This window comes from Lysinibacillus sp. fkY74-1, assembly GCF_053165895.1.
Genome location: NZ_CP170173.1, coordinates 2,247,156 through 2,362,498, shown reverse-complemented (window position 1 = coordinate 2,362,498; position 115,343 = coordinate 2,247,156). Strand labels below are relative to the sequence as shown.

Below are 115,343 nucleotides of genomic sequence, written 5' to 3'. Positions count from 1 at the left end.
TAAAAGATTTATTGAAGTCTTTCCCGAAAATCAAGTTTATGTGAGCCAGGCTGGGTTTGTGCCCTAAAGATAGCATTTTTAATAATGAATAGAGGTAGTAAGCTACTTGATTCAGCTGTATTAAAAAATGATAGAATAATAATATAGCATATACATGAAATAGATAATAACTTTAGCTAGTTGGAATTAATAACGATTTAAAAAACATATTTAATGTTTTTTCGGGAAGATTACTAAAAAGGAGAAACCATGATACCCAAAATTCTTGTTATAGATGATGATAATGATATTAGAAATTTGATTTCTGTTTACTTAGAAAATGAAGGGATGGAGACCATTAAAGTAGCCGATGCGATAAAAGGGCTAGAATTTTTAAAATCAAATGATGTAGATTTAATAATCCTCGATATTATGATGCCAAAAATGGATGGTATTCAAGCCTGTTTAAAGATACGAGAAGAAAAAAGTATGCCTATAATTATGCTATCAGCAAAGTCAGAAGATATAGATAAGATTCAAGGACTGACTTCTGGAGCTGATGATTATTTATCGAAACCATTTAACCCATTAGAGTTAATTGCAAGGGTTAAATCGCAGCTAAGACGCTCCAGTAAATATAATGTAAACATGAAAAACAATAAGAAAATTATAGAAATAGGAAATTTAGTTATAAATACAGATACTCGACAGGTTATTGTACAAGAAAAAGAAATTAGATTAACACCTAAAGAATTTGATATTTTAGAACTTCTAGCATACAACAAAGGTATTGTACTCAGCATTCAAAAAATATATGAAGCTGTATGGAAAGAAGATTATTTTAAGTCAGACAACACGGTTATGGTTCATATCACTAATATAAGGGAAAAGATAGAACAAGATCCTAAACATCCAATATATATTAAAACCGTTTGGGGTGTGGGATATAAGATATGAAAAACATTAAGCTTAGGAACAAACTTACTGTCAGATTACTAAGTTCATTTGCAATCAGTTTATTCTTTTCATTGTTTATTTCTTTACTTACATCGCAATTATTTTTATACTATATAACTTATAAAAATATAGAAATGAACACTACTAATGCAAGTATTTTTATTACATTCCAATTTCTAGTTATAATTTTTTCGTTTATAGCTTGTTTTTTATTTTTGATAAGAAATAAACTAAAATATTTAAAGCATATTTCTGATAGTGTACAACAAATTGCTAATGGAAACCTAGGGTTTAACATTAATATAATGGGGAAAGATGAGTTAACCTTACTTGCACAAAATATTAATTTTATGTCAAATGAATTAGAAAACCAATTCCAGCATGAAAGAGAAATAGAAAAAGGAAAGAATGAACTCATAACAAATGTCTCTCATGATCTAAGAACACCCTTGACATCATTAATCGGGTATTTAGATTTATTGAAAAAAGGGAACTACAGTGATAGCGAAAAATATAAAGAGTATTTAGAGATAACCTATTTAAAGTCACAGAGACTCAAATTATTAATTGATGAATTGTTTGAATATACTCGTTTATCGAATCCAAATATAAATCTGAATTTATGTGAATTAGACATGAGTGATTTGTTACAACAAATCGTAGGAGAGTATATCCCCATTTTTGAAAAAGAAAAATTAAATGTTATAAAGTCAATTGAAGTGAAAGCTCCTGTACTCATTGATATAGAACAGGTAGTAAGGGTTTATGAAAATCTTTTCACAAATGCAATAAAATTTAGTATGAAGCCCTCAGAATTACAAATATCTCTACAGGCAAAGGGAAATTACGTAATTTTTAAAATTATGAATCAGGTTGAAGAAAAGCCGAGTAAAGATTTAAATAGTTTATTCGAGCGGTTTTATACTGGAGATAAGGCTCGCGTAAGTAATCAAGGGGGAGGTTTAGGACTGGCCATTTCTAAAAGGATTGTGGAATTACACAATGGGAAAATTTATGCAGAATATGATAATGGGTTTTTGAGTATTACTGTCGAATATCCTTTAAAAAAATAAAAGGGTCTTGGAATATATAAATTCCAAGACCCTTTTTCTTAAGAATTCTTAAGGAATTTCATGATAACTACTTAAGGTTTTAAGTTTAGATTTTAAGTAGAAATAACTTTAACGCAATGGAGTGTTATCATGAAAAACCTATCTTTTATTTTTCAATATATGTTTAACCCTAGATCAGTGGGAGCAATTCTTCCAAGTTCCAAGTATCTTAGTAAAAAAATGGTTAAAGAAATCGATTTTGAACAAGCAGAATATATAGTTGAGTTTGGCCCAGGTACCGGAGTATTCACAGAGAATATTCTAAAAAAGAGGAAACAAACAACTAAAGTTGTTTTAGTAGAAAATAATAAAGAATTTTACACATTATTAAAAGCAAGATATATAAAAGAAAAAAACTTTGTAATTATAGATAGTTCTGCTGAGTATATTGAAGATATTTTAATCGAAAACGATATACCTTACGCAGACTATATAATTTCAGGGTTACCATTTGCAAGTTTGCCTAAAAATGTATCAAGTAATATATTACGAAACTCTTTAAAAGTCCTTAAAGAAGATGGGCTCTTTATAACGTTTCAATACACCAAATTTAAATTAACATTTCTAGAAAGCTATTTTTCTAAAATTGATATTAATAGAGAAATTAGAAATTTCCCACCTGCTTATATAATGAGCTGCAAAAAGTGAGAGCGGTTAGTTGTAAAAAAACTCTCTAAATAGCTTTAGTTGGAAATAATACAAAGACAGGTAATTATTTTTAATCTTACAAAAGATACTTATATGGATTTTTTATATGAAAATTATTTTCAAACAAGCTAGGTTTTTAACCCTGCTTGTTTTTTAATACGGATAGTTTGTTCATATTTATTGGTTTTTTTCGCGATATATACACCTATACTGAAACTCTTGATTTAGTAAAGTGGCGACAATTATAAAAAGTTACGATTAATAACCCTGGATATTGGCTCAGTGGGCCACGTCCGAACGATGCCAGGTACGTGCTTTCCTTGTAAGACGCCGTTTACAAATGGCCTTTATTAGCTTCAGGATGAGTTTGGAAGAGTATCTGCAACCTTATTCCAGAAAGTTTCTCATCTTGTTCAAGAGCTGTTATTAGAAGATGAATTGCTTTACAGTGAGAGAACGCTTGAAAAGCGCTTTGGTAGACCTCAAGTGAAAGTACATGCACAAACGACGAAAAGAATATGAAATTGAAGTAATTTTAGAAATTACAAAAATTTTTATACAGTTTCTTCTTTACTTTTAAATAATTATTTTGTAAGATAAAGCCAATTCAAAAGTGGCCAGACCACTTTTGAATTCATTCAGTAAGAGACGCCACCATCTGGAGGTGGTGGATTTTGTTTCTTTATAGTAGGTATCCAAACACCTATTGAATGAAGATAAAGCCTTAGGATGGATTGTTTATCTGCGCGAAAGGAAAGCGACAGCGATAATTATTCCAAGGCGAATAGATTGACCCAGGAGTTGATCGTATGGATAAAAAACGAACAAAAGAAAGTGTTTTTAGATGTCGTCCAACAATTACGACAACTTATTAAAATGAAAAAACACAGGCTGGTGAAAAGGAACCTTTCGAATGAGTCCTTTCAGAACGTCTGGGTGTCGGGCAATCCTCTGTGGGAGAGGCATTGCGAAGTTTAGAGTTGTTAGGTCTTATTGAAACGAGACATGGGGTAGGTACGTTTCTAGCTTCTACACAAAAGCATCCGCTCGTAGAAAAATTGTCGATGTTTATATTAGAAGATGAAAAATCAAAAAAAGGATGTCGAATTAACGCGACAAATTCATGAAATGGAAGCCATTCGCGTTATAAGTTGTACAGTGACTCTGCGAACACTACCTATGTGGGACAGTTTTTTGTAAGCTAGAGATAGAGGTACGATTAATTGTCTGCATGTTTTACGAGAAATAGTCATCACGTCAGAAATCGTTTTTTACTTAAAGTCTGGTTTCAATTAGCAGTTAATGCCGGTGACGTTTAAATCGAAACTCAACAGAAGAAGAGAAATTAATCATTCAAACTATGTTGAAATCGATGCAGCTTGGCTATGAAAAAGAAGCATTACAAGCTTACGAACATAAATGCTGAACAAGGCATTTAGACAAACATAGGAGGAGTAAAACATGGCAATACGTAGCTTATTTAGTAAAAAGAATGAGGACGGACAGGAAAAGGGATTTCCAGAAGGACTTATGACAAAATGTCCAGAATGCCGTCACATTCAGTTAACAAAGGAATTAGAAAAAAATCATAAAGTGTGTACAAAATGCGACCATCATTTCAAAATGACTGCACAGGAGCGCGTAGCATATTTCATAGATGAAGGTTCATTTGTTTCAATGGATGATCATTTACAAACAAGTAATCCACTTAATTTCCCTGATTATGTAGAAAAAATTTCAGTGGCTAAACAACAAACGGGATTAAGCGAAGCTGTACTGACTGGGGTAGGTACTCTTGATGGAGAAGAAATTGTTGTAGCAATTATGGATTCTCATTTCCGTATGGGCTCAATGGGCTCCGTTGTAGGAGAAAAAATCACACGTGCCGTTGAAAAAGCTATTGAATTACGTGTACCTGTTATTATCTTTACTGCTAGTGGTGGAGCGCGCATGCAAGAAGGTATTCTATCATTAATGCAAATGGTAAAAACGAGTGTGGCATTAAAACGTCATAGTGAAGAAGGACTATTATTTATTTCGATCATGACGCACCCTACATACGGTGGCGTTTCAGCAAGCTTTGCTTCTGTTGGAGATATAAATATTGCAGAACCGCAAGCATTAATTGGCTTTGCTGGTCGCCGTGTAATCGAAGAAACATTAAGAGAAAAATTACCAAATGATTTCCAAAAGTCAGAGTTCTTACTAGCGCATGGTCAGCTTGATGCAGTTTTCCATAGGAAGGATTTACGAAACCAAGTAGCAATGCTTGTAAAAATGCATACAAAAGGCGGTGTGCAACATGTCTAAAAATTTTGCTTTTGAAGAACCAGTAGTACAATTACGAGAAAAAATTGATGAATTAAAAACGATTGCTACAGAGGCAAATGTAGACATGACAGGCGAAATCGAAAGGCTTGAAACACGTCTAACACAGCTAGAACAATCTATTTATGCCAATATGAAGCCATGGGATCGTGTACAGGTTGCTAGACATCCAGAACGACCAACAACTTTACAATATATAGAAGCTATGTGTGAAAACTTTATTGAGTTACATGGAGATCGTAAATTTGGTGATGATGCAGCTATTCTTGGAGGAATTGCTCTCTTTGAAGGACAGCCCGTAACAATTGTTGGACATCAGCGCGGAAAATCAACTAAAGAAAATATTCGACGAAATTTTGGTATGCCACACCCTGAAGGATATCGTAAAGCATTACGCTTAATGAAGCAAGCTGAGAAATTTAAGCGCCCAATTATTTGTTTTATTGATACAAAAGGAGCCTATCCGGGTAAGGCAGCCGAGGAACGCGGCCCAAGTGAAGCCATTGCTAGAACTCTCTCAGAAATGGCGATTCTAACAGTACCAGTTATTAGCATTGTTATTGGGGAAGGCGGAAGTGGGGGTGCAATTGCATTAGGGGTAGCTAATCGCGTCTTTATGTTAGAGAACTCAACGTATTCGGTTATCTCGCCTGAAGGGGCTGCATCGATCTTATGGCGAGATGGTAGCCTAGGGAAGCAAGCTGCAGAAGCAATGCGGATAACAGCACCTGACTTAAAAGAGCTTGACGTTATTGATGGAATAATCCCTGAAATAACGGGTGGAGCACACCACAATGTTGTGAAGCAAGCATTTTATATAAAAGAATGTATAAGCGTCACACTAAAAGCATTGAATTCCCTAAATGGCGAACAATTAATTGAAGATCGCTATGAGAAATTCAGAAAGATTGGACAATATACAGAAGCTTAAATTCATTTTTAGGTTTTTGGACATGTGAATTTGTTCGTAAAGAAAGAGAGAAAAATTGTTTCTTAAATAAATTAATATCCCAATGATGGATTTCGCATTTAAATAAAACCCATTCATTTTGATAAAAGTTTGATCAAAATGAATGGGTTTCTTCTATTTTTATAAAATCAACGTTTGCAACAAACTTTTAATCAAACTTTATTCCAATTAGAAAATCGTGAATGAAAGCCTAAAATATACAAAAGTTAATTATAATAATTCGATATTAAAATAATCGTTAAGTTTAGACTTTGATGTCTATGTACAAATTTCATCTCACTATTATTAGTATACTCTTAATTGATACATAACTTCCTATAATTTATATTATGTAAACTAAAATTATTTGGCGTGGAGGAGGGCTTGGATTCGTCAACTACCCATAATATCTGTACTTTTCGACTTGTAATTCTAAAGTTCCTTATAATTTTCATGTGAACGATAACTCTCCTTTTTTACGATAATGGGATGATTTTGTACGGATAATAATTATTGTTTAATACGATATCTGGAGGTTTTATACTTGCAACTACATGCTGCCATTGATGACTTTGTTTTGTATATTGAGATTGAAAAAAATTACTCAGTTAATACGGTTACGAGTTCGCGCCCAATCACGTTTTTCAAAGCATAATGAGCTCATGTTTAAATTATTAGCAACAACAGGTCTAAGACATTCTGAACTTGTTTCATTAACATGGGAACAAGTTGATCTGGTAAATGAAACGATTCGAATTGATGGAAAAGGAAAAAAAGAACGGATATTGCCCCTTCATCCACACTTAATACCGCTTCTGGCATCCTATAAAGCCTCTTTAAGATCCTATCAAATTTATCCATCAGAACCTGTTTTTCTTAATAAAAATCGTAAAGCATTCGATCCGCGGGGTTTACATGTCAACTTTAAAGATGTATTGAAAAAGGCAGGCTTCCCACCTACCGACTTTACACTGCATAACTGATGTTACAACAAAATAAGGAAAACGTGTTAGAGTGCCTTTTAAGCCCAATAGAGATGGGAAGATTAAAAAAACAACATCCTTTCGTATAGTTATACAAAAAGAATAGCGTTTTTTCTTGTTTAGTGGATATATGTTCTTCAGCTGCTGGCTTACGTTAAAATGTGACCGCCTTCTACATGAAGAACGGTTCCAGTCACGAAACTATTTTCTAGCAAGTATAGTACGCTTTGTGCAACATCTTCAGCTCTTCCTATTCGTTTCACAGGGAGTTTGTTTTCAACTGCATTATAGAAGTTATTACGTGCTTCTTCTGCCATTTTGCTACGGGAAGGTGTATCAATTATTCCAGGTGAAACGATGTTTACTCGGATCGGAGCAAGTTCTAAAGCCAAAGTCTGGCCTAGATTCGAAATAGCCGCATTGACTGCACCTAGAATTGCTGAGCCAACCATAGACTTGTAGGCTACAACCCCAGAGAACAAAGTGATTGAACCATTTGGTAAAATTTTGGAAGCACCGTATTTCGCTGCATAATATTGTCCCCAGAATTTGTTTTCAAACAGTTTTCGGGCTAGTGCTGTATCCGTTTGGAGGAATGACCCACCGGATGTTTCTGCAGCGCTTACCACAAGATGATCGAACTGGCCGATCTTTTCAAAGAAAGACTGGACTTGCTGTTCTTGCGTTGTATCTAGAGTATAAGCCGTTGCTCTATCTCCTAGTTGCTCTTTTGCATTCCGTAATTTATCTTCGGAACGGCTGGCAATGATTACTTCTGCACCATGAGCTATTAGCTGTTTAGCTGATTCCAAACCAATCCCAGAGCTTCCACCGATCATTACAACTTTTTTATCTTTTAACATGTTTTTCTCCCCTTATACGTTTACTTAATAGATTAAAAATTCAATACCTCTTGCAGATGTAAATCAAGTTCGGATACAAACTTTTCAACTTTCGGATTTTTGACTACATCATAACAAGAGAAACTCTTTAAAGGTTTCATTCCGAGAAATTTATGTATACGATGTAAATGACTTAATGCATCTTCTAGGTTGCTCCCTTCAAAAAATTGACTTGGATCGTTAAATGCTTTTTCAGGAGCATTCCAGGTAGTCGAAAACATATATTTCTTTTCAGTCATCAACCCGCCTTTTCCATACTGATCAGCACCCCTAAAAAATAAACCATAAGCATATACTTCATCCATATACGACTTCAATAAGCCGGGGACACTGAACCAATAGATAGGTGTTTGGTAAATGACAATATCAGCCCATATAAATTTTTGTTGTTCTTCTTCGATTTTATATCCTTTTTGAATAATTGTTGTTTTTACATTGTTTTTTTCACTTAAAAAACTGACCATTTTGTTCATCAATGTTTGGTTTAAATTACCCTCTGCTGAACTATACTTCTGATGACCGTTAATTATAAGTATATTTTTCATCTTTATCTAGCTCCTTCAATTATATGATTTCTAAAAAAACTGCCTAGCGTGTAGTTGATAACCCTACTGCACTTAGTAAAATTCAAATCGTTTGCTTCATCCGGAAGAATACTCATGATTATGTATCAATAGCAAACCATTGATTTATATAGCAATGAGAGCAAACGGTAGTTTGTTTCGTTGATTTCTTGCAATAATTTTAGTCACCTCCTCAATAAGGGATGAAATTATAAGTACAACGATATTATAAATATAGTAACTTTATTTATGGAAGTAGTGATATTTATTTCATTAAGTTTCTGAAAGTATACTATTGTGAAATGATAAGGTGAATTAAACAAAAAAATTTTCAGGAGGATGTTCCATATGAGTGTTATTGAGCCAGTAATATTAACCAAAGGAGCACCAGATGAGACTTGCCCCATTGCTAAAACGCTCAACGTGATTGGGACTAAATGGACTTTTTTAATTATTCACGATCTGCTTATAGAAGGAACAATGCGATTCAGTGACCTATTGAAATCAATGAATGGAATTAGCCCGAAAACACTTTCACTCCGTCTTAAGACACTAGAAGATCATGGGATATTGAATAAAAAGGTATTCCCGGAGGTTCCCCCTCGTGTGGAATATACGTTAACAGACAAAGGAAAACAATTGGAAGGTATTTTCATTGCATTAAGAGATTTGGATTAAATTTATAAAAAATTAAAATAAGTCATTCTTTAAATTTTGGTAAGTTAATTATGAATCATATCAGAGCATTTTTATTTTTAAATCTATTACTCAGGCTATGAACTATACAAACTACGTCATCACTGCATATTGATAGTAAAGCTATTTTAGCCTTACACCTCCGATTCTTGTTACTTAGGGTCACTCCTATCCCAAGTGACCTTTTTATTTTTTTCTTTAAAGTCTTCATTAACACTTGTTTAAATTTATTTACATGAATCTAGGCTGCTTCGCTTTTGTCTTTTATTAGATTTTGCAAGATCATAATCAACACCTTTTTTAAATACTTTTTAAAAATTCAGAGTATCAAATTTATTACTTGTCGCTACTTTCAATCCTTTAGTAAACTTTTATCAGTCAATTCAACAATATAAAAAAATTATCCATAGGTTCTATATAATGTGTAAAAAGAGTCGAACATACAAATTTGTATGTTCGACTCTTCAAGTATTCCCGCTTTAGAATCTCAATATATATTTTCTTATGAACTTTAATCGTGATTCTGTAACAACAAGCTAAGTTCATCTCTCTTAGAATAATTTTTATGAATATTGGCCAAATCTACATTAAACGATCATTAACATTATTTAAACGAATAATCCCCTTTTGAACGATAAATTATGAGAAGCCTCCGATAATTTTAAAGTTGTGACTCAGGTATTTATATTATGTAAACAATAATTATTTTGAATTAATAAAAATTCGATAAACGTTATTAGGGTTATTTATGTATAAGTTATAAATCCTTGTTTCAATAAAGCCTCCGTTACTTTAAGTACATTGCTTTACAATCTTTAAGGAAGCTTTAGCTTTCTTTGTGTTTCAAAACTACCCATAACGCACCCTGATAGATTAAGAAGTTTTTAGTTTTGTCCCCATTTATTTTCAAAAATAAGATGTTCTAAAGAACGCCTTTTTTCCCAATTAGCTAACTCTAAAATGGGCTTTTCTGGGTAATTTTCAGTATAACCGATTGATATAAGAGCAATGGGATCGATGTGTGGTGGTATTTCTAAAATGTCTCTAATATCATTTTTTTTATAAAAACTTACCCACCCCATTCCAAGTCCTTCAGCACAAGCAGCTAACCACATATTTTGAATAGCACAAGCTGTAGATAATATATCTGTTTCAGGAATTGAATTTCGTCCTAATACATGGGAACCTCCTCTTGTAGGGTCACATGTAACACAAATAGTTATAGGAGCTTCTTTTAAACCCTCAATTTTTAAATCAAGGAATTTCATTTTTTTCTCCCCATCATAATGAACAGCTAATGCTCTGCTTTCTTTTTCTGCTGCCCAGGCCAATTTTTCTTTAATTTCGTCAGTGGAAATCAAAATAAAGTTCCAAGGTTGCATAAATCCTACTGAAGGTGCATGATGAGCTGCATTTAATATTCTATGTATAATGTTTTCAGGGATAGGAGTTGATAAAAAACTTCGAATATCTCTCCTATTATAAATAACTTTATAAATAGACTCTCTTTCTTCATTAGAAAACATAAATTTTTCCCCTTTTCTTTACAAAAATATTTATTTTTAATATTAACTAATTTTTCATTATTCTGCCACGTAAGTGAAGTAAAAATACATCAAAAAGCGTGGTTTGGATATGTTGTCCTTATCGTTGTATCCGCATAAATCTGACTCCACCTCTTCTTACTTCGGATTAACATTCGTCAAATCGATTATATATGGATAATGGCATCATTAATAATAAACCTGTTTAAAGACACCTTATGCAGATTTCACAATTGCCTTTGGCTGATGAATCGATAGTCGTACAAATAGCCAACGAAGCTCTTGCTGTGAGAAAGTTCATACTTCAGCGTTTCTTCTACAACATAAACAAAATGTACCCTATAAGATGACCTCTTTGAAAGTGTCTATCTTATAGAGTACATTTTAAAACGTAAACTTCACGTTTTCTCTAATATTTTTACGCTAACTGCAGCATACGTAATAATTACTTTTTTAATCCTTTTTTCAATGAACCCCCACAATGGATAAGCTACTTCTATTCTTCTTGTAAACTTATTCCTTAGCGTTCAGATTTAGCCTCTCTGAAGATTATCTCAAGGGAAATTATTAGCAGATATACTATTGCGAATTTCACGCTTATTTTTCCGGTGAATAGATAGTATTACTATTTCCATCAATAATTAACACCGATTTTCCTGGTATTGTCTTGCCTTGATAGTTACATTCATCTTCTGAAAAATTTGCGACTACTCTTAATGCTTCACCATATTCCGTCATTTGAACGAGTCTATCATCTGATATAATTTTAAAATCTGTCATTTCTTTCGTTATTGCTTTTTTGCTAAAATTTGACCATACCTTTGAATGCCTTACAATTGTTTCTTTATGTTTTTCCCACTCGTGTTTATCTATATGATATAAAGGAGGAACATTATAAAGTATCTCATACAACATTCTATTTGTTATTTCGTCTTTAAATTTTAAGGTTCCCCATCCCCACCAATGAGTTGTGATCACTGAATCGTTGTAAACCAACTTATACAATGGGATCGTGTAGTTTGAATCCAAAAATAACTTCTTGTACTTATCCTTTAGTGGTATTTGTTTAGAAAACATTTCGGGAACTCCACCATTGCTCGAATAGTATCTCCCTACGTAATACTCACTTTGTTTGTTTTTTGCCATATCCTCGTCCATCCAAGAAAATGATGGCGTTTCTATTCCATGTGCAAAGGCAATCGATTTGCTAGCAAAATCATTTCCGCCCTCAGTTCCTACTACCATATCCCATTCTTTTTGCAGATACTCCATTCTCTTAATCCTAGCCTGGATATCTTCCTTTTCAGTAGTAATATGTTCTGGCGAATAGTCATCGAAGATTTCTCCAGTGCCATCTGTGTCTAAAAACCATGAGTTAAATGCTAAGCCGGTATTTAAAATCGAAGTTACTCTTTCTTTTACACTAGGCATTGCAAGCGTTGGATTCAACTTTCTACCTGCACCTTGGAATCCTTCAATCTTTTCTCCATTTTTATTTGTTACAGTTGCATTCTCGTAAAGTAAAGCATTCTTAAACTTAGCAGTTTCCCACTTCTCTTTACCTGGTTCATGGATTGAATGATATGAATCATAGGTACCAAATAGATAGCCGAATTCTTCTGCATCTTTTACTAACTCAGGTTTAATGAAGCCTTCCTGCCAATCATCCAAGCCGATCCACATATGTTCTAGCCCAGAATCCTTCATGTCCTTTATCACATCTACAGTATTAGCATCTGCCCACTTCTTTATTGGGTCAACTACATCTCCAAGTATGCTTTTTAATAATCTCTTATTTAGGTCAATTAATTCAACGGGATTTAATTTTTCTATTCCTTTGTTTAACAGCCTCTGAGTATCTTTATCTATTTCAGTAAATACTTCCGGATTATAGAATTCATTTAGTTGCATTACTGCACTTAAGGATTTTATTATTCTTTTCTTATTGTATTTATCTACATAATCTAAGCTTTTTAACTCTTCAAAAGCTGATGAAAGCTCTGATCCATCCTCAACATTAGTAGTTAATAGCCTCTGAATCCATAATTTCAGTTTTTCGGGAAAAATGTCTCTCAGCTTTGCCCATTTAATATTTTCTTCTGAAATCACAGTTCTGTCCCAAAAATAAGCATGAGGTGCTCCATAAAGCTTTTCAATATTACTATTTTCTTTAGCCTTATCCGCCAAGCTTTTGAAGTCCCCCTGTTCAATCAAATAATTTTTATAGGTTTTTGCAACATCTACTGGATTTTTTTTCGTTATATATATTCTGAAACCATATTCCTTCTCTTTATTTATAGTTGGAAACTCATGATTAAAAGTAAACTCAATATCGTTTTCTGTATGATAAACAATTTCACTATTATAAGGGTTTTTAATTATATATACTAGTGAATACCCACTTTTATCAACTGCAAAAAATTGCATAGATAAAGCCTCAATTACCTTCATTTTTTCTTCACTTAAGTAATTTTTCCAAATTGAATCATCGCTTGGAATATACTTCCCTTGATTTAATGGGAGCATATATCCGTCACCTTTCACTTTTGGCCATGCAAACATGTTGTCTTCATCCTTGCTGGATTTTATGGTTACATCAACATACTTATCTTTTTTTTCGATATCAACCTTAATTCCCTGTTCTGAATAGGTCCAGCTAATGTTATCTCCACTGTCTTTTAAATTTGACACTTTCATTTTCTCCAATGGTTCAGATAATTTCTCAGTAATTCCATTGGATTCCACCTCAAGCGCAAATGTCTCAGGATTCACACTAAAGTTAAAGTCTAAATTATTTATTTGTGGCTTACTCTCTATACCTGTATTCATTTTTTCTTTCTTGCATCCCGTAAGAACGCTTGTTAATAGTGCAGCAATTAACATGATTGATAGAATTTTTTTCATGTAACACACCTCCATACCTAGTGTAATATCGGTTTGTTACACGAATGTCACAAAAAAAATCTAACTTATTATTTTTTAATTCAAAAAAAGGCAAGACCAAATCCTTAGTAGCAAGCTCCCTATTAGAAATCTCGTCAATCAGATTTTGGTTGACCGTCATATCTTCCCTCATTCAGGGTCAGTTTAACTCAGTGACCCCTTTTATAATTTCTATTCTCAGATAAAGAATAAAGACCCAGTTCCAAAATCCACTTCAATTATTTCCGATATGAAAAAATAGTGATTGCCATTAAATTTAACTTCTGCGTTACAATCCTTGCCCCTTATTACCTTTACACCTAACTCTTCTAGCGCTTCTCTGCTACATCTGTTGGCTTAGATTAAATTATTGTCTGACAATTGGAAGTGCAATTAATTGTGACGATGAATATTTTATTCGTCTTAAGGAGAATCCAGCTTAAACGATAATTAGTATTATTTGAACGAATAATTCCCTTTTGAACGATAAATTATAGGAAGCTTTTAATAATAAGAAAGTAGTGACCAAGGTATTTATACGAGGAGGAGAGCTTGGACGTCACCCTAACAGTCTCAACAGAAATACGATTAATGGTAATAACTCGATCCAGCTAATGGATCGAGTTTTACTTTTTGATTATTGAATAACTTTCTTCTTAAAAATAGACGGTATTACCTCTAACAACCGTTCACGTGTAATGGGATCACAATGATTCCATGTAAAATCTATAAAATGAGTCTTACCAGGGGCTAGCTCGATTAACGTGGCGATTTGTGGACAGTGAGTAATGGTTAGTAAATCTTGGGGGGAAGCCAAGATACAATTACGCTCTCCAGCATAGTGATTTATTTGATGCTGCTGAATTTCTATCCATGCTTGACCTTGCTCGATTAGCTGCATTACCTTGAGAGTAGGACGAAAGCCAAGTGATTCATACAAGCTGGCAGCCAATCCAGTCTGACACATAACATAATATTTAGTTTCTAACTTGAGATAAACAGTAGCCGTCTCCCCAGCAACATAAACATCTGCTAATTGCCTACGTACTAATCTTACTTTGTTCTCATATGTTGTAATCCACTTCTCCGCCGCTTTACACCGTCCAAATAGTTTAGCGATATATCGTAACCGCTCAAATAGACTAAACTTGCTATTCAGTATAATAGTAGGAGCAATCGCATCTAGTTTCTGCAAGTCATGTTCAGGATGAAAATAGCTAAGCAATAATAACTCTGGCTGCAGCTGTGCTATTTTATCCGGATCTACCCAATGCCCGATACTATGAATGTTCCTTAATTGATTGTGATAAACCACGTTATCTTTCATTATTGAGATGGCCGCTCCTATAGGGGGTATACCTAGAACAAGCAATTCCCCAAGTGTAAATTTGCCATCAGTCACAATACGTGTTACATCTTTAGGAACATGAATCTTTCTACCAAACGAATCAATAACTGTTCTTTCTGGAGTATAAAGATGACTGTTTGTATATTCACGTGGGGTGTTTCCAGTTAATTTATGAAAGCATCGACTAAAATAATATTCATCCTTAAACCCAATTTGTCGAGCTATTTTTCTCAATGGCTCTGTGGAATTACTTAGAAGTTTTTTTGCCTGATTTATACGTACCTGAGTCAAATAGTCAGTCGGTTTTTTACCGGTCAATATTTTAAACTTTTGACTATATTGCCATCTTACCATTCCAGCCATGGTAGCTAATTGTTCAACTGTCAAATCCTCATCATAATGCTGTTCTATGTACTGTACAGTTTGTTGAACCAATTGTGTCTTTTCTTCGTTCTGTAGCTGGTTAGCTTGTTCATCTAACTGAACCATCATAGCTAGTAATTGCTGAAGTTTACCTTGCAGCATGGCCATGGAACTAAAATCGATTATTTATCATTGCTTCATTTCCTAATACCTGCTTGACTTGAGAAAATAACAGATGATAGGGATAACCATAAAGCAAGGGTGGATGAGCAATTCGGTTCAAAGTGATTCCTTCTACTTCAAAGGTTTCAAAGGTAAAGCGAGCAAGCTGTGCCTCTTTATTACTTGACTCTACCGTGTAGCTTTGTACAGGTAAAATGAGAGCGCAGCTTCCTTGTCGTAGATCGATTGCCATTTTGTCTACATACAGTCGTATGTCATGACTGAGAGCTATCAATAATGTGCATACATTTGTTTCATAATTATTTATTCCCTCTTTATGGCTATTAGCTGACATGATTCGATCAACTTGAAATCGGTCAAAGTGTTGTAGTCTAATATATAAGGATGCCAGATTCATAAGCAACTCTCCAACTATTGAAAATGATTATCATTATCGTTATTGTAACATAGAATGACCCACTATCAACTATTGTTCGAATATGTGCTATTTAGCATACTAGCCGTTTAAAAATTGATGGGACGGATACAATTTTTACTGTTTGCGTATCCACTCTGGTAGCTTTTGGAATAATTGCTCCAAAGCTAATAAATTATCTGTATTCCATTCATTAGGAACAACATAAACTGTTCCCTTTTTGACCGCAGGCAAAGTTCCCCATATCGGGCTTTGTAGCAGCCGATCAGCTTCTGCTTCACTTTCACTATCCTCTTGTACAATTACAAACAAATGATCACCAGCAAACTCAGGAAGCACCTCTTCGGAAACCTCAAGGAAAGATACCCCTTCTACATCAATAATATTTTTTTGTACTGCTGATGGGACGGCAAAGCCATTTTTTCCATAAATAATAGCACCTAGGCTACGATCCCCCATAACATAAAGCGTCTTACCTAGCTGATAGAAAACTGTTGCGGTCTCTCTTTCTGTTAAATGAAACTTGTCAAACATTTCTTTAGATTTTGTTTCATACGTAGCAAGCAATTGAGCTACTTCTTCCTGCTTACCTAGGATATTCCCCATCTCTTTTACTCGTTCTGTATAAGGAAGAGCAGGGTTAAAAGGAATCGTAGTAGCAATTTTTGACAATTCTTCGTTAAGATTTGGATCCGCCTTGTAATAGCCATTAATAATAAGATCAGGTTTTAAAGTCAGAATCGTCTCTAAGTCAGCAGGGTTTCCAATATCCACGATTCCTTCAAGTTTGCCTTCATAGTAACTTGGAGAATCTTTGGGAAGATTATTACCAACAACCGGAATATCCATCGCCAAGAAATCACCAACTGTCTGACCAATATAAACGACTCGTTTTGGATCTGCAGGTATTTCAATCTGTTCACCTGTAATCGTTGTATATGGAACAGTTGTCTCACTTTTCTCTGTTTGCACATCAGATTGAGCTGTTTTCTCGTTTTCCTTTTCCTGCGCATCAGATGTGTTGCTAATAGAACTACATGCCACCAATACCAATAGCAACAGGAGGAAACTCCCCCATAGCATAATTCGTTTTTCTATATACTGCTTCATATTTGTTACCCCTTTCCGATTTACCCTTAATTGAAAATGATTATCATTTACAGAGTTATTATAGATGTTATGAAAGGGCGAAACAATGAAAAAAACGCAATAATTTATTTGGATAAATGTCAATAATCAGGATTATGAAAGCCATTTGGTTTTTTATCTTCATGTTTAGTGAAGAAGCATAAGGATTATCTCGCTATAGAAAAAAGAAACCATTTTAGTGATTTCTTTTCATATCAACAAGCTGTTGATTAGCTATCTATTTGATTTCTCCAGCAAGCTCCACGAACGTAGCATAATTTATAAGCGTGTAAGTTCTGCGCCCGTCTTTATCGTGACAATATTTGAAAATTTCTTTTTTCAACTCCGTTAAACAATCCATCGGAATTAGGATTTGTTTATCCTTTTATCGATATTACTGTAGTTTTGGAATAAAGATTGATTAAAAATATCCCTCAATCCTTAAAAGTTTGATTATTTTCCAGCTATGTTGTTCAATAATAGCGCCCTTTAACGGAATAAAACATGGGCTTCTATTTGGCTCTACTACTTAGTAGAAGGTGATTGGCAGCCATAAGAGTATGCAAGACATAGAAAACCACACTTTTCTAGGATAGGTCTACTCATTGGACTGGCGTCAACAGTAAGGAAAGGATGCCCATTTTCATAAGCCTTTTTTGCTCGAGTAGCTAAAAGTGCTGTATAATAACCTTTTCCTCGGGACAACGGTAGCGTTGAACCTCCCCATAAGCTAGCAAAGGAGGAGTTTTTCTCTAAGTACATCCAAGCAGCACTTATAAGCAGACCATCTTCATAAATTCCATAAAGGTATAGGGAGTCAGGATTATTCTGTTTATCTCTCCAAAGTCTTTCTCCCAGCTCAGCGTGCGATGCATTCCAGATGGTATCTTCTAGAACAATAATGTCTTGAATACCTTGTTCATCCGTTATTTCCTTAATGTCGATGTGTTGGTCATGAATAAGCAAGGGATGCTGATTATCTAACTTCAGGACCATTAGTGCTTCAGGATCCTCTATTGTGAATCCTTCTTGTTTAAGAATATCTTTTAAACTATCAGGCTTGTCGTAGCTATACACTTTCCACTCAAAATCCTGCTCAAAGTTACTAAAATAGTTTAACTCGTTCTTAATAATTTCTCTTACATTGCCTTCGGTTACATTAGATGAGATAATGAACCCTTTTTCACCAAACTGTGAAATGTGGCGCACGACATGCTCTGTTTCCTCTCTTATGTAACCTTGTACGTGAGCCTCTTGTCGAAGTTCTTTGTGGAATAGTGATATTAATTCATTTTTATCCATGAGCGACCCTCCTATATGTATTAAATTTTTTCTATTGAATATTTTTCCATTAATTAATCTATTGATTAGTACCAATTATCGTAAAAACGCAAGTGTTCGGCATCTTACCCAACCAGTCTTATCATTAACTCATAGTCTCTAATAATCACTAATTTCCCTTCAGTGTTTAAAGATGATTTATACGCTCATCCCTTAAAAAAGATGCACCCCGTTAAATTTGTTCGCGATTTTCATAATATACCGCCTCCTTCTCATGAACATTATTTTATCAGATTTTTCCAAAATATACACTGATAAATGACAGATTTCATACACTATAAAATCCCCCAAAAAGAAAAAGTACAATTCTTCTGCAGAACAATACTAAATAACCAGTCGTCAAATAAATTCCGACAACTGGTTAGGTGTATACTTTTTCGACTGTATTCTATCAGCAATTTTCACTTCTACCTGTAAAGGATACTAAACATTAGTTTTCAACAGGACGACTTTATTTCATTAATCCCACTCGTTCATCTACTAGTATTCCTATTTTATTATCAGATTAGCCGTTTCACTTGGATGGTTAAGAGGAAAATGATGACCATATGGAACAAAATCAATCTTACCAAGATGTGAAGGAGCCGAATAGCCTCTGTCATAATCCCCCCAAATAATGTGAAGATTAACCTTTGTTACTTCATTGAAATCACCTTGAACGTTTTTCAATAGTAAACTATTAAGCTGAACCGTAGTATTTAAAATTCTAGGAGAAGTAAAACTGTTACTTAGTTTCTCAATATAATGTTCAGGGATGCTCTCCGTACTTTCAAATAAACCATTACTTAATAAATAACGCTCTATCAAATTAGTAGTTGCCAATTTCAATGTCCATTTGTTCATAAATTGAGGAACATTTATCGATTTAGCATTTTTTTTAGCAACAGGTGGCTGAAGTAAAGTAATTGTATACTTCTTATCTATGTACTTTTGTTCTAATGCTTTCAGCAGAATATACGCACCAAACGAATGGCCAATTAGATGGGCACCACTAGTAGCTTTCTCCAATAACTTTCTCAATACATTCAAATAGATATTTAAAAGATTTTTCTCTCGTTTAAAAGGAGAACGTCCCAAACCTGGAAGGTCCATAATCCATACAGGTCGACCCGTTTTTTCATGAAGCTCTTTCCCTAAAGGAAATAAATCCTCTCCATCACTTAATAAACCATGTAATAAAATAAATGGTTTACCCTCTCCTTGTAATTGGTAAAGGGTATTGTTGTCACATAATGTTCGCTCAAATAAATGATGATGCTCACCATTTTGATACATCAATCGATAATCCAGATCAGCTACTACGGCTGGGAAAAATTTCATTACATTTGTCTCCTTAAACCAATCTTCTCCCATAATCTTTTTCGCTGAACCATTTGAAAATGTTCGATTTGTAATAAAGTTCAGCCCATCAGCAGGAATTTGGGTTATTTTGCTTACGCCACTATTCATTATTGTTTTCATAAGCGGCATGGGAACAGAGATTTTTGGTGCCCTCATATTCATACTTTCCGACATAACACTTAATAATTCAGCAATGTTCGGATCGTTCTCTTTGTCTTCAACAAGTGTATATGTTTGAATAGCCGGCTGCTCCAATTTGAAAACCTGCACAATAAACTTCGCAAACTCATCGTTTGAAATCAGTGGCAACCTATATCCCTTACCACCAGGAATCACTGGCATGAGCCCTCTTCGCATACTTGTCACAAGCAAACCTAATCCTGCTATCTGCTCTGTACTCCCTGTTTTACTACTACCGACCACAGTTGGCGGATTAATGACAGACAGCGGGTAACCTACTGCTGAGGCCTGCTGACGGATATAAAGATCTGCTAAAAATTTTGTTTTCTCATATGGATTTTTTATTTTTAAATAATTGTTTCCTTCTTTAAACACATCAATTGCAATCTTGCTATTTTTATCATCAAAGGGACTCATATAGCCTACAACATGAATAAATTGCTGCAAGCCCTTCAATTGATGAATACTTTTAGCGAATTCACTAATATGTTTGGCGCCATTTAAAAAGACGGAAGATGCCTCTTTGCTTGTCGATTGAATATCCATGGGGCCTCCTGCGTGAATAATTACATCCGTTTTCAATACCAACTCCTTATCTTCAGCACTTAGACCTAAGTCTATTTTTGTCAAATCACCTTCAATAAAGTGCATAACTGCCTCTTTTAAGATGCCTCTTTCTTGATAAATGCGTGTTGCTTTACTTTTCGATCTCACTAATAGAAGAATTTTAACATGCTCTTTGGCTAATTCCTTCACTAATTGCTTTCCTATAAAACCTGTTCCACCCGTTAAAAATACTGTTTTCATAAAAATCCTCCTTGTAGTACTAATCAGTACTAATTTGGTGTAAAAAAAATGCTTCTTTTATCGAAGCAAGTTAAAAAAATGATCTGCTGTTTTCATAATTACAGTTGCATCCTCCAGTGTTTCTGAAATAAATAGCGCTCCTTCAAGATTTGTAATAAAAAGAGATGCAACCTCGTCAATATTAATTGTCTTTCTAAATTCACCATTCTCTACCCCTTGTTTAAGTAATAGAGAAACTTTCGTTTGTAATCCTTGAAAAAAAAGACCTATTTTCTCTTTTACTTTAGTGGCATTTGTTGGACTTTGAATATAGAGCGTAATAAACGGACAGCTCCCCTTATATTCCCTCGTCTGAACTCCTTGTGATAATTGCTTTAAAAACAGTTGGATACGATCTTCAACTAATAATTGGTTTTGAGATAGTAAGTCATCAATTGCAGATTGATACATTTCAATCCAATAATCCACGACCCCTTCCAACAATTCTTCCTTATTAGAAAAGTGATAATACACATTAGACTTTGAAACTTTGCTTACACGAACTAATTCATCCATGCTAGTATAAGCAAACCCTTTTTCTAAAAATAATGTTGCAGCGACTTCAATCACACGTTTTTGATTCATTAATTTTACCTTTGTCATAATTAGTACTGTACAGTACTACAATGCGTATTGCAAGTATTTTTGTTAGTTTAATAAAAAAATTGATTAAAAAAGCTATACTTTAATTGATTTTACTGCTAATAATTTCATTTTTTTGGGGGAAGCTTGTTGTGGAGTTTTATTTAATAGATTTATTATTGGTGACTGTCGCCTTAATTTCTTCAAAAAACAGATTTTGAAAAAGCTGCCGACTGTTAAATACAGACAGCAGCTTTCTTTAATAATTTTTATGACTTTATTGTTCCTTAATACATTAACTTATTTCTACAATGCAACTACCTATAGACGTTGAATTGATAAGATGCATTACCCTGTATTTCAACCAAAGATGTTATTATTTGTCTCATGTTTTTATAATGTAATTTTATTTCGACTTCAGAAAATTCTTTAATACACTAGATAATTAAAATTTGATATCTATTGAATTTTATTAATTACACTTTGGAATATACTTTCTTTTATTTCATCAAGTGAAGCATACCAATAAGATTTCGTATAAACGGCTACAGCCTTTTTATGACTAAGACAATATTGCTTTAACGAACGATGAGACAATGTACTTGTAGAACTCTTCCTCGGTGACGAAGTGAGACTGATATTGCTGGTGAATCAGCTCGCTCATCTGAAAGCCGTAGCACGTCGAGAGAAAAGACATGGCGGCAAGACGCGCATCATGACTGGCTATGATTTTTTTCTTCTGCAGTCGTTCAAAATATTCAACGAGCAAAGAGTGCAGCTTCACTGGTGGTTCTGCCAGCACTCTGTCTAATTCAGGAAATATGCCTTTTTCGCGGATGCCAATCAAAATAATATCCTTATTTTTATGGAAAAACAAGCGGTACTGCTGGCTTACATTCAGCAGATCAACTTCCGGATTATCGGTCGCTTCCTCCATTAACAGCTTCTCAAATTGTGGGATATCCGAATGCCTTTCAATGATGGCTTCCAGTATGCCTTGCTTGCTTCCAAAGTGCCGGAAAATTGTAGATTCATTGACTGTAGCTTCCGCTGCGATGGCTTTAGTGCTTACTCCCCGATAGCCATTCTTTTTTATGAGCCGTGTCGCGGCCTCAATGATTCTGTCTGAAGTATGCATTGTATTACTCCTTTTGCATATGTTAAACCCATTATACAACAAGTTATACATAGACAATAGGGTCGGGGTTCATCATCTTCGTAAACGTTTATTTAAACTCCTCTCTTTTCGCTCATGTGTGTTCTCTTTTCAGCAGATTTACGCCAGCATTTCTCAGATGTCTTGGCGTCATCCCGAAATCAATAAGTGCAGCCGGGTTCGGAATCGGCGGCAGCAGTTTTACCCCTGTAATTGGACAGATTTCATTTTCATTGAATTGATGCGGCTGTCTAACAGCGTATTGCATGAGCTCCTTAGCGGCAGTAGCAAATGTTGTGGATAGCTGTCCATACTTTTCAGACTGTCAACGAATGTCCCTTGCTTTTTCATAATTGCGGCAAAAGACACGACAAATTTCTCATTAATGACAAGTCCAAAAAATCTCCTTTCGAAGTTTCGATTTGAAAGGTTACCAGTTTCATGTTTGTAGCGCCTCCATCCATGTAGTGTGGTGTTGTTCAGTTATTATCATATTACATAATAGAATGAATGCACGCAAGTGCTCGCTTGCTTTTTGTTTTCCATTCTCTATAATAAAGATATAGGGTGACTAACCTCAATAAACATATATGTAAAGGGGAATTGTTATGCAGTATAAAAGTATTATCCAAAAACCTCGGGTTAAATTTTTTGAAGTCGCAGATGGCGTCTTTGCCGGTATTTCGCCGTATCGTGGTATCAGTTGGGCCAATGCTGGGTTTATCAACAAAGGCGAAGGTCTGGTGTATGACACGTTCTTTGATCTGTTCCATGCGCAAGAAATGCGAGAGGCTTTTAAGGAAGTAAGCAATGGCGGCTCTCCCGCCTACGTGGTGAACTCGCACTATAACAGCGACCATACTTGGGGGAACAAAGTGTTTGAAGAAGCCTGCATTATTATGCACAAGGAAGCGGCCAGGGAGCGTCTTTCTGAAAATATAGCCTGGATGGATAGCGTCATCAAAAGAGGGAAACATTCTCCAGAATCGACTCAGGGAGAGCAGTTTTTTGCAGCGGAATTTGAAGGATTCGACCTGGAGGGCGTAGAATGGGTGCACCCGAATATAGAGTTAAAGGACGATATTAACATACGGCTTGGCGATACTGAAGTTATGATTTACAATGTAGCTCCGGCCCACTCTGACAGTGACTTGCTGTTGTGGATGCCAAAAGAAAAAGTGCTGTTCGCCGGCGATGTCGTGTTTAACGGTTGTACGGCATACAGTGAAGAAGGAACCCTCAACTGGATTAAAGTACTTGATCGCATTATTGATGACATTCAACCTGAAATCGTTGTTCCAGGGCATGGCGCCATATGCGGCCTGGATTTCGTGAAGGAACAGAGAGACTACCTCTTGAACGTGATAAGCGAGTTCAACAAGCATTACAATGACGAGATTGATTCCTTGTCCCTAACTAAGGAAATCGATATTTCTCGCTTCCTTCATTGGATTCAGCCAGAACGTTTATATGTTACGGTAGATATTCTCTTAAAAAGCAAACGCGGGTTGCCATCTCTTCCAAATTGGAACGAGGTTCCTACAAAACTGGAAGACATGAAAGCTTTTTTATCCGAGAAATATGGCAATCGAATTAAGCCATGGGACCCTATGAGCGTGTGGCAGGAATAGAGTATACATCTGCAGAGGCGATTGGATTCGTACATCTCTTACCACAACTAATTCAAGGAACTAACTACCTGTCTCACTGTTAGGCATTTCTATAAAGCTTGAAAATTTTTCTGATTACGAGGCAATTACCAGTATGATTAAGATTAAAGGAGGAAGCTTTAGACTTCTCGGAATTACATATAAAAAAGCTATCCCCCTTGGATAGCTTTTTTATATGTAAAATGCAAAACAACACCTAAAGTGGATAGATGTCACTTCTGTTAACTCTCTGGGAATTTCTGCATTCAGGTGTTCCGTAGCAATTACACTTGCAGAAACTGGTTGTACCCCCTCGTCACTAGAGAAGGAACGAATGACCAATGAAATATCTTATGGGCCTGAGGTAAAAAATATCACACTCTCCTAAAAACGTATTAATATCCACCAGAATAATTTGTGGCTTTAGGAGAAAGTTTGATTAGAAAATCTCATAAATCCATATTCCATGATAAATGAAAAGACTCTCTTCTGAAAATAAGTTCACCAAAAGAGAGTCTTATTAAGCAATATCTATGTTGTTCAACAATTGCGCCCGATTGTTGAACATAAGTTCTTCTTTAAACATAAGACCAATTTTAATTTTTTTCTCCTTATAGTTTGAAAGGTGTTCATAAGGGTTATATAACACTGTAGCGAAATACTTAAAATACAAAATAGGAGATGGATAGTATGAGTTTTATTTGGTTTTTAATAATCGGCGGGATTATCGGTTGGCTTGCAGGAATAATTTTAGGAAAAGATATTCCTGGTGGCATTATTGGTAATATTATTGCAGGGATTATCGGTGCTTGGATTGGTGGGATGCTTCTAGGAAGTTGGGGTCCTAAAATTTCTGATTTCTACATCTTCCCTGCTCTCATTGGAGCCATTATACTAGTGTTCATTGTAAGCTTAATAATGAAATCATTGCGTCAAGCGTAGTACGCTAAATTACTTCGTTTAGTTTTTATTTCAAGACGGTTAAATGAATCACATGTAACCGACTATAAATGGTGACTTTGTTTATAATAAAAAGGCGGTCCTCCACAAACTTATCTGTGGAGGACCGTTTTTACTTTGATGCTAATTTATGAATTTGTTCTTTATCACGAACTTCTCCATTTACTATGTGCCTTACCATATAGGATTATTTACTAATATCATCTTCTGTCTAATTAACTAAACTAATCTTTCACTCTCCAACATTTTAACATCCTCGCCTTCTCCAATTAATTATATGGAGAAAATAAAAAATGGAACCTGATTAGTTGATGTATACATATCGTTTCATTTCCGCAAAGTATCCCGCCGGCTATATCAAGGATTAAGAACTTTAAAGCTCCCCTTTCCAACAGATACCTACAGGGGGACTTTCGCTCTTTTTTAACACCAGATTCTTAAAAAGGAGAACCCTAAACAGGCTCTCCCATTCGTTTATATATTTGATTGTAGATGTTGTAATTTTACCATACTCGTTTTCACAACATAGCCCTTACCATGAATGACGGTAAGGGTTTGAAACATTTGGGGTATATTGTAATTTATTATTTGATAAATTTCATTCGCTCTTCAAGCGGTCGGAAATCTTTTTCACCTGGTGTTACCGTTGGGTTACCAAAGGGCATTTGTGCAATAAGTTTCCAATTTTCAGGTATATTCCATTCTTTTTTCACTTCATCATCAATTAGTGGATTATAATGTTGTAAAGAAGCTCCTAATCCTTCTGCTTCCAAACCTGCCCATACGACCAATTGATGCATACCTGATGCTTGATTTGACCAAATTGGAAAGTTCTCAGCATAGGGTGCAAATTGCTCCTGAAGCGATCTAACTACAGCCTGATCTTCAAAGAATAATACTGTGCCATAACCTGCCTTAAAGGAATCCATTTTTTGTTGAGTTCCTGAAAAATCTTGATCGCCTACTACTTTTCTTAATGTTTCAGTAGTGATGTCCCATAATTTATTATGTGCGTCACCAGATAATACAACAATACGAGCTGTTTGGGAATTAAATGCTGACGGAGTATATTTCACAGCAAATTCTACAATTTCTTTAATTCTTTCATCCGATATTTTTACCTCTTTACTAATTCCGTAGTAAGAACGTCTTTCTTTAAGTGTAGTGTAGAAATCTTTTGTCATCATTTTTTCCTCCTGAAATTTAAATTGTACCTGGCGCTTCGAGATTTTTACTTACCAAAACTTTTTTAAAATTTTCAAATGGCCATTTTATTTCTAAGACCTCCACCAAGTAAAACAAACTGGACTTGTCCGTCACTCCTACTTTTAAATCAAAAAAGAATTGAAAGTTATATAATCACGTTTAATGTTCAAAAATATATTACCCAAACAAAAGTAAGAATATTCAGGGGTAAATTGGAGAAAAGATTCAATCATTTTGTTTAATCAAAAATCAACAGTACAATAGATGTTCTGTGAAAGTTGTTACTCCTAGTCCATCTCATCAATAATGATTAATCGTTAAATAACGATAGCTTAAGAAAAGTTAATTTTTTCGGTATATAAATAAGACCTCAAAGTTTAACTCTGTTAAAAGCATTTCGTTTTATAAAGGAATGTGCGAAAAATTACTGATTTACTATATCTCTTAAAGTCTTATTCTAAAATCTATATAACAGCCATAATTTCCTCATCTTTTCCTCAACAAAATCAACTACTTGTTTCGCCTTCTCGTTTTCCAGCACTACCTAAAAGTATGTGATGATACTCCGGAATTTACCTTCCTCCTGTTATTGACGAGTACGAAAGGGGAAAAATGGCTCCTGGCTACCAACTAAACCAATAATTAATAAAAATTTAGTAAGACAGGTCCTCCACTTCAATGGCAGCAAAGATATTAGAGTAATGGACATAAAATGTACCTGTACTACTTAAGCCTCTTTCTAAACAGTTAATGTCTCAAACTCCTTTTTCACACTAATTCCACAAATGAAAAAAAGTTTGCAACGTCTATAGTCCGTGATTCCTCACTTCATGACGTTGCAAACTTAATGGATAATGGTTATTGAACCATTCTTTAAACTTATTTTGTAATACGTGTACCTGCTTTTCCATCTAATGCAGCTACTGCTTGATCGATTGAACAAATGATTGACTCTTTCCCTAATTTTGCGAATTCTATAGCTGCTTGCATTTTTGGTAACATACTGCCTGCCGGGAATTGTCCTTCTTTAACATACTGTTCAGCTTCTGCTACAGTAATGTGGCTTAGCTTTTGCTCATTTTCTTTACCGAAATTAATATAGACATTTGGTACATCTGTTAGCATCATGAAAACTTCTGCATTCACTTGTTGTGCTAGCTTTAATCCTGAACGGTCTTTGTCAATGACTGCTTCAATACCATGTAATTGACCACTGTCTTCACGATATACAGGTATACCGCCACCACCAGATGAAATAACAATCGTTTCATCAAGTAAACGTTTAATTTCATCGATACCATGAATCACTTTTGGTTCTGGTGAAGGGACAACTCGTCTATATCCTCGCCCAGCATCTTCTGCCATAGTAAAGCCTTGTTCTTCTAAACGATGCGCTTCTTCTTCTGAAAAAAATACACCGATTGGTTTAGTCGGATTTTTAAAAGCTTGATCATCCTTGTCGACTTCAACCATCGTTAGCAATGTCACTACATTTGTAGCTATGCCACGTTCTTTCATATGGTTTTTTAAAGCTGTTTCCATCATATAACCAATGAAACCTTGTGATTCTGCGTTGCAGACATGAATTGGTAGTGGTTCGACTACATTTTTCGCAGCTTCATTTTGGGCAATGATATTCCCCACTTGCGGACCATTACCATGTGTAATGACGATGTTATGACCCGCTTCTCGAATTTCTACCATATGGCCTGTTGCCGACACTACATTTTTGAATTGATTATCATAAGTTGCTTCTTGTTTCGGCTGTAAAATAGCATTACCACCTAAAGCAATAACTACACTTTTCCCCATTTCTTTCACTCCTTAGTTAATGACAAGTAAATGCCATATAACGTATCCATTCCAGATGATGATCCTACTTTTATAAGCCTGTTCATGCTTTCTAAAGATGGATCATGTTGCAATGCTGTAATCTTCGAACTAAATACACCGTCTATAGCACAGGTTAAGAAACGCTTACTGACAATGGTTGTTAAAGGTTCCTTGATTAGAGCTTTTAGTGTTTCTAGATGTTTAGGTTCGATAAAATTTTTAATAAAATGTCCGTACAATATGCCGACTAGTATATCATCACCAGTTGGTGTTAAACCTTGTCCACGCCCAATAAAGTAACGGAATGTCTCGTCAAGATTTTGGGTTGGATCTTGTAATTGATTAATTAAGGATAATACACGTGCTCGTTCAAAATCTGATGATTCATAGGATGTAAATGAAATGTATTTAAAATTTTCTTTCAATTTATTTATATTTGCATGTTCAAAATCCATATATAACGGTAGTATTTTTATATTAAACACCATTTCGAAGCGGTTATGAAAAAGACGATTATTCCGAAATATTAATGTATCGCCTACCTTAATATTGGTTTTTACTGTTTGTCTCGTTTGAGGATCAAGCAAGATCCCGAACGGAAATGTCCCATTTTCATCGGTACCAACAAATATCAATTCTCCATCTTGATCAACCATATTTAAACCTTTTTCAAACATACTGTGCACGGTAAAGGTTTTTCCTTCATTCAATAATTGAAGTGCGATTGAACCAACCGCACTTGCTTGTAAAATCATCCTTTAAATCCTAGCTTTTCAGCATATGCTGTGATAGCTTTCTCAAAACATTCGATTGGCGGATGTACTGTACCGGCACCAATTTGTCCGTACCCCGCAATTTTATGGGCAATACCAGTGTTGATAACTGGTGTGATCCCTGTTTCAACAACTTTCCGTGCATCAATACCTAAGCATGCGCCTTTAAAGTCCCAAGTTGGGATGACAAAGTTTGGATTTTCGCTAATACAGATTTCAGTCATTTGATTACTTGTTTCAAGCGCATCATTAAATCCACCCGAACCAACAAAGCGTGTTACGGCAGGTGCTGCAATCATCGCCATACCTCCGACACCAATTGTTTCTGTAATCGCTGAATCACCGATATCTGTGTTGGCATCTTCTGCTGAGTAACCAGTGAAATATAATCCTTGCGGGGTATTAACAGGACCAGTAAACCATTCGTCTCCCATACCGGCAATACGAATACCAAAGTTTTCACCGTTTCGGCACATTGCGGTAACAACTGTACCGTGTTCGATTGTCCGTGCTGCATCCATCATCGCTTTTCCAGTCGCCATAGCAATATTTAAGAAAAATTGGTCTGTGTCAGCTAAGAATTGGATTACTTCTGTACGTTGATCTTTTTCAACGTCATCTAATGAAGCAATTACTGGAGATAGTTCTTTTAAAAATGCAAGTGAAGCTGCAATATTTCGCTGGTGGAACTCATCTCCCATAGCAATAGCTTTAGCAATCAATACGTTGACGTTCAAGCCTCCATCAATTCTTTTTAAGGCTTTACTTAATACGGGACCTAATACATCTTTCATCCAGTGTAAACGATTAATGACTTGCTCATTATAAGCGCCGAAACGTAATACTGCGCCAATCCCTTCGTTCATTTGACAATACGCTTCGTTACCACTCTCCTTGTTAATAACAACAAGGACTGGCATGTTAGGTGAAGTAATACCACCCATTGGTCCAACCGCATTCACATGATGACATGGAATGAATTTGATTTTATCGTTTTCAAGTAATTCACGTGCATTCTTTTCGTCTTCTGCCCATCCTTCAAAAAGGATGGCGCCAACACAGGAACCTTGCATTGGGTCTGTCATGTTTTCATATTTAATTGGAGGTCCAGCATGTAATAACACGTACTCTTCTAATTCAGGAATCACAGATTTAGCAGGTACAACATCCGTTAAAAATGGTGCTGCTGCTATGATCTTTTGGATAACGGCTTCGTTCGCTTCATTTATTGTTTTGTATCCCATTAGATTGTGCCTCCTTCATAATAGTTTAAGAATTGAAGTACTTTCATTAACTTCTCATCGCCACCAGCAATTGGGCGCCAGTTAAATTGAACACACTCTGAGCCACTGTTTTGAACAGCTTCCGTAAAGCTTTTTAGCCCAATATTGATAACGCTAGGTTTCATATTGATGAAGGACATGATTTTCTCATCCACTACTAAGCTTTCTTCTGTATAGTCAAATTTTTGTACATCAGTAATTGGTTGTTCCACTTTACCACCTACAAGTTGGATAGCTGTGCGGACCATTTGATCATTGGTTTTACAAATAATTGCACCACTCTCTTTTAAAATGGCAATTTGTTTATCGTAACCTTGAATATCCTGTGCTGTACCTACAACCGTTGCAAGCACTGCAAGCTGACGACCTTCTTGACGTGCATTATCCAAAATACGTTTGATGGTTGGTGCTAGCTCACTAGCCATATCTTCATGACCACCGTTACCGATTACGTTATCAATCATAATGACTGCAGTATCAGGGTCATTCATAGATTTTTCAAGCATTTCGATACGTTTTTCAGGGTCAATCATCGGATGTGGTTTACCTTTTGTATAAACATCATCACCTAAATCAATGATTTCATGAGTGTTTGTTTTTAAAACATAGCTTTCGCTTTTCTCTTCAGTCATTGTATCTTTAAAAGCATCTCTCACTAGCATAGCCGCTTCAGATGCTAATGTACCACCTGAATAATAACCTTTAATACCAACTTGTGATTCTTTTAATACAACGTTAACATCAGCTGTTGTCGGTTCAAAATTCGGTTTATCACCATTTGATAATTGGACAGCTATAACTGCTGCTTCTTCAAGTGTATAAGCATGATAGATGTTCTCTTCTTGATAGGAAGGTTTGTCACCTAAAAATAGCGTAACCACTGGTTTATCAATATTTCTTAATAAGTTTAATACTTTGCGTTGTACTTCCTCTGCAGGTGGTTTGGAGATCACTGTAATGACTTTTACTTTTGGATCTTGATTTAACGCTTTGATGCTATCTAACATCGTGATAGCACCAACCTCCGTCGATAAATCACGTCCACCTGTTCCAAGAGCATTTGTAACACCTTTACCATAACGGTCAATAATTGTAGTGACTTCTTGAATCCCTGTACCTGATGCCCCAACAATACCGATATCGCCTTCGTTGACGTTATTTGTAAAAGCAATAGGGACACCGTGAATAAGGGCAGTACCACAGTCTGGACCCATCACTAATAACCCTTTTTCATGCGCTTTTTGTTTTAGTTTCACTTCGTCTTCTTTCGAAACATTGTCACTAAACATGAACACATGTAAACCTTCGTTCAATGCGTTTTCCGCTTCCATTGCGGCATATTGACCAGGAATTGAAATTAACGCTAAATTTGGATTGTTCGCAAGCTCCATTGCACGTTTCCAGTTATGAGCTTCTTGACCTTTAGACGTATTTTGTGAATCTGAATCACCTTTTAAAGCGATTTCTACTTCTTCTTTCACTTCGTCTACTTTTTCTTCCTGCTCTGTATCTACAACGATGACGATATCATTTGGCTTTGCTTTTTCTAATTCATCCGTGCCTAAGCCAGAAGATTTAAAAATGTCCTTATTCGCTGGTGTTCCCATCATGATCGATACTTTGTTTACACCATCAATTGCAGACAGCTTGTTGGATAAAAGCATTAACACGATGGAGTCTTTATAAGTGTTTTCTTTTATAATTGTGTATAACATGATGAACCTCCAATTTTATTATTCTGCAAATCTATTTTTTCCATGATAACGATCGTAATGAACGTCGTCTGACACAAGATAGTTGTAAATGTCGTCTACGATTTCAATACCTTCCTTATCATATTCCTTACTTCTTAATATACCGCGTTCACCTGGATAATAAATTTCTCCATAGCCCTCTGCCGCAGGCTGTGCTTTTAATTCATTGAGCATAGTTGTAATTTGTAGCTTGAAAGCATCCAAATCTGTGAAATAGGCAGGGTTAATGACGATATGAATTTGACCTAAATCGCGTCCTTTAGTTAAGTCTTGATACATAGAAGATACATGTATACCATGTGGGACTCCTAGAAGACTACCTGATAAAATATCTACCATCATCATCAAGCCGTATCCTTTTGGACCTGCAATTGGTAGGAGTGCATGAACATCTCTTGCATTCGTTGTAGGTGCACCAGTAGCATCCACAGCCCATGTGTCTGGAATCGATGCATTTTTACTTCTTGCATCTAAGATTTTGCCCCATGCTTGGACAGTAGTCGCCATATCAAATGTAATGATGCGGTCATCAGCAGATGGTGCACTATAAGCAATTGGGTTTGTCCCAAAATAAGGTTCAGTTCCGCCAAACGGTACGACCATTGGATCTGATTGACACATACTTAGAGCAACCATATCTTGTTCTGCTGCCATTTCAACAAAGTAACCTAAAGCACCACTATGTGAGATATTTTTCATACCAACAACGGCAACACCTGATTTTTTAGCCATTTCAATCGCTTTTTCCATCGCTTGTTTTGCTATTTGGTGACCTGGACCATTATCCCCATTAAAGATCGCAGATGCTGGTCCTGTTTGTTCAAATGTGTAGTTGGGATTGTTTGTAATCCCGCCTTTTGCAATTCGTTCAGAATAGTATTCAACACGTACAGCACCATGTGAATGAATACCTCTATGATCAGCGTATGTTAATACGTCTGCAACATCATGTGCCGCTCCTTCATTTAATCCAGCTTTTATAAACTTTTGCTTCATTAAATTAAATAGTTCTTCTTTAGATACACGCATCTTGTTTACTCCTCATTTAATTAATATTTTGTTTCACATTCTGAATAATCAGAATTTTATTTTAGAAATTTTTTTGTAACTAAGATGCCTAGTTTATCTTTGGTTCACTATCGGAGATAATAGACTCCCTTTTTATAAATCAATATCTCTATTTGCATCTTTAGAATAAATGTATGAGAATGGTTCATCTAAACCAATTGCATAGGTTGCTTGTGGTACATAAGCGCCCATAAAGATATAATCACCTTTATCAACCGGCATCCATTCATTGTCTAAGTTGTACATGCCTCGCCCGCTTAAAACATAAGCGCCGTGTTCTTGAACGTGTGTTTCAATGTAACCATGTGAAGCACCTGGTTTGAATGAAAGAATATGAATGTTCATATCATAGCCAATTTCTTTTGGTAATAAGTCTTGAATTAATACTTCTTTCATACCTTCATATGCCTCTTGTTCGATGTCGTGCACATTACCTGTAACGACTTCTGGCGTAAACCCTTTAAGAGGTTGTCCTTTAAGAGGTTGATAACGTTTTTTGTATAAGAATAAACGGCTATCTTCACCGTTATTATTATTTTCAAAAGTTAACTGTAAGTGTGGAGGCACATATAAATACCCACCTTCAGTTAATTCGTATTTTTTACCATCTGCAAAAGCATTGATTTTGCCATAAACAACGTATACAAAAGATTGAATACCATCACCAGCGAAGCCAGCTTTGTTTCCACCTTGGTTTTTTACTGTTACTAAGTAATCTACAAATCTTGCACCTAAACGAGGGGACCCTAAAATTGTGACGTCACAATCTTTGAAGCCAGGTACAACATTATTAACTAGGCCATCTGGTGTGATTACCGCATAATTGTCTTTTTTAATGACAGAACGTGTTTCTAATAAACCTTCTCTGTATCCTTGAACTTGATTTAAGTAACCCATAAGTATCTGGCTCCTTTTTCATTATTTTTATTCTTTGTATGCTAGTTCATAAAGTACATCACTTAATACTTCAATACCTTTAACAAGGTCTTCTATCTTCGTTTCTTCACTAATGTTGTGACTAATTCCACCAATAGAAGGTACAAATAACATTGCCGTTGGAACATATTGTGCAAAGATTTGTGAATCATGTCCTGCACCAGATGGCATCACTTTATATTGATTCCCTACATTGTTCTTTGCTGCTTGCTCAATGATTTGAACAATTTTTTTGTCCATCAATGTTGGTGCTTCATCCATCCATAAATTAATGTCATAAGTCATGCTATTTGCTTCAGCGACTAATTTAATTTTGTCTTCGATTTCTACTGCAAAATCATTTAATATTTGCTGATCAATATGACGACAGTCTACTGAGAACGTAATTTCACCAGGAACTACATTTACTGTGTTTGGTACAAGTGTGATATGACCAAACGTTAATACAAGTGGTTCCCCAATTTCTCTAGCACGTTTTGTTAAATTTGAGACAATTTCACTATAGGCAACAACTGTATCGCGACGTAATGACATTGGCGTAGTACCAGCGTGGTTTGCTTCACCTTTTAAATTGATCGTGAAGCGTTTTTGACCAACGATGCCATTAACAACACCGATTGTTTTGTTTTCCGTCTCTAGCACTTTGCCTTGTTCAATATGAATTTCAACAAATGCTTTGATGTCATTACGAACGGCAGTATTTTTACGATAATCAAAGCCTGATTTACGCATCGCGTCTTCGAACTTAATGCCCTCAGCATCTGCAATTGTGTCAACATCCGATTTTTTAGCTAAGTTAAAGAAGTTTTTGCTACCCCAAAATGTGTAAGGGAATCGACTGCCTTCTTCTTCTGCAAGAGATAATACTTCTAATGAGCGTAGTGGTTGGCCGTGTTTAGCTTTTAAATATTTCACAGCCACTAGTGCAGCTAAGATACCGAATTGGCCATCTAGATGACCGCCTTCAACTACTGTGTCGATATGTGATCCTGTTAAAATGGTTTCTTCCGGATATTTACTGCCAACCAGACGCCCAGTTAAGTTCCCGATATCGTCAAAGCTTGCTTCTAATCCTTCTTCTTTGAATGTTTTTTCCAGTTCACGAACTGCATCATTCCATTCTTGAGAATATAAAAGGCGTGTAATTCCACCTTGTTCTAAGCCACCAAAACCTGTAAATTTCTTATCTAACATTTCAAAAGTTGATTGAATATCCATACCTCTTTCACTCCTTCCTTCTACACTTTTATTATAGGTCCTCCCCCATAACCATTCATTGACACAATGAACAATAATGGATAGTCTTTTTATGCACTTTAGACAAATAGATATGGATAAGGAGCAAGTAGCTGTCGGAGTAAAAAAGAACGCTTTTTGCTATCGATTATGGAAAGGCTTTAAGACGGGGTATGAGTGGAGTAAATCATCCATTCTATCCTTACTAAAAAACAAAAACCACATAGTAAATCTATGTGGTATAGTCCCTATTAAAATGATTAAAGGATAAATCATGAACCTTACAAATAGGAGCAAGCCAGTTATATCGTATTGGCTATTGAAAGGTTTCTGACTCATCCCCGGTTTGATGAACGGCTGCTGCTGCAATCGGGATAGAATGTGGAGAAATCACTTTTGCTTTGCTTCCCCCAGCAGTGTTAGCTGCTATTAGCATAAACGCGAGATGCCAATCTGCTTCCCAGTAACTGCCTGTAAGCTTTCGAATAGTGCATGATTATTTACAACCGATTCCGTTAGAAAGACACCCATCCATCCTAATACTGGACTAACAAATGGGAAGAATTCATCCGTTTTGGCAGGTCGGGTCCTAGAGAAGTGCTAAGCCCAGAGAAGTCAGAAAGATTGGCAAAAGTCATTACAAGTACGATTGTAAGATTCCTCCTTTACTATTTCGAAATAAAGAATTATACGTATATTAACCTTCAAAAATAGTATACAATCAGAGTGATAGGTTATCCTTGTAGCGTTTTACAAATATATTTCTTATTATTTTGGTCTTTTTCTAACAAATATAAAGGAGATGATCCTTATGACAACATTAAAAGAAATCATGTCTGTCCAACAATTTTCTGATTTAACATTATTAAATGATGAGGGAGATTTAGATAGAGAAGTAGAAATGGTCGATATTACGGAAACACCAGATATTAAAAATTTCACAGCACCTCATTCATTTATCGTCACTACGGGTATGTGTTATCAACACGACCAATCCGGATTAAAGGATCTCATTCTAGAATTAAATGATATACAAGTTGCTGGCATAGGCGTTAAATTATCGCGTTTTTTAGAAAAAATTGATGATGAAGTAATAGAATTTGCAAACAAGTTAAAATTCCCCATTATTAGAATCCCTGATAGTTGGAATCTCGGATCCATTACACATCATATATCATCCTATATCTTGGATGAAGAAACTGAAAAGTTATATTTTGCATTAGATATCCAACAAGAATTAAATACCATGCTGATGAGAGGTTTGAGCTTGGAAATGATGATTGAACGAATGAGCAGACTTCTTAGAGTCCCTGTGATGCTCTTAAATCCTTTTCATCAAATTAAAACGATGAGCCATCACTTCCAAGAACAATCAGAGCAAATTCAAAAAAATCTTAGTTACTTCAAAAGATGTGTTAATTCCAAGCAAATTTCACCTAATAATAAAGCATCTTTCCAAGAGGAGCATATTATATTTGAAGTTCCAGCATTTAAATATTTCCCGTATTATTTGATGGTTTCAAATGTTAATACGCTCACCTATCCATTTAGTTTGCTTGCCATAGAACAAGCCGTCAATACACTCAGCCTCGCCATTTATAAAAACAGTAAAATCAAAGAAGCGGAACAACAAGATGTCAACCGATTTTTCGAAACATTGATGTCTGAGCATCCTGATAATCTTATTTCAGTCAAACAGCACCCTGAGTTTTTAAAAAAGCACCATATTCACCCATCCAATTTCTATCAAGTAATCGTTTGTGCGATTGATCAAGAAAGGGATGTGGAAAATAATATCTATTTGAATGAACGTTATCAAATGACTTTTGAGTGGCTAACACATAAATTTACTGACATTGATCCTTCTATCAGTGTTTATAGGTCTCCAGGTAATCATCGATTTACGATCCTATTACAAACTAAACATCAATATTATTTAGATTACTGCAAATATATCCAAAAAGAGTATCATAAACTTTTTAATAGTACACTGTCATTCGGTATTGGTAATGAAGTGACTGAATTCTCACAGTTACCACTCTCTTATTTTGAAGCGAATGAAGCTTTTGATCATAAGTCTGAAAGTAGTAAAGTGGAATTTATTGAACTCTATAAATCTAAAAGTGTAGAAGAATTGTTACAACTCATTCCAGCCAATAAATTAAAACCGTTTATCACGTATACACTAGGTTCATTAGCCTATCCAAAATCGACGAAAGAAAAAGAACTAAAGCATACATTGAAAATCTATTTGGCGAATCATTGTGATCTGACAAAGACCTCTGAAGATATATTTATTCATCGGAATACAGTAAAATATCGTATTAAAAAATGTGAAGAGATTTTAGGTCAGTCTATCGAATCGCCTGATATTTCATTGGATCTACGATTAGCATTATTTGCCTCAGAGAAAGTAAATTTTTAAACTTAAAAATCCCGCTAAAAAGCTGTTATGAATGCTTTTTAGCGGGATTCTTTTTACCTATTTTACCATTCAATGTAGCAGCTCCTACTCAAGCTATTATCAATAAACCGACACGCTTATTCGATTGAATCCACATTTAAATGAAGCTGCTTTCACAACGGTTCCACGAGCATCGTCGCTTTTAGGCAGCAATAACAAAACTACCTATCAGCGGGAGATGTATTAAATCTCCGCTAATAGGTAGCTTTACTTTATTCATTAGTTAGGGGATGGGTTGCTTTCTTCTCTTTCAACATCACGACCAGGAAGAATAAAATCGCTGCTGCTGCAAGAAGTATTGCTGCAATATAGAATGCTAATACTTTTGAACCAGTGATATCACCAATATAACCTGTAAGAGTTGGCGCAATAACTGATGAAGTCATTCCAAAGAAGTTAAAGATACCTAGTGCTTTGGCCATGCTGTTGGAAGGTACTGAATCCGTTACATATGTGATTAAAACTGGATCAATGGCAAGTTTACCTAATAAACCGTATAAAATTAATGCTGCATAGAGGACAGAAGGGTTAGGTGCAAATACGGTTAAACTAATAGTTACGGCTGCCCCAATTAACAAGAAGATTATTAATTTCTGACGCATATGTGCATTTTTATCAATATACTTAGAAAATATCAATGCACCAGGTACTGCTGTGACTGCAACTAAAGCAGCTACATATCCTACTGAACCTTGTTCAAATCCTTTTTCTCCGACAAGGAATGATGGTAACCATGTCACTATCATGTAATAACCATAACATGTTGCAAAATAGACGAAGTAAATAACTAATTTTTTTATCGAGAATAATTCTACGCCTTGAGATACTGTGGCTTGAGCTGTTATTTTATCTTCGGATGTTTCGTTTGTAGCTTTTTTGTCTTGTTTAACAAATAAGATAAACACAAATGTTACAGCTACAATTAAGACTGCTATCATATAAAGCATGTAATTCCATTGGATTTCAAGGCCACCTACTAATACAGATGAGCCTACTAGACCAATAACCATCCCTAATGCCGAACCACTGTTGATGATCGCATTAGAAAAGCTTTTCTTATCTTTTGGCATATATTTAGCGGATAAAGAGAAGGCCGCACCATAGTATGAGCCAGTCGAAAGACCTGCCATTAAGGCGCCTACATAAACTTGAGTGATTGTCGTGCTTGATCCAATGACGAATGCTGCTAATGCAAATATGATAAACGCAGGGATCAATACTCGTTTTTGTCCAAATTTATCAACGAGTATTCCTGATGGAATTTGCATACCCGTATAGGCAAAGAAATAAATAGAAGCAATAAGTCCTACTTGAGTATCGCTAATATTACCAAGCGATTCTTGAATTTGTGGATATATTGGTGTAAGTATTGTACGATAAATCCAAATAGCTACCCAACCTAAACACAGAGTAAAAATGATTTTTTTGTAATAATTCGGGTCATTCTTAACTGTTTGTCCCATAATATGACACTCCCATTTTTCTTTTTTTTTACTTATGTAGTGCTTAATTTAATTTTAGGTGATGAGTACGTAAATAACATTGTTCACTTTTAACAAAAACAGAACCAGCATTGCACATTTTAGACAAAAGCCAATGTTTGAATTGTTTATAAATGCATGACTTATGGCATTCTTATTTGCCGATTCCTACTCAGTGCTTTTGTATCTACAAACTTTTCTCGGCTCGAATAAACAAAAATAAGCCCGACTACCCTATAGGTAATCGGACTGATCGCCATCCTCGTGCAAACATCTTTGCTCAAATCCTATTTTGTAAAATGGAATTTTTCTCATGTGACAATCCTTTGTGATCGCAGAAAAGATTCCACCTTGTAGATAATGGATCATCAAGGAGGAATCTTTTTACTATGAAAACTAGTTAATCAACAGACGTGATCGTTAATTTAATGATGTTTATGCGCAATAAAGCCTATTGGTGTGGGACCTGCGAACCCTAACATGACGAAATCTCTACTAGAATTATTAGTCATTCCGTGCTTTTCTCCTGCACGTGAAACGACAACATCACCAGCTTTAATTTGAACCATTTCACCACATTCTGGATAATAATCAGCTGTCCCTTCAATAACAACCCATATATCATCCGCTTTCTCGTGTGAGTGAAGTGGCAAAGTTTGTCCTGGACGCATACACCATATAGCTCCAACAGTATTAGGTGTTTCATAAAAAATATGTTTTGTCGCTTCTTCTTCTCTAAACTCTTGAATATCAGGCCAATGGAAAATACGATTTTTTAAATCTTCTCTTGCTAATTGTTTTAATGTCATAGTATTTTCTCCTTGTTTCGAATTTCAAACTATACCCACGTCATTTAGCGTTTATTAGAAAATGATTATCTGCGAATAATATTTTGAGGTTTTCCCTCTAAAAAAGCCATGGTGTTATCAAATGCAATTTTAGCACGCAGTTCCATTGCCTCATTTGTAAGGAAGCCTACATGGGGTGTTAAAATAACATTTTTGGCTTGTAATAGTTTATAGTCTCCAGGAATTGGCGGTTCCATATCAAATACGTCAATCCCCGCTCCTGCAATTCGCCCTTCATTTAAAGCATCGGCTAATGCATCATTATCAACAATTGGACCTCGTGCACAGTTGATTAGAATAGCTGATTCTTTCATTAATTCTAATTTTTCTTTAGAGATTAATCCTTTTGTACTTGAAAGTAGTGGTATATGTAATGACACAATATCTGATTGTGCTAATAACTCATCTAATTCCATGTACTCGATACCCAAAGCTTCAGCTTCTGGATTTCTTCTAGATTGGTCTGAAGCTACTATTTTTGCGCCAAATGCTTTAAACAAACGAGCAGTCATCATGCCAATCTTTCCTGTACCAATCAAACCAACTGTTTTCCCTTTAATTTCACTACCTTGGAATGCTCCTGGGAAATGATCGGCATGGATTTCTTTATTACCCTGAGAGATACGGCGGTACACATCTAATACTAAACCAATTGTTAATTCAGCAACTGCTTGATTCGCATATCCAGCTGCATTACATATCATAACATCTTGATTTCTCGCTTGCCCGATACCTACATGATCAACACCTGTAAAGGCTACATTTATTAATTTTAAATTGGCATTTTGATCAATCACTTCTGTAGGATAAGGATTATTAGCAATCATAATCACATCTGCACCTTCACTACGTTTTGCTAATTCTGCACTATCCGTTGTTTTCTTGTTGTAATAAACAAATTCGTGTCCGGCCTGTTTGATTGGCTCCGCTAATTTTTCAATGATCGAATCTGAAACATTTAATGGTTCTAATAATTTGACTAACATTTCAATCAATTCCTTCCTATTATTTTTTTACTAATACGTCTGTTGATTAACTAGTTACCATAGTTTTCTAGAAGAGACATTCGCATCTCTTCAAGACTGTTATTTCACAGCAAGAGGTGGTTGAGATTTTTTGCACATATTGCACAAAAAAATCAGGTATTTTCGTTTTCAATCACTTCCTTTTTTATTTTTTATTATGTTAATTGCTTAATTTAATTGTAGGATAGGAGCATTTAAATAACATTGTTCACTTTAAACAAAAACAGAAACGACATTACATGTTTTTGACTAAAGCTACTATGTAAAATAACTAGAAATACGCTTTATCTAAATTGGAAACTTGCCTCTGATTGAATATTCTTTGGCTGATAGTGTCTTACCTAGATGAAGATTTCATTCATTCAAGTCAATTGACCATAATTCCCTCCTTTCTATTTTTATAACGAAGATTCATTATTAAATCTCCACTATTTATATTTTGCTAGTAAGAGATATTGATTATGGAATTTAGCATAAATATAATTAATATCTCTTTTATCCCTAAACATCCAATTAATTCATATATTTTTAGTAAAATTGACCATAATTATTGCAGATACATTACATGATTAAAAATAACATGTCAGAATCATAGGAAAGTGTTAATCAGTAATATGATTGAAAAATAACTCTTAACCGTTTCATGATATTCTTACTTTAGTTCAAAAGCGATTGCTTTTTGAAAGGGGTAAGGATTAATTGAAGAAAAAAATATTACTACCGATTTTTGCGTCTTTTATGTTCTTTACAGGAATAGGTATTCACGATGCGCAAGCAGCTACATATACAGATATAACAAATACAGCTAAAGCATATATTGGCACTCCTTATAAATATGGGGGCACAGATATTAAGACAGGTATTGATTGTTCAGCCTATACACAATTAGTATTTTCTAAGGTAGGTATTTCATTAGAACGTACATCGAATGCTCAATATCAACAAGGTACTTCTATCGCAAAAGATAATTTAAAGACTGGCGATCTTGTATTTTTTAATACTTCGGGAAGCGGTGTTTCACACGTTGGCATTTACATAGGTGACAGCAATTTTATTTCGGCTACGACAAGTTCAGGGGTTAAAATGGATAAAATCAATGACCCTTATTATTGGGGATCTCGTTACGTGGGGGCAAAACGTGTTGCAAGCTTCTCGGATTATGGAGAGGTAAAAGATGCTGAAATAGACTTTACTATTTATTCATCACGTGGAGAAGTCGCTCTTAAAATAGCTAAAAAACTACAATTAGATACTAGTCAAACAAATTCAAGTTTTCCTGATGTAAAGCCAGGGTCTAAATATGCAGGTGCTGCTGAAGCGCTAAAAAAAATCGGTGTCTTTACTGGTGATGAAAACGGGAAATTCAATCCAGGTTCACCTATTACACGCGGTCAACTATCAAAAGTTTTAGTAGAAGCATTCCACTTAAAACAACAAGGAGCAACAGAAAACTTTGTAGATGTTCCTGGAGCTCATTGGGCTAACAGCTATGTATCCATCCTTGCATCCAATAAAATTACGGTAGGTAAAGGTGATAATTTATTTGGTGTTAACGATTATGTGACAATCGAACATTTAGATGCTTTTATCCAACGATTAACTCAATAATATGAAATGGTGTTTCACATGGATGAAACGCCATTTTTTTATGTCAAGCTCCCCTTCTCCGCTCGCCCCTCAACCCAAAGCATTTTTAACCGTTTTGTTGCACCATTTTTTTAGAGGGAACCAATCACGTTAAAATAAAGGCGATAATCGCCTAGATGGTCATGAAATAATAGGTATCACTGGACTAAGATAGAGAACCATTTCAGCCGTAGCATTGAGTGTTTCTACAAATAGGCTTTTCGTTTGTGTTGTAAAAAGGGTAATACAACAGCAGCTCCTATCGCACAAAGCCAGTAGATAACCACTGTATAGTTGTAGCTGAAGCCGAGGTTTATTTTCACTAAAAAACGGGTGCTGCTTATCATTAGCAACACCCGTTTTTGACTACTTATTTCACGTCTACTTGTTGTTCAGCATCCTCATGAGTCATCATATTTTCATGATTTGGTTGAACTCTCTTAATAAAGAATGCAAGAATGAGTGCGATTACCGCAATCAATGTTGAAATAAAGAAGGTATAATTAATACCATGAAGCATGGCTTCATTCATGATTTGTTGTTTTAGCTCAGCGGCACCCTGTGTAGATGTCTGTGCATTGGCACTCATATTATTCATAGCGCTAGCAGCTATTTCTTCTGCCTTGGCAGTTGTTTTATTGTTCATGACTGTAATCAATACAGCCGACCCAATAGCACCGGATACTTGCTGAAGTGTATTGTTCATTGCTGTTCCGTGTGGATTATTATATGCTGGTAGCTGATTCAGCCCATTAGTCATAACTGGCATCATGACCATTGACATCCCAAACATCCGTAATGTATACAGAAGAACAAGTGTCGAATAAGCCGTATCCATACTTATTTTACTAAAGTAATAGGATGTGACAATGGTGATGATTAAACCAAATACGGCTAAACTTCTTGCGCCATATTTATCAAAGAGCTTCCCGGTAATTGGAGACATGATTCCCATTACAATTGCACCTGGTAGCATTAATAAACCTGAATCCATTGGTGAAATACCACGAATTGTTTGCACATAAATAGGCATTAAAATCATTGCAGAGAACATGGCCACCGCAATGACGATGGAAATTGCCGATGATAAGGCGAACATAGGATATTTGAAAATACGAAACTCAAGCATTGGTTCATCCATTCGAAGTTGACGAAGGACAAAGGTAATTAAAGCAATCGTCCCGATGATGATTGTTCCATAGACAAGTATGTCGTCCCAACCTTTTTCCCCTGCTGAACTAAAACCATACAGCAGGCCGCCGAATCCGATACTTGATAAAATGAGTGATATCACATCAAGCTTAATGGCACGTTGTGGTGTCACATCCTTCAATTTAAACGCTGCAAAAATTAATGTCAAAATGGCAATTGGCAGAACAAGATCGAATAACATTCTCCAGCTATAATGTTCAATGATCCAGCCGGAAAGTGTAGGTCCTATTGCGGGAGCAGTAATCATCACGAGACCAAACATCCCCATCGCTGCCCCTCTTTTTTCAACTGGAAATGCAGTAAGCATAACATTCATTAGTAAAGGCATCATTATGGCTGAGCCTGCAGCTTGTATCATACGGGCTGCTAATAATACACCAAATGCTGGTGCAATACTCGCTAGGAACGTACCTAGCGTAAATAAGGCCATGGCGGTAATAAATAGCTTTTTATCCGTAAAGCGTTGAATAAAGAACGCACTCGCAGGTATTAAAATACCGTTAATCAACATATAGCCCGTTGAAAGCCATTGTACGGCAGTGGCTTTTACGTCAAATTCCGTCATAATGGCTGGGAGGGCAATGTTTAATAATGTTTCATTCAAAATCGCTACAAATGCCCCAATAAATAAAATGGCAATCATGCCGTATGGCGTTTTTGTCTGGGCAGACATGGTATTCTCCGACATATAATATCAATCCTACTTTCTTTTATCTTTTTCATTTTCTTGAGAATTTCGATTATCTTTTTAGGTCTCGACTTCTTCGTCAATGAGCTGAGTAGGTTTTCCTCCCATCTGTTGTAGTGCCTTTGCTGATTTCATAGCAACCACTCCTTTAAAAATAAATAATAAAACTGTTGACGAAAGAATAGAGTATATTGTATAATTAAAATAGGGAAAGTGCGTGGTACGTTAATTATACAATGTCTATCTCTATAAATTTACCATAAACCATTGTTGATTTCAATGTGTTGTACATATATTTTTTTGTAAAAAGTCGATTCTTTTCTTACAGAGAATTGACTTTTTTTATTGTTGATTTCTTGATTAAGCCATCATTCGTTAATTCATAAATGGTTGATACAACTTCCTTTAAATATCGGCGGTCATACGAAATACTAATAATGGTGCCACCATATTGGGCTAACGCATTACACAACAGTACAGGCGTTGTCAAAGGACTAAAAATTCATCTGCATCACCCCAACGTTTGATAAAATCAAAAAATGCTTCTATTTATCAACAGAAGCATCTTGTGCAATAAAAATAGTTTCCCTATGTATCAATTAGCCCAGAGCTTTCAATCTGTGCACCATTTGATATTTTATGTCAATTGAGGGGCTGTTAATAGATCTTGCACAAGAAACCACCCGTGTTCCAGTCATCCTATAATGACCCCCCTGCATCTTGAAAAACCTTCGTAAAAAAATTCCACATCTCCCCTTGTAAATATGTGTTCTAATGTTATTTCACACCTACCTGTACTTCCACCATCATTCCCCTTAGCGAGTAAACAAGAATGAAACTAGGTATTTTCTCAATCTTTCTATAAAAGTAGCCACCTAGCGCGCTGATGGTATTGCGGAGCTAGGTGGCTAAGTGATGTTTTTAACTAGATTTAATTGAATATATAAGGGGTGCCTATATCCCTTCTATATTCTCGTGGGCATAAAAATATAATAAGTAGTGACTGCCTTGATTTTTTTCATCAGCAGCTAAAGCTAAAAATGAGACTGTTCGAACAGGTAAAGCTTTCAGACAACATTAACGATAGGTGTTGTGAATGTTATAACCTCTTTATTAAAAGTGGCTTTCTAGCATTTTTTCCTAAACCTTTGTGAAGCGCAAAACCTACTAGCATTAGTGATCTACCTCATCCCTAATGTCCTCGGCATTGCAGTCAAGGTTCCTCTATCACCTTCCCTATTTACAGATTTCATTACTTGTGCGAATAATTGTGAATCGTTCCACACGTCCATGATTGTTGATAGCTTTGATGGATGTTGGTTATCCATGTTTCTATCATAAATACTTTCCCTACTTTTTTAACCATCCACATCATTGTTAATTTAACCATCCACTTGTCTATAATTGACAAAAATTCATCTTTTTCCATTTAGACAATGCAGTGCTTCTGCAAACCTTTTGATTCCTTCGTCTATTGACTCGGTATCCTCTCTGGCGTACGTAAAACGGACAAATCCCTTTTGTGATCCCATAGTAGAGCCAGGCACATAGATGACCCCACGTTGAATGGATTCTTCTAGTAATTGGGTTTCATTATAATCTTCCATCATTACTTGGCACCAAATATGAATGCCACCCTGTGGCGCGTAAAATGTCACCTCATCCTTTAAGTACGTATGGAGACTTTGGACAATAGTATCTCGGCGTCTTTCCAATTCCTTCACTAAATGCTCGATATGCAGGTTAAAATTGGAGGACTCTAAAAAATCATTCGCTATCCATTGTGTGAAGCTGGAATGGCCAAAGTCAATTTGTTGCTTGGCATCGGATAGTCTTTCAATAACGGATGTAGGACCAATAATCCAGCCGATTCGTAAACCTGAAGCTACGATTTTGGACAAGGAGCTAATGTATAATACATTTCCGTTTGTATCTAATGATTTTAAAGTTGGTCTTTTCTCACCTGAAAAGGCCGTTAAGCTATAGGGATCGTCTTCTACTACCGGAATCCCGAGCTTGGACGATATGTCTAGAATAGCCTCTCGTTTCTTTATATTTAACGAAGATCCAGTTGGATTATGAAAATCTGGGTTTAAAAATATCATTTTAATTCGATGTTTTTTATAAAGGGCTTGCAAATCATCGGGATTAATGCCATCCTTATAAACAGGAAGATAATGGATTTTTAATCCAGCCGATTTAAAAATTGGTAAATTAAAGTTATACGAAGGATCTTCAATCGCGACAGCATCTCCAGGCTTTAACAAGCATTGGACAATCAAATGTAATGCTTGTTGAGCTCCAGACGTAATGAGGATGGAAGAAGGATTTGTATCAATTCCTCTGCTAGTTTTTATATGGTTTGCTAGGGTCGTTCGTAAAATCTCACTTCCTTGAGGATGATCATATCCTAGACTACCAATGAAAGAGCGTGTTGCCGTAATCTCTCTTAATGCGCTTTTAGGAAAAAGATCCTCCGATAATTCTCCGGTTGCTAAATTGATGAGTTTATGATCCACTGCCTCTTTTCTTATTTTTTGCGTAACTGGTAGATTCGGTAAAAAGGAGCCTGCCTCAATATATCGATTCCAGCTCGGAATTCGCTTTCGTGTGATTCCCCAAATATCTTTGCTAATGGTCGTACCGCTTCCTCTATTGCGTTCAATGAGTCCCATTGCTTCTAATTCGTCATAGGCACTAACAACTGTACTTCTGTTTACTTGTAAAGTATTCGCTAAATATCGCTCTGATGGTAATGGTTTATCGGGCGGAAATGTTCCATCAGCAATCCCTTTTTCCATATATTCTGCAAGTTGTTTATAGATAGCTTTTTTTGCATGTCGATCTGGTTTCCAATTCATAGTTTTTCACCTCTATATTGCCTCTTATTTCTAGCTTTGTCTGAAAAGCTAAAAAGTCAATCATAATAGAATGTTAATGATTAATAACCATCCACTTCCTTATTACTTTCACCATCCACTTTTAATTATAACCCGTAGAATTCTACGAGAACCCTTATCTGACGCTTATTCCTCTCGATAATATTATACTAAAATTATTTTTGTTGTTTTAGAACGTTCTGTGTAATCTTGCAAAACACCTTGTCTTTCAAAATATGGACCACTATCATAAAAATCAATTGTGAATCAAAATCCATACAAGCCTATAGTAACCGATAGCACTTCAAAGAATCAGTTAAAGGGGTTTGTTTATGAAAAAAAGTTGGCTCAGATTAATTGGTCTTTTCACTATTATCACTATGTTAACGGGCTGTGACCCGCTTTTAGTATTAGACCCAAAAGGTCCTCAAGCTCAAGTGCAAGCCAAAGATATTATGCTTTCGATAGGGATTATGTCCTTTATCGTGCTAGTCGTTTTTGTGATTTTAGCTTATATGTTAATGAAATTTCGCGCTTCCAAGCAAAGTCCCGACTATAAGCCTCCCCATATTAAGGGAAGTACAATGGTTGAAATAATTTGTGTAGGTATCCCTGTGTTAATTGTTGCGTACATGTCTATTATTTCAGTTCAAAGTAATTACAAGGTGGAGTCAACGCCGGAAAAATACAAAGATGAAAAGCCTTTAGTCGTTTATGCTGCAACATCTAACTGGAAATGGCATTTTAGTTATCCAGAAGAAGATATTGAAACCGTAAATTATTTGTATATTCCTGCAGAGCGTCCAATCGAATTTAAGCTTTATTCGTATGGACCGATTACTAGCTTCTGGATTCCACAACTTGGGGGTCAAAAATATGCGATGGCCGATATGGTGAATACCTTGCATTTGGCTGCGGATATGCCCGGAGAGTTTATGGGAAGAAATGCAAACTTTAATGGAAAAGGATTTGCGGAAAATACGTTTAATGTTACAGCGGTGACTCATGATGAATTTGATGAATGGGTCAAGGAAGTAAAGGAAACAGCAGATTTATTAACGGAGGAAAAGTTTAATACGTTACTACAACCAGGTCATGTGGGACAATCCACATTCAATGGAACGCATTTAACGTTTCTACCAGCGCCTGAGGGTGAAAATGGCGGACATCAGCATGGCTCTTCCCACGTAAAAGATCATGCCACTCCATAAATTAATGATGAATTTCTCAAACGAAACTAGTTTACGATAAGGTTTATGTCGAAAGGAGACCTAGTCAGATGGATTACTTTGAACGTTTTGCTATACCCCATCCAAGCCCAGCTATTTATGCATCTATGGTCGCTATTGGTCTAACGGTTATAGCGATTATTGTAGGATTAACTTATTTTAAAAAGTGGAGTTATCTTTGGCGGGAATGGTTAACAACAGTGGATCATAAACGCATTGGTATTATGTATTTAATTTCAGCCATTCTTATGCTATTCCGTGGTGGTGCGGATGCTATTATGATGCGAGCGCAAATGGCAGTACCTGATAATAAATTACTAGATGCCCAGCATTATAATGAAATATTTACAACACACGGAACAGTCATGATTATCTTTATGGCGATGCCGTTTATTATGGCCTTTATGAATTACATTGTGCCGCTTCAAATCGGCGCAAGAGACGTGGCCTTCCCACGTTTGAATGCATTAAGCTTTTGGCTATTTTTCATGGGAGCTATGCTATTAAATATTTCCTTTGTTATTGGGGGTTCACCTGATGCTGGCTGGACGAATTATTTCCCTCTTGCTAATAATGAATTTAGTCAATCTGTAGGGGTCAACTATTACTTGTTTGCTCTACAAATTTCAGGGTTAGGTACATTAATTACTGGTATTAATATGATTGTTACCATTCTCAAAATGCGTGCTCCAGGAATGACATTAATGAAAATGCCTATGTTTACGTGGTCTTCATTAGTCGCAAACGTTATTATTGTTTTTGCCTTTCCTGTATTAACGGTAGCACTTGTCATGGGAACATTCGACCGCCTATTTGCTACGAATTTCTTCACAACATCCAATGGTGGTATGGATATGCTATGGGCGAATTTCTTTTGGGTCTGGGGACATCCTGAGGTTTATATTCTCATATTACCTGCCTTTGGGCTTTACAGTGAAATTATTTCGACCTTCTCTGGACGCAATCTCTATGGCTATAAATCGATGGTCGGCTCCATGGTGATTATCTCCTTCCTATCGTTTTTAGTATGGACCCATCATTTCTTTACAATGGGGCAAGGTGCTTTAACAAATAGTATTTTTTCAATAACAACGATGGCGATTGCTGTGCCCACTGGGGTGAAGATTTTTAACTGGTTATTCACCCTGTGGAAAGGAAAAATTGTCTTTACCACGCCGATGCTGTATGCCATGTTGTTTATCCCTACTTTTACAATTGGTGGCGTAACAGGGGTAATGCTAGGTATGTCAGCAGCAGATTACCAGTACCATAATACGATGTTTTTAGTAGCTCACTTTCACATGGTCATTATTCCTGGTGTTGTATTTGCCATGCTAGCAGGATTACATTACTATTGGCCAAAAATGTTTGGCTTTATGTTAAATGAAAAAATCGGCAAAGTGACGGCTTGGATTATTGCACTTAGCACCCTACTTGCCTTTATGCCGATGTTCTTCTCTGGCTTAGATGGACAAGCACGCCGCATGTATACTTACTCAGCTTCCACAGGTTTTGGTATGTGGAATATGGTTTCCTTTGTCGGCGCTATTGGTCTTACGATTGGCTTTATGTTAATTGTATACAACGTTTATTACAGCATTCGTTATGCACCAAGAAACATTGGCTCAGACCCATGGGACGCACGTACATTAGAATGGGCTACACCAAATCCAGTGCCGTACTATAATTTTGCAAAAGTACCGCATGTCATTTCAACTGAGGCATTATGGGATGCAAAATATCGCCAGCATGATTTGTTCCCAGAAAAATACGAAAACATTCATATGCCAAATAACAGTGGGATACCATTCATTCTAGGCTGTATATTCTTTGCTTGGGGCTTCTCATTTGTATTTGGTATGTGGATTCCAACTATTGTTACAACTATCGGTATTTTTATTTGCATGGCTCATCGTTCATTGGAAAAAGACCCTGGACACTATGTACCTGTCGAAAAAGTGAAAGAAACGGAATCAAAATTGCGAGGTAGTCAATCATGAAAATCGATCAATCACTCCCTTTAGAATATAGTACACAGCAAAATCAATTGAATATACTAGGCTTTTGGGTTTTTATCGGCGCTGAAATCATGCTCTTTGGAACGCTGTTCGCAGCATATTTTGTGTTAGTGGATCGCACCGGAACTGGCCCTACTGGAGCAGATATTTTTGAAATTACACCTGTTTTATTTGAAACATTTATTCTTCTCACTAGTAGCTTTACGATTGGTCTAGGCATACACGCTATGCGCAAAGGCTATATGAAAGCGATGATTACGTTCTATGTGTTGACGCTATTGCTAGGCGTAGCATTTATTGGATTTGAGGTTTATGAGTTTATTCATTATGTGCATGTTGGTGCAGGCTTACAAACGAGCGCCTTTACAGCTACCCTTTTGACAACATTAGGGACGCATGGTGCCCATGTCACATTTGGTGTGTTTTGGGGGATGTTTATTGTCTACCAATTAATTACGCGTGGATTAACGCCTGAAACAGCCAATAAATCTTTCATCTTCTCCTTATACTGGCACTTTTTAGATGTGGTTTGGATTTTTATCTTCAGCTTCATTTACTTGAAAGGAATGGTGTGAAATGAGTGATTTATTCCCACTAAAACAGGTGATGGGATTTGCCTTGTCGATAATCCTTACCATCATTGCAGCGTGTGTCTATTTTTTTCAGATAGCAATGCCTATTACGATGACAATACTTTTAGTCACAGCATTTATTCAGGCAGGCTTACAGTTAGTTGTCTTTATGCATGCTGGTGAAACGAATGATAAACCCGCCATCTATACCAATATTTATTATGGGTTAGTCATAGCGCTCGTTACCATTTTTGGAACATTACTATGTATGATTTGGGGTTATATTTAATAATACAACGGTGAAAAATCGTCCTTACTTGAACTTAGTAAGGACGATTTTTACGTGAAAATACCGATGTTTGTTTTGAATGAGAGCAAATCTTTCTTTAAAAGATTCAATCTATTTTACTTTGTAACCCTTACCATTCATCCGTGCCTAATTTTTAGGGGACAATCACGGAGTTGTATACGTTAATGACAGCATTAAATGTATTTTTTCATCTGAGTGATTAATATACGTGTGAAGTTCTTCACCCTTGAACTTAATGACATCCCATTGGTTTAACAGATGGGTTTTCTCTCCGACCTTCAGCTCCAATTGCCCATTCAACACAAGCACAACTTCCTCAGAGCCTGCTAAGTGACACTCACTATATTCACTATTAGGATCAAGACGACCTCTATACCATTCAGTTCCATTTGTTTTGAATAAAGGCTCGACAAACCAGTCGTTATTGTGACCTGCAAATTGATATTCCGATCCAAAACGATGAACCTCTACATTTTCTTCAAAAGATAATAAAGAAATTAATGGAATATGAAGCCCTCTACATATTTTCCAAAGGATATTAACAGTTGGATTTGTTTCCCCCCGTTCAATTTTCCCTAATGTTAGCTTACTGACATTACTAACACTCGCGAGCTCTTCAAGACTCATCCTTTTATTTTTTCGAATCTCTCTTAAGTTCATACCTACTTGACTAGATAAATCCATATGCTCCTCCTGCAATAGATGGCACCCTTTCCATTGACTTTGTACCAATAGTATACTATATTATACAAGTCGGTTAATCATAGTTTATTTTTTAAACAAAAAGTTAACTATAGTATATCAAATAATAACTAAAAGAGGTGTTTTCAGTGATGGCGAAATCAAAAAACTTCCCGATTATTTGGAGCGTTTTTTCTTTGTTTATACTTTCCATGAATCTACGAGCTTCGATAACATCTATCTCGCCAGTATTGAAAAATATTCAAGTAGACTTGCAGATGACAAGTGTTGTAGTAAGTTTATTAACGGCACTACCCGTATTTTGTATGGGGATTTTTGCGCCATTGGCTGGCAAGCTAAGTGAACGATGGGGTATTGAGTGGACGATTGGTGGATCCGTTCTATTAATCGGTATATCAACTGCTTTACGGTTAGTGGCAACTTTCCCCTTCCTTTTATTATTAACTGCTATTCTTAGTGGGATAGGGATTGCCATAACAGGTCCACTGATTTCAGGCTATATCAAAAAGGAATTTCCTAAATATTCTTCTACTATGATTGGTGTATATTCTGCGGGTATGGGAATTGGAGCCTCTTTAAGTGCTGGTTTAGTTGTTCCTGCTATGCATGCATTTCATCAATCTTGGAACGCAGCTTTAGCGATATGGTCGGTATTCGCTCTTATAGGTATCATTGTTTGGATTCCTATCATTAAAAAATCAAAGCCAACTCAAGAGTCATTTGAGAAAACTGCAAATCAAAAAAGTCGGTTACCTTGGGGAAACCGATATGTTTGGCTCCTTATGATTATGTTCGGTTTCCAATCAGGTGTTTATTATTCCCTCGCGACATGGCTCGCTCCAAAAGTACAGGATATGGGATATAGTGACGCCTACGCTGCAACGACCGTCACTATTTTTTCTGTCATGCAGATGGTTTGCAGCTTTATCATTCCCATCTTAATAAATAATAGTTCCAAGAGAAAGCCTTGGATGCTACTTTGTGCTTCAAGCTCCTTTATCGGCATTTTCATGTTAATTATGGGTGGAATCTCCCCTATTTTCTGTGCGACATTAACAGGGATTGGTGCTGGTGGTTTATTCCCATTAGCAATGATTTTACCTTTAGATGCAACGACTACACCAAAAGAGGCAAGTGAATGGACAGCAATGATTCAATTCGGTGGTTATATCATTAGTGGTATCATACCAATGCTTGTTGGGATTATCAAAGATATGACAAATACATTTGACGTTGCCCTTTTCACCTTATTAATTATTATCATCGTTATCATGGGGCTGACGTTAAAGGTTAAAACAAAGAAGGAATCAGCTACTATTCGCGTTCTTCCTAGTAGATGAAGGACGGCACCGCGTTTTTGACTGTAGGTAAACTATTTTGGAGAGTTCAGATACTAAAATAGTTCGCCTCTTGTTTTATTGTATATTTATACAACAACGTTTTTACGTAGTTTTTTCTATGCTACAATTCACTATAAATGAGGAAGGAAGATGTCTAATGAACGTAACCGTTTATGTTGCAAGTGCATTTAGCAAGGATCATCAAGGCGGAAATAAAGCAGGAGTAGTATTTGATGAGAATACATTGACCACTACTCAAAAAATGGAAATAGCCAAACAGCTGGGCTATGCGGAAACCGCATTTATATCAAAATCTGAAATGGCTGATTATAAATTTGAGTATTTTACACCAAAAGAAGAAGTTGATTTATGTGGTCATGCTACAATTGGCTCTTTCACGATACTGATGCATTTACACAAACTTTTCAGGGATTGCTATACAATTGAAACGAACAGCGGTGTTCTTACTATTACGATAAAAGATGACATCATTTTCATGGAACAAAACAAACCGATATTCTATGATGTTATATCTTCAAACGAATTCATCAACTGTTTTGATAGTAAAGCTATAGACAATAAATACCCCATTCAAATTGTCTCGACAGGCTTAAAAGATATTTTAATTCCTATAACCAATGAAACACAATTACATGCACTGCAACCTAATTTTGAAAAAATTAAAGAAATGAGCCAGTATTATAATGTTGTTGGGATGCATCTATATACTTTTAATGACAATCGTATTATATGCAGAAATTTTGCTCCCCTATACGACATCAATGAAGAAGCAGCAACTGGAACTTCTAATGGTGCATTAGCTTGCTACCTTTATGAACAGCATCACCTGCAAAAAGAAGTCTATGTATTTGAACAAGGCTATTCTTTACACTCGCCTTCTGAAATTTTAGTTAAATTAGCAACCAATAGCAAGAATGAAATAGAAAAAGTTTATGTTGGCGGCAAAGGGTATTACTGTGAAACTAAGTCTTTAAATATAGAAAAAGGTTAAGAATATCATTTCTCAACCTTAGACTGTAGATTTTCTACGTTTTAATTCCAAACATTGTATTAATTGAACAAGATGTTTGTCTTCTGTCTGAACACGGTTTAGGAATATGCCTAAACCGTGTTTTCATATATTCACTACCTATGATTATTACTCGCTTGTAAAATCTATAGTAAACGTTATTTTTCCATTTGATAGTGCGGACTCCGTTACAAAGTCTAACTGTTCGGCAAGACTTTTCACTGTAGCGAGACCAAGCCCTGTTCCAGAGAAATGTTTATTTCGAGAGCTTTCCCCTACATAAAACGGTTGCCATATTTTAGAAATATCCTGAAGCGTTGTATGATTACTTACTTTCAATATACCCGAATGAAAGGTAATCATTATTTCATTGCCCGAGGTGTATTTTAGTGCATTGCTAACCAAATTTTCTACAATATAATAGACTTTTTCCTGCTCACTATTCAGCATAAAGGTAGTTACGTCAGATTGAAGAACTATCTGCTTATCCCCCTTCAAAGGCTGATAGCTTTGGATGATTTCTTGTAGTAGCTGGAAAAAGTCAAAATGTGATACATTCATAGTATTTTCTTCTGTTCGAGCATAATAAAGCATATCTGTAATGATTTTCTCCATACGATCCACTTGCTGATGAATAACAGTTAAATAGGTGCCATCATCCAACCCATCTTCAATCCCACTTGAGTAAACATTAATGAGGGCGAGAGGCGTTTTCAACTCATGTGTTAAGCCCATCATAAATTGCTTTAAATCTAGATTTCGTTGGGTTAATAATTGCTGTGCTGATTCAAGGGTTAAACTCATTTTATTAATACTTTTTGCTAATTCTTCGATTTCATCACCCGTTTGAATGGTCGTCTGTTGAAAATTCAGTTCCCCAATTTCTTTTGCTACTTGTTGCAATTCATTTAATGGATTGGTTATTTTTCGAGATAGGAGCCCCGTAACTATAATAATGATTAAAATGCTTACTATTAGAAAGGCTAAATTAAAACGATTAATAAAAGAGGCTATATCTGTAAAACGTGCCATAGTGGCTCCAATCATCACAAGCTGATCCTCTTCTTTCGCATAATGCACAATAAAGCTAGACTTTTGTTTCCCCTGATCATAGAGCTTTCCTACAACTTTATCTTCCGAGATAGTTTGAAGTACTTCCTCGGAAACCCAAAATTTATTTAGAGCTATATGCTTTCTCGCCAGTTGAAGTCTTAAATTTTCATTCAGATCATTGAGGGAATCCTCCAATGGAACTGCTATAATCGTGACATCAAATTGACGCTCCACCAACTCTACATCCTCTAAAACTTGATAAGTCTCAAAGGCTTCTGATACTTTTTTATTCAGCTGATAAAGATAAAATTTAGGGAGAAAAAACTGGCTTACACCAAGGGATATAGAAAATGTAAGTATGACTACTAAAGTAATATAAATGGTTAATTTTGTGCCGATTTTCTGTTTCATTCGCTTGTACTATACCCAATACCTCTATGTGTTTGGATAATGTTCTCCCCTATTTTTTCTCGCAATCGTCGTATATGTGTGTCCACTGTTCGAGCATCTCCCATATAGTCCAATCCCCACACTAAATCCAGGAGCTGATCTCTCGTCAAGATTTGTCTCCGATTTTGGCTAAAAATTCGTAACAGCTCAAATTCCGTTTTCGTTAACTCTATTTCTATCCCTGCTCGCCAAACACGTTTACTTGTCACATCGAAGGACACATTCTGTAGCTGTTGTATAGCTTCGATTTGCAGTAATTTTTTCGCCCTCATAATGAGTACTTTGGGATAAAAGGGTTTATTGACATAATCGTCGGCCCCCTCTGCCAACGCCTGAAATTCATCCTCACCAGTGTCCCTTGCTGTTAGCAGTAAGACCTTTATCTTTTGTGTTTGTTTCATTTCACGACAGACCATCAACCCATCTTTTTTAGGCATCATCCAATCTAAAATGGCCAAATCAATTTTTTCTTGATAAAAAATGGCAAGTGCTTCCTCTCCATTTGTTGCGGTAAAGACCGTGAACCCCTCTCTTTGAAAATAGTTTTGTAAAATCTTTAACATAGCTAATTCATCATCTGCAATGAGTATATTCATTTTATGAAACTCCTAATGATCATATTTTTCCAGATTATATTGTTCGATAATAGCCATTAATTTTTCGGGATATAAAGGATCCGTCGAATAATTGCTTTTTTTCAAGGCATAGGCAGCTTCTTGATAGGTTGACGCTGCCAAAACCTCTTCGTATTGATGTGCATTCCAACTGGTACCCTCTAATAATAGCTGACGATGGTCCTTTAATGCACTATTCCAATCGGGGTAAGCTCGAAATTCTGCTTCCGTTGTATAGCTTTTATTATGTTCATATTCAACTGTCGGCATTTTAACGGATTTACCATGATACCTGCCCTTCATCCCAAACAAGTTATTTGCGTTAACAGCTAATTCACTTTTACCATAATTCGATTCCAATATAGCCTGTGCAATAATTATGCTTGGCAATATTTCTTGACCTTGCTGATTTAATGTCACCGCTATTGGTGCGATTTCATCAATAAATGCTACTTCGTCGTTATGACCCTGTCCAAATAGCTTGGCCATGTATAGGGCTAAAATAACTGTAAGTAATAGCATGCTGATTTTTTTCATTGTGTTTTACCTCATTTCCATTAAGCTGATGGTTGTATCGTAAAACAGCAATGTTACAGTTATTTGACAAAACATGAAAAGTGGCAAAAAAAGCCCGCACTTTTTAAAGTACGAGCTTTTGTATAGAGTCCATCCTATTGCAATTAACAATGCGATGTGAAAGGGAACATAAAATTCCCTTGCACAAACGTTTTTTTCGAAAGCACGAATAAAGCGTCGTCATCATTTGGCAGGATGGTTGCATTCATGCCTTCCATCATAAACTCTGGTGTAAAATGAAACACTACTTTTTTGGTTGTTTTCTTGACAATACTTGCTAGCAAATCCTCTACATTGATAGCATGCAAAGAGATGATATCATAAATATTTAGTACCCCTTCTTCTTCCTCCATTAATACTATTGTTTCTGATTCTTCTAAATAGTAAATAGCATGCGGGAAAACTAACGTAAAATAAAACATTAATAAGCTTTCATTTTGCTCCACAGCAATCACACTTGAATGGGTATAACGATTTTTCGCATAAGCTTTAAGAAGGGCTAGATTTTGATCAATGGTCAGCAGTTGGACGCTAGTCTGCTTTCGTTGTATAGGTCTTGTAGTAAGATCTAAGCTGAATTCACTTTCATGGATACGCGTAAAGCCAAACTTTGGATAAAAATCGAGTACTGTTTCATTGGCAAAGAGATACATGAAATCACAGGCTTCTTCGTACTCCTTCATGATATGTAGCATCAATTGCTTTGCCAAACCTTGATGACGATGATGTTCATCGGTCATCACCGTCCCAATCTGAATCCCCTTTAATTGCTCGCCATTTATGCAAATCGACATTTTGTATACAGAAGCATTGGCGATCACTTTTCCTTCATGTATAAATGAATAAGGAATATATTGGTCATTCCAATACCCTCTGTTATACCAGCCTCGAAAATCCAAACCAAATGTTTTTATGGCTAAATCATTAAAACTATCCTTTAATCGATCATCATGACGATAATCACACACCAATTCGTACTTCTCCATGTTTTTTCCCTCCGATTATATATAGGAATACATCTTTATTAGTGGAATCCTCACCTCCTAAAAACAGAAAAAGACCCTATGAGAAAACCTCATAAAGTCCTTTGTTGATACACAGAAAACAATGCTCACCACTTTAGTGGCTACTAAAGTATCTGTTTATTTGAATCAGACAAGATTATGCTTCTCTTCGTTATCGCAAAAGGGCCATACTAAATAAATCTATAATTTTCTAACATTATAGAATAGCCCTTCTATTAAATTCATAGGAATTTAAATCGCGATAATAAGTTTTAGCATAAATGTCTAATTTCCCTTCTGTTTTTAAGAATACTCTAATCTTACCACTTTCTGCTAAATGCTGTCTAGATGAATTCCCTGATGTATCGACCATGTTAGTTAGACTGAAAAAGAATAGTATAAGTATAGAATATCCTGCAAATGTTCAATCTATAAAGAAGTTAACCATGAAGGGAGCCTACAATTCAGCATGAAATTTAAACTAGCTTTCAACAAAAAACAACTACCATCCGTTGAACAGCCACCAAAAGAAAATCTTGTAAGGGTCGCCCCGACAACTGATCATTTTATTCAGTCGATTCAAAATGCAACGAATAACCCAGCTGATTTAATAATGAAGGCCATCCCACATAATATTACGCTTATTTATATAGATAATTTAGTCGATAATCAGACATTGAACAATGACATTATTGCAAATTTGCTCAATAATCCTCAAGAAACACTAGAAGGCATTGAGGTAAGTCTTTCTATCCCCGAAATTGTAAAATCCAATCTACTACAGGAAACAGTAGAATCGATGGTCAATGGATCTGTCGTTATTCATATAGACGGCTGCTCCCAAGTTCTTATTGGCAATATCGCTACGCGAGAATCCCGATCATTATCGGCACCAGAAAATGAATCACAGGTCATTGGAGCACAGGTTGGGTTTAATGAAAGCTTAACTACAAATATTTCTTTAATCCGTCGCTACATAGTAAGTCCTAACCTTTGTAATGAAAAACTGAAAATCGGCACGCGTACCAATACCTCTGTCTCACTGCTATATATGAATGGCATTGCTAATGTGCAAATGGTCCATACAATGCGCCAACGAATAACGGATTTATATGTCGATGAGCTACTTGATAGTGCCGTTTTGGCAGAAATGATTGATGATAATTCATTGTCAGTATTCCCTCAAATGCTGCTAACGGAAAGGCCAGATAGATTTTGTGATGCGTTATTAGATGGAAAAATAGGTGTTTTAGTTGATGGTAGCTCGATGGCTATTATTTGCCCGCAAGCCTTTACGGAATTTTTTCAAAGCCAGGAAGATCAAAACTTAAGATGGCAAATTGCTACCTTTCTTCGTTTATTACGAATATCTGCTTTCTTTTTATCCGTCTATTTAACACCCTTTTACGTGGCCGCTTTAACCTTTCATTACGAGGTCATTCCACAAGCCTTTTTAGTGCCATTAAGTGAGTCCAGAGCCTTAGTTCCTTTCCCACCTATATTCGAAGCGTTATTATTAGAGTTTATTATTGAATTACTACGAGAAGCTGGGGCAAGACTACCAACAAAAATTGGACAAACCATCGGTATCGTTGGCGGTATCGTAATAGGTACCGCAGCCGTACAGGCAGGTATTACGAGTAATATTTTATTGATTATCATTGCTTTAAGTGCACTCGCTTCCTTCACTTCTCCGAGTTATATGATGGGCAACGTGATTCGTTTGATTCGTTTCCCCATCATTATCCTTGCAGGCTTTTGGGGTTTTTATGGCATTATGCTAGCTTTTTGTTTTATTCTTATTCATCTTTTACGTCAATCAAGTTTGGGTGCTCCGTATTTGTCTCCTTTCTATCCACCAAGGTTGAAAGAAATGCGGGATAGTATTATCAGAATGCCTATTCCTTATACAGCGAAAAGACCTGCGTTAACAAGACCAAAAGATACCAATAAATTCGAGCCTGAGCCAATAAAACCGGAAAAAAGTTGAACTGAAGGTGAAAGAAATGAACAATCCTATACAACTTAACCCAAAAGAGATGATTAACGCTTATTTGCTCTTTTTTGTCGTGCACAGCGCTCAAATTGGGGTCGGTATACAGGGATTTCAACGCATTATCTATCAAGATGCAAGGCAGGATGCATGGATTTCAGTTCTGATAGCAGGCATTGCCACCCATATAGTCACATTTTGCATGATTAAAACATTAGACATATACGGCTCCCATGATTTATATGGCATCCAACAAGATATTTTTGGAAAATGGATGGGCAATTTTTTAAATGCGTTGTATGTTACTTATTGCTCTGTCGCCTTTTTTTCTGTTTTGCGAAATTATATTGAAGTGATTCACGCATGGATTTTCCCTAGTATTGGGACATGGTTTCTGTCCGCTACGTTATTAGTCATTATTATTTATGCCTTTACAGGTGGGCTTCGAGTAATAGTCGGTGTATCCTTTTTCAGTATCATACTTTCCTTATGGATACTACCCGTGCTAGCCTTTCCAATAAAGTATGCCTCAGCGGAAAGTTTATTTCCTATTTTAGAAAACGACATTCGCTCCATTTTAAAGGGTGCCCATTCCATGACCTTTACCATTATCGGCTTCGAAATCTTAAATGTTATTTATCCCTTTGTAAAAGACAAAAAAAATATTCGCAAGCCCGTTCATTTAGGATTATTGTTTACGACATTGATTTATCTAGTAGTCATGATGGTGTCCATTGCTTATTACAGTGAGGGAAAATTACTAAAAACCATCTGGGCAACATTGACATTGTTTAGCTTTATCAGCTTCCCTTTTATAGAACGTTTTGAATTTATAGCCGTTTGTTTTTGGATGCTCATTATTATACCGAATTTATGTCTGTATTTATGGGCCGCATATCGCGGAGCCATTCGATTAGTCAAAATACGCGCCACGACATTTGTTTGGCTTTTTTCCTTCATCGTTTTCATTTTCACAATGATCATTCAAACCCGTACAGAAATCAATACGATTAACACCGTATTTGGCAATATAGCATTTTATGTTATTTTTATTTACCCTATTTTATTATGGATCTTGGCTATATTAAAAAAGAAGGTTTCATCAAAGAAGGTGACCAAAAATGAACAAGCTTAGATGCTCTTTTATTATGCTGCTCTCATTGGTTTTTTTATATGGATGTGCTCAAACCAATGTTTTAGATAAAGTAGGATTAACCACATTAGTTGGCTACGATGTAGGGACAGAAAGCAAAATGGCTGCGACAGCTGTTATTCGTGAAGTCAATCCAGAGTTCCAAAGTAAAGTGGAAATTTTGACAACAGAAAATGACACAAGTAAAGGGAATCGAATGGAAGCGAACAGAAAGCTTTCAAAAAAAATAATGGTTGGTCAAATGAGGGTTATTTTGTTTGGTGAAGAATTGGCGAAAGAAGATTTACGTTATTATATTGATACTAGTCTAGAAAACGCCAGCGTCAGCAACGGTATTTATATGGCCGTAGTGGAAGGTAAAGCAGCCCCATTTTTGAAATACGAATACCAAAATATTGAGGATATTGGTCAGCATGTTTTCAGATTAATCGAGCAAAATGTGAAACAGGAATATATGATTTCGGCGACTCTTCATCAGATTGCTCATGATTATTATTCCATTGGACAGGATTTAGCTATGCCTACCATCAGAAGAGATGGTGAATTTGTGGAGCTAAGTGGTGTAGCTCTCTTTAAAGGTGGCAAAATGGTTAGTACACTTCCTGCAAAGGATAGCTTTTATGTAAAAATTGTCAGAGATACGTTTAAAGTAGGTTTATATGAAACCATTTTGGAGCAAGAAGATATTCCTCCTAAATTACTCCATAAACCTGCGGATAAAATAACGGTCGCTTTCGACGCCATCCACTCGACAAGAGAGATGAAATTACTGGATGCAAAAACACCTGCGTTTGATTTAAACATTAAAATCAAATCAAGGGTATTAGAAGTATTTCCAGATATTAATCAGGGTGACCGAGACAGCGTGATTGCCCTTGAAAAAGCCATTGAAAAAAAATTGTCGAAGGAAATAGCAAGAGTCATTGCTCATAGTCAGAAAGTGGAATCCGATATTTTTGGCTTCGGGGAGAAATATAGAAGCGTTGTGAGATATTCCCATTTAACAAAGGACAAATGGCATGAAATGTATAAGGATATGAAAGTAAATGTAAATGTTGACTTTGTGGTCTTAAGAGACGGTGTTTTTGAATAATTTATTGCCAATCATGGCCGGTCATAATAGATATAAAGTGATGGAAGAATATATCATAGTGGATATCAAATGCAATGCGATGTCTTTTTTTACCACTATTTATATTTTCAAACGGTCGTGTTTCGGCAATGCTCTGCCCTCTAGCAGGTCCATCTAATTTATCAACAACCATCACAGGATATGACTCATAGATGAACATCTCAGGATAAATTGCTGCCATTAGCGTTAAAGCATCATGGACGGGGCTACCTAGTAGTGATGGGTCCCGTTCTTGATAAAATTTTGTATAGTATTCCATCAATGGTTTAAGGATTTTCGTCTTTCCAAATGAGTCTATATAATTAACCATTCCTGGTGTAACAATTGCCTTCTGTGTAGCATTCAATGGAATAATTGTGACATTTTTTGCATAGGTGAGCACAATATTAACCGCAAATGGATCCCCGTGAAAGTTTGCTTCCGCTACGGTCGTAACATTGCCCGGCACCCAAAACGCCCCACCCATAATATAAATTTCCTTCACATGTTGCATGAGCTGATTATAAAGAATAAACATGGTCGCTAAGGATGTAAGACGCCCAATATTGACAATGATTAGTTCATCATTCTTGTGTTTCTCGATAATATTAACAATTTCCAAAAAGTTTTCGATTTTTATGTCATGATCTTCGTTCGGGATAATCGGACCAAGTCCATGTTCTCCATGTATTTCTGGATAATACGTTGGCTGTTCGCCGGTTAGTGGGATCTCTGCACCTAAAATAACGGGAATTCCCTCGGGAAAATCAAATAATTTCATAACATAATAAATATTAGCTACCGCATCCTTTCTTGATACATTGCCATAATCGGCAATTAACCCGACAATTTCGATTTCTTTGTGTAATCTTGCATAAATCAATGCTATCGTATCGTCGATGCCAATGTCACCGAATAACAATACTTTTTTCTTCAAACAAAGGCCTCCCTTGTACTGCCGATTTACCTATCCTTATAGTACGGTTCATACAACCAAGACGCCACTGATTGTTTACTTTTTTGGAAAAATTAGTGATACATAAAAAAACCCACTTGCAATTGGCAAATGGGCTTCGAACGTAGGATTTTAACGGTTCTGTTCAAGGTACTGATAAACCGCCATCATCTCTTGTTTATTTAACTCTCTAATACGATTGAAAATAGGAATTTTCCCCACTACCCCCAACTGGTTTCCTTCCTTTACAACATCACTGACCGTACCCGTTAGCCATGTATGCACGTCAATACCTTCGATAATTGCCTTTTGGCCCTCATCATTAATACCGGTTGCACCACAGCTGACGCATGGAACCGTTAATTTATAGACACCGTCATGTAGCCCTTCTTCCGTCAGAACCTTTTTCCCCTTACAGAATGGACATGGATGACTCCCTTTAACTTTATTGATTTGCGTCACAATTTTTTTGTAGCCTAAAGCTTCATAAACATACGTTAATTTTTTATATTGACCATTTGTAAAATATTGATCAATAATTGTGTCTCTCGTTTCATAAATAGAAGCGAAATCACAAATTGTAACCTCGTTTTTACGGCTGATGGAAGCAATATTATCTTTAATTTTATCCCAGAATGGCAATGTATTTTGTAGAACAATTTCATAGCCCACAAAACTGGCAAGCTCTATTTCCAGCATTTTCAGTGCTACTTGCATTTCCCTTGGCAATAAAGAGACATCCTGTATGAGTGACATATCACTGCCTACAATCGCTTGGATTTTTTCAAGTGGTGGTAAATTGCCTACTATTTTGATGACCTCATCAATCGGTTGATGGATGATTTCTCGAATATCTATGTCACCAAAACGTAATTTCTTTTGGTGATTAAGAACCGAACCATGACAAATTGGGCAAGGGACCATCTTTCTTGTTTCCTTCATCTGCTCTTTGATAATGGATTTAGAAATGACGATATAACGGCCTATAATAAAATTGAAGCCTTCCCATTTTTTCGAGGATTTTGTTGCTTTATCATAAAATGACTTGTCCCAATAACCATATAAAAATGTATGCTTTTCTTCTTCTGTCATATCAGTATAGCTTTTACTAATATCTTGCCCCAGTTCATTTTGTATCTCTTCAAAAAGGAACGCCAATTTTGAATGCTGATAGTATTTTAGAACCTCCATCACATCTGGATGCAATAAGCCGTCCCAGAATGGCACTGTTTTATCTTGGATGACTACATCAAAATCGAATTCTTCTATTTGTAATCGACCTGAACAGCTCGGACAATGGTTTTCTTGGCTAAAGAAATCAAAGCTTCTTGTATCCTTATTGGTCGGATGGGCCGCGACAATATGATTGATAAGACCAGCTATTTCATATAAAAAGCTATATTGGCTGTATAAATGCCTCTCAAGATCAATCGCAATGACAGGGGCTATCTTATTCGATTCATATTCACCGTAAATGAGGCGGGCCATGGATGATAGGCTTTTTAAAATGCCACCTTTGTATATATTTTCTGCATTTTTAAAATAGCTAATAGGATGGTCTTGTAAATAATGAATACCCTTTTTCGATGCAAAAGTAGATGTGATTTGTAGGTCAGAGGTGCTTTTCGTAAGGTGCGATTGTTTAAAATATGCTTCATGCTCCACTACATCAAGATGTGTCACTGGCCCCTGCTGTCTTTTACCAAAGTCAACGATATAATCAGAGCTTTCAAGCATATAGGCATTATGCTCAATCATAACAATGGAAATCGAATCATCTTTCAGAATATCCCTCACACTATCAATAAATTGGTTTAATATATTTTGGGATAATCCTTTGGAAGGCTCGTCAAAAATAAACAGTGTGTGAGGATTTCGAGAATTGGCAAACAGCTCTGACACTAAATGCACACATTGAAATTCACCCGTGGATAGTGTTTGTGTTTTTCTTTCCAGCGTTAAATAGCCTAGGCCAAGTTTGATGAGCAAGCTTAACCGTTTATGAGCAATATCTTCCTTTGGGAGCTCCACGATAATATCTTCAATCGAGCGTTGAAAAATATCATCGATTTCCTCACTATATTTCGTTAACTTCTTTTTAATATCGAGAAATGTCGCAACGGTGGATCGACTTGTAATCGATTGATTTCGATCTTGCCCTACCATCACTAATTTATCTTTTGGGTAACGTTTTACAAAATCCTTTGCGATACACTCATTCACCAATGTTGATTTTCCACAGCCCGACTCTCCTGTGAAGGTGACAAGCTGATTTTGTGGAATTTCTATTTCGTCCATTTGGATATTGCGGCAATATAGGTCACGGAATTGATAGAAGGTCTTAGGTCTTACCTGACTTCGTTCCCAGTAAATGGGCTGTGGTCGAGGGGATTCTTCCACGATTTTTCCTCCGTATTTTCCACTACCTGGTCCAAAGAATAGATGTTTATCTGCTGTATTTAAAACTGTATCCGAATGATCAATTAGCCAAATTTGATTTTTAGAGCCTAGTCGTTGAATTTGCTCTAAAATTTTCAGGAGTGTGTCATGATCTAGACCTACAGAGATTTCATCAACAATAATCACTGTATTCTCACTCGTTGCCATAAACTCAGCCAAATACAGTCTTGTTAATTCTCCCCCTGATAATGTCCCCATAATGCGGTTTAATGTTAAATAACCAATATTCATTTGAATAATATTTTGAAGAATATGTTGCTTCTCTTCACTAATCTTTAATTCCGTTGCTAAGGAATAGATCGTTTCCACACTTAATTGATGAATATCGGAAATACTATACAGTTCACCTCTTAATGGTAGCTGATGACGTTCTACCTCCTCACTGTAGCGCTTCCCCTGACATTTTTTACATTCAACATTTTTCGTCGTACCACGTCCTTTACATGTCGGACACCAGCCTAGCGCATTATTAAAGGAAAAAACTTCTGGAGATAATTGAAACTCTTCTGCTAAACGATCACGTATTTCCTTAAATACACCTGTATGCGTACCGATAGTTGAACGTGGATTTGTAGATATGGATGATTTCCCTAGAAAAAGAACTAATGGCATATCCTCCATTTTAATAGCACTAAAATTTGTTTCCATAATCGCAGGAAATAAATATTGATATTCAGCTTTAGGTAATAAAGAAACAAGACGCTTTTTGGACTCTTCCCCTATTGTTTGACAAAAGGTGGTTTTCCCTGACCCAGACAAGCCTGCAATGCCAAGGGATAAGTCTTCTGGTAAGTCGACATGTAAACGGTTAATATTATTAGCAATTAGTTGATTAATCTTCATTCTGTTTTCCTTCCGTGTTTACTATTTTCACAAGGATACTTTATTTACCTATGAAGAACGACCTTCGGAAAATGAAAGAACACAATTCATTTGAAGGAATTGCGCTCTTTTTCATAAAGGCTGATTCAATTACTAGGCTAATACTTTTTCGAGCTGACTACCCATGTTAGTCCAAGCGTATTTAGCGCCTTCAATTGCTCCTTGACGAGCTTTTGTTTCTTCACTAAATCCACCCTGATCGAGATGTAACTGAGTTGTACCATCAGCTGCTTGTGTCAAAGTCCACGTTACTGTTGTAGTTTCTCCTGCACTTCTCCATGTGTAAGATAGTTTATGAGGCTCTTCAATTTCAAGTACCTCACAATCGACAATGCCATCCCACCATTCGTTTGGCTCAGCACGGAATTGAAATTTATGACCTACAATCGGCTTAAAATCATTGTTCCAAATCCATTTTGCAAGTGTATCCGAATCCGTTAAGGCATGCCATACTTGCTCGATAGAACTTGTAAATTTAAAATCTAATGCTACATCTGGTTTCATTTGTCTTCCCCCAATAATAAATGTAATTTTGAAATTCTTGCTTTCCAAAAGTCTTCGTAAATCGATATCCAATCTTGTATTTCTTTCAACGGGGCGGCATTGAGCCTATATCTTGTTTCTCTACCCTCTTTTCGAGCGATCACAAGTCCTGCGTCTTTCAGAATCGTTAAATGCTTAGACACAGCAGTACGTCCCATTTCAAAATGAGCTGTTAATTCGTGCAGCGGTAACTCATCGGCATTTGCTAATAAATTAATCAATTGGCGTCTTGTAGGGTCAGCAATGGCTACATACACATCACGCTCTTGATGATTATTATTCAAAACCACCACCCTTTCTAATTGGACACTAAATGGTGTCCTAATTATATGACACCGTTTAGTGTCTAGTCAATTATTATTTTGGACATTTTGTTATGGATTTTATACTTATAAATACAAAAAGCACAAAGGTGATCACCTTTGTGCTCATTTTTTATGATTGGTTTTGGATGTGATGCTTTTGTAACCTCATGTAGCATACGCCATTAAACAGGCATCCATCGTTGTGATTAGGTTATGTTTAAGCAAGTTCTAATGGTAAAAATGCATATTCCCCATCTCGAATAATAGAACATTTACGAACCTTGATGGGATATCGGAAAAGAGGTCCATCCAAAACTGTCGTATGGAATTCTCCCCCTTCTCCGCAAGGGTCAATATTACGCTCTTCCAGCTCTTTGATATAATCAGGGGTAAGTATTCGTCCTAAATCCTCTTCTGTCATCCCTAACGATAAATTCACTGTCACCACTATCGTGACAAACCCTAAGTGAATAAATTCATCAACAGCATCCCGATGATTCATCTCCCATAATGGCATGCCAAGCTTTAATCCAACCTTCTTCGTAACCTCATCATGCCAGCAGCCGTGCTGAGGCATATCTAAATCACCCGTAACTAACACCTCTGCCCCTTGATTTCTCGCATTTTTTAAAAGATCGATAAATACATGTTCATATTCCGTCCAACTAGCAGCAGCTGTATACACTGGCAATCCAATAGAATCGGCTTGAGCCTGTATAAGCTCAGGTGGCATACCGTGAGATCGAGAGCGCTTCCCTTCCTCCTCCAGCATGACAATGAGACCAATTGCTCGCCCCACCTGTGATGCTTTATATAAAGCTAAAACACTATCCTTTCCCCCACTGAATGAAGCGATGAATGGATGATTACGCGCATTATTTTTCCAGCCAGTTGTTTCTGTCATTTCTATTTCTCCTTTTAAACTGACTTTCTTTGTAATTTTTTTGAGACCTATACAACCTTCTATCGCATTGCATAGTCAAGTTCCTTGATTTTAGGAAACCACCCTTTTATTTTATCACAATCATACGATGAGTCTGGATATTTATGTTAAGGTGTACTTAACGGTTGATGGGAAAAGGAGGAATGTTATGAGTGATTATGTAAAAGCACTAAGACAACAGGTTGGGACAATGCCCCTTATTTTAGTAGGCTCGACGGTGATTGTCTTTAATGAGGAGAAACAAATTCTTCTACAGCTACGCTCTGATATAAGAATGTGGGGGTTACCTGGTGGAGCGATGGAACCTGGCGAAAGCTTAGAGGATACAGCTAGACGTGAATTATTAGAGGAAACTGGGCTACAGACTTCCCAACTTCGTTTTATAACCATGCTATCTGGTCAACAGGACTATTATCTATATCCAAACGGAGATGAGGTTTATGGAGTAACCGCCGTCTTTATAGCTGAACAAATAGAGGGGCAGCTAACAATGCTTGACGATGAGAGTTTACAGCTAGCCTATTTTTCTTTAGATGCATTGCCATCTAATATGGTTAAGAAAGCGATAGATATTATCGATACCTTTTTATTAAAGGAAAACGTCACTGATTGGATGAAAGGTCGTGACTTAGTTGAACGGTTGTAAAGCTATGTTATTTGATTTAGATAACACCTTACTGAATCGAGATGAAGCAGTAGATAAATTATTTCTTAGGCTAGTAAAAATGTGTTATGTGGATGACGAGCATGCGATAAAAAATGAAATGCGACAAAAATTTAGGGAATATGATGAAAAATACTTTGGTGAAAGTGATAAAACGGATGTGGTAGCCTCTTTTTTTGATGACTTTCCGCCTCAATATGGCATGCCAAAACATGCTATTCAAGACTTTTGGAACCATCACTTTCCTCAATGCTTTTCTGTCAGTGAAGATACATTAACGATTATTCATCGGATAAAGCAGCAAATGAAAGTGGGTATTATCACAAACGGTAACAAATTCTTTATAAATTGTTACAAATTAAATAATGTTTGTAATGTTATATAGAAAGCCGTGCGTGTCGGTAAACGGCACGTAGCGAGGGTTAACTGCGGGCAATCCGTAAAGCTGGATGAACCACAACGTGGCATGAAAATGCGAGCGTGACGGTTACGAAAGTAAAAAAAATCATCTGGATGGCATAAGGTTAAATCCTAAGTGCTATGGAACAATCGGTCTTCCGCATCGACTCCCCTTTAAACTGGGGAACGTTCAACGACTATCCCGTATAGCTGACGGGAGTACATCACAAGCTTATGGTGGTGGAAAAATCCTCTACCCAAGGAATTGGGTAAACATATAGTCTGCGCTCATGTGAAAGCATGAGAAGTTCATAAGAGAACTGCTGTCAAAGTTGCGTTTGATAGTGAACGGTTAAAACTTTATAAAACTTTATAAAATAGTTGTGATATTTTAAGGTATTTGTGTGATGATTACTTTAGAGGTGATTGTAATGCAAAGATATTCGATAAGAAAATTCGCTGACCTTATTGATGTCAATCCTCAGACTTTGCGTAACTGGGATAAAGAAGGCAAGTTGAAGCCCGCCTACGTGAACCCAGATACAGGCTATAGGTATTATTCAGAAGAACAATTACAAGAGCAACTCGGGAAGATAGCCGAGGAAAAGATTGTGGTTGGTTATTGCCGTGTCAGCTCCAAGAAGCAGCAAGCAGATTTGAAGCGACAGGTTCAGAACATGAAGACGTATCTGTTGGCGCAAGGAAAGCCTTTTAAAATCGTTGTTCTTTACAAGGATAGGCTTGTCCGATTCGGCTACGAACTCATCAAAAACATTTGCGACAAGAACAATGTGAGCATCGAAATCATCGACCACAATGAGAAATCCGAACAGGAGGAAGTCGTTGAGGATTTGGTTCAGATTATCACAGTGTTCAGTTGCAAGCTCCAAGGGAAACGTTCCAAGAAAACTAAGGAACTGATTAAGGAGCTGAAAAAAGATGATTAAAGCCATTAAAATCAAGCTCTATCCCACGAAAGAACAAGAGTCGATGTTATGGAAAACAGCCAACCACGCAAGGGGCGCTTGGAATGTTGGTCTTGGTTATTATCAAAGACGAATACGAAAAAGGAAATAGCGTCTCCACAGCTCAGGCTAGGCAGATGATTACTGATGCCAAGAAGTCCAATAAGGATTATCTATGGCTAGGTGAAATCAGCGCTGACGCTTGGCGTAACGTATTCCAAGATATGACCAAGGCATTCAAGGTGTTTCGGGAAAACCTTAAAAAAGGAATCCCGTTCCCCGATGCAGGCTACCCTCAGTTCAAGAAAAAGTCCAAGTCAAAGCCTTCCTTCTATCATGATGAGCGTAAGCTGAAAGTCTACGGGAACAAGGTTTATCTCGAAAAGATAGGCTTCGTCAAGATGAAAGACGAAGGAAGACTGCCTCAAGGAAATTACAAAAAGGATAAAATCAAGGTCTCCAACGTCCGTGTCGGATACGATAACAAGAACTGGTATCTGACTTGTGGGATTGAAACCCCAGAAGAATACTGGACACCTAACCAAGATTTATCCATCGGTATTGACTTGGGAATTAAAGAACTGGCTGTTACCAACGTGGAAGGTTTGAGCTTCGACAACATCAACAAAAAACGTGAAGTCAAGCGTTTGGAGAAGAAGCATCGGCGGATGTCCCATAAAATCAGTAGAAAATACGAGGCAAACAAAGATGGCAAGAAGTTTGTGAAGACCCATAATATTTTAAAATTAGAGAGGCTTCGCAAGCGAGTAGACAGACGATTGACGAACATTAGGGACAATCACCTTCATCAAGCTACAAAGACGATTATCAAGCAAAAACCAAGCAAGATAGTCGTTGAAGACTTAAATGTCAAGGGCATGATGAAGAACAAACACTTGGCAAAATTGGTCGCAAATCAAAAGTTTTTCGAATTTAGAAGACAACTCGAATACAAAGCCAAATTTTATCTTGGTATTGATGTGACAGTGGCAGACAGATGGTTCCCATCGTCTAAAATGTGTTCTTGTTGCGGTCAAATTAAATCTGATTTGAAACTGAAAGACCGTGTTTACAGGTGCGATTGTGGCTTGAAAATCGACCGTGATTTGAATGCTTCAATCAATTTAGCGAATTATTCAATCTAGGAAGCTTAACTCCAAACTAAATCCTAGATATGTACCGTGTGATGCACGGGAATTTAAGCCCTCGGAGAGTTATATCAAACAGTAGTAGCTTCGGCAAGGCGGGACTCGTTGAACAGGGAATTTAACCTTATAATTACAATTTATTTTGTAAGAATTTATAAAGTTTTAACATCGGCTCCGTAGAAAGACAAAAAGCTAAAATATCCTATACGAATTTAGACCGCTATTTTGATACGGTCATTATTTCTGAGGAAGTAGGATGGAGTAAGCCAGATGGACGGATCTTTGAAATTGCCTTAAAAAGACTTAATGTAAAACCAGAGAATACTCTTTTCATTGGGGATGACTTAGTAAAGGATATTGGTGGGTGTCAACAGGCACATATAAAGGGCATATGGTTTAATCCATCCATGCGCAAAAATGACACGGATATTCAGCCATATGCCGAGATTCATTCGTTGGAGCATGTATTCAATTTCTTCACATAGAAGAACAAAACCCCTGAGTTTTCGTTCAGGGGTTAGTGTACTATTAATATGCTTGGGCAAACCAAACCGTATGTTTTGCTTCATTTCCACAGCAAATACAAGTCGTTTTTATTGTTGGCGGATTGAATGGAATATTGCGAGTTGTGTATTTTGTTTCTTCCTTCACTTTTTCCTCACATACATCCTTCCCACACCATCCAGCAAGTACCCAGCCCGGAATAGAGCCGTTTTCTTTAGCTGTTTCAATGTGCTGCTGTAATTGTGGCAGTGTATCAATCGTAGAATGTGTATTTTCGTTTCGGAATTGACGAGCCTTTTCTAGTAAACGTGCTTGCATGGTCGTCAATTCTTCCTCAATAGCTGCCACAACAGTTGCTAATTCAATCGTTTGTTTTTCGTCCTCATCACGCGCTTTCAATAATGCTTGATTGTTTTCAAGATCTCGTGGTCCCAATTCAATACGAACAGGCACTCCTTTTAGTTCCCATTCATTGAATTTAAAGCCTGGCGATTGGTCTGAATCATCAAGTCGCACGCGAATCCCCTTCGCTTTTAAAGCCGCAAAAATTGCATCCAGCTGCTCCATAATTTGAGGATTCTTTTTCCATGGTCCTACTGGAATTAACACTACTTGGGTTGGAGCAATTCGAGGCGGTAAAATTAGTCCTTGCTCGTCACCGTGTACCATAATGACTGAACCAATTAAACGTGTAGATGTCCCCCAAGATGTTGTGTGGACATATTCGTGCTGATTCGCTTTATTTAAATATTTTATGTTAAAGGCTTCCGCAAATTTTGTTCCTAAATAATGGGACGTACCTGCTTGCACAGCCTTCCCATTTTTCATCATCGCCTCAATTGAATACGTATCGACAGCTCCTGCAAAACGTTCAGATGGCGTTTTTTGTCCATCATAGACTGGAATTGCTAGAACTTGTTCCACCACTTCTTTATAAATGTCTAGCATTTGCATCGTTTCTTTACGTGCATCTTCCTCATCTATATGGGCCGTATGCCCTTCCTGCCAAAGGAATTCTGAGGTACGAATGAAAGGCAATGTTTTCTTTTCCCATCGGAAGACATTTGCCCATTGATTAATGAGAACAGGTAGGTCACGGTAGCTTTTAATCCAATTTGAATAAAGGTGACCAATCATCGTCTCAGATGTTGGACGAAGTGCTAAGCGTTCTTCTAATTTTTCACCTGCTGCTTCTGTCACCCAAGGAAGCTCAGGTGAGAATCCTTCAATATGATCCTTTTCCTTTTGGAAGAAGGATTCAGGAATTAACATAGGAAAATACGCATTACGATGGCCTGTGTCTTTAAAACGACGGTCCATTTCCTCCTGTATATGCTCCCAAATTTCGTAGCCATCTGGTTTAAAGGCGATGCAGCCACGAACGGGCGTATAATCCATTAAATCTGCTTTTTGAATGGTTTCGATATACCATTTTGAAAAATCTTCTAGTTGTTTTGACATCGTACTTACCTCCATTTTTTTAAGTATTCGATTTCCTGAATTAAAAAAGCACAAAGCTGTCCTTGTATAAAGGACGTCTTTGTGCTGGAATGACGTGGTACCACCTTGAATTTAGCTTTAAGCTAAGCTTAAAACCCTCTAGCGTTTAGTAACGAAAACGACTCGGTTATGTTTTCATAACTTCTCCGTGGTAGGTGTTCAGTAAAGAAGCGGTGATATAGCTCTCAGCAAATGCTATATTTTCTGTTTCACTATTCTAACTTACTTGGCCACATCATCAAATTGTCATGTATATTATCTTTCACTTTAGCAAAATTATTCATAAATAGCAATTAATAACTGGAGCTATTAGTGAACGACTGGACAATAACATTTGTAAAATCCTCGACAGAAAGAGGCTTGCTAAAATAATAGCCCTGCACATACTCGCAGCCATGCTCGCGAAGTACGTTTAATTCAGCCTCCTCCTCAACACCTTCAGCAACTACTTGTAGGTTGAGCGCATGAGCTAAAGAAATCATCGCCGAAATCATCGCGATGCCTGATTTTTCAGGAACGATATCACGCACGAAAGCACGATCAATTTTAAGTACATCCACAGGGAATTTTTTTAAGTAATTTAGTGAAGAATAGCCTGTCCCGAAATCATCTAAGGAGATCGTAATCCCAAGAGCTCTCAATTGATTAATTGTATTAATTAGATCTTCTGTATAATCGAGCATGCTCATTTCGGTAATTTCAATTTCTAATAATTGAGGGTCAATGCCTGTTTCTGCAATAACATCCTTCACCATCTCTACAAAGCCAGAAGTACTAATATGAATGGGTGAAATATTAACTGCTACACGTAATCTGAGATTATGGGATTCATTCCAAAGTTTAGCCTGTGCACTGGCTTTACCTAGCACCCATACCCCAATATCATTAATGAGTCCACATTCTTCAGCAAATGGAATAAATCGATCTGGCGGAATATGCCCTAATTCGGGATCATACCAGCGCAATAAAGCCTCCATACCAATAATTGTGTCTGTTTTTAAATCGATTTTGGGCTGATAATGTAATTCTAAAAGATCGTTTTTTAAAGCTTGATGTAATTTTGTTTCTAGTAAAAGCCATTTATCGTTCGCTTCATCCATATTGTCACGGTAAAGGCGATATTGATTTCCTCGCGTAGATTTAGCAGCATACATGGCAATATCAGCATTTTTCAGTAATTCTTCTACCGTGTTTGCGTGATCTGGGAAAATACTAATGCCAATACTAATACTCGCATAAAATTCATAGTTATCTACGATAAAGCTTTCATTAAAGACACCTATTATTTCCTTGGCCATTTCCTCTATACGATTCACATCATTTAAAATCATGACAAATTCATCACTATTGTGACGATAAAAAGAATTAGAGGTATAATCAATATTTCTCAAACGATTCGACATTTCCACTAAAAACATATCACCGATAATATGACCAAGTCCATCGTTAATGTGTTTAAAACGATTCACATCAATGAAAAATAACGCAAATTTTTCTCCTGAACGTCGAGATTGATGGAATTCATTTTCTAAACGCTGTTCTAATTTACGACGATTTGGTAGCCCTGTTAATTCATCGTGATAGGCTATGTGGGTAATTTTTTTAATATCCTTTTGCGCTGTAATATCGACGCGTATAGCGATATACTGATAGGGCTTTCCCCGCTCATCAAGGAATGGGAAAATAGTAGTCTTCACCCAATATAAACTGCCATCTTTCGCACGATTGCAAACCTCGCCATTCCACATATCACCATTTCCAATTGTTCTCCACATCTCTCTAAAGAAAGATTTAGGATGATAGCCTGAGTTCAGTAAACGGTGATCTTGGCCTACTAATTCTTCACGCGTATACTTCGAAATTTTACAAAAATGATCATTAACAAAAGTAATTTTTCCGGTACGATCTGTAATTGCCACAATAATGGAACTATTCATAGCGGAAAAAATATCTTGCAATTCTTTAAGACTGTAGTTCATTTGATTACTACTAGGCGTGATATTCATCATTCTCATTCTCCATTCATTAAAATATGAAGGGTTTGGTACTTTTGCTTTATTTTACAGCGAGGTATAAAGTTGTGGTATATCGCCCTTTTTTCTGTAATTATATTATAGTCTTAGAAAAGCAGTTAATTCAACCCAAATATGCAATCATTCACAGGAAGGTTGGAATAGTTTTTGATATAAAATACAAATATTAGTTATTATTAACTCAAAAAAATTGTCTAATTTTAAGGTTTTTAAATACTTTTGTACTATTGATAGTATTTTCCTTAGGCTATTTCTCTATTAAATACAAAAAACTAATAACGTATAAATTGTTCAGAATTTAAAATTGATTAGACAAAAATGCCTTACTGTCACTTATGAGCAGTAAGGCATTTTAATAGTTAGGAGACCTCATATTCTATTGATCCTCCAGATGTTTTAGCATGCTCATTATAAGCATTTAACTGCTCTTGCGATAAATTTAATATATAATAGTGAAAATTAATGGGCTCTAATCCATGCTCCTCGCATATATGTCGATAAAATTCATAGCCTTCTCGATAATCAGTCATCTTTAATTCTTCCTTTCACTTGAGCTACTTTTCCTGGAACTATAACTGTATTTTATTTTGATAATCTATCTACATCTCTACTTTAGAAATCAATGAATGTTCTGAAATTAGTTTCAAAAAGATGAAAGCCCAGTCCATTTTACTTAGTATGGCTGGGCTTTTCATAAAATATTCGTGTCGGCTTCCATCATAACCATATCCTTTTAAATTCCTAATTGCTTCGCTTGCATATTATAGGCAGAAAGCTGCTGCTGTGATAGCTGTAATACATAATAGCGGAAAGAAATTGGTTCTAGCCCATAACGCTCACACATTTCACAATAAAATTCATACCCATCTCGATACTTTGACATGAAAAGTTCCTCCTTGGTTCAATCTGTTTTATAACAGTTGTTTTTATTTTTATTTAATATATAACAGATTATGAGGAACGTCAAGTATTTATGATAGAAAAAAATCGCCACAAGCTTGCATCGCTTTGCGCTTATGAACGTAGTGTTTCCAAAATAAGGCGTGTTTTACGGTATTCAATGGTAAAATAACGATGCCTTCTAAACCTTTTGATTACGGGAGATAAACACTTTGAAGAAGAAATCATTTTAATATTAGGCTTTGAAATGATAGCCAATACACCTACACTCGCAGCGCCTCTAGCTATTGGAGTTTTTGTCCATGATGAATTTATAAAGAAGGATGTACATCCTCTAATGGACCGTAACTATCTTTGCGTTCCGATTCGCGCACTGGCATCACTTGTTGGATACTGCCCCCCCTCATGGAACCCTATAGCCATGGGAGTGTGCTTTTTTCTGAGTATGTGGACAGTACAGCTAAAGCCATTTACACTGACATAAATGGAAAAGAATGATTAATGATAAACACGCAAAAAATTACCCATCTATCTGCTTAAAGGATAGATGGGTTTTCACATCAATATGGAGTCTGTTGTCAGCTATTTTTTATTTCCTGAATTTGTTGAATATGCCGTTGTTCATGAAGATAAATCTGCTCAATCCATTGATCGAGTGGACATTCACCAAGAGCCGGATGCTTCATTGTACGCTTGGTTAAAGCATCCGCATCCTCAATGGTATCTAAAAATCCCAGGAAGTCCGCTCTTGTGGTTGCTAACAATTCCAGCATCCTTTGAACCTGGAAGGGCTCTTCCGAAGGTTCCACTATGTTTGGTGCTTGAATTTTTCGTGTACGGTCTAACAGCAGTCCCATATCCTTTCGTTCAGGAGCCAATTGTTCTTGTGATGTTAAGCCCCAAGTAATAGCCTTCTTAGTGGCTTCCTCTACTAAAATAAGATGATGACAGATTTGTGCAATACTCCAACTTTGTGCATCTGGCTTGCTATTAAATTCTGCATCACTTAAAAGGTTAATCTCCTGAAGTAATTGCTCTCTTGTAGCATCAAATTGATTCTTTGCTAATAATAGCATACGCTACCCCCTTTATTCGTTATACCATTATATTCGACAGAGATGGCTGTAAATCATCTTTCCTGCACCATATTAAATGGATTGTTTTCTAAAACCTGCTGTAGCTGCTCATCCTCAATATGTGTATAAATTTGAGTGGTTGCTACACTTGAATGCCCTAAAATATGCTGCAAGCTTCTAATATCAGCACCAGCTTTATACATCATTGTTGCAGAAGTATGGCGCAGCTTATGTGGTGTAAGCCGCTCCTTTTGAAGACCTGATTGCTGATTAATACGTTTCACGATTTTGGCAACCGTTTGACGCGTAAAACGTGTTCCCTTTTGTGAAACAAAAAGAGGCTCATCTCCGTTCCCTTTATACGGTGTTTTCCCACTATTTTCATAGTCTGCTAGTGCCTGCATACAGCTATCATTCAAATAGACAGTTCGCTCCTTATTACCCTTCCCGACAACAGTTAAATGACGTCCCTGTATCGATGTAATATTGAGCTGGCATAGCTCCGTCACACGAATTCCTAAGTTTAAGAAAAACATCATCATACAGTAATTTCTTGGTGACGCCTGATTGACTGGTATGCCATCTATAAATTGTGTAGCTTCTTGAAAATTCATATAGATAGGTCTTTTTCGACCAATTTTCGGCGATTCTAATTCCTCTGCTGGGTTTTCCTCAATAAGTCGCCGTTTGCCTTTTAAATATTTGAAAAAGGATTTTAATGTCGCCACCTTACGTGCTCTTGAAGCTGCAGAATTACCACGCTGTACCTCACAGTATTCCATAAAGTAATAAAGGTCCTCCAATGTAATCTCTCGAATTTCTTCTATTGAAATAGTGGCAATATCAATTGCTGCTAAATTTTCTATATCCAGATCCTCCTGAACAGCTGTATGGAAACGGAAAAATAAAGACAAATCATATTCGTATTCTTTTCTTGTGCGCTGGGACTTTCCTTTGATAGTCGTTAAATAAACAAGAAAGTCCTTCATGATTTTTGGTAGTTTTGTTTTTTGCATTCCAATCACCTCTATTTGCTCTATTTTACCATAAAAAACGTTCCCAAATATAAATTTGGGAACTTTATCTGGACAAATAGGTCATTTTCCTATTATTAAGAACATACATTCGGTGTATACAAATAAAAAAAGATCCCCTTTTTTTAAAGGGAATCCTTTGACTAAATAAGAAAAGAATTGTGACAGTTACTGGTTTTTAGGTATAAAGTTGACGTTCGATGAATATTAAAATCTAGTATACTTCTATTGGTTTGTGAGGCGACTCGAAAATTAGAAAGGTGGGTAACTACCCATGTCGATTCGTCTCACAACACGCATGGGATTATTTGGATAAATTGACTATTTTACAAAAACCGAGTACTTCTCATCACCTTGTTTTGTAAGTGACCAGTTCGTCGATAACATTTGCTGTAGTTTTGTGACCGTTTCCTCATCACACATCAAATGTTGGATACCATTTTCTAAAAGTTGGTAATCTACCCCTTCTTCAAGATTAAAGCGTAGATGCAATAAACGTTGGATGCCAGGCAATGTTACATACTTAATTCGATAATGGCCATGTAACGCATCTAAGAACTCTTGTTCGCCATCCTGGAAAAGTGCCATTGTTTCACTAAATTCATAGTTTGGGACTTGTTCCTGCCAAGCTGATACATCCCCCGCCCGTAAAGCACGCAAAATCTCTTCGTCTGAATAATTTAATTTAGATAGTTTATCAAGTTCATAAGCTTGCATTAGATTAATGATTGTCATGAATGTTAGCTCCTTTTATGTATTTACTCACAGTGTACCATGTTTTTATTACTACTCAAATTCGGAGGGATTCATAGGATGAATTTATATGATTCTAGTCTGTTTTTCGATGAAATGTTTGATGGCAATCAACCGAAGCCCCATTATCGATCTTTTCATCATAAGCTATCCATTTTTTCTCAGGAGCAACTTGAAGAGAAATATCGGCAAGCACAAGCAAGCTTTCTCAGACAAGGAATTACTTTTACTGTCTATGGTGCACAAGGTGGAACCGAAAGGACCATGCCCTTTGATTGTGTCCCTATCATTATTCCTCAAACACAGTGGGCAATTATTGAGGTAGGCGTCAAGCAACGTGTGGAAGCGCTGAACTTATTTTTACAAGATGTGTATGATGAACAAAGAATCATTCGTGATGGCTATATTCCTAGACAGTTGGTAGAAAATAATCCATATTTCTCACCAATCATGCATGGACTTAAGGTACCAATTGCTAATCATATATTTTTAGCAGGTATTGATTTAATACGGGATGAGAATGGTGAATATTTCGTGCTGGAAGACAATTTACGGAATCCTTCTGGCATTTCTTATGTTTTTGAAAACCGTGACGTCATGAAGGAGGTGTATCCTGAATTTTTCTCTAAGCATACTATTTTATCTCTGGATAAGCAGATGGCTAACATGAAAAAAGCACTGCTTGCTCATCGTCCACCTACTATGGAGGAAGGACGAGAACCAAAAGCGGTGCTGCTAACAGCAGGTATGTACAACTCAGCCTATTATGATCACGTATTTTTAGCTCAGCATTTAACGATTCAACTAGTAGAGGGCCGCGATTTGGTCGTACAGGATTTGAAGGTTTATATGAAAACCATTTACGGTTTACAACAAATCGATATTATTTATCGCCGGATTGATGATGATTTTTTAGATCCGATTGCATTTCGTGAGGACTCTTTGTTAGGTGTCCCTCATTTAATGGCAGTTTACCAAGCTGGCAATGTGGCCATTTTAAATGCTGTTGGCAATGGCGTGGCAGATGATAAGGCGATGTATGCCTATGTGCCTGATATGATTCGCTATTACCTTCAAGAAGAGCCTATATTACCGAATGTGAAAACCTATCATTTAGAAGATGAGCAACAGCGAGCATGGGTATTAGAGCATATTCAGGAGCTAGTCATTAAAAATGTAAGTGCCTCCGGGGGCTATGATATGCTCATTGGTCCCCATGCAAGTGAGGAAGAAATCGCTTTGTTTAAGGGAAAAATAATGAAGCATCCATGCCAATATATTGCTCAACCAACCATAAAATTGTCCAGAGCACCAGCCTTTCAAAATGGGCGGTTTTATCCTTGCCATGTGGATTTACGTGTGTTTGCCATGAAGGGTGAGGATTGTTATGTATTGCCAGGTGGATTATCACGAGTGGCCTTACAAGAAGGTTCACTTGTGGTCAATTCATCGCAGGGCGGCGGTGCTAAGGACACATGGATTTTAAAGGAGGAGGTGCAGCATGCTGAGTCGAGTAGCCGACGCGTTATACTGGATGGCACGGTATAGTGAACGCACACAAACCAATACACATATATTACAGGTACAGCTGTTGAATATGTTGGAGCAATCTGGGCAAGAACATGATTATATTGATCATTGGGAGGCTGTTTTAAATATTTGTGCCTCGAAGGAGGAGTATTTAGCCAATTATACAGCATTACGTGTTAATCCATTAATTGATTATCTATTGTTTTCCGAGAAAAATGGCAACGCCCTCCTTGCTACCTTACGTGCCATTCGAGAAAATGCCCGAGTGACAAGAGATCGTCTACCTGCGGAGCTATGGGAAATACAAAATGCCTTTTATTTAACGAAGCAGCAGGACATACTAACAATGGATCGACCTATCCCGTTAATTGATCTTCAAGCTTTTTTACAGGAAGTGCGGAAGACATTGTGGATGGTGACTGGACTGGTCGAGGGCACAATGGATCGCGATCTCCCCTTTTATTTCATGGAAATTGGGAAATGGCTGGAAAGAGCAGAAAAAACGATGCGGATGTCGTTAATTATTCTCGAGCAACAGAAAATAACAGGCCAATCCCTTCATGAGATGGATGGTACATTTTTATTAGAGCTTGCTGCCGCAAAAGAATCCTTTTTGCAGAAGCACCGCCAAACAAATTTATTATTGGGCATTCGATATTTATGGCAGGATGAACATGTTCCTTGCTCGGTCATGTTTTGTCTGAAGAAATTAGAAGAAGCTTTCCAGTCCATCGAGCATGATCCTTTATCACCAAAATGTTTAACGCTCCATTCGACCATCAAAAGCTTTGTTTTAGCATTCAATCATCTTGATTTTTGGACAATGAGCGTCGAGGAAGCCATTACAATCATGGAGGAAAGATTGAGTCAATGGATTGCCTTTAGCGAAACATTCTCGACAATCTATCATTTATATGAACCCAGCGTACAACCTTGAAAGGAATCCATCACAGCTCCCTTTCAACAGGCAAGTCAGTAAGCAGAAGGAAGCGGACACGATGAAATTTGAAATTCAACATACAAATATTTTTCAATATGAGTCTGAAGTCGACCAAAGTTTAAATACGATTCGCTTAAAGCCACGCAGTGATGAGCGTCAACGGCTATTATCCTATCGAATTGCAATTACTCCATCCTCTCTTACACGTGAGCATACGGATATTTGGGGAAATACAGTAGGTTCATTTTATATCCCGGAGCAGCATCAAGTACTAGAAATTCATACATCGTCGATTGTCAGTATCCAGCGTGCGCCATTTATTCATCGTATTCAATATTCACCCGAAATGCAGACTATTTTTCACTCACAGCTATTTTATGAACATTATCTTCCCTATTTAAAAGCAACTCATTTTACGTATATGACAGAGCAACAGCTGGAGGAGGTTTTTCATGCGATTGGCCATGCTGAAAATCCTGTGCTCTTTTCGCTTAATTTAATGCAATACTTATACTCTAGTTTTGAATACGACCCGTCAGCAACAGATGTAAGTACAACAGCTAGTGAGGCATTTGCCCTAAAGCGTGGAGTATGCCAGGATTTCACTCATGTTATGCTGGGTGTATTACGTTCTAAAGGAATTCCTGCACGCTATGTTAGTGGTTATTTATATGTCGATGAAAATTCAGCTCTCGTCGGCGATAGTGCAACACATGCTTGGGTAGAAGTCATGATACCTGGTATTGGCTGGATTGGTCTGGATCCTACCAATAACGTGGAAGTATTAGAAAACCATATTATTTTGTGTATTGGCCGAGATTATAGTGATATAAGCCCTGTTGAAGGGGTTTATTCAGGAGGCAAACATGATTTAACCGTAAAAGTAAGTGTCAAAGCATTGAATCATTTATAAGCATTATTGACACGTGCAGGATTGGCGAGAACACGCAATTCCTGCACGTTTTTTATTCAAAGCGCTGTTGTCTTTCTGTTAGTACCCATTTGCGAACATAGCCCATTTCTTGCTGAATATGTTCCAATGTTTTCTCTTGTTGAAACGCCCTTTGCATAACAGTATAACGCAAATCGGTGGCTCTGACGTTTTTCCCAATATCCTTGGACATCGTTTGAAAAATACGTTCCACTGTCTTCGTTGTAATCGGCTTTGTCAGGCTTGCCTCGCTCACCCACACCCATTCCCCCATTTCCTTGTCATGCATGGTTTCTGTTTCTTCCTGATAATGCGCTAGCATGTCCATAAGTATGGGCGAACACTTTACCTCGCGGCGTCCATTTCGATTCGCAATATAAAGAGTTGATTTTTCCTTTTGGAAATGCGACCACTTCATTCGTACAAGCTCAGCTGGCTTACACCCTGTCTCCATCAAAACCTGCACAATACAACCATTGCGTCTCGCCAGCCATGCATGCTCTGCTGTTTTTGCATATTGAAAATAAATAGGCCAAACATTAGCCATTTGCCCGATTTGCTTATTTGTAAGTACTTGTAGTGCCTCTTTTTGCCTTTTCCTCGGCTGTAAAATATGTTGATAATCAAAGGGCTCTATCCATTCTCGTAGGAAAATAAAGTCTACAAAGCCACGCATAGTTGCTATTTTATGATTAAACGTATTGATATTGTGATAGGTTTCCTTTAAATAGTGACCATAGATTTGTAATAACTCTTGAAAGTGGTGATCTACATACAAGTAATTTTTTTCATGGGCAAATGATAAAAAATGCTGCCCGTCCATATTGTATTGCTTCATCGTTGCTTCACTTTTTTTTAATGACTGCAATAGCAAAATATAGCTGTTCCACGCTTCCTTGAGTGTGACCATAGGCTCCCTCCTTGTGTGCTGTGCGTTAGTTAGTTTTATTTTACTATATATGTGGAGCGTATGTTTTCATTTTCTAAATAATATATAGTGTCGGATAATCTGTATTTTAGATTCATACATGCTCCCATCATTCAAGTGCTTCTTGCATCATAAAGAAACAAATGTTCGACTATTAGTTTCTCACATCTTTTGCTTTCTTACAATAGTAAATTCCATTCCTCTGTTGTAAGACAATTGCTATTTATTCCATCTATTTTTGTATAACAACGCAATTTTATATGAAAATTCGTATAATTTCGTGTTTATCGTTCATGGTGTTATATAATAATGGTATAGACAAATATGTAGGGGGCTCTCTAAAATGCAAGTAAAGACGACTCGACTGGAAGCAGAAGACGCAAAAATTATTTATCAAGAAACTGCTGGGCTAGCAATTATTACGATCCATCGACCACAGGCGAAGAATGCATTAACCGCAAATATGTGGGATCAATTAGCAAAAATTGCCCTGCAAGTATTAGATAATCCCAAAAATAAAGTCCTTATTTTACGAGGCTCAGGACAAAATTTCACTGCCGGCTCTGACATTAAAGAATTTAATGCCATTTCTCTCGACAAGGCTGAAGAGGCGTTTATACATATGGAAAAGACCATTTCCACTATTGAGCGCTTGCCTATCCCTACGATTGGTGTGATTAATGGGCCTGCAATGGGGGCTGGCTTGGAATTAGCATTAGCCTGTGATATTCGTATTGGCTCTGACAAAGCCAAACTGGGCATTCCTGTTGGTAAATTAGGGATTACATTAAATAATAAATTTGCACAGCGTTTAGTACAGCTTGTTGGCCCAGCCACAACAAAGGATTTAGTGTTTACAGGAAGAATGTTTAAAGCAGAGGAAGCCTATAAGCTTGGGATGCTCAATTATCTTGTAGCAGAGAAGGATTTGAATAAATACATGATCCGCATGGGTAAGCTTGTGGCGGGAATGTCTCCTGAATCCTTACTGGCAGTAAAGCAGTCTGTCCAAGAATGCCTCGATAGTGTTCCAGCCTTATGGAAAGGCTCCACGCCATTTGTCGGCAATGATTTTGCAGAAGGTTGTCGAGCATTCGTTGAAAAACGCCAGCCACAGTTTACGCGTCAGCCCAAATAAAAATAGGTACTCTTCTCGCCCACTGGCGACAGGAGTACCTGCACCTGGACTTGGAAATACCTACGCTTCCACAGGTACAATGTTAGAGGTCAAACGTTAGCTCCTAATAGTACTATACGTGATATAAATATAACGTTAACTCTGCAATTATATTGAAATTGCTAGAGGTAATGACACTAAAATCGCATTTTACTAGTTTAAAAAATGGAAATCATTAATAAATATAGTCTTGATACTTGATATGGTGGAAGGAGAGGTAAATGAAAAAAATAATTATCTTTAATCTTTTATTTTGTATAGTAGTTATTTTTGTTAATTACAATTATTTTAATTCTAAATCTCGAAACGCTATCGTATACAACTATGTGGAAAACTATATGGAAACTAACTATGGCATTGCTAGAGAAAATTTAAAACCTGAAGAAATCGATTACATGAGAGGAATGGGTTTGTTTGAAATAGAAGTTAAAGATATAGAAACTAAAAATCATTACTTTTTTGAAGTGGATATTAGAGATGACTATTCATTATATTATTTAAAAGATCTTACTGAGGTTCATCGTAAAAATCAAGCTGATTAAAGAAAGTTTATTTCAACAGGTATCAGCAATATTTTGAGAGCAACATATAAAGTTTTACATACAACAAACAATAACTTGTTGAAGCCGCACGAGGCAGTTTAGTAATTGGAATCAAATAAATATTAAACCCGAGCAACGATAAAAGCCCAATTTCTCAATTTTTATGCTAAGAAATTGGGCTTTTTTATATTTCCTTATACGATTGAAAAAAGTGCAAAATAACTCCTAAAGTGACAGGAGTAAGAGTTTTTTATGATTTTTTCTTTTGGATACCTGACTTGGCATGAACGTGGATAGCATCCAATTCATAGCCAAAATGCTGATAAAATTCCGTCTGCACCGCCTGTTGTAAGTTATATAAACGTGCTGCTAACGGATAATCAATCGGTAGCCTTACCTGTAGGGACAAAATAGCTTGGACCTGTTCACCAAGTACAAATTGGACTTGCTCCACCTTTTGCACAAAATCCTGTTGTTGACAGCAATACGTAAGTAGCTGGACGTAAACATGATTACTAATCTCAATATACTCCCGTTGAAAATCAGGACGAACAATGGTTGTTTCCCCAATCTTTTCACGTTTTGTTGAAAAAATCTCCATTCCCTTTAGCACCAGTCGCTTAAAGAAATTTTGCTCAACTTGTCGGTAAGGGATCGGCATAACATGCTTCCCTTGTGTTTGTCGAATAAAACGAGCTTTTTGAATGTCCTTAAAGGAACGAATATCTTCCACATCATAATAATGCTCGATAGCGCCTAGCTCCAGCTGCTTCGCAATACTATTCGTCATTTTCGTTGACGTCCCAATTAGTAAAATAGATTCCACTCGATGGCTTGCTAGCGCCTTCTTGACTGCCTCACGGTGCTCCTGGTCGGTAAAAATGGCACGCCTTACAGCGGTAATTGTATTTTTTTCAAATTTAGCAGAAACTCCTGCGACTCTCACGCCATTGACAATGAGTAATCCATCATCGATAATCGCCTGTACGCCAATTTTATGGGCAAAAGATAGAGCGCTAGTGCTTTTTCCTGTGCCGCTTGGTCCACTTAACGAATATACCTTCAAAGTCCTCCCTCCTCTTATGCTAATTAATCTTTATAGCTGTTCCTCATGCTTTGATAGAGATGTTTGATGAATCGGTTTACTCCATGATTCCCACTGAAAAACTATATAGTAAGTATAATACAACTTCTACATTTACGGAATTTACAGTAGGTTTCCCCAACATTAGGCAATCCATTTTCGCTAGCCTATGCGCACATCCTCTACATTATATAAATATTTTCTTTTTTCAGAATATCTGTCCCTTTCTTCGCTTTAGTATGATAAAATGTGAACTACTATTCTGTTATACAACTACAAGGAGTGTACTAGTCTTGAAAATCGTACCATCTAAAAAAATGTCATTATTTACACCAGCAATTTTCGGAGATTTGAAAAATTTTGCGAGAGAGCAGCAGGCAAAGGGCATGACTCTGATTGACTTAAGCTTAGGAAGCCCCGATCTTCCTCCACATGCCAAAATTCGCGAACATCTATCTTATCGAGCAGGTTTAGCTGAATCGTATGGCTATACACTTACAGGCACACAGCGTTTTTATGAGGCTGTCAGCCGCTACTATAAGCGCCGTAGCAGCGTTGATTTAGATCCTACTACTGAAATCATTCAAACAATTGGCTCTCAAGAAGGCTTAGTGCATCTTCCAATGGCCTTTTGTGATCCTGGAGACATCGTGCTATCGACAAACCCAGCATACGTTGCGTATGACGCAGGCATTCACTTAGCTGGTGCAACACCCTATTACATGCCTCAAACAGCTGACAACAACTACCTTCCAGACTTAGACGCTGTACCAGAAGATATTGCGCATAAAGCAAAGCTATTAATTTTAAACTTACCAGGAAATCCAGTACCAGCGATGCCATCCTTAGCATATTTTGAAAAAGTGATTGCCTTTGCTAAAAAATATAACATCATCGTTCTGCATGATGCAGCCTATTCTGAGTTTTATTTTACGGGCGATGGACCGATTAGCTTCCTTGCTACACCAGGTGCAAAAGAAGTAGGGATGGAAATTAACTCCCTTTCCAAAAGCTTTAGTTTGGCAGGAACACGGATTGCCTATATCGCAGGAAATGCTGAAATGATTGCGATTTTAAAGCAATTAAAATCGAATTTAGATTTCGGTATTTTTGAGCCTATTCAAGATGCAGCTGTCGTTGCCCTCGATCACGCTGAAGAAATTACAGCAAGCCTACGTGCAACCTTTTCTGAGCGTCATCAAACATTGATGAATGGCTTACAGGCACTAGGTTGGGACGCAGCACCTTCTAACGGTGGGATGTTTGTTTGGGCAAAGTATCCATATGATATGGATTGCACCGAACTCGCTTTTAAATTGATTGAGCAGGTTGGCATTGTTACGGTTCCAGGTACTGTATTTGGAACGGCAGGACAAGGTTATCTTCGCTTAGCACTTGTGCAACCAGCGAAAATCCTTCAGGAAGCTGTCGATCGTTTAGCGCAAGTACAATTACTACAAGAAAACTAACATAGAAAACCCTTCTAACAACATGCTAGAAGGGTTTTATTCATTAAATCCAAACATCATTTTCAGCAGTAAGCGCAGTTTTTTCCTCACCCGTATTTACTACCCCAGCAGGCTCTACGAGCAAAATTTTACACTCGGCTGCAGCGTAAGGTTTATGTTCAACTTGGCGTGGTACGACAAACATTTCACCCTCCTTTAATCTTACTTCTCCATCACGAAATTCAATGACAAGCTCCCCTTCAATCACCATAAACACTTCATCTGTATCATCATGTTTATGCCAAACAAAATCTCCGATTACTTTAACCAGTTTGAATTGATATTCATTCATCTCAGCAATTACCTTTGGAGACCAGTGCTCTTGGAATTTTGCAAATTTTTCTTGAAAATTAATAGGTATGTAGGTCATGCTATTTTCCCCCGTTCTTTTTTTCCTATTAAAAACACAGCTACTGTCAAGCGAAGTAGCTGTATCCTCTTATACATCATATTTTTGGTGAACGTCATCCTCATAACGGTTATAGCGCTGTTTAAATAGCTTGAATAGATGAGTCACAAGCACTTTAAAGATTGCATAACCTGGAATCCCCAAAATGACCCCAGGGACACCAAATAGCGAGCCTGCCGTTAATAATACAAAGATAATTGTAATTGGGTGAATACTGAGCGATTTCCCCATAATTTGTGGAGAAATAAATTTTCCCTCAATTAACTGAACAATCGTCCATACAATCGCTAGCTTAATCAACATCAATGGTGATGTGACAAGAGCGATAATAACGGCTGGTGTGATGGCAATAACAGGACCTAAATAAGGCACTACACTTGTAATCATCGCAAGGAAGCCGAGCAATAAAGCATATTTCATACCAATTATTAAGAAGCCAATTGTGACCATTGCACCAATACACATAGATACTAAAATTTGCCCTTGTATGTAAGAACTTATTTGCTTGTCCATATCATGGAAAATTTCAGTCACTTCTTTACGCATACGCGGTGGGCATACTTTCAGCATAAATTTCGGTAATTTTTCGCCTTCTTTTAGTAAATAAAACAAGATAAATGGTACGGTTACAAGCGATAGGACGATGCCTGTTAACGTTGATAGGAAACCCGTAATACCGGATGCTACACCCTGTGCTATATTTGTAGCCGTATCTTTCACAGTTTTTACCATATCAGTAGTAAAGTTTTTAACCACTTCATTGTAGTCAAAGTTAATTTTATCTAAATAATCGTTAAAACGTGAATGATTAAAGAATGCAACAAATTTTTCCGTAAACTTCATAAAATACTCTGGGAATTCCTGCACTAAGTTCGTAAATTGGTCACGTAAAAACGGATAAACCAACACAACGAGCAGTGTTATGACCCCAACTACCGCGATGTAGAGTATTAAAATACCCCAAATTCTTGGAATACGCCATCTAACCAATATCGCCAATAATGGACGTAATAAATAGTACCCAATGACAGCTAATACCCCTGGTAAAATGACGACTTCAAATAACACTTGAAGCGGGGTAAAGATAAAGGAAACTTGATTAAACATAAAAATAACACATGCAACTAATAATAAAATAACCAGCGTAAATAATAGGTTTCTACCACCTAAGAAACGAATAAACTTGGTTGCTAACAGGTTTGAACGTTCTTTTGGTCTTTCTTTTTCCATATATCCACCCCAATCAAAAAACTCTACCTTTATATTACAGGATAATGCTGGATTTTGCTAAACATCACTCCAGTGAAATGCCTAAAAAATCGCTTAAAAAGGCTTTGTTTTGTTCCACATCAATCACGATCGAATCGCCGGCATGGCTAAAGTTTTGGAATTGGTAGCTTCCTTCGATTGGAATCGTTGCTTTTTCAATGTTCACCTTGCCCTTTGATAGTAATTTTAGCACTTGTTGCATTTCTTCAGCAGAAGAATAATCGGTTGTAATATAGCCTTGTGCTGCCCCTACGAATTTTGGTAAATGCAATACATTCGCAGGTGTCAAAAGCTCATTTTTTAAAGCCTCTATGACCTTTTGCTGACGAGCAACACGACCGAAATCACCTTCTGCATCATGACGGAAGCGTGCATAGCCTAGTAACTCCTGTCCATTTAAGTGATGTACACCTTGCTTCAACTCTACCCCAATATTTTCGGACATATCCTTCTCAACATCCATCTCAACACCATTAGGTGCTAAAATATCCACCAACGATTCAAAGTTTTTAAAATCAATAAGGGCATAATGGTGAATCGGTAAGCCGAACATATTTGTTAGTGTATCCTTCAGTAGCTGTACCCCATCTAAGTAGTACGCTGTATTAAGCTTATAGGATTGATAGCCAGGGATATCCGCATAAATATCCCGCATAAAGGATACCAGTTTAATATCGTTGTTTGATTTATTCCAAGATAATACCATCATCGTATCTGTTCGAGATTTTTCCTCGCCACGTGTATCGACACCGAGAATTAAGTAATTTTCAATATCGCCTTTTAACGTATCGCCAGAGAAATCCTCCTGCTCGACTTGTGTTTGATTGGCAAGCTTTAGTCCACTGCGGTACTGCATAATCGAGTAGCCTGCCACTACTATGATACACAGTAATAATAATGTGAAAATTGCTCTCCCTTTACGAAGCTTTCGGTTTTTAGGACGTTGTGAGCGTCTTGTATAATCTTGCTCTTCCATAATGACTAACTCCTCTATTTTTTTATAGTTAATGTAACGATTGATTAGCCGGAAAGTTTCATTTGTTGATAGAGGAAGTCCCAACTTCAACTATCTTATTGTTATTTTACACCCAAATGCTCAGTTTTTTCGCCAAACAATGCTATAATATTTTCACAAAAGAAAGGATGATGTACATGATAGAAAAAGCTACTTTTGCTGGCGGTTGTTTTTGGTGCATGGTTAAGCCATTCGTCGAGTGGGATGGTATACATAAAGTAACATCTGGTTATATGGGCGGTCATTTAGAAAACCCAACATACGAGGATGTTAAGAAAGGGACTTCTGGCCATCTAGAGGTCGTCGAAATTGAATTCGATCCAGCCATTTTTAGCTATGAACAACTGTTAGACATTTATTGGATGCAAATTGATCCCACTGATGCTTTCGGACAGTTTCATGATCGTGGAGAGTCCTATTCAACGGCCATCTTTACTTACACGGATGAACAAAAGAAAATCGCCGAGGCCTCGAAAGAAAAGCTTGCCACTAGTGGACGCTTCGATAAACCTATTGTAACCAAAATTCGGGATGCTGAACGCTTCTATCCTGCGGAAGACTATCACCAAGATTACTATAAAAAAGAAGCTAATCACTATCAGCAAGACCGTGCTATTTCCGGCCGTGATGAATTTATAACTAAGCATTGGGATCAATAAACAATTAGAGGTGCCTCAACCATTTCATTGAGACACCTCTCTTTTTTGTAAAAGCACGTGCTTGATCGAAAATTGTCCTAGATGGGTGTTTCTAAAAACGATTGTAACGCCTCAAAGAAACGTTTGCCGTATTTATCAAATTTCACTTCACCAATGCCGCTTATGTGGCGTAAATCGTCCAATTCTGCTGGCTTCTTGTCACATAATTCACGCAATGTTTTATCCGAGAATACTACAAATGGCGGTACTTTCTCTTCGTCTGCAATTTCTTTTCGCAACACACGTAAATGTTCAAATAATGGATCATTATCTACCAGTTTTTTAACCGTTACAGCTTCTTTCCGCATGACCTGTCGTTGGCCAAGTAGTACTTCTTTGCCCTCGGCTGACACATAAATAGTTGGATATGTGCCGTGTTTAACAGCCAATAAACCCTCTGCAATTAGAAACTCAATAAAGTTCGAGACATCTTTAGACGAATAATGTCCCTTCAAAATACCATAGGTGGATAAACGAGCAAACCCAAATTCCGTCATTTTTTGATTTTTGGAGCCGATGAGTACTTGTGCTACCATCGTCTTGCCGAATTTTTGGCCCATCCGTACAACACAAGCCAGTACCTTTTGTGCATCCTCTGTCACATTCATCACGGTACGAACATCATTACAATTACTACAGCGACCACAAGGCTCCTCTTGTACTTCACCAAAATACGCTAAAATAGCATTTTGAAGACAGCCCTCTGTATGGCAATAGTCGACCATTGTTTGGAGCTTCGCTAATTCCTGTGGTATTCGTGCCTCGTCTTGCGATTGCTCAATAAGAAAACGCTGAGTTTGAACATCACCGGAGGCATACAATAATATACAAGCACTTGGAAGACCATCTCGACCAGCTCTCCCTGCTTCTTGGTAATAGCTCTCCATATTCCGAGGCATTTGATAGTGCAGGACAAAGCGCACATTGCTTTTATCGATTCCCATGCCAAAGGCGTTGGTAGCCACCATAATACGCGCCTCATCTTTTAAAAATCGCTCCTGCTCTGCCATACGTAGTTCCTCTGATAGCCCCGCATGATATTTGGCTACTGCTTCTCCAGTACGACTAAGCATGTCATAAATCGCGTCTACCGCCTTTCGTGTGGCGGCGTAGATAATACCGACTTCCTGTTTATTTTTCTGTAAGTAATTTTTAATATAACGTTCTTTATTTTCTCCAATTAGCACCGAAAGTGCCAAGTTATCACGCGTAAAGCCTGTCATCACTGTTGCATTTTCGTCAATGTTTAATAAATGCCGAATATCCTCACAAACAGCAGGTGTCGCAGTGGCGGTAAGAGCTAATACAGTTGGCTTCTGCTGCCACAGTGTAAAAAGCTTTTGAATGGAGCGATAACTTGGTCTAAAATCATGACCCCATTGTGAAATACAGTGAGCTTCGTCTACCGCAATTAATGGGACGGATAAATAGGACAATGCTTGAAGGAAGGAAGCACTTTCCAGTCGTTCAGGTGCGATATAAAGTAGTTTTAAATAACCAGCACTAGCTAGCTGCATCGTTTCATTCACTTCTTGTGCTGTTAATGTACTATTTATATAGGCAGCAGGAATATTAGCTGCTCGTAAAGCTTCCACCTGATCTTGCATTAAAGAAATAAGGGGCGATATGACAATTGTCAGCCCCTCAAGTATTAACGCAGGAATCTGATAGCAAATGGATTTCCCACCACCTGTTGGCATCACACACAGGCTTGATTGTCCATGTAATGTTTGTTCAATAATTTGGGCTTGTCCTTGCCTGAAGGCTTCATAGCCAAAATGATGCTGTAGCATTTGTCTTGCTTGCTCCATGCAAAGTTCACTCCTCAGTAGTAAGACGAAGTAACTTGTATTCGCCCTGTTCATTTTTCATAATTTCGTAAAGCATAATGGAATGGGCAAGAGCTTCCTGCCCTGCTGCATTGGTCAATACATACTCCGTTTTAGCTCGTACCTGAAGATGCTGATTCACTATACGAATATCTTGAATGTCTGTGTTCGAGAAATGAATCTTCGCTTGCTTAGAGGCATAGTAAGCAACCATGCCGCCCAGAGTGTCTTCCAATTCTTCTGACCCTACTATCGGCTCCATGACACTTGCATCTTGAATAGTTACAGCTCCTTTTAAATGCTTATGGAATGTATCTAAAAAAAGAATGATTTCATCTTTATTATACGCAAAAATATTTTCACCGTATTGCTCGAGGGCTTGCTGAACGGTTTCTTGATCCCCCTGCTCTATATAAGGATATAAATTTTTTGATTGGGATAGGCGTACACTCGCCTTCATGCCATCCTTTAACCATTTTTGCATAAATGGTTGAATTTCCTTTATCGGCAATATGTATGGTTGTGCTTCTCCTTGCTGCTGGCGGTTAAAATAAAGCCCCACAATTGCTCCGTTTTCCGCCTCCATCACCGGGCTCCCTAATGGTAGCTTTTCTTGTGTATCAATATAATAGGCAGCTATTTTATCTTGATATTTTTGAATCGTATAAGGTAAGCCATTCACGTAAACTGACAGCTGATTGAGCTCCCCTTCATACATTTTTGGAACTTGCACATTCGCTTTATAGGTCACTTGCAAAAGTGCAACATTATGTGCCGTTGACATGAAATGAACATTCGCTGCCACTAGCTTATCCTGACCAAATTTCACAAGGGCGGTTGGCTTTGAGGCTACCAGTGCGCCATTAGTTAAAATATAAAGCTCATCCTCCTTTTGCTGAATAATAATGCCTGCACCAACTCCATGCTCACCTATCACCTCAACCTCAGGCACTATCTTTTCTTCTTGCTTGGCCACTGTTTTTGTTGGCACCTCTGCTTTTTCTGCTTGAAACCAACCTGCACCAATTTGACTGTCACAACCTGTCAACAGCATGGCCGCCGCTCCTAATACGAGCATCTTTTTATACATACCTTCACCAAAACTTTCTTTTCAACTATCTCTCTTGTCTATCATAATCAAGGACTTAGGATGTTTCAAGTTTACATAATATAATTATTGTAATTAAAATAGTAGTAAAATACATTATTCCCTTCAGTTCTATTTCATTCTACCTATTAAAATTAATGGATTCTCCGATTTGCTATGAAAATGGATGGATTTTAGGCCTTCAAAATATTTTTGACAGAAAAAAAGACATGCATTTTGAATGGCATGTCTTCTCGAATTAATTTTTTCGTAGTAGCCCTGTCGTGGCAATTATTCCAAGCATCAATGCTAGAAAGATGGCGTACGTCCATGTATGGTTGCCTGTCATGTCATAGCAAACGCCAATCAAAACTGGGATGATGGCACTTAACATAAAGCCACCTGAAAATACCATGGATGACCATCTGTTGGCTTCTTGATCATTTCTAGCCTCATCAAGCGGTAACAATAAACCAATCGGAAATAGCCCACTTAAAACAATGCCGATAATAAATACGGCCAACCACAAATAGATCCCTGACATAAGCCATAATAATGTAAAACCTATCAGCCCAAAACAGCCTAACGCCAATACCCATGCTAATCGATTTGTCCATTTCTCCATAAGCATGGGCACAGCAATATTACCCATCATTTGTATAATCGACATAAATGTCAGCATTATACTCGCTACCTCAAGCGTCAAGCCTTTGTCCTGTAAAAGAGGTGTAAGCCACGACATCATTGAGAAAAACAATGATGTTTGTAAGCCAAAATACAATACGATCAGCCAAGCACGACCTGTTACCCAAGGATTACGTACCGGCTCGTTGTTGGCCGAATTTTGAACATCTGCCCCTTGTTCTTTTGGGATTACCCAGCTCCATATAATTAGTGAGACCATAGCAAGTATGGCCCAAATCCCTAGTGCTATTGTCCATTGATTATCAAAATAGTGATAAAAGTTCACAGTCAAAGCTGCACTTAATGTCGCACCAACGCCTATACCAAATGAGTAAATTCCAATAACAATCGTAAAGCGTTGAGGGAATTTTTTCTTACTATACGCATTTAATATAGGGCCAATCATCGCAATGGCCAAGCCAGCTGCAAAACTTGTAACCACTAATAAAAGATAGCTTTCTTGGAATAAGCGCAGCCCATTTGCGAAGACAAGAATAGCCATTAATAGCACGATTGCTAATTTTGTGCCAAGCTTGCGCTGAAATGGTACAGCAAAAGGAGCAAATAAACCCATGCAAAAAACAGGAATAGATGTCAGAAAGCTCATACTTGTATTGGATACGTGTAAATTTATCATAAGGACATTAAAGAGTGGTCCAATCGCTGTTACAGCCGGTCTCATATTTAGTGCGACTAAAAATATACTCATTACCACTAAGATAAGTGAAACGGTCCATTGTTTTTTATTCATTTGATTAATCCTCTCTGCTGCCAATCAATAGAAGAGTTTTCTTTTATTCTTTTACCATGTATTCTATAAATGGTCAATGATTGGGTAAGTGGTCCGTTCCCTACATATTTTCTGGCGACTCAATACCCAGTAAAGCTAGTGACTCTTTTAAGACGATCGCTACACAATGACAGAGCGCAAGACGTGAAGCTTGCTGGGCATCATCGGCTAATATTTTTTGGTGTGCATAATATTTATTGAATAAGCGCGCTAGCTGTAAAGCATATTTCGCGATGAGCGATGGGTCAGCCTGGTTAAATGAGGCGTCTACCACTTTCGGAAATTGTTCCAATAATAAAATGATTGACCAAGCCTGTTGTCCTAGTGGAGCATATGACTTCAATTGAGAAGACACATTTCCCTTTGCCAAGATGGAGCAAATACGTGCATAGGAATACTGTACGTATGGCCCCGTTTCTCCTTCAAAATTCATCATTTGCTCGATGGAGAATTCTATATCGTTTAGACGATGATATTTTAGGTCATTAAAGATTACCGCTCCAACTCCTACTTGCTGAGCCACTCGCTCTTTCTGCTGTAAATGAGGGTTTTTGTCTTCTATATTACGCTTAGCTGTCGCAATCGCCTCGGCTAAAACATCAGCTAATAATACCACCTTGCCTTTACGTGTCGACATTTTCTTACCATCTTTAAGCATCATCCCAAATGGTACATGCTGCAAATCTTTTGCCCAGCCATATCCCATTTTTTCAATCACCTGAAATAATTGTTTAAAATGAAGAGTTTGTTCATTACCCACTACATAGAAAATTTTGTTGGGTTGATACTGTTGCTGTCGGTAAAAGGCAGCAGCCAAATCTCGTGTTGCATAAAGTGTAGCTCCATCTGTTTTTGTTATTAAACATGGAGGCATTTCCTCCATCTCCACTACAAATGCACCTTCCGATTCCATAAGTAACCCTTTGTTTTGTAGCTCTGTTACAACCTTTGTCATCTTATCATTGTAAAAGGCTTCTCCAGTAAATTCATCAAATTTGATGCCTAGCAGCTGATAAATAGTCTGAAATTCATCTAATGATACATCACGGAACCATTGCCACAACGCTAAAGCCTCTGAATCACCATCTTCTAATGCTTTAAAGGCAGCACGTGCCATTTCATTTAGTATAGGATCTTGTTCAGCCATAGTATGAAATTTAACATAAATCTTTAATAATTCCTCTATAGGGGATGCTGTAATGGCTTCCTTATCACCCCAATTTTGATACGCAACGATTAGCTTGCCAAATTGGGTGCCCCAGTCCCCTAGATGGTTAATACGAATAGCCTGATAACCATTTTTCACTGCAATATTGGCTAAGGCATTACCAATGACGGTTGAACGTAAATGTCCCATAGAGAACGGTTTAGCAATATTGGGCGAAGAAAAGTCAAGAACGACACTTCCCCTTTCTGCTAGATTCGTACCATAGTTTTGTTGTTCCTGCATGATAAGACCCAACACTTGTTGTGTCACTTTTACTTGATGAAGAAAAATATTGACATAGCCACCGACAGATTGCACCTGATGGATTATCTCATTTTGTAATTGGCTTGCGATGTCTATTGCAATTTGTTGAGGGGGCTTCTTCCATATTTTAGCCAAGGTGAAGCAGGGAAATGCCATATCGCCCCTTTCTAAACTTTTTGGTTTTTCTAGTAATTGTTCCACGTCTTGAGCTGTTAGCTGATGATTTAAAATTTCAGCAATACTTTTTGCAATTTGTTGATTCATGTATATCCTCCTCTTTTTTCAATAAAAAAAGCCCTCGCCTCTATAATTAGAGACGAGAGCATAGTAATCCCGTGGTACCACTCTAGTTGCCATTCATAATGACCACTTTCCATTGTTAACGAGGTGACGCCCCGCTATTCTCTACTCTTAGTTCGAGAACCTTCTCCAAAGTGCGCTTCATTCATGGTTTCTGTATTAGGCTCACACCATCCCTAACTCGCTTTCCAGTTGTCCCATCAATTACTCTCTTTTTCATCGAATTTTTCTATGATTTTGACATATTTTACAGGAGTCTTCGCTTGGCGTCAATGCTTTTTGTATGAATGAATCATTGCTTCAGAGCGTTTAGAGAATTTTGCATAGGCAGCACTGATTGCTTCTGCATTCGTCTACACAAGTTACAGACGGCATTCCAAACGATCCACCATAAAAAAACGCTCCTCATTTAGAGGAACGTTCTTTTTCTACATAATGAATGACATCTGCCATGATGGCATACATCTCTTTTAACTTCAGTTGCTTATTGTCTTTCACTTTCTTCGCTACTTTTTCCGAAACAATTTCTTTATCAATTAAACTTTCCCAGCTATTTGCAGTCGATTCACCGATGAGCACATCTGCCAAATATTGTGCCAGCTCATCTCGCGTAATAGCTTCATCACCCGTGCTATATACCTTATTAATAACAATCTCCAGCTTATCTTTTTTATCGGCTGTACTCTCTGCGCCGGCACGTAGCATACTTTCTTTCAACATTTTAGCAAACTTAATTTTCGTTGCTTTACTGTCGACCTTTAAATCATTATCATAGCCGCCAACAACAAGTCCATAGTTAATTAACGTTTGAATGGCTTCATCATACCATTTGCCCTGATAAGGATAGTTCACAGAAAATGAATCGACATAGGCACCTTGTTTATCCAACTGCTCTCTTAATGTAGCAATTAATTTCTTATCCTTGCTCATTTCTCTAAAAGTAACATCTTGTTGAAGAGCTAGTGCTGCCGCTGTCCCTGCCGCTTCACCAGTCACCATACCAGTTGGGACAATACGGGCACTTCCCGCTGCTAAAGATGAATAACCTGCAGAGCGTCCCACAACAAGTAATCCATCGATATCCTTTGGTACTAGAGATCGGAATGGAATCGCATATTGCTTTGGCGCAGAAATAACATACCCATAATCATGTGGTGTTTGAGCCTGCACATCTACTGGATAAGAGGCAATCCCAATACTATCCCAATGATCACGATTCTGCCAAATATCGGACATTGGTAATTGATATTCAGCCCAAATATGTCTAGTTTCTCGTACATAAAGCTCTTCCGGGAAGCTGACAATTTCTGCTTTTTCAAATCCGGGGAAGTTTTCCTGTAAATATTTTAGTACATGCAATGTTTCTTTTTTACCTGCAGCTATGGCAGCCTGCTTCGAATTCTCATTTAAACCATCAATTCCGAAAATTTGTAATGCATTAATAAAATATTCATCATCCACTCGGGCTAAATTTAACCCTCTTAATCTTGTACCTTCTTGCAAAGGTTTATATTCATCATGAAGCTTTGTAAAGCCCCACATTACGGTATGATTCAAGTTAGCCCCGCCAAATACATCTGACTTAGCCGCTTTTTTTACTTGATCCCAATCGACATTTTTCAAGTGAAGCATTAATGTTACAGCCATGCGCTTATCCTTTATTCCAATATCTTCTCCACCAACAAAGAAAGGAACTTTAGACATCGTCGCAAAATCTGCATCCTGAGTAGCATCTATGAATGATTTTCCTTTAACGACATATGTACCGTATTCATTTTTTAGCTCAACAGAATTTAGTTGTTGTTGTTGAAGATTCGTTTTAACTACTTCCGTTTGCACCGACAATGTTAAATTGGGTTCCTCATCAATCAGCTTTTTAAACGCTGCTTTAGCTCCGACGATACCAAAAGCATCATTGCCTCTCACTAGCTCATGCCATTCTTTAAAAATACCTTCACTGATGGAGTTATTATGACCATCACGTGGAATATCTAGAAAATTTAGCATCCCATATGTAAATAATCCACCCAATTCTTCACGTTTTTCTACCAATAAGGTTTTAGCTCCATTACGAGCAGAAGCAACAGCAGCAGCGACACCCTCAGGCTCACCACCAATGACAATCACATCATATTCAGACTCTATATTGTTGATGGGTACTGGCTTTTTATACTCATCCACTAATTTATTGTATGCCATAGAGTTCGTTATTTCTTTAATAAAGTAGTAGCTTCCAAACCCAAGTAAAACTACTAGGATAGCAGTGGCTGTCCATAATACGCCTTTACCCATAATAAACCTCCGATAGTTAATATTTCCAATAACATGTTTATTTTATCATCATTTCTGCCACTTGAAAGAGCTGAATGTCCTATTGATTTTTTGCCTACAACCATAAGGCATATCATTTTCTACAGTATTTTTCTATGAAATTATCGTGTATTCCATCATATAAAGGATTGGGATATTTTTCCGATTTGCAGACAAGGTTTGTTTCATCACTTATAGTAAGCAGTCAAAACGGGGATGTGCTTGCGGGCACAAGTAGTTGATCAGGATACATTGTACCTGATAAAAAAACAGTCAGAATCATTTTAATCTATATTTTTGTCGATAAGCAACTAAAAACCCTTTGGTAAATGATGTAAATTCACTATTCTTTTTCAAAAATAGTTAAATACACTACTAAGTAGACGCATCAACTTCAAATAAAGTTACAGGACAAAAAATATTTTTCGATAACCTTTAATGAGCTAGTTTTATCCGTCACCCCTACCATTTTACTTCTATTTTTTATTTTACTATGATATATTTTCTATTAGGAAATCATTCCCAACTATCCAAACAATGGTCTTTAGGATTAATAAATGAGGTGCTTGTATGGATCGATTTGAACTTACTTTTAAAAATAAAGCTGTACGAATCTGGTTTTACACTGTATTCCCTGCCATTATATTAGCGATTATTTCTATTATTATTTTACCTAATGAGCAACATAAATATGTTTCACTAGGTTTGTCACTCATGCCAATCCTATATTTTATTTGATTTATTTTTTATACTAAAAAGAAACGCAAAAAATAGTTAAACCCTCTATATATAAACCATTCGACCATGTACCCATTCCAGATATAGGGAACAGAGTAAATAAAAATTGACTGGCTAAAGTTCCATACAAAACAGAACGTAAACCAGCCAATTCAGCTTAAAACGCAACCTTTAAGGGTTGATGACCTCATGATGGTGCCCCTTTAAGTCTACCCTGTAATTTCCAAAAGTCTTTTTTCTATCTTCTGAGCTTAAATTGCCAAATCTATTATAACCGAAAATATAGATGCCATTATCATTTATTTTCCAGTTATAGGCATTACCTATCGTATCAAAACCATAATAAAAACCTGGCATGCCTAAATAATCAGAAACCCATTGTCCATTTGCTCGTGTTGCATATTTTAAATTACTTGTTTCAGGCGCATTTACTATCCCCCGCTCATATCTTGTTAGATAATATACATGATTCTGATAAGGTTTTACAGCTTTAATCGGTGCTTTTTCTACGGCTACTCTTGAAATGGCTTGTCCATCCACATAATATAAAATAAACTCTTTTGTAGTGCTATATGCGTAGTCCATATAAAAATTGCCCATATCCGTTTTAATCCAAATATCTCCTAGTTTAACTATATTTTCATCCTCAATAAATTCCTCATAAACAAAGGGTTCAAAATCAGAAAAATAATTGCTATAGAATAATTGACCTTTTTCTTGCATCACAGCCATAAAACGATCGCTATAGACAATTGATTTCCCCTGAAATAGCCATTCACAAATGCGAACAAGTCTAAGGTTTTCAAGCTCCGTAGCATTTACACCCCTGATAATAATCAAACTATATGGTTGCTGGTTTTCATTCTTCAAATAGACTATTTTCTTATTAAATGCCTCCCCTATATATCTTAGAGGAATATAGGTTGTATTATGATGCAGGACTGCAGAAACGTCCATTTGAATCGAATCGCCATTCACATCTATTGCCTTGTTCCCTATTTTCAAGGTTATAGTTTTATCCGAATTTTTAATGGTTATGGTATTATTTTTAGGGTTGAAATCTACCCTTGCACCAAATCCTTCAGAAATAAAGCGAAGTGGTACTAAGGTTCTTCCATCTTTTACAATTGGCTGTATGGCAGAAACCATATTACCATTAACAAATGCCTTTGAGCTTTCAGGCGACAAAATGATACTGTTATGAAGATCATTTTCTGTAATATCATTATAAAGTTCAAATAGATTTGCTGCCTGCACAGTTAGACTAACAGGAACAATTAATAAAAAAATTACTACTGTACTGATAATGTTTCTTCTCATTTTATAGTCCCCAATACGTTTTGCATATTTTCAATTTACTACTACGTTCGCATTTTCCAATATAAGCTAAATTATACACTTTTCTATTAAGAGTTGCTACGTTTAATGGCTATTGCTCTGACCTTCGAGAGTGTACAAGCTATAGCAGATTAATGCTTTTTTGGGGCGATATGGGGCTGAATTGGGGCTAAAAATATTGCCTTGCAGGGTATAAATGGGAATAGCTAATGTAAACTTGAAATTTTGTATCTTTATTATCTTTTAAATTTTTTTGGTTTTTTGATGCTACTCCATTTAGAGTGATTTTTTTTTGTTTATAAAAACTATTCATTTCCCCCATAACCGAATTTTCCCTACCTCCCTCTTTCTCTAGTATGTTAAAAAACGACTGTTTCGAGACTTTTTTATCCTACGTATGAGAACAAATATAAAAAGCATGTTTTGACCCATCTTTTTACAAAACATGCTCATGTATCATTAGTGCCGACACTCGTTTCGTAGTACCGAGTGTCAACAAAAGAACCTTAAATTAAGTTGTTTTTTTGCACGTGTAGAAGGCTCTGTCGAATCCACTGTTTGTGCAGTCCACTAATTAAGCCAAAGTTCCATCCTATTCCAATTAAAGAAAGTGCTACGATTAATAGAACCATAGAATCGGTGCGAATACGGCTAATAAACCGCAAATAACAAAGTCACTCCTGATGCAATACAAAAATTGTTCGTCCGACTTTATCTACAAGCATCCCTGTTACGATCGACGGAAGATACCTAGCATCTACATGAAATCCTATAGCAATTCCAACCTCCGATAAACCATGACCATCTGAGTAAATAAATAAAAATAAGATATGTTTCTGTGGGACTTTTAGATAGTCTCTTGATCTAAGTATATCTCTGCTAGCACTCGGTGTACTGAATGTCAAAAAAAAAAGCATCTTTTTAAAGCTCATAAATAAAACCAGATACTCATAAAAAACTTTAGGAGTACCTGGTTATTTTAATGAGAATTCCCCTATTTGCTTTATATAAAAGCTTTTTAGCGAAATACTCTTTTATTTTATTGTTGCTTTGAAAATTCCACCAAATCCTGTGACATTGTACCAATTTCATCTGCCGAGGCATTCAATTGTTCTGTAAGAGCCGCCTGCATTTGCGCAAGCTCACTAATTTTATCCATATAGTCAATAATTGTATCAATAGAAACCTTTATTTGCATTAAACTTGATTCAATATTACCTGTTGCCTTAGCCGAATTAACTGCTAATTTTCTTACCTCTTCAGCTACTACACCAAAACCTTTTCCTTGTTCTCCTGCACGTGCGGCTTCTATTGCAGCATTTAACCCTAGTAAATTTGTCTGATCTGCTATCTCTCGAATAAAATGTGATATAATCTGTGTTTCATCTGCTACCCCTTTCGCATCATTGGCAGCTTCTGTAGTTTTTTCCTGTGTGTTCGCCAGTTCCTGTGCCTGCATAGTAATAGAATTAATGCCATCAACCATTTGATTAATAGAAGCTGATAATTCCTCCATACGTGTCATAGTTTCTTGCACATTTTGCTCTTTCTTTTTTTCATGTGTAATATCTCGAATAGTTCCTGCCACTCGCAAAGGAGCTCCCTCATTATCACGAAGCGTTGTACCGTTTGCATGAAACCAGCGATATTCACCTGATTTTAATTGAAGGCGATAATCTACTTGAAATGGCGTACGCCCAGAAAAATCTAATAAATGGGCACTAAACGCATCTAATGCAGGCTGCTTGTCCTCTGGATGCAAGCGATCACTCCAAGAGCTCATAATATTTGGAAAATCATGTTCATCCTTGAAGCCCAATGTTCTTCGAAATTGTTCACTCCACCAAAAGGAATTCTGTGGATTTAATGGATTCCCTTGATCTACAATCATATCCCATGGCGCTTCTACCAGAGCTTTATTAATTAAATCATAACGTGTTACATATCCCTGTAATTTTTCCACGTTTATTTTTTTATCATGAATATTCATCATCAAACCAATGATTTGATACTGATCATCTTCAAGATGGGAAGCCATTCCTGTAGTCTGTATCCAGCGCTCTTGACCGTCACGACAGCATATCAAATGCTCCATATTAAATCGAGTTTGTGTTTCTAAACTCTCCTCTAGCATCTCTTTAAAATCAGAACGATGCGCCTCTGTAATTACCTTCAAAAAATCTTGAAAACTGTCTTTAAGAGCATAACTATCAAACCCTAAGAGCTCTTTTAATTCTGACGAAGCTGTGAAAACATTGTTTGAATCATCCAAGCGTCCGTTTAATACTCGTAATTCCCAAAGACCCATTTCATTACTTTTCAATACATTACCCAATTTTTTCTGCAATTGATCTTCAGATTCTTTCCGAAGCCTATTTACTTGATTTAAATTATGTACTAACTGGTTTAATTCCTCATCATTTGTTGAAGCTAAAGTATACTCAAAATCATATTGACCCTGTTTAGCCATTTGCAATTGAGCCTCACTCAACTTAATAAGATCGCCAATTGTTATGTTCCGTTCTTTTTTTAAAAACATTCTTAGTTCCCCTTCGATAGTGTATAGATTACATGACTAATTCAAGAATCATTAGTTATAAAACTAGAATCATATTTCGTGTTTTTCTCATTATAACCGAAAAAATAGTTAAAAAGCACTCGAAAAATAATATATTTTTTAGATGCACTATATTCCTTATAACGGCTACCTCATTTACTTTAAGAACTATATATTTTTTTGAATCTGTATCCAAATACTCAAATTACTAGTGAATTCCCAGGAATTATGATAAAAAGAGATTTTTTTGATTACTTCTTTCGGGCTATCCAACGCGAAACAAAGGAATCTTTTTAAATACATACTAAATCAATGCTATATTCATATATTTTAATTGAATTTGTCATTGAAGGTTTATTAAAAGAATTGAATTAGTGTGTTATCAAAATTCGATTATATATTTGTTAAAAAAAATTAATATAGAGATAAAAATATGTAGATACAAGTATTAAAGTGTGTTATTTTAAATGGTAATAATAGTCAAAGGAGGAGTTTACTGTGAGCAAACAAATGTTAGCAAAGGGCAAATTTTTCAAGGGGAAAACGCATAGCTAGCCCTCTAAACTGCGGAACCCCCTACTATTGAGAGGGGTATTATTTTGAGCCAATCACCAACAGAATTTTTCATTCGTAACTTCGAACATGGAGATATGCCTTTACTTGGTGAGTTGTACCAATCAGTAACAGCAAAAGACAACGCGACATTTTGGTGGGTCGGGGACGAAGATAATTGGAGTAACGTTTATTGCGCATTTGAAGATGGGAAAATGGTCGCTAAGGGGCAAGTTAGCATCATTAACGTTGTTCCTCCAGGTCGTTCAAAAGAGAACAATCACTCTATATATATTAATCTGAAAACCATTTCTGAAAGAGAACAGGACATTACGTTGCTCGACAAAGTCTATCAATATCTTTTAACAAGAGCAAAGCAATTAAAGGTAACTTTACCTCAAGAATACGGAACAATACTTTGTGTAGGTAACGATTCGAAAGAAACAGCAAACAATCAGTTTTTTATCCAAAAAGGATATCTCCCTCTGAATAGTTTGTATAGCATGAATCGAGATTTGACTGAACCGGTTGTGGAGTTAAAACTTCAGGAGGAGTTTCAATTCTCACACTGGAGCATGGAGACATCTAGCGAGGAAAGAGATTACCTTAATATTGAAGCTGAAATTTGGCCAGATGCTCCACTTGGTCTTAATAGATTGTCTGAATACAAAAAAAACAAGCTATGGACATCCATGGTCATACGTCAAATAGACACTATTGTTGGCGGACTAATGACATGGCAGGAAGAAGACTACGGTGTAATTGAGGACGTTTTTGTCCGTGAACCATGGAGAAAGCGTGGAATTGCAAAGTTTACGCTTACACAGGCTTTGAAATATCTTAAGTCTCATAAGCTACAAAAAGCCACTCTCATGGTACTAACGACAAATAAATCAGCCTTATCTCTATACGAATCGGTTGGCTTTTATACGGATAAAGAAGAGATAAGATACTTCACAAAACTCAATTAGGTAACAAAAAGAGGGGTAGGCTGCCCCTTGAACTGACTCCTTCGGGTTAGACAAAACAAAAAAGCATCTTCAATTGAATTTAGGGTAATGTATCCTAATATCAATCGGAGGTGCTTATTTTTATGGGAACGAGAGGAAGTCATCGGCAAGAAGTAAAATTAAAATCAGGTGATGAAGTTACAAGGTATTTCTACAAAGGTGATGATTAATACCATGTGATGTTTTTTAGCTCACTAGTAACGGACAGAAGCCGATTTCATTAAACCAAACCTGATGTGCGTATTGAGCTATTTCCCACTATACTTCTTTATGAAGGCAAGCGTTTTCCCAAGTGTTTGTTCAGCGTGCGTAGTAGTAAAATCAAATTGATACTCATGACCTAGGTCAGAATTTGTTCCTTCAAATAAAACACTTTCTACTTCCACCCCATTCTTTTTGAGAACATCTATAAGCTCTGTTGATTGTGGGGCTAGTGGATCTGCATCTCCAACTGTCAAAAAGGTAGGTGGGTAATTAGGTGTTACATGTTTAACTGTAGACATCTCATCTATTCTAGAGTAAGACTTGAAATCTTTTGTTCCTGTATATGCCCAAAATACTGATTGGATACCTTTTTTTATTATTGGAGATGACTGAGCACCTATTTTATCCATGTTATAAACCCCACAGAATAAAAGAGCACCTTTTAACTGTTTTTTATCAACTGTAGGTTGAATATCCATTGATTTTGCTAGAGCTTCATTTGTTATTATCGCAATGGTTTGACTGGCAATTTGTGCACCTGCTGAATCACCGCCAATAAATAAATGATTCATATTGCCGCCATATTTCGAAATATTATCCTGTAAATATTTAAGAGCTTGGTTAGTTTGTATGATTGGCCCCGGATATTTTTGTACCGGTGCAATAGCATAGTTTATATTTGCTACAACATATCCTTCATTGGCTAATGCCATTCCATATTCTTGCGTTTGTTCCTTACTACCTGATACAAATGCACCACCATGTATCCACATGATAACAGGGAGTTCTTCCTTCATATTTTTCGGATAATAAATATCTAAAAGACTATTCTCAATTCCATGTTCATCATAAACAATATCTTTTTCAACATGGACTTGCCTTTTTATTGTTTCAATGTCCTTAGGGGATGCAAAAGAATCAGATTCAAAAAGCTGCTTGATAATAAAGGTATTAAGTACAGGTGTAAACTGACCAATTATAAATATAAGCAATATAGGAATGACAATAATATAAACGGGAATCATCCATCGCTTTTTTTTCTGATAAAATCTTTTTTTAGTTTTCAAATTGAATGAACACCTTACCTCACTTCATTATTATATGAAATTCACTTGACGGAAAAAGAAGAGGGTGGATACGCCCTACGTTATGCAAAAAAGATCAGCGTCCTTTAAACTCTGATTTTCCTCCTTCTTTTTTTCCGCCCACACAATATTTATCTAATTAGATGAATGAGTCTAATTTAGATATTATTGAACCTCATACAAATGAATTATATCAGATTTCAACCTTCAACCTTTAGAAGAGAATATTATGTATGTGGAATAGCAATGTGGAGTACCTAGGCTTTTTGAGTTTTTCATAATACTGTCTATATTTTGTATAAAGCTCCTTAGCTACTTCATCAATAGAATTCTTCTCAGAAACTTCTTCAGTTTCAGCATTTACCTGCGTGTGGATACAAGAATGTTGTAGAAGTATAGATATTTTTTGTATTTGTTATAATTGGCTAACCATCTAACACTCTATAAAGGTAATTTCATTTCGGTTTAACAACCTTTTTTTAAAAAAAAGTTAAAAAATTATTCACGTTCATGCATTTCAACTATACATAACATTAAAAAAAGGCAGTAACGATGAAGGACCAACCTTTGTCGTTACTGCCTTTTTTTGAATCACTAGTTATTGTGTATACGAAATTTTATATATCTTTGTTTTGACAGCGTTTTAAGGGTAGTCTTACTACCTGCAACGTGTATAAAATCGCATAACCAAACATGGTTTCACTGCAGAATTAAGATGAAACAGAAAACAAGGAATATTTAGTCATTTTTACAAACACTTTCTATTAAACCTCAATAATGTTATTATTGTAATAGTAAATAATATGAATAATTTACAATTAATAAAAAAATTTACAGTATATACTTATAAGGAAGAGGCGAAAAAATAATGATTCATAATAGTTTATTCAAAAAGACATTCACAACATTTTGCTGTTCTGCATTATTAGTTGGTGGAGTAACTATGTCGGCAATTTCTACTCAAGCAACTGAACTAACAAATGAAGAAGAATTATATTTAAATGAATTAGGATTTAATAAAGATAGTGATTTTTATAAATTACTGCATGCAATTGAGCAACTACCATCTGAAAAGCAAAGTGCTGAAGAAGTCGCAGAATGGTTATCAAACCATTCTGGTTTAACAATCACAGCTGAAGGCGAATATTTAAACTTTGGTTCCTTAGAGCAAATTGGTGAAAGTGAAGTTCAAATTCCTAATATTTCAGCTTACTCGTTTTCAGTTATAGAAATAGCTGCATGCGTCGGAGCACTTGGAGGACTTATTCCTGTAACAAAAATCCTTAAAGTTCACAAATTATTAGACACTCTTGGTGGTGCCACTAAAGTAATGCAACAAGTTCTTACAAATTATAAATATTATCGTAAAGACAAGGGGTATAGCCAAACTAAAGCTCTAAGTCAAGCTCTAGAAGATTTCTCTGTTGCTAGTAAGTTATCTTCAGCATCTAAACAATTATTTATGGATTTCTTTAATATAAGTGCAATCATAGGATCTTGTGGACCTTTATTTTCATACGAAAATAATAAACATGAAGATGAAAATTACTTCTTTAATGAACGTGCTTTAAAGAATTTAGCTTAACACTGAATGGTTAAAAGTGGAAATTTATTAATTCTACTTTTTTTCCTATACTTAAGAAGGAGTTTAACAAATGCGAAGTTACTTACTTTACTTTTTATTACTACTAATAATTCTACTAGCAATGGTTGATACTTGGGGCGAAACCAATAAAACTATTATGTATGGAGTTGCGCTTATAAGTATCGTTAGCTTAATAATTATAAAATCATCAGAAAAGAGTAAAAAATAAAAATTTCAAAAATCTAAAGACAGTAGGGACAATGTATTATCCCTACTGTCTTTAGATTTGAATAACCAATTCGTTACTCTTAATAATTATAGTTTACTTATTTTCACTTATAGTTTTTTCTTTACAATTCGAGCAAAGCAACAACAAATATAACTGCTTATTTTTTTGAAAAATAACAACTAAATATTCGTAAAGGTCATAGGAATCTCCTCCCAATGGGAGTGTGGCCACACTCCCATTGGGAACACTATTTAGAGAAAATTAAATCGCCAGAGGTCAAAAATCGGATTCCGATTTTATGCCATTAAGCACACCGAATTTTTGAAGGTGCGTAGAAGGGCACTCTGAAATTTAATGGTGATTATTCTGGCTACCCTTACAACAAAATTTCATTCCTTTTTCAACCGGTATACCTATCATTTCGTTCTCCATATAGTTCTACTTTGTTATGTATACAATATCAAACCCTCCCGTATACCGTTCCAACCCAAGTGCGACGCGCTTTTCGAGTGTGCTGTAGCACACTCTTAATCCTGCACGTTATACTTGGCTCTTTTCACGCAACTAAGATAACTCTTAGTACCCGATCCTTGCATGTTGTAAAAACTTATACTTTTTGGGATACTTTTTCCAAAAGCCCTCTAATTCTTTTATATTGTTTTCCTGTCTCTTCAATCTCTTCCCTAAAAACTTCTGTTACTAAGATACGTGCAATTGGTTTTCCGACATTAACAATATCACCTGGTTGGATGTTTAAATCAAGTAAATACTTAGGGATATGCCATGTGTACTTTTTAGGATTGATTTTAACATATTGATCACTGGCTGAAATGGCTGCATCTAATGAGTGATATTTGATTGTTTCTAAATAGCCGTGAGACAACCCTAACTTGTCCTCTGCTTTGATTTTTTTCAATGACTCATATATAACACCTACAAAGGCTTTAAAGCCCATTAAAAAACCTGTACGGGTTTGATAAAGTTTTTTTTAACGATTGTAAAGATTACTTTTCTTATCAGACGCCTGCTTAGTAGACTTCTTTATATCTTTTATTGTTATCATTTAAAAAACTGCTGTACGGTCTGGTAAAATTTAAAACTGGGGCAAAAAGCCTCAATGCGGTGCTTACCTACAGACTGAAAACTCGCACCAGCATATTGAGTACATTAATGGTCTGTTTCACCGTTGATTTAGCAGAGTCTTTTACTTCTATGATATTATCTCGAATATCATGGGTTAGCCCAGTTACTTTGTCATCCAATTTTTGTTTGAAGATTACAGAATAGTAAATTCCCACAGCGTTAAAGTACGTTATTCTATAATCTGACCCTTTAGATGAAGAAAGACGCATTCCTTAATAAAGAAATGCGCCTGCTTCTTGAAGTTTTGTTCACCATATAAACTTTTGCAAAATACAAAGGCGTTAGGATTTCTCTCCAATTATACTCAGGATCACATTAGCTGCTTCTAACGCACCACCAGCTTTCCTAAAGCTTTCTGACAGTTTCTGCGCTTCTTCCTGGTATACTCGATTTGTAAGCACTTCAGCTACCGCTGTTGCTAAATCCTTTGGAGTTTTTCTTTTAAGTTTTACTCCTGCCCCGAGCTGGGCAACTCGGTCAGCTACCATTCTTTGTTCGCTATGTTGCGGAAATAAAACCATTGGAACTCCAAAAAATAGACTTTCATTCGTACTATTCATCCCGCAGTGGGTAATAAATACATCTGCTTTCTGTAATACCGAGATCTGATCCACAGCGTTTTTCACTATGAAATTTTCTGGTACGCTATCAAGAGACGAAATCTCCGTTTTTTCTCCGACTGACATCACAACATCATAGTCTGTCTTCCCAAATGCTTTGAGACAGTTTTGGTAAAAATCCTGATTCTGATTTAGTATAGTTCCAAGAGAGATGTAGATTACTTTTCTACCTCTTTTATCATTCTGTATCGGTATAGACTGCTTTATGGACGGTCCAACAAAGGCATAGCGCTCAGAAAAGGTATCCGCCATTGGCTGAAATTCTTTCGAAGTGTAAACAATGGTGTCCGTTTCATTATCATTTTGAACTAACGATACAAAATTCTCTACTCGATAACCATGATCATTTAATAGTTTAATTTTTCTGTTAATTCTTCGCATGCCTAGAATCATTCTCCAGACTTCCATGAAACTCCGCTTCATTAGTTTTGCTGTATACTGATTAAAGGCAAACGAAGTAGTCGAACAAATATATGGAATTCCTAGTTTCTCAGCAAATAATTTTCCCCAAATACATAAAGAGTCAGATACAATGCAGTCTGGCTGAATATCCCTTAATTCTTTACACACCTTTTTATCCAAAGCAATCGTTATATCCGCAGCCATTTCAATTAATGCTGCAAAATCTTTGCCAACCTTACGATCCAATTCTATATGTGTAACTTTAGGTAAGAATTCATCACAAGCCATAAAAAAAGCACCAGTGTCTTCTATTTTGCCCTGAAATTCTAAAAAGGAATAATACCAAACTTGATGACCTTTCTTTATTAATTCGTTTACTACCGGAATAGTGGGGTTGGTGTGACCATGTGCGGGTAACGAAAAAAAGATGATTTTACTCATTCACTCTCATCCTTGGATTCCGCATTTCGAATCATCTCTGCAAATTCTAGGAAGCCGTCACTTTTTAAGACAGCGATTCCTTTTGTCGCATCCTCTCCCAAAACAACCAGTTTATCACCTGCATGAATCTGATACATTTCACGTGCATGTTTTGGAATTACAATCTGTCCGCGTTCTCCTACCTTCACAACACCAAAGAACTGCTTCCCTTTAGGACTAATCCGATTTGCTTCTTCTTCATTCAAATTTTGGGATAATTGATCTATGGTTACTTGAAAAATATCACCGAGCATTTTGAATTTGTAAATATCAGGTATAGCCTCCCCATTTTCCCACTTCGCTATGGTCTGCCGTGATACGTTTACCTTTTCAGCCAATTGTTCTTGACTTAGTTTATGCCTTTTACGCAAAACACGAATATTCATACCAATCATGTTTTTCATCTCCTTTTATTTTTATAATATAGAGGATTTAAGGAGATATCTATCAACAGTTCATAACATTTCTTGTTAAATATTGTGGCAAATATTCATACGCAAGAAAGATACCCTATCGATATTCGATGGTTATTCCATGATCTGACCCGTTTGTGGAACAATTAAAAAATCCTGCATGCCAACACAGGATTTTACTTAAAACTGTTTATTAACGTTGTGACTTTATTTCATATCTACATTCATTTTTCTAATTGCCTTTTAATTGAGTAAACAGTGTTCCTAGAAAGACCTGTTTTTCTGTGAATATTCACTACTGATTCATTTTGTTTTAATAATTGGACACAACGTTCTAACCAAGTAAGGATGGGGGTAAAAATAGAAGTTTAATTTTTGATGTAGTTTATTAGAAAACCAATCTAAATGTTGGTATTACATCGCTTAGATTGGTTTTCTGTTGGATACAAACTTTCTTTATTTTACGCATCGTTGTATGTAATTCCTATTTTATCGTGAACTAATAACTAGTTATATCCCAGTCTCAAATAGTATGTTTTCTAAATGCTTTTTTCAATATATCTGAAAAACCTAAAATTAAAACAACTAGGGAAAGCCTGATTTGTTGCTCTATATCTAAATTATTTAAATAAAAATAAAAGATAAGGCAGGCAATAATAGTAAACCTAATATTTTAAACCTTTTATACTTATTATCTTTATCTAACAAAGATAGAATCCAATCTCATAGCAGATGGCTCCTTACATTCTTATGTCTACTCTAAAAAGCAGTATTTTTAGCATGGTGGTTTTTGTGTTTTTTATAACTATTATTAAGAATATTATAATTAACTTTACTTGAACAGATAATATTCTCTTTATATATTAACTCAAAAGTCCATTCACCAAGAATAAGTTTTGAGCTTGTTTTTAATACAGCATAAATAAAAAGAGCAGCTATAAATTGCTCTGCTCTCTCACAATATCTTGTTTCAACACTTCAGGACAATGATAACGCTAATACCCCGCTTATACTCCAGATAATTAATATAAATGATAGAGTGTTGAAGAAATAGATGTTTCTTTATTGAAATAAAAAGGGGCAACAGTATTAAATACTGTTGCCCTTTTTTTATTTATCAAGGGAATATAATTTTATGACTTCATCTGCAGTAATTGGTTTATCGAAAGGTAAAAAGCGACTATAAACTTCTTTGAAATTCATATCTCCTTCGAATTGATCAACAGTTTCAAATATATCAAGTATTTTTACAAGACTCCATGTAGTTTGCCCACCATCTGCATTTTTGTAAGTATCATCAACAAATTTTTGGCGGATTTTTATTTCTGCTTCATCGGAATTTTGAGCTTCTACCAATATGATAATTTCTTCGAATGTTTTAGATGAATGGGTGTTTGGTATTACAGTAGATTCTAATAATATTTTCACTGAATATATCTTCATAATTTATACCCCTAAACTATTTAATTATTTTTTAAAGCGATTATCATTTAACAATTTTTTTGCTTTTTTTGCTGCAGCATTGCCGTTGTTGGCATCTTTTTCGATTTCATTGAGAGTTTTTCCGTAATATTCCCCTGGGAATTCACTTCTAATAGAGCCTTTTCTGTTCTTAGAAATATATTCGTCTGCTGTCTCTTTTTCTATGAACGAATTTATACAGTCTCCAATTCAAGTTCCTACTTTATAAGTGGCCAAACCTACTGTGAAGATTCCTGTTCCAATTACGAGGGCTTGTCCTATACCTGGTACAAAATATAGAACTCCGATAGCAGCTGCAGGAGTATGTTTTTTCATCTGTCTACGAAATGGGAGTAGTAGGTCTTCTAATATCTTATATCTTTTTTATGTCGCACCTTTTAGACCAATTTCCTGAATGTTAATATTCAATTTATTTATTACAATAAATGTATAAATCACTTAATTATCCACAACATATATAACTTTATTTATATATTTACTCGGAAATTATTGTGGGACTTACCATCAAATTCTCGGTCTTTATAACTTCATTACTTTTTGTGCTTATATATTCAACTTGAACATTAAATAGACTTCCGTATTCTGATTCGAAGCGTCCCTTTCCACTAGCTAAAAAATAATCAGGGTTATTGACACTTCTTGATATTATTTTAATATCTGGAAATTCATGAGTTCCAGATAATTTAGCTTGATTGTAAGCCTCTTCATAAATCGAACCGAGAGATACCCACTTAAGTCCTCCCATACTAGAAATTGGAAGCTCCTCATAACCAAATTTTTCTTTATTTAATCCAACTTCTGCATAAATATCCATTTCACCCTTGATTTTTTTAATTTCTAATACAGCAACTACTCTAGCAATAGTATGTGGTGGAACAACAATAGATTGAGAAGGAGCAACATATTCTACAGTTTCCGAAGTCTCATTTGCCTGACTACTACTAAAATTATATTCTGCCTTTAGTGTGATTTTACCTTCTGCTAGAAAAGGTATCCCTGTTGCCAGACTGGTTTCAGTACCAAACATAAATCCATGTTCAGTTGTAGCCGTTGTAGTATTTGAAAATGATTTGCGAAATTCCTGCGAGCTTAACGTTTGATCCCTATCGGTATCATTTCGTAAGTCACTTTGACCAGCCCAAAGAGGATTTTGACTAATTACTTGAGGTTCCATAGATAATTTACCATAGGTATTTTTTACTTCAAAGTCAATATTTTCTGGGTGTTTACCAATTGAACCTAGCCCATTAGAAGTCAAATATCTGCCGTAGTAATTAACTAGGAACCTTGAACCATTTGCTGCATCTGGAAAGCTATTTTTAACGGGACTAAAATTTGCTATACTTTGATTCTCTTTAACATTACTATCTCCATTTGCCGCCATTGCTATTGGTGAT

Annotated in this window: 93 protein-coding genes, 5 pseudogenes and 1 other annotated feature (2 of these 99 cut by a window edge); of the genes and pseudogenes, 38 read left to right on the top strand and 60 right to left on the bottom strand. The window is 36.5% G+C overall.

Annotated features, from left to right (window positions below; all coding sequences use genetic code 11):
* The 8 genes from ACE1MS_RS11425 to ACE1MS_RS11390 all read left to right on the top strand — a co-directional run.
* Positions 1–67: the final stretch of an SPL family radical SAM protein gene (locus tag ACE1MS_RS11425; RefSeq protein WP_012294542.1), read on the top strand. Its footprint begins 752 nt before the window's first position; the window shows 67 of its 819 coding nt (coding positions 753–819); its start codon lies off the left edge, out of view; it ends in the stop codon at positions 65–67.
* Positions 68–249: 182 nt separating this feature from the next.
* Positions 250–936 (top strand): response regulator transcription factor, encoded by a 687-nt coding sequence (locus ACE1MS_RS11420; RefSeq protein WP_012294541.1) that lies wholly within the window; start codon positions 250–252, stop codon positions 934–936.
* Positions 933–2,009: a sensor histidine kinase gene (locus tag ACE1MS_RS11415; RefSeq protein ID WP_099805852.1), complete on the top strand. Its 1,077-nt coding sequence runs from the start codon at positions 933–935 to the stop codon at positions 2,007–2,009. Before ACE1MS_RS11420 ends, ACE1MS_RS11415 begins: the two co-directional genes overlap by 4 nt.
* Positions 2,010–2,138: 129 nt before the next feature.
* Positions 2,139–2,696 (top strand): class I SAM-dependent methyltransferase, encoded by a 558-nt coding sequence (locus ACE1MS_RS11410; RefSeq protein WP_012294539.1) that lies wholly within the window; start codon positions 2,139–2,141, stop codon positions 2,694–2,696.
* A gap of 953 nt (positions 2,697–3,649) precedes the next feature.
* Positions 3,650–3,823, top strand: a complete 174-nt coding sequence (locus ACE1MS_RS11405; protein ID WP_447402302.1) for a hypothetical protein — start codon at positions 3,650–3,652, stop codon at positions 3,821–3,823.
* A 334-nt stretch (positions 3,824–4,157) separates the two neighbouring features.
* Positions 4,158–5,006: an acetyl-CoA carboxylase, carboxyltransferase subunit beta gene (accD, locus tag ACE1MS_RS11400; RefSeq protein WP_031418221.1), complete on the top strand. Its 849-nt coding sequence runs from the start codon at positions 4,158–4,160 to the stop codon at positions 5,004–5,006.
* Positions 4,999–5,955, top strand: a complete 957-nt coding sequence (locus tag ACE1MS_RS11395) for an acetyl-CoA carboxylase carboxyltransferase subunit alpha (protein ID WP_036163689.1) — start codon at positions 4,999–5,001, stop codon at positions 5,953–5,955. The genes accD and ACE1MS_RS11395 overlap by 8 nt, the downstream gene beginning before the upstream one ends.
* A gap of 572 nt (positions 5,956–6,527) precedes the next feature.
* A complete protein-coding gene (locus ACE1MS_RS11390) occupies positions 6,528–6,956 on the top strand; it encodes a site-specific integrase (RefSeq protein ID WP_447402301.1) in 429 nt (142 codons plus the stop codon).
* Positions 6,957–7,105: 149 nt separating this feature from the next.
* Here the strand turns inward: ACE1MS_RS11390 and ACE1MS_RS11385 are convergent, their stop codons facing one another.
* Complete coding sequence (locus ACE1MS_RS11385; RefSeq protein ID WP_036216284.1) at positions 7,106–7,819, bottom strand: SDR family oxidoreductase; 714 nt, start codon at positions 7,817–7,819, stop codon at positions 7,106–7,108.
* Positions 7,820–7,851: 32 nt separating this feature from the next.
* The gene (locus ACE1MS_RS11380) at positions 7,852–8,403 is read right to left on the bottom strand and encodes an NAD(P)H-dependent oxidoreductase (protein ID WP_447402300.1); all 552 of its coding nucleotides are present in this window, start codon (positions 8,401–8,403) and stop codon (positions 7,852–7,854) included.
* Between the two features lie 366 nt (positions 8,404–8,769).
* On the opposite strand from ACE1MS_RS11380, the pseudogene ACE1MS_RS11375 reads away from it, so the two are divergent.
* Positions 8,770–9,107: pseudogene (locus ACE1MS_RS11375) on the top strand (winged helix-turn-helix transcriptional regulator).
* A gap of 894 nt (positions 9,108–10,001) precedes the next feature.
* Here the strand turns inward: ACE1MS_RS11375 and bluB are convergent.
* From bluB to ACE1MS_RS11335, 8 genes and pseudogenes are all read right to left on the bottom strand, one after another.
* A complete protein-coding gene (bluB, locus tag ACE1MS_RS11370) occupies positions 10,002–10,643 on the bottom strand; it encodes a 5,6-dimethylbenzimidazole synthase (RefSeq protein ID WP_012294531.1) in 642 nt (213 codons plus the stop codon).
* 615 nt (positions 10,644–11,258) lie between these two features.
* Positions 11,259–13,565, bottom strand: coding sequence for a glycoside hydrolase (locus tag ACE1MS_RS11365; protein ID WP_207974179.1), 2,307 nt, complete (start codon positions 13,563–13,565; stop codon positions 11,259–11,261).
* A gap of 655 nt (positions 13,566–14,220) precedes the next feature.
* A pseudogene (locus tag ACE1MS_RS11360) lies at positions 14,221–15,874 on the bottom strand (helix-turn-helix domain-containing protein).
* A 135-nt stretch (positions 15,875–16,009) separates the two neighbouring features.
* Positions 16,010–17,002 carry an ABC transporter substrate-binding protein gene (locus ACE1MS_RS11355; protein ID WP_447402299.1) on the bottom strand — a complete coding sequence of 331 codons (993 nt, stop codon included), beginning with the start codon at positions 17,000–17,002 and terminating at the stop codon, positions 16,010–16,012.
* A 543-nt stretch (positions 17,003–17,545) separates the two neighbouring features.
* Positions 17,546–18,322 carry a GNAT family N-acetyltransferase gene (locus ACE1MS_RS11350; protein ID WP_036216268.1) on the bottom strand — a complete coding sequence of 259 codons (777 nt, stop codon included), beginning with the start codon at positions 18,320–18,322 and terminating at the stop codon, positions 17,546–17,548.
* 528 nt (positions 18,323–18,850) lie between these two features.
* Positions 18,851–20,689: an alpha/beta fold hydrolase gene (locus ACE1MS_RS11345; protein WP_099805842.1), complete on the bottom strand. Its 1,839-nt coding sequence runs from the start codon at positions 20,687–20,689 to the stop codon at positions 18,851–18,853.
* Positions 20,690–20,746: 57 nt separating this feature from the next.
* The gene (locus tag ACE1MS_RS11340) at positions 20,747–21,313 is read right to left on the bottom strand and encodes a TetR/AcrR family transcriptional regulator (protein WP_036161706.1); all 567 of its coding nucleotides are present in this window, start codon (positions 21,311–21,313) and stop codon (positions 20,747–20,749) included.
* A 559-nt stretch (positions 21,314–21,872) separates the two neighbouring features.
* Positions 21,873–22,448: a TetR/AcrR family transcriptional regulator gene (locus ACE1MS_RS11335; RefSeq protein ID WP_031415937.1), complete on the bottom strand. Its 576-nt coding sequence runs from the start codon at positions 22,446–22,448 to the stop codon at positions 21,873–21,875.
* Between the two features lie 626 nt (positions 22,449–23,074).
* Between ACE1MS_RS11335 and ACE1MS_RS11330 the strand changes: the two genes are divergently transcribed.
* Positions 23,075–24,097, top strand: coding sequence for an MBL fold metallo-hydrolase (locus ACE1MS_RS11330; RefSeq protein ID WP_036168332.1), 1,023 nt, complete (start codon positions 23,075–23,077; stop codon positions 24,095–24,097).
* Positions 24,098–24,805: 708 nt separating this feature from the next.
* The gene (locus ACE1MS_RS11325) at positions 24,806–25,057 is read left to right on the top strand and encodes a GlsB/YeaQ/YmgE family stress response membrane protein (protein WP_036161700.1); all 252 of its coding nucleotides are present in this window, start codon (positions 24,806–24,808) and stop codon (positions 25,055–25,057) included.
* 602 nt (positions 25,058–25,659) lie between these two features.
* Here the strand turns inward: ACE1MS_RS11325 and ACE1MS_RS11320 are convergent.
* The 9 genes and pseudogenes from ACE1MS_RS11320 to ACE1MS_RS11280 all read right to left on the bottom strand — a co-directional run.
* Positions 25,660–26,259: a nitroreductase family protein gene (locus ACE1MS_RS11320; protein WP_325881808.1), complete on the bottom strand. Its 600-nt coding sequence runs from the start codon at positions 26,257–26,259 to the stop codon at positions 25,660–25,662.
* Between the two features lie 901 nt (positions 26,260–27,160).
* Positions 27,161–28,093 (bottom strand): carbamate kinase, encoded by a 933-nt coding sequence (arcC, locus tag ACE1MS_RS11315; RefSeq protein ID WP_036161696.1) that lies wholly within the window; start codon positions 28,091–28,093, stop codon positions 27,161–27,163.
* 5 nt (positions 28,094–28,098) lie between these two features.
* Positions 28,099–28,869, bottom strand: coding sequence for a DUF2877 domain-containing protein (locus ACE1MS_RS11310; RefSeq protein WP_012294516.1), 771 nt, complete (start codon positions 28,867–28,869; stop codon positions 28,099–28,101).
* A complete protein-coding gene (locus tag ACE1MS_RS11305; protein ID WP_012294515.1) occupies positions 28,866–30,131 on the bottom strand; it encodes a YlbE family protein in 1,266 nt (421 codons plus the stop codon). Before ACE1MS_RS11305 ends, ACE1MS_RS11310 begins: the two co-directional genes overlap by 4 nt.
* Positions 30,131–31,885 carry an acyl-CoA synthetase FdrA gene (locus ACE1MS_RS11300; protein ID WP_447402298.1) on the bottom strand — a complete coding sequence of 585 codons (1,755 nt, stop codon included), beginning with the start codon at positions 31,883–31,885 and terminating at the stop codon, positions 30,131–30,133. The genes ACE1MS_RS11305 and ACE1MS_RS11300 overlap by 1 nt, the downstream gene beginning before the upstream one ends.
* Positions 31,886–31,903: 18 nt before the next feature.
* Positions 31,904–32,953, bottom strand: a complete 1,050-nt coding sequence (gene allD, locus ACE1MS_RS11295; RefSeq protein ID WP_012294513.1) for an ureidoglycolate dehydrogenase — start codon at positions 32,951–32,953, stop codon at positions 31,904–31,906.
* 132 nt (positions 32,954–33,085) lie between these two features.
* The gene (gene allE, locus ACE1MS_RS11290; RefSeq protein ID WP_012294512.1) at positions 33,086–33,889 is read right to left on the bottom strand and encodes a (S)-ureidoglycine aminohydrolase; all 804 of its coding nucleotides are present in this window, start codon (positions 33,887–33,889) and stop codon (positions 33,086–33,088) included.
* A gap of 27 nt (positions 33,890–33,916) precedes the next feature.
* Complete coding sequence (gene allC, locus ACE1MS_RS11285; protein WP_447402297.1) at positions 33,917–35,146, bottom strand: allantoate deiminase; 1,230 nt, start codon at positions 35,144–35,146, stop codon at positions 33,917–33,919.
* Between the two features lie 337 nt (positions 35,147–35,483).
* Positions 35,484–35,820: pseudogene (locus tag ACE1MS_RS11280) on the bottom strand (L-lactate permease); the annotation flags it as partial.
* 155 nt (positions 35,821–35,975) lie between these two features.
* Here ACE1MS_RS11280 and ACE1MS_RS11275 point away from each other — a divergent pair.
* Positions 35,976–37,589 (top strand): PucR family transcriptional regulator, encoded by a 1,614-nt coding sequence (locus ACE1MS_RS11275; protein WP_012294509.1) that lies wholly within the window; start codon positions 35,976–35,978, stop codon positions 37,587–37,589.
* A 251-nt stretch (positions 37,590–37,840) separates the two neighbouring features.
* Here ACE1MS_RS11275 and ACE1MS_RS11270 read toward each other — a convergent pair whose 3' ends face one another.
* The 3 genes from ACE1MS_RS11270 to ACE1MS_RS11260 all read right to left on the bottom strand — a co-directional run bounded on the left by ACE1MS_RS11270 (position 37,841) and on the right by ACE1MS_RS11260 (position 40,943).
* Complete coding sequence (locus ACE1MS_RS11270; protein ID WP_012294508.1) at positions 37,841–39,091, bottom strand: MFS transporter; 1,251 nt, start codon at positions 39,089–39,091, stop codon at positions 37,841–37,843.
* A gap of 443 nt (positions 39,092–39,534) precedes the next feature.
* Entirely contained in the window at positions 39,535–39,918 is a 384-nt protein-coding gene (locus ACE1MS_RS11265) for a cupin domain-containing protein (protein WP_012294507.1), read from the bottom strand.
* A gap of 65 nt (positions 39,919–39,983) precedes the next feature.
* Complete coding sequence (locus ACE1MS_RS11260; protein ID WP_197148609.1) at positions 39,984–40,943, bottom strand: 2-hydroxyacid dehydrogenase; 960 nt, start codon at positions 40,941–40,943, stop codon at positions 39,984–39,986.
* A 738-nt stretch (positions 40,944–41,681) separates the two neighbouring features.
* Between ACE1MS_RS11260 and ACE1MS_RS11255 the strand changes: the two genes are divergently transcribed.
* Positions 41,682–42,590 (top strand): C40 family peptidase, encoded by a 909-nt coding sequence (locus tag ACE1MS_RS11255; protein WP_031415924.1) that lies wholly within the window; start codon positions 41,682–41,684, stop codon positions 42,588–42,590.
* Positions 42,591–42,978: 388 nt separating this feature from the next.
* On the opposite strand, the gene ACE1MS_RS11250 is transcribed toward ACE1MS_RS11255, so the two are convergent.
* Positions 42,979–44,508, bottom strand: coding sequence for a DHA2 family efflux MFS transporter permease subunit (locus tag ACE1MS_RS11250; protein WP_036161689.1), 1,530 nt, complete (start codon positions 44,506–44,508; stop codon positions 42,979–42,981).
* Between the two features lie 1,415 nt (positions 44,509–45,923).
* On the bottom strand, positions 45,924–47,369 hold the full coding sequence (pdxR, locus tag ACE1MS_RS11245; RefSeq protein ID WP_281486461.1) for a MocR-like pyridoxine biosynthesis transcription factor PdxR: 1,446 nt from the start codon (positions 47,367–47,369) through the stop codon (positions 45,924–45,926).
* A gap of 350 nt (positions 47,370–47,719) precedes the next feature.
* Here pdxR and qoxA point away from each other — a divergent pair, with 350 nt between their 5' ends.
* From qoxA to qoxD, 4 genes are all read left to right on the top strand, one after another.
* On the top strand, positions 47,720–48,598 hold the full coding sequence (gene qoxA / locus ACE1MS_RS11240) for a cytochrome aa3 quinol oxidase subunit II (RefSeq protein ID WP_447402296.1): 879 nt from the start codon (positions 47,720–47,722) through the stop codon (positions 48,596–48,598).
* A gap of 68 nt (positions 48,599–48,666) precedes the next feature.
* Positions 48,667–50,616: a cytochrome aa3 quinol oxidase subunit I gene (gene qoxB / locus ACE1MS_RS11235; protein ID WP_447402295.1), complete on the top strand. Its 1,950-nt coding sequence runs from the start codon at positions 48,667–48,669 to the stop codon at positions 50,614–50,616.
* On the top strand, positions 50,613–51,209 hold the full coding sequence (gene qoxC, locus ACE1MS_RS11230) for a cytochrome aa3 quinol oxidase subunit III (RefSeq protein WP_012294499.1): 597 nt from the start codon (positions 50,613–50,615) through the stop codon (positions 51,207–51,209). Before qoxB ends, qoxC begins: the two co-directional genes overlap by 4 nt.
* A gap of 1 nt (position 51,210) precedes the next feature.
* Positions 51,211–51,495, top strand: coding sequence for a cytochrome aa3 quinol oxidase subunit IV (gene qoxD, locus ACE1MS_RS11225; protein WP_031415917.1), 285 nt, complete (start codon positions 51,211–51,213; stop codon positions 51,493–51,495).
* 165 nt (positions 51,496–51,660) lie between these two features.
* On the opposite strand, the gene ACE1MS_RS11220 is transcribed toward qoxD, so the two are convergent.
* Positions 51,661–52,200 (bottom strand): helix-turn-helix domain-containing protein, encoded by a 540-nt coding sequence (locus tag ACE1MS_RS11220; protein ID WP_031415915.1) that lies wholly within the window; start codon positions 52,198–52,200, stop codon positions 51,661–51,663.
* 149 nt (positions 52,201–52,349) lie between these two features.
* Between ACE1MS_RS11220 and ACE1MS_RS11215 the strand changes: the two genes are divergently transcribed.
* A complete protein-coding gene (locus ACE1MS_RS11215) occupies positions 52,350–53,558 on the top strand; it encodes an MFS transporter (protein ID WP_099805835.1) in 1,209 nt (402 codons plus the stop codon).
* Between the two features lie 157 nt (positions 53,559–53,715).
* Positions 53,716–54,570: a PhzF family phenazine biosynthesis protein gene (locus ACE1MS_RS11210; protein ID WP_036216252.1), complete on the top strand. Its 855-nt coding sequence runs from the start codon at positions 53,716–53,718 to the stop codon at positions 54,568–54,570.
* Positions 54,571–54,717: 147 nt separating this feature from the next.
* Here ACE1MS_RS11210 and ACE1MS_RS11205 read toward each other — a convergent pair whose 3' ends face one another.
* From ACE1MS_RS11205 to ACE1MS_RS11190, 4 genes are all read right to left on the bottom strand, one after another.
* A complete protein-coding gene (locus tag ACE1MS_RS11205; RefSeq protein ID WP_447402294.1) occupies positions 54,718–56,052 on the bottom strand; it encodes a sensor histidine kinase in 1,335 nt (444 codons plus the stop codon).
* Complete coding sequence (locus ACE1MS_RS11200) at positions 56,049–56,687, bottom strand: response regulator transcription factor (RefSeq protein WP_012294492.1); 639 nt, start codon at positions 56,685–56,687, stop codon at positions 56,049–56,051. Before ACE1MS_RS11200 ends, ACE1MS_RS11205 begins: the two co-directional genes overlap by 4 nt.
* Positions 56,688–56,699: 12 nt before the next feature.
* Positions 56,700–57,242, bottom strand: coding sequence for a glycoside hydrolase family 73 protein (locus ACE1MS_RS11195; protein ID WP_036216250.1), 543 nt, complete (start codon positions 57,240–57,242; stop codon positions 56,700–56,702).
* Positions 57,243–57,385: 143 nt separating this feature from the next.
* Positions 57,386–58,267, bottom strand: a complete 882-nt coding sequence (locus ACE1MS_RS11190; RefSeq protein ID WP_447402293.1) for a GNAT family N-acetyltransferase — start codon at positions 58,265–58,267, stop codon at positions 57,386–57,388.
* Between the two features lie 487 nt (positions 58,268–58,754).
* On the opposite strand from ACE1MS_RS11190, the gene ACE1MS_RS11185 reads away from it, so the two are divergent.
* From ACE1MS_RS11185 to ACE1MS_RS11175, 3 genes are read left to right on the top strand one after another with little or no spacing between them, the layout of a single operon-like run.
* Entirely contained in the window at positions 58,755–60,275 is a 1,521-nt protein-coding gene (locus ACE1MS_RS11185; RefSeq protein WP_447402292.1) for a spore germination protein, read from the top strand.
* 16 nt (positions 60,276–60,291) lie between these two features.
* On the top strand, positions 60,292–61,413 hold the full coding sequence (locus ACE1MS_RS11180) for a GerAB/ArcD/ProY family transporter (protein WP_447402291.1): 1,122 nt from the start codon (positions 60,292–60,294) through the stop codon (positions 61,411–61,413).
* Positions 61,400–62,524 (top strand): Ger(x)C family spore germination protein, encoded by a 1,125-nt coding sequence (locus ACE1MS_RS11175; protein WP_447402290.1) that lies wholly within the window; start codon positions 61,400–61,402, stop codon positions 62,522–62,524. The genes ACE1MS_RS11180 and ACE1MS_RS11175 overlap by 14 nt, the downstream gene beginning before the upstream one ends.
* 1 nt (position 62,525) lies before the next feature.
* Here ACE1MS_RS11175 and ACE1MS_RS11170 read toward each other — a convergent pair whose 3' ends face one another.
* From ACE1MS_RS11170 to ACE1MS_RS11150, 5 genes are all read right to left on the bottom strand, one after another.
* A complete protein-coding gene (locus ACE1MS_RS11170; RefSeq protein WP_447402289.1) occupies positions 62,526–63,479 on the bottom strand; it encodes a nucleoside hydrolase in 954 nt (317 codons plus the stop codon).
* Between the two features lie 150 nt (positions 63,480–63,629).
* A complete protein-coding gene (locus tag ACE1MS_RS11165; RefSeq protein ID WP_447402288.1) occupies positions 63,630–66,800 on the bottom strand; it encodes an ATP-binding cassette domain-containing protein in 3,171 nt (1,056 codons plus the stop codon).
* A 132-nt stretch (positions 66,801–66,932) separates the two neighbouring features.
* Positions 66,933–67,343, bottom strand: a complete 411-nt coding sequence (locus tag ACE1MS_RS11160) for an SRPBCC family protein (RefSeq protein WP_036216232.1) — start codon at positions 67,341–67,343, stop codon at positions 66,933–66,935.
* Positions 67,340–67,666, bottom strand: coding sequence for an ArsR/SmtB family transcription factor (locus ACE1MS_RS11155; RefSeq protein WP_447402287.1), 327 nt, complete (start codon positions 67,664–67,666; stop codon positions 67,340–67,342). Before ACE1MS_RS11155 ends, ACE1MS_RS11160 begins: the two co-directional genes overlap by 4 nt.
* A gap of 238 nt (positions 67,667–67,904) precedes the next feature.
* Positions 67,905–68,591, bottom strand: a complete 687-nt coding sequence (locus tag ACE1MS_RS11150; protein WP_099805833.1) for a Dph6-related ATP pyrophosphatase — start codon at positions 68,589–68,591, stop codon at positions 67,905–67,907.
* A gap of 187 nt (positions 68,592–68,778) precedes the next feature.
* On the opposite strand from ACE1MS_RS11150, the gene ACE1MS_RS11145 reads away from it, so the two are divergent.
* From ACE1MS_RS11145 to ACE1MS_RS11120, 6 genes and pseudogenes are all read left to right on the top strand, one after another.
* The gene (locus ACE1MS_RS11145) at positions 68,779–69,276 is read left to right on the top strand and encodes an NUDIX hydrolase (protein WP_036161679.1); all 498 of its coding nucleotides are present in this window, start codon (positions 68,779–68,781) and stop codon (positions 69,274–69,276) included.
* Positions 69,277–69,280: 4 nt separating this feature from the next.
* On the top strand, positions 69,281–69,679 hold the full coding sequence (locus ACE1MS_RS11140) for an HAD family hydrolase (protein ID WP_325881448.1): 399 nt from the start codon (positions 69,281–69,283) through the stop codon (positions 69,677–69,679).
* A gap of 445 nt (positions 69,680–70,124) precedes the next feature.
* On the top strand, positions 70,125–70,640 hold the full coding sequence (locus ACE1MS_RS11135; protein WP_207872879.1) for a MerR family DNA-binding transcriptional regulator: 516 nt from the start codon (positions 70,125–70,127) through the stop codon (positions 70,638–70,640).
* Entirely contained in the window at positions 70,633–70,770 is a 138-nt protein-coding gene (locus ACE1MS_RS11130; RefSeq protein ID WP_347709058.1) for a helix-turn-helix domain-containing protein, read from the top strand. The genes ACE1MS_RS11135 and ACE1MS_RS11130 overlap by 8 nt, the downstream gene beginning before the upstream one ends.
* Positions 70,724–71,803, top strand: coding sequence for an RNA-guided endonuclease InsQ/TnpB family protein (locus ACE1MS_RS11125; protein ID WP_347709059.1), 1,080 nt, complete (start codon positions 70,724–70,726; stop codon positions 71,801–71,803). Before ACE1MS_RS11130 ends, ACE1MS_RS11125 begins: the two co-directional genes overlap by 47 nt.
* A 173-nt stretch (positions 71,804–71,976) precedes the next feature.
* Positions 71,977–72,291 (top strand): annotated as a pseudogene (locus ACE1MS_RS11120) (HAD family hydrolase); the annotation flags it as partial.
* Between the two features lie 43 nt (positions 72,292–72,334).
* On the opposite strand, the gene proS reads toward ACE1MS_RS11120, so the two are convergent.
* From proS to ACE1MS_RS11085, 7 genes are all read right to left on the bottom strand, one after another.
* Complete coding sequence (gene proS, locus ACE1MS_RS11115) at positions 72,335–73,771, bottom strand: proline--tRNA ligase (RefSeq protein WP_036161675.1); 1,437 nt, start codon at positions 73,769–73,771, stop codon at positions 72,335–72,337.
* 332 nt (positions 73,772–74,103) lie between these two features.
* A complete protein-coding gene (locus ACE1MS_RS11110) occupies positions 74,104–75,819 on the bottom strand; it encodes a putative bifunctional diguanylate cyclase/phosphodiesterase (RefSeq protein WP_241745311.1) in 1,716 nt (571 codons plus the stop codon).
* Between the two features lie 383 nt (positions 75,820–76,202).
* Entirely contained in the window at positions 76,203–76,373 is a 171-nt protein-coding gene (locus ACE1MS_RS11105) for a hypothetical protein (protein ID WP_012294474.1), read from the bottom strand.
* Positions 76,374–76,576: 203 nt separating this feature from the next.
* Complete coding sequence (locus ACE1MS_RS11100) at positions 76,577–76,726, bottom strand: hypothetical protein (RefSeq protein WP_004230023.1); 150 nt, start codon at positions 76,724–76,726, stop codon at positions 76,577–76,579.
* Between the two features lie 595 nt (positions 76,727–77,321).
* A complete protein-coding gene (locus ACE1MS_RS11095; protein ID WP_012294472.1) occupies positions 77,322–77,819 on the bottom strand; it encodes a DinB family protein in 498 nt (165 codons plus the stop codon).
* Between the two features lie 53 nt (positions 77,820–77,872).
* On the bottom strand, positions 77,873–78,835 hold the full coding sequence (locus ACE1MS_RS11090; RefSeq protein ID WP_200991304.1) for a tyrosine recombinase XerC: 963 nt from the start codon (positions 78,833–78,835) through the stop codon (positions 77,873–77,875).
* Positions 78,836–79,174: 339 nt separating this feature from the next.
* Positions 79,175–79,588 carry a hypothetical protein gene (locus ACE1MS_RS11085; RefSeq protein WP_031415882.1) on the bottom strand — a complete coding sequence of 138 codons (414 nt, stop codon included), beginning with the start codon at positions 79,586–79,588 and terminating at the stop codon, positions 79,175–79,177.
* A gap of 78 nt (positions 79,589–79,666) precedes the next feature.
* Between ACE1MS_RS11085 and ACE1MS_RS11080 the strand changes: the two genes are divergently transcribed.
* The 3 genes from ACE1MS_RS11080 (at position 79,667) to ACE1MS_RS11070 (ending at position 82,989) form a co-directional block, all read left to right on the top strand.
* The gene (locus ACE1MS_RS11080; protein ID WP_012294469.1) at positions 79,667–81,154 is read left to right on the top strand and encodes a circularly permuted type 2 ATP-grasp protein; all 1,488 of its coding nucleotides are present in this window, start codon (positions 79,667–79,669) and stop codon (positions 81,152–81,154) included.
* Positions 81,108–82,073, top strand: coding sequence for an alpha-E domain-containing protein (locus ACE1MS_RS11075; protein ID WP_197149055.1), 966 nt, complete (start codon positions 81,108–81,110; stop codon positions 82,071–82,073). Before ACE1MS_RS11080 ends, ACE1MS_RS11075 begins: the two co-directional genes overlap by 47 nt.
* Positions 82,074–82,134: 61 nt before the next feature.
* The gene (locus tag ACE1MS_RS11070) at positions 82,135–82,989 is read left to right on the top strand and encodes a transglutaminase family protein (RefSeq protein ID WP_012294467.1); all 855 of its coding nucleotides are present in this window, start codon (positions 82,135–82,137) and stop codon (positions 82,987–82,989) included.
* A 52-nt stretch (positions 82,990–83,041) separates the two neighbouring features.
* Here the strand turns inward: ACE1MS_RS11070 and ACE1MS_RS11065 are convergent, their stop codons facing one another.
* The gene (locus tag ACE1MS_RS11065) at positions 83,042–83,917 is read right to left on the bottom strand and encodes a tyrosine-type recombinase/integrase (protein WP_200991302.1); all 876 of its coding nucleotides are present in this window, start codon (positions 83,915–83,917) and stop codon (positions 83,042–83,044) included.
* Between the two features lie 361 nt (positions 83,918–84,278).
* On the opposite strand from ACE1MS_RS11065, the gene ACE1MS_RS11060 reads away from it, so the two are divergent.
* A complete protein-coding gene (locus ACE1MS_RS11060) occupies positions 84,279–85,073 on the top strand; it encodes an enoyl-CoA hydratase/isomerase family protein (RefSeq protein WP_012294465.1) in 795 nt (264 codons plus the stop codon).
* Positions 85,074–85,333: 260 nt separating this feature from the next.
* On the top strand, positions 85,334–85,654 hold the full coding sequence (locus ACE1MS_RS11055) for a hypothetical protein (protein WP_031415877.1): 321 nt from the start codon (positions 85,334–85,336) through the stop codon (positions 85,652–85,654).
* A gap of 250 nt (positions 85,655–85,904) precedes the next feature.
* Here ACE1MS_RS11055 and ACE1MS_RS11050 read toward each other — a convergent pair whose 3' ends face one another.
* Positions 85,905–86,720: an ATP-binding protein gene (locus ACE1MS_RS11050; RefSeq protein WP_012294463.1), complete on the bottom strand. Its 816-nt coding sequence runs from the start codon at positions 86,718–86,720 to the stop codon at positions 85,905–85,907.
* Positions 86,721–87,031: 311 nt separating this feature from the next.
* Here ACE1MS_RS11050 and ACE1MS_RS11045 point away from each other — a divergent pair, with 311 nt between their 5' ends.
* Positions 87,032–88,207 (top strand): aminotransferase class I/II-fold pyridoxal phosphate-dependent enzyme, encoded by a 1,176-nt coding sequence (locus ACE1MS_RS11045; protein WP_012294462.1) that lies wholly within the window; start codon positions 87,032–87,034, stop codon positions 88,205–88,207.
* A gap of 43 nt (positions 88,208–88,250) precedes the next feature.
* Here the strand turns inward: ACE1MS_RS11045 and ACE1MS_RS11040 are convergent, their stop codons facing one another.
* The 3 genes from ACE1MS_RS11040 to ACE1MS_RS11030 form a co-directional block, all read right to left on the bottom strand.
* Entirely contained in the window at positions 88,251–88,616 is a 366-nt protein-coding gene (locus tag ACE1MS_RS11040) for a cupin domain-containing protein (protein WP_031415875.1), read from the bottom strand.
* Between the two features lie 69 nt (positions 88,617–88,685).
* Positions 88,686–89,885, bottom strand: coding sequence for an AI-2E family transporter (locus ACE1MS_RS11035; RefSeq protein WP_012294461.1), 1,200 nt, complete (start codon positions 89,883–89,885; stop codon positions 88,686–88,688).
* A 64-nt stretch (positions 89,886–89,949) separates the two neighbouring features.
* Entirely contained in the window at positions 89,950–90,900 is a 951-nt protein-coding gene (locus ACE1MS_RS11030) for an LCP family protein (RefSeq protein WP_012294460.1), read from the bottom strand.
* Positions 90,901–91,076: 176 nt separating this feature from the next.
* Here ACE1MS_RS11030 and msrA point away from each other — a divergent pair, with 176 nt between their 5' ends.
* Entirely contained in the window at positions 91,077–91,598 is a 522-nt protein-coding gene (gene msrA, locus ACE1MS_RS11025; protein WP_012294459.1) for a peptide-methionine (S)-S-oxide reductase MsrA, read from the top strand.
* 77 nt (positions 91,599–91,675) lie between these two features.
* Here the strand turns inward: msrA and recQ are convergent, their stop codons facing one another.
* The 5 genes from recQ to ACE1MS_RS11000 all read right to left on the bottom strand — a co-directional run bounded on the left by recQ (position 91,676) and on the right by ACE1MS_RS11000 (position 100,090).
* Complete coding sequence (recQ, locus tag ACE1MS_RS11020; RefSeq protein WP_447402958.1) at positions 91,676–93,448, bottom strand: DNA helicase RecQ; 1,773 nt, start codon at positions 93,446–93,448, stop codon at positions 91,676–91,678.
* Positions 93,449–93,455: 7 nt separating this feature from the next.
* Entirely contained in the window at positions 93,456–94,556 is a 1,101-nt protein-coding gene (locus ACE1MS_RS11015) for a hypothetical protein (protein ID WP_031415868.1), read from the bottom strand.
* Between the two features lie 256 nt (positions 94,557–94,812).
* Positions 94,813–95,988: an MFS transporter gene (locus tag ACE1MS_RS11010; RefSeq protein ID WP_447402957.1), complete on the bottom strand. Its 1,176-nt coding sequence runs from the start codon at positions 95,986–95,988 to the stop codon at positions 94,813–94,815.
* A gap of 100 nt (positions 95,989–96,088) precedes the next feature.
* Positions 96,089–97,762: an arginine--tRNA ligase gene (gene argS, locus ACE1MS_RS11005; RefSeq protein WP_447402956.1), complete on the bottom strand. Its 1,674-nt coding sequence runs from the start codon at positions 97,760–97,762 to the stop codon at positions 96,089–96,091.
* A gap of 45 nt (positions 97,763–97,807) precedes the next feature.
* Positions 97,808–98,027: a binding site (T-box leader), on the bottom strand.
* A gap of 176 nt (positions 98,028–98,203) precedes the next feature.
* Entirely contained in the window at positions 98,204–100,090 is a 1,887-nt protein-coding gene (locus ACE1MS_RS11000) for an FAD-dependent oxidoreductase (protein ID WP_031415865.1), read from the bottom strand.
* Positions 100,091–100,678: 588 nt separating this feature from the next.
* On the opposite strand from ACE1MS_RS11000, the gene ACE1MS_RS10995 reads away from it, so the two are divergent.
* On the top strand, positions 100,679–100,846 hold the full coding sequence (locus tag ACE1MS_RS10995) for a hypothetical protein (protein ID WP_197223951.1): 168 nt from the start codon (positions 100,679–100,681) through the stop codon (positions 100,844–100,846).
* Between the two features lie 171 nt (positions 100,847–101,017).
* Here ACE1MS_RS10995 and ACE1MS_RS10990 read toward each other — a convergent pair whose 3' ends face one another.
* From ACE1MS_RS10990 to ACE1MS_RS10980, 3 genes and pseudogenes are all read right to left on the bottom strand, one after another.
* Entirely contained in the window at positions 101,018–102,166 is a 1,149-nt protein-coding gene (locus tag ACE1MS_RS10990; protein WP_241745312.1) for a copper amine oxidase N-terminal domain-containing protein, read from the bottom strand.
* 516 nt (positions 102,167–102,682) lie between these two features.
* Positions 102,683–102,987: pseudogene (locus ACE1MS_RS10985) on the bottom strand (MFS transporter); the annotation flags it as partial.
* 236 nt (positions 102,988–103,223) lie between these two features.
* Positions 103,224–104,723, bottom strand: coding sequence for a methyl-accepting chemotaxis protein (locus tag ACE1MS_RS10980; RefSeq protein ID WP_012294449.1), 1,500 nt, complete (start codon positions 104,721–104,723; stop codon positions 103,224–103,226).
* Positions 104,724–105,340: 617 nt separating this feature from the next.
* Here ACE1MS_RS10980 and ACE1MS_RS10975 point away from each other — a divergent pair.
* A complete protein-coding gene (locus ACE1MS_RS10975; RefSeq protein ID WP_227256845.1) occupies positions 105,341–106,264 on the top strand; it encodes a GNAT family N-acetyltransferase in 924 nt (307 codons plus the stop codon).
* 287 nt (positions 106,265–106,551) lie between these two features.
* Here the strand turns inward: ACE1MS_RS10975 and ACE1MS_RS10970 are convergent, their stop codons facing one another.
* Entirely contained in the window at positions 106,552–107,574 is a 1,023-nt protein-coding gene (locus tag ACE1MS_RS10970; protein WP_031415857.1) for an alpha/beta hydrolase, read from the bottom strand.
* 886 nt (positions 107,575–108,460) lie between these two features.
* On the opposite strand from ACE1MS_RS10970, the gene ACE1MS_RS10965 reads away from it, so the two are divergent.
* Positions 108,461–109,177: a hypothetical protein gene (locus ACE1MS_RS10965; protein WP_197149045.1), complete on the top strand. Its 717-nt coding sequence runs from the start codon at positions 108,461–108,463 to the stop codon at positions 109,175–109,177.
* Between the two features lie 836 nt (positions 109,178–110,013).
* On the opposite strand, the gene ACE1MS_RS10960 is transcribed toward ACE1MS_RS10965, so the two are convergent.
* The 5 genes from ACE1MS_RS10960 to ACE1MS_RS10940 form a co-directional block, all read right to left on the bottom strand.
* The gene (locus ACE1MS_RS10960) at positions 110,014–110,361 is read right to left on the bottom strand and encodes a DUF5839 family protein (RefSeq protein ID WP_243432493.1); all 348 of its coding nucleotides are present in this window, start codon (positions 110,359–110,361) and stop codon (positions 110,014–110,016) included.
* A 469-nt stretch (positions 110,362–110,830) separates the two neighbouring features.
* Positions 110,831–112,012 (bottom strand): macrolide family glycosyltransferase, encoded by a 1,182-nt coding sequence (locus ACE1MS_RS10955; RefSeq protein ID WP_447402955.1) that lies wholly within the window; start codon positions 112,010–112,012, stop codon positions 110,831–110,833.
* A complete protein-coding gene (locus tag ACE1MS_RS10950) occupies positions 112,009–112,446 on the bottom strand; it encodes a helix-turn-helix domain-containing protein (protein WP_036161659.1) in 438 nt (145 codons plus the stop codon). The genes ACE1MS_RS10955 and ACE1MS_RS10950 overlap by 4 nt, the downstream gene beginning before the upstream one ends.
* A gap of 1,128 nt (positions 112,447–113,574) precedes the next feature.
* Entirely contained in the window at positions 113,575–113,907 is a 333-nt protein-coding gene (locus ACE1MS_RS10945; protein ID WP_054613197.1) for a DUF4288 domain-containing protein, read from the bottom strand.
* Positions 113,908–114,421: 514 nt separating this feature from the next.
* Positions 114,422–115,343 carry the 3' portion of an epsilon-toxin family protein gene (locus tag ACE1MS_RS10940; protein ID WP_012294440.1) on the bottom strand. The gene runs 59 nt beyond the window's last position, so only the last 922 of its 981 coding nucleotides appear in the window; its start codon lies beyond the right edge, outside the window — the gene reads right to left on this strand; its stop codon occupies positions 114,422–114,424.

Coding starts and splice junctions, on each gene's coding strand:
- ACE1MS_RS11420 (WP_012294541.1), top strand. CDS start 250: ATGATACCCAAAATTCTTGTTATAGATGATGATAATGATATTAGAAAT.
- ACE1MS_RS11415 (WP_099805852.1), top strand. CDS start 933: ATGAAAAACATTAAGCTTAGGAACAAACTTACTGTCAGATTACTAAGT.
- ACE1MS_RS11410 (WP_012294539.1), top strand. CDS start 2,139: ATGAAAAACCTATCTTTTATTTTTCAATATATGTTTAACCCTAGATCA.
- accD (WP_031418221.1), top strand. CDS start 4,158: ATGGCAATACGTAGCTTATTTAGTAAAAAGAATGAGGACGGACAGGAA.
- ACE1MS_RS11395 (WP_036163689.1), top strand. CDS start 4,999: ATGTCTAAAAATTTTGCTTTTGAAGAACCAGTAGTACAATTACGAGAA.
- ACE1MS_RS11390 (WP_447402301.1), top strand. CDS start 6,528: ATGCTGCCATTGATGACTTTGTTTTGTATATTGAGATTGAAAAAAATT.
- ACE1MS_RS11385 (WP_036216284.1), bottom strand. CDS start 7,819: ATGTTAAAAGATAAAAAAGTTGTAATGATCGGTGGAAGCTCTGGGATT.
- ACE1MS_RS11380 (WP_447402300.1), bottom strand. CDS start 8,403: ATGAAAAATATACTTATAATTAACGGTCATCAGAAGTATAGTTCAGCA.
- bluB (WP_012294531.1), bottom strand. CDS start 10,643: ATGTTTTCTAATGAAGAAAGAGAGTCTATTTATAAAGTTATTTATAAT.
- ACE1MS_RS11365 (WP_207974179.1), bottom strand. CDS start 13,565: ATGAAAAAAATTCTATCAATCATGTTAATTGCTGCACTATTAACAAGC.
- ACE1MS_RS11355 (WP_447402299.1), bottom strand. CDS start 17,002: ATGAAGCAGTATATAGAAAAACGAATTATGCTATGGGGGAGTTTCCTC.
- ACE1MS_RS11350 (WP_036216268.1), bottom strand. CDS start 18,322: ATGGATAAAAATGAATTAATATCACTATTCCACAAAGAACTTCGACAA.
- ACE1MS_RS11345 (WP_099805842.1), bottom strand. CDS start 20,689: ATGAAAACAGTATTTTTAACGGGTGGAACAGGTTTTATAGGAAAGCAA.
- ACE1MS_RS11340 (WP_036161706.1), bottom strand. CDS start 21,313: ATGAATCAAAAACGTGTGATTGAAGTCGCTGCAACATTATTTTTAGAA.
- ACE1MS_RS11335 (WP_031415937.1), bottom strand. CDS start 22,448: ATGCATACTTCAGACAGAATCATTGAGGCCGCGACACGGCTCATAAAA.
- ACE1MS_RS11330 (WP_036168332.1), top strand. CDS start 23,075: ATGCAGTATAAAAGTATTATCCAAAAACCTCGGGTTAAATTTTTTGAA.
- ACE1MS_RS11325 (WP_036161700.1), top strand. CDS start 24,806: ATGAGTTTTATTTGGTTTTTAATAATCGGCGGGATTATCGGTTGGCTT.
- ACE1MS_RS11320 (WP_325881808.1), bottom strand. CDS start 26,259: ATGACAAAAGATTTCTACACTACACTTAAAGAAAGACGTTCTTACTAC.
- arcC (WP_036161696.1), bottom strand. CDS start 28,093: ATGGGGAAAAGTGTAGTTATTGCTTTAGGTGGTAATGCTATTTTACAG.
- ACE1MS_RS11310 (WP_012294516.1), bottom strand. CDS start 28,869: ATGATTTTACAAGCAAGTGCGGTTGGTTCAATCGCACTTCAATTATTG.
- ACE1MS_RS11305 (WP_012294515.1), bottom strand. CDS start 30,131: ATGGGATACAAAACAATAAATGAAGCGAACGAAGCCGTTATCCAAAAG.
- ACE1MS_RS11300 (WP_447402298.1), bottom strand. CDS start 31,885: ATGTTATACACAATTATAAAAGAAAACACTTATAAAGACTCCATCGTG.
- allD (WP_012294513.1), bottom strand. CDS start 32,953: ATGCGTGTATCTAAAGAAGAACTATTTAATTTAATGAAGCAAAAGTTT.
- allE (WP_012294512.1), bottom strand. CDS start 33,889: ATGGGTTACTTAAATCAAGTTCAAGGATACAGAGAAGGTTTATTAGAA.
- allC (WP_447402297.1), bottom strand. CDS start 35,146: ATGGATATTCAATCAACTTTTGAAATGTTAGATAAGAAATTTACAGGT.
- ACE1MS_RS11275 (WP_012294509.1), top strand. CDS start 35,976: ATGACAACATTAAAAGAAATCATGTCTGTCCAACAATTTTCTGATTTA.
- ACE1MS_RS11270 (WP_012294508.1), bottom strand. CDS start 39,091: ATGGGACAAACAGTTAAGAATGACCCGAATTATTACAAAAAAATCATT.
- ACE1MS_RS11265 (WP_012294507.1), bottom strand. CDS start 39,918: ATGACATTAAAACAATTAGCAAGAGAAGATTTAAAAAATCGTATTTTC.
- ACE1MS_RS11260 (WP_197148609.1), bottom strand. CDS start 40,943: ATGTTAGTCAAATTATTAGAACCATTAAATGTTTCAGATTCGATCATT.
- ACE1MS_RS11250 (WP_036161689.1), bottom strand. CDS start 44,508: ATGTCGGAGAATACCATGTCTGCCCAGACAAAAACGCCATACGGCATG.
- pdxR (WP_281486461.1), bottom strand. CDS start 47,369: ATGAATTGGAAACCAGATCGACATGCAAAAAAAGCTATCTATAAACAA.
- qoxA (WP_447402296.1), top strand. CDS start 47,720: ATGAAAAAAAGTTGGCTCAGATTAATTGGTCTTTTCACTATTATCACT.
- qoxB (WP_447402295.1), top strand. CDS start 48,667: ATGGATTACTTTGAACGTTTTGCTATACCCCATCCAAGCCCAGCTATT.
- qoxC (WP_012294499.1), top strand. CDS start 50,613: ATGAAAATCGATCAATCACTCCCTTTAGAATATAGTACACAGCAAAAT.
- qoxD (WP_031415917.1), top strand. CDS start 51,211: ATGAGTGATTTATTCCCACTAAAACAGGTGATGGGATTTGCCTTGTCG.
- ACE1MS_RS11220 (WP_031415915.1), bottom strand. CDS start 52,200: ATGGATTTATCTAGTCAAGTAGGTATGAACTTAAGAGAGATTCGAAAA.
- ACE1MS_RS11215 (WP_099805835.1), top strand. CDS start 52,350: ATGGCGAAATCAAAAAACTTCCCGATTATTTGGAGCGTTTTTTCTTTG.
- ACE1MS_RS11210 (WP_036216252.1), top strand. CDS start 53,716: ATGAACGTAACCGTTTATGTTGCAAGTGCATTTAGCAAGGATCATCAA.
- ACE1MS_RS11205 (WP_447402294.1), bottom strand. CDS start 56,052: ATGAAACAGAAAATCGGCACAAAATTAACCATTTATATTACTTTAGTA.
- ACE1MS_RS11200 (WP_012294492.1), bottom strand. CDS start 56,687: ATGAATATACTCATTGCAGATGATGAATTAGCTATGTTAAAGATTTTA.
- ACE1MS_RS11195 (WP_036216250.1), bottom strand. CDS start 57,242: ATGAAAAAAATCAGCATGCTATTACTTACAGTTATTTTAGCCCTATAC.
- ACE1MS_RS11190 (WP_447402293.1), bottom strand. CDS start 58,267: ATGGAGAAGTACGAATTGGTGTGTGATTATCGTCATGATGATCGATTA.
- ACE1MS_RS11185 (WP_447402292.1), top strand. CDS start 58,755: ATGAAATTTAAACTAGCTTTCAACAAAAAACAACTACCATCCGTTGAA.
- ACE1MS_RS11180 (WP_447402291.1), top strand. CDS start 60,292: ATGAACAATCCTATACAACTTAACCCAAAAGAGATGATTAACGCTTAT.
- ACE1MS_RS11175 (WP_447402290.1), top strand. CDS start 61,400: ATGAACAAGCTTAGATGCTCTTTTATTATGCTGCTCTCATTGGTTTTT.
- ACE1MS_RS11165 (WP_447402288.1), bottom strand. CDS start 66,800: ATGAAGATTAATCAACTAATTGCTAATAATATTAACCGTTTACATGTC.
- ACE1MS_RS11160 (WP_036216232.1), bottom strand. CDS start 67,343: ATGAAACCAGATGTAGCATTAGATTTTAAATTTACAAGTTCTATCGAG.
- ACE1MS_RS11150 (WP_099805833.1), bottom strand. CDS start 68,591: ATGACAGAAACAACTGGCTGGAAAAATAATGCGCGTAATCATCCATTC.
- ACE1MS_RS11145 (WP_036161679.1), top strand. CDS start 68,779: ATGAGTGATTATGTAAAAGCACTAAGACAACAGGTTGGGACAATGCCC.
- ACE1MS_RS11140 (WP_325881448.1), top strand. CDS start 69,281: ATGTTATTTGATTTAGATAACACCTTACTGAATCGAGATGAAGCAGTA.
- ACE1MS_RS11135 (WP_207872879.1), top strand. CDS start 70,125: ATGCAAAGATATTCGATAAGAAAATTCGCTGACCTTATTGATGTCAAT.
- ACE1MS_RS11130 (WP_347709058.1), top strand. CDS start 70,633: ATGATTAAAGCCATTAAAATCAAGCTCTATCCCACGAAAGAACAAGAG.
- ACE1MS_RS11125 (WP_347709059.1), top strand. CDS start 70,724: ATGTTGGTCTTGGTTATTATCAAAGACGAATACGAAAAAGGAAATAGC.
- proS (WP_036161675.1), bottom strand. CDS start 73,771: ATGTCAAAACAACTAGAAGATTTTTCAAAATGGTATATCGAAACCATT.
- ACE1MS_RS11110 (WP_241745311.1), bottom strand. CDS start 75,819: ATGATGAATATCACGCCTAGTAGTAATCAAATGAACTACAGTCTTAAA.
- ACE1MS_RS11105 (WP_012294474.1), bottom strand. CDS start 76,373: ATGACTGATTATCGAGAAGGCTATGAATTTTATCGACATATATGCGAG.
- ACE1MS_RS11100 (WP_004230023.1), bottom strand. CDS start 76,726: ATGTCAAAGTATCGAGATGGGTATGAATTTTATTGTGAAATGTGTGAG.
- ACE1MS_RS11095 (WP_012294472.1), bottom strand. CDS start 77,819: ATGCTATTATTAGCAAAGAATCAATTTGATGCTACAAGAGAGCAATTA.
- ACE1MS_RS11090 (WP_200991304.1), bottom strand. CDS start 78,835: ATGCAAAAAACAAAACTACCAAAAATCATGAAGGACTTTCTTGTTTAT.
- ACE1MS_RS11085 (WP_031415882.1), bottom strand. CDS start 79,588: ATGACAATCATTAATCTAATGCAAGCTTATGAACTTGATAAACTATCT.
- ACE1MS_RS11080 (WP_012294469.1), top strand. CDS start 79,667: ATGAATTTATATGATTCTAGTCTGTTTTTCGATGAAATGTTTGATGGC.
- ACE1MS_RS11075 (WP_197149055.1), top strand. CDS start 81,108: ATGCTGAGTCGAGTAGCCGACGCGTTATACTGGATGGCACGGTATAGT.
- ACE1MS_RS11070 (WP_012294467.1), top strand. CDS start 82,135: ATGAAATTTGAAATTCAACATACAAATATTTTTCAATATGAGTCTGAA.
- ACE1MS_RS11065 (WP_200991302.1), bottom strand. CDS start 83,917: ATGGTCACACTCAAGGAAGCGTGGAACAGCTATATTTTGCTATTGCAG.
- ACE1MS_RS11060 (WP_012294465.1), top strand. CDS start 84,279: ATGCAAGTAAAGACGACTCGACTGGAAGCAGAAGACGCAAAAATTATT.
- ACE1MS_RS11055 (WP_031415877.1), top strand. CDS start 85,334: ATGAAAAAAATAATTATCTTTAATCTTTTATTTTGTATAGTAGTTATT.
- ACE1MS_RS11040 (WP_031415875.1), bottom strand. CDS start 88,616: ATGACCTACATACCTATTAATTTTCAAGAAAAATTTGCAAAATTCCAA.
- ACE1MS_RS11035 (WP_012294461.1), bottom strand. CDS start 89,885: ATGGAAAAAGAAAGACCAAAAGAACGTTCAAACCTGTTAGCAACCAAG.
- ACE1MS_RS11030 (WP_012294460.1), bottom strand. CDS start 90,900: ATGGAAGAGCAAGATTATACAAGACGCTCACAACGTCCTAAAAACCGA.
- msrA (WP_012294459.1), top strand. CDS start 91,077: ATGATAGAAAAAGCTACTTTTGCTGGCGGTTGTTTTTGGTGCATGGTT.
- recQ (WP_447402958.1), bottom strand. CDS start 93,448: ATGGAGCAAGCAAGACAAATGCTACAGCATCATTTTGGCTATGAAGCC.
- ACE1MS_RS11015 (WP_031415868.1), bottom strand. CDS start 94,556: ATGTATAAAAAGATGCTCGTATTAGGAGCGGCGGCCATGCTGTTGACA.
- ACE1MS_RS11010 (WP_447402957.1), bottom strand. CDS start 95,988: ATGAATAAAAAACAATGGACCGTTTCACTTATCTTAGTGGTAATGAGT.
- argS (WP_447402956.1), bottom strand. CDS start 97,762: ATGAATCAACAAATTGCAAAAAGTATTGCTGAAATTTTAAATCATCAG.
- ACE1MS_RS11000 (WP_031415865.1), bottom strand. CDS start 100,090: ATGGGTAAAGGCGTATTATGGACAGCCACTGCTATCCTAGTAGTTTTA.
- ACE1MS_RS10995 (WP_197223951.1), top strand. CDS start 100,679: ATGGATCGATTTGAACTTACTTTTAAAAATAAAGCTGTACGAATCTGG.
- ACE1MS_RS10990 (WP_241745312.1), bottom strand. CDS start 102,166: ATGAGAAGAAACATTATCAGTACAGTAGTAATTTTTTTATTAATTGTT.
- ACE1MS_RS10980 (WP_012294449.1), bottom strand. CDS start 104,723: ATGTTTTTAAAAAAAGAACGGAACATAACAATTGGCGATCTTATTAAG.
- ACE1MS_RS10965 (WP_197149045.1), top strand. CDS start 108,461: ATGATTCATAATAGTTTATTCAAAAAGACATTCACAACATTTTGCTGT.
- ACE1MS_RS10960 (WP_243432493.1), bottom strand. CDS start 110,361: ATGGGCTTTAAAGCCTTTGTAGGTGTTATATATGAGTCATTGAAAAAA.
- ACE1MS_RS10955 (WP_447402955.1), bottom strand. CDS start 112,012: ATGAGTAAAATCATCTTTTTTTCGTTACCCGCACATGGTCACACCAAC.
- ACE1MS_RS10950 (WP_036161659.1), bottom strand. CDS start 112,446: ATGATTGGTATGAATATTCGTGTTTTGCGTAAAAGGCATAAACTAAGT.
- ACE1MS_RS10945 (WP_054613197.1), bottom strand. CDS start 113,907: ATGAAGATATATTCAGTGAAAATATTATTAGAATCTACTGTAATACCA.